This window comes from Riemerella columbina DSM 16469, assembly GCF_000374405.1.
Classification (GTDB): Bacteria; Bacteroidota; Bacteroidia; order Flavobacteriales; family Weeksellaceae; genus Riemerella; species Riemerella columbina.
In genome coordinates, this window is record NZ_KB894240.1 from 1 (window position 1) to 115,343 (window position 115,343).

Consider the following 115,343-nt stretch of genomic DNA (forward strand, 5'->3'; position numbering starts at 1 on the left):
CTCCTTGTGTTTTTTCTTGCTGTCCAAACACTTGTGTACTCAAGCCTACTGCGGCGAATACGGCTAAATTGATAATTGTTTTTTTCATAAAAATTAAATTTAAAGTTGTTAATAATTTATTTGTTTAGTAGCTACAGGACTAAAGCCTGCAACTAGGAGTTGAACCAATTGTTTTAAATTGCCAGTAGCAAGTAATGAGTTGTTGTATAAAGCTCTAAGCCTTTTGCCTACGGCGAGGGATAAGTGATGAGTTTTGAGTGATGAGTGATTGCCTGAAGTATTTAGCCTACGGCATAATGCTTTCCAATATCTAATTTCTAAGCTCTTATTTCTAAAATCTATACTTTTGCCTACCGCCTTCGGCTTACGGCTTAAAGCACATAAAAAACGCCCTGCCCCCAGATATATAACACACAACTTAAAGAAAATGAGGACAGGGCTACAGCCCATGGCAAAGAATGCCAAAGAAAGGGCTGCAATATTTTGGCTATAAGCCGTAGGCTTTAAGCCTAAGGCAAGGTTTGATTTTTGAGTCATGAGTTTTGAGTAACTTGCGGCTTTCAACTTATTGCCTATGGCGAGGTTTGAGTGGCTTATAGCCTACGGCTTACTGCCTACGGCAAGGTAAAAGTGAAAAGGATTAAGTGATAAGTGGCTTGTCGCTTTAGGCTTAAAGCCTACGGCAAAGTTTGAGTGAGAAGTGATGAGTTTTGAGTAACTTGTGGCTTTCAACTTATGGCTTATGGCTTGCTGCTCAAAGCCTACTGCGGATATTACAGTGTCACCCTGAACTTGTTTCAAGGTCTTTAAAATTGGAAAATATAACATCCATTCCGTGAGATGCTGAAATTGAAAATTCACGAATCCATAGATATATAATAAAACAGAATGAGTAAATAAATTCAGCATGATAGCATTGAGCGTATCGCCTACGGTAAGTTTTGAATGGCTTGTCGCTTGCTGCTTACTGCATAAAGCGAGGTTTGAGTGATGAGTTTTAATTAATGAGTGGCTTATCGCCTTCTGCTTACTGCCTAAAGCAAATATTGAGTGATTGCCTGAAGCCTTTAGCCTACGGCATAAAGCCATACCCCCCCCTAAGTTCTAAGCTCTCATCTCTAAGCTCTTTTTTCGAAAAAAAGTTGTATAATACGCGCGCTACGCAGGAATTAACCTGTGTGTGTTTACACAATTTTCTGAAACCACCAAATTATTTGAGTAGTTTTTTTGAAAAAGTTTTATTTCTGTGAAAATGTGTAACATAATGGGGGCAAAAATATGGGTATTTTTTTTATTGTGCAATAGGATTTAGAAATTAGAGCTTAGAAATTAGATTTTAGAAGAATTATAAATGCTAAATGATAGATTTTAAATTAAAAATGAAGAGTTAAGAGTTTTGAGTAGCTTACTGCTTAAAACCTACTGCCTATTGCTGTTCTTGTCTAAATTCTTATATCTAAGCTCTAGGCTCTAATATCTATAAAATTATTTCTCTATCTTTGTCGCAAAATTACATCCTTTACTAGTATGGGTAAGAAACATATTGCAGTCGTTATGGGCGGCTATTCAGACGAGTATGTTGTTTCACTTAAAAGTGGACAACTCATTTATGACTCTCTAGACAGGGCTTTATATCACGTGTATAAAGTCGTAATATTACAAGATGAATGGTACCTGCTTACCGAAGACGAAAAAAAGTTACCAATTGATAAAGGTGATTTTTCGGTAAAGCTTAATGATGGAAGTTCTCTCAAATTTGATGTGTGTTTTAATATTATTCATGGAGCACCAGGCGAAAATGGTATTTTACAAGCCTACTGGGACGCTATTGGTCAAAAATATACGGGCTGTCCATTTTACCAAAGTGCCTTAACTTTTAACAAAAAAGATACACTTTCTGTATTAGCAAAATATGGTATCCCTTCTGCCAAAAGTGTTTACCTAAGAAAAGGTGATGCCTATGAGGTAGAGCAAATTATTGAAGATTTAAAACTGCCGTTATTTGTAAAACCCAACCAAAGTGGCTCGTCTCTTGGAATTTCTAAAGTAAAAAAAGTAGAAGAATTTGAAACCGCTCTAGAAAAAGCCTTCGCCGAAGATGATGAAGTCTTAATTGAAAGTTTTTTAGATGGTATAGAAGTTTCTGTCGGCGTATTAGATTATAAAGGCGAAACCACCGTGCTAGGCATTACAGAAATTGTGCCTGACAAAGAATTCTTCGATTATGAAGCCAAGTATTTAGGCGCATCGCAGGAAATAACGCCCGCTAGAATAGATGAAGACACCCAAAAAATGGTAGAAAACATAGCGAAAAAAGCCTATAATTCATTAGGGATGAGTGGTTTTTCGAGAAGTGAGTTTATCATCATGAACGGAACACCTTATATGCTGGAAATGAATACCAACCCTGGCTTTTCCCCAGCAAGTATTCTTCCTCAACAAGCTAAAATTTATGGAATTTCCATTAAAGATTTATGTGGCAACGAAGTGGAAAAAGCCTTAGCCAAACCTTAAAAAAACAAAACTATCTTATGAGAGTTGCTGTATTCCCAGGGTCTTTTGATCCTATTACTTTAGGACATTACGATATTATAGAAAGAGCCTCTGGACTTTTCGATAAATTAATCATCGCTATTGGACAAAATTCGCAAAAAAACTATATGTTTCCACTAGAAAAGCGGATTGAGTTTATTAAAGCCTCTACTGCCCATTTTGGAAATATTGAAGTAGACCATTTTGAAGGCTTAACGGTAGATTATTGTCTAAAGAAAGACGCCCAATTCATCTTAAGAGGACTGAGAAACCCTGCCGACTTTGAGTTTGAAAAAGCCATTGCTCATACCAATCGCACATTGGCACATAGGAAATTAGAAACGGTATTCTTGCTTACTTCATCAGGAAAATCGTTTATTAGCAGTAGTATTGTAAGAGAAATCATTAACCACGGTGGGGAATACGAACTACTCGTTCCCGATGCCGTAAGAATCTAACCAAGTTTTGAGTTTATTATACATCAATGAAATGCTTACCCATGAGCATGTCAATTTTTTAATTGAATTTTTAGGGACTATCTCTTTTGCCATGTCGGGAAGTTTTGCCGCTATGCAAAGAAGGCTAGACCCTTTCGGGGTTTTGATTATTGCCTTCGTTACTGCGGCTGGTGGTGGTACCGTAAGAGATTTGCTTTTAGATGTGCCCGTGTTTTGGATGTACGACCTTTGGATGTGTGCTGTTATATTTGTTACTTGCATCGTCTCTATGATTTTCAAATCCATTGAAAACAGCTTTAGGGTTACGCTATTTATATTCGATAGTTTTGGATTGGGTCTATTTACTATTGTTGGGGTACAGAAGGGACTCCATGCCAATTTACATCCGATTATTTGTATTACACTAGGAACAATTACGGGTTGCTTTGGGGGAATTATTCGGGATATTTTGTTGAATAGGATTCCACTTATTTTTAGAAAAGAAATTTACGCTACGGCATGTATTGTAGGCGGTGGTAGTTTTATTTTACTCACCCAATACACCCCACTATCCTATACTTTTATTCAAATTATCACCATATTACTTATTGTCTCGATAAGAACTTTATCGGTAAAATACCATTGGCAAATTCCAAAATTCTATGTATAAAAAAGGCTAAACTGTCTATTCAGTTTAGCCTAAAGTGTCTATTTTAACTACTATATCTAATGATTCGAAAGCATCTGATGGAGCGTAATTCTTAAACTCTCTAGTTCCGCTCTTCTATCATCTATTTTCTCAAAAGTATCCTTAAGCAACGGATTCTCTCTCGTTGGATTGCTAAAGAATGCCAAGTTGTTTTCCAACTTCACTACCTCAGCTTCCATATCTGAAATTTGATTTTTAAGTTTGCGTGCTTTATCGGTCAATTGAGATTCAGACAAGCCTTCTTCCCTTAAATCATATTCGTTAAGATTATTGAGTTTGAGTTTTTGCTTAAGGGTTTTATTAAACTCTCTATTGATGCTCAGTTTATCTTTAGGTACTTTGCCAATAGCGTTCCATTGATTTTTAATTTCTTCAATTTTTGCAAGGCTATCCTCTCCTTTCGCAATCGTTTTCAGGGTATCTAAAAGGTCTTTTTTCTGCTTGTAGTTTTCATTCCAATTATCCCCTGCGGCATCGCTCTTACTGCGGTATTGGTCAAAGAAATAGTTACACGCTTCTCTAAATTCGCTCCATACCTTATTGGCTTGGCTTCTTGGCACATGCCCAATACTTTGCCATTCCTTCTGAAGTTTTTTAAACAAAGGTACCATGGTATCCCAATCTTCGGAATGTTTATTATCTTCAGCCGTTTTTATCAGCTTATATTTAGCCTCTAGATTTTTAATTTGAGCCTCTTTCAGACCTTTATAAAAATTATTTTTTGCTGAATTAAAGGCTCTAACGCTCTGTTTAAAATTAGTCCAGTTTTGATTGGATAATTTCTTCGGTACACTACCCAGTTTGATAAATTCCTCTCTAAGGGCTTCCATTTTTTTAATGGCTTTTTGCCAATAATTATGGTTCGGCTCTTTTTCTGGGTGGGTCAATGCCTTTATTTGTTCAATAATCGTATTTTTCTTTTCTAAATTCAAATTTTGCTGGGCTTCCAATTGTGCATAAAGTTCAGATTTTCTACCATGCATTTGGTCAGATAATCCTTTAAACTCTTGCCAAGTTGGTTCTCTATATTCTTCTGCTACGGGTACAGCTTCTTCTTTCCATAACTTGTGCAAATACTGCAATTCGTTTAGGGCTTTTTGTACATTTGGTTCTTCTAGAAGTTCTTTAGCACGGGCAATAATAAGTTTTCTTTTTTCCAAATTGTGTTCATACTCTTGCTCTCGGTATTCTTTATTCAAATCGAGCATTTCGTAGAACCCATTAAGGTGATGATAATAATCGTTGTTCAACAATCTAAAATCAGATTTTGCCACTTTCCCCGCTTGAGCCCACGCTTCTTTAATCTCTCTAATGGCTTTGAATAAATTAGTCCCTGGCTCTGTATTGGTATAGAGGTTTTTTAGTCTTTCAATAATCCCTTGTCTTTCCTCTAAATTTTTTTGATGCTCTTCCGTTTGCTGCTGATGAAAAACCTCTTGTTTTTCCTTAAAGATATTGATGAGTGCCGAAAATTTAGCTTGTAATGGATGCTCATATTGAAAAGGCTCTGTCTCTTCACTGGCTTCGTGCGCTTCCTTTTTGTCCTGAGCTTCTTCCTCTATTTTTTCAGCGATGCTATGTTTTAACGCATTAAACTTCTTCGCTAACCCTCCAGCATTACCTTGATTGATGAATTGTTCCAATTTATCCACCAATTCTTTTATGGAAAGTTTTTCGTTTTCTTCCTGTTCTTCATTGTCTTCTGTATCGTCCTCGCTTTCCTCGTATCCTTCTTCTAAGGGCGTAAATGTAGTTTCAGGCAAATCTGGAGATGGCGTTTGTGCCAATCTTTCTACAATAGATTCTTGAATGTTTTCAGAAGTTTCCTGAGGTTTTAACTCCTCGTTTTCAGAATGGTTTACATCGTTATTCATAGCAAATATAATTTTTTAAACTTATTGCATTAGACTTTAGTTTTAGCCTAATTTCCGTCGGCACTAAATTAAAATAATTTTATACAATATTCCAAATTTTCCACGCTTTTTCTGCCTGCTGTTCCAACATAAACAGCCCATTAGCCGTTTTAGCATTTTTTCTAGTGGCTTCTTTTAGTAGTTTAGTTAGGTCTGGATTATAGATAAGGTCTATCACCAAATGTTTGTCCGTAATGCCTCCAAATGGAAAAGGTACACAGTCTTCCACATTGGGATAAGTCCCCACAGGCGTACACTGGACTAAGATAGGATACTCTTGAACCATCGTCTCATTTAAGTCTTCAAACTTTAGCGTTCCCTTTCTTGACACCACCTGATAAGGAATACCTTTTTGTTCTAAAACATACTTTACCGCCTTTGCCGCACCGCCATCACCTAGGATTAAGGCTTTATCTTGATGAGGCATTAGGTGTAAATCCAGTGTTCTTTCAAAGCCGAAGGCATCGGTATTATAGCCTATTTTTTTACCATCCTTTATCGCTACTGTATTGACGGCACCTATCGCTCGGGCTTCTTCGCTTAACTCATCAAGGTAGTCGATCATTTGAACTTTATAGGGTATTGTTACATTAAAACCCACTAAATTTGGGGTTTGGAGTATAGCTGTAACCTCTTCTATCGAGGGAATATCAAACACGGTATAGGCAATGTCTTTTAAGAATAGTTTTTGAAATTTACCTTCAAAGTATTTTTTCGAAAATGAATACGAAATGTTTTTACCGATGAGTCCCAGTTGCTTCATAGTATAGTGAAATTTTATTCAAAGTTAATCAATTTATAGTTTATAGCCTTAGGTTTCGCTTGGCTTTTTCCCAAAGGGCGTCCATTTCCTCCAAAGACAGTTGCTCCAAAGTTTGATTTTGGTCTGCGGCTAAGGTTTCCATCATTTTAAATCGGGTGATAAACTTTTGGTTTGTTCGCTCCAATGCCGTATCTGGATTGATGCCTTTTAGCCTTGCATAATTGATGATTGAGAACAAGACATCGCCCAATTCTTCCTCTTTTTTATGAGGGTCTTCCTCGTGATGAAACTCTTGCAGCTCCTCCTCTACTTTTTGCCAAGCGGCTTCTGCATTTGGAAACTCAAACCCTGCACCTCGCACTTTGTCCTGTATTCTATACGCTTTTATCAGTGAGGGTAAGCCCTTTGGTACACCAGATAGTACGGAGATATTACCTTCTTTTAGTTTCAGCCGTTCCCAGTTTTTCTTTACTTCGTCTTCATCTGCCACTTGAGTATCGCCATAGATATGAGGGTGTCTAAAGATAAGTTTTTCATTTAACGCCTTTATGGCATCACCGATGTCGAACTGCTTTTGCTCCGAGCCTATTTTGGCATAAAACACCAAGTGTAGCAAAACATCGCCCAGTTCCTTTTTTATTTCTGGATAATCTTCGTCCAGCAAGGCATCGGATAGTTCATAGACTTCTTCTAAAGTAAGGTGCCGTAAGGATTGTAGGGTTTGCTTTCTATCCCAAGGACATTGTGCTCGCAAATCATCCATAATGTTGAGTAATGCTTCAAAAGCTTGTAGTTGTTCTTGTCGAGTAGTCATAAGCGAGAATTTATAGGTTTGAAGGGTGAGGGATAAGGTTTGAGGGAGCTAGTTTAATCATTACAGGGTCTATCTTAGAGGTTGCAGGGTCTATTTTAATACCCGTANGGTCTGGNTTAATCATTATAGGGTCTATCTTAGAGGTTGCAGGGTCTATTTTAATACCCGTAGGGTCTGGTTTAGAGGTTGAAATCATTAAAAAAATTGATACAGTGCTAATCTTTATCCGCCAAATAAGTTCTCCATCGGTCTACGGCTTGTTGCATATCCTTCGGCATGGGACTTTCAAAATATAGTTCCTCCTTAGTGGTAGGGTGTACAAATCCCAAAGTATGGGCGTGTAGTGCATGGCGAGGCAATACTTCAAACACATTTTTTACAAATTGTTTGTATTTAGGCATATTCACACCTCTTAGGATTTGGTTGCCTTCGTAGCGTTCATCATTAAATAATGTATGCCCAATGTGCTTAAAGTGGGCTCTAATCTGGTGCGTTCTTCCCGTTTCCAGTTTACATTCTACCCAAGTCATATATCTAAAGCGTTCCAAAACCTTGTAATGGGTAACGGCGTGTTTCCCAAAGCTGCCGTCCTCAAAAACCGCCATCTGCATTCTGTTTTTAAGATGCCTACCGATATGCCCGCGTATAGTCCCCGTATCCTCCTGAAGATTGCCCCAAACAAACGCCCAGTAGAGGCGCTTAGTAGTTCGGTTAAAAAATTGTTTTGCCAAAAAACTCATGGCATATTCGTTTTTAGCTATCACCAATAGCCCAGAGGTATCCTTATCTATACGGTGTACCAGCCCTACTCTATCCAAATCGGTTTTAAGTCCATTTTTTTCAAAATGGTAAGCTAGGGCATTAACTAGTGTACCGTCCCAATTACCAAAGCCTGGGTGGACTACCATGCCCGCCTCTTTGTCTACCACTAGTAAATCCTCATCTTCATAAATGATATTAATGGGAATATCCTGCGGTACAATTACATTTTCGCGGGGTGGGTGCGCCAGCAATACCGAGATTTCATCGCCTGGCTTTACTCTATAATTTTGTTTTACGGGTTTTCCATTCACCACTACATTCCCTGCTCTGCAAGTTTGAGAGATTTTATTTCGAGAGGAGTTTTGTCTAAAAATCAGCAGGTATTTATCTATCCTAAGTGGTTCTTGCTTTTTATCTACCACTAAATTAAGGTGTTCATAAAGCCCACTACTTTCCTCATTATACTCCTCCTCTTGGATATGGTCTTCTAATTCGTCTTGCTCTTTCATTGGTCTTTAGATAAAAGGCTTTGACGGATGCCAAAGCCTTTTTTATATATTGTAAGTTATTATTCTATGATGACTTTTTTAGTCTTTGGTTTCTCTTCTGACTTCGGTTTTTGAGGTTCTGAAGTTTTAGGTTTTGCCTCTGGCTTTTTAGGTTGGTTAGGCACCTCGGATTTAGGTTTAGAAGGCTTTGGCTGTACTTCTGGTGCTGACGGCTCTGGAGCGGCTTCTGGCATATAATCCTCTTCATAATAAGACGGTGCTACAGGCTCCAACCTTACTCGATAGATTTGATTTAAACTATTAACCTTTTCCTGCATCTCTGCCAAAGTCTTTTTAGTTGCCCAAATATCTACCTGCATACCTTGGTCTCTAAGGCTCCCTGGTGCTGGGTCTTGGTAATACACAATATCCGAGCCATCATTTTTGCCATCTTCGTGCTCTACTAAACCTATAGAAAAATAAGTTTGTTCAATGATGTTTTTAGCTTGTTCCACCGTCATACCTACTACATTAGGCACGGGGATATTTCTTCTAGGTCCAGAGCCTATCACCAAATCAATCACTGAAAATCTAGGCAGTGTAGTTCCTGGTTTTAAAGCCATACCATTGTATTTCATCCCAATAACGGCATCGGGCTGGATACTTGGCTCGTATACGGTATCGCCTACCTTTAGTCCTATTCTTTCCAACTGAGCAAATACAGTATTTTTATAACGGTTTAAGATGTCTGGAACAGTAACGGGTGCCCAAGTTCTAGGATTAACCTTTAAGCGTACCGAACGGCTTTCTTTAACTCTAGACCCCGCCGATGGGTAAACTTGTAATACTTGGAAAGATTTATATTTAGGATCATATTTACCACTATCCACTTCGTAATCTAGTCCAGCATCGTCCAAGACTTTAATAGCTTCATGCATCGTCATATTTACAACACTTGGAACTGGTACCTCTTTACCATGATTGGTATGTACTTCTAGCCAACAAAAGGTTAGCCATACCAAACCAAATAAAATACCTATTGCAACTACTAAATTCAGTAATACCTTCCAATGGAAAATAGATTTAAACATAATTTTAAATTATAAACTTTTGAGCAAATATAATACTTTCTGCGGAAGTAGAAGTCATGCTGAAGGGATTAAGTTAAAATCCCGTACTACGCCGAATGGTTTTAAGGGCTAAACTACCAAAAAATCCGCCTAATAAAAACCCAACACTAGCACCAAATACAATATCTAATGGAAAATGTACCCCAAGATAAATACGGCTATAAGACACGAATACTGCCCAGAAAAACACCATCGCAGAGAAATAGTTGATTTTTTTCTCAAACAACATCGACATAAAAGTAGCTATAAAAAAAGTATTAGATGCATGAGCGGAGTAAAAACCATACTGTCCCCCACACTTCACCTCTCTTACTAGCCCTTCCAAAGTAGCATCATGGCACGGTCTTAAACGGTGTACGCCTACCTTAAAAATATTAGCCAACTGGTCCGAAACTACAATCCCTAATACAATAAATAGTAGAATATAAAGTACCGAACGCTTATCGAAATGCTTTAAAATTAAATAGAGAAAGATAATATACAAAGGAATCCAAGTCAGTTTACCCGAAACCAAAATCCAAAATGCATCAAAGGATTCATTTCCCAATTGATTAAGAAACAAAAATAAGGATTTGTCGTATTGAATCAGTTCATGCATATTATTATTTACGGCTTACAGGACCTTCGTAGGTGTCATCATCTTGTGGTGGTAATTTAGGCTGTGGTTTTGGTTGAGCACCATCCAAATCTTTATTCACCATTTCCGATACCTCGGTAATTTGTTTTTTTATATCATTAACGGGGTTAATATCCGACACCGAATTTTTAACTTGTTCTATTTCCTTTTTGATATCCGATACTGAGGTATCCGTTTCCTTCATGATTTCGGTTTTGATGTCTTCCATCGCCGATTTCATTTTTCTAATGCCATGTCCCAACTCCCTAGCAATTTCAGGAATTTTCTTAGGACCAAATAAAATAACTATCAGTAGTACAATGACTACCATTTCGCTAAAACCTAAATCTCCCATGATGCGAAATTACAAAACTTTGATATAATATCCATTAAAATTAAAACGATTTATTCCTCTTGAATACATAATAAATGAGCACCGCACTAATCATCATCAATATAAAGCCTAATAAAAATGAGGCTCCAGCAAACTCAAACGGCGCTTCATCATGCGTGAAAAAATAGAATATATTAGTCATTAATGGTGGCCCAATGATACTGGTAAGGCTTACTAAACTCGTTAAAGCCCCTTGCAAATCGCCTTGTTCGTTAGCAGGAATTTTGGAAGATATAACCGATTGTAAAGTGGGTCCCGCAATACCGCCCATACAATAAATGCCTAAAATGGCAAACATCATCCAACTTTGATTTGCAAACGCAAATAATAACATACCTAAACCGTACAACATCACCCCATAAATAATGCTGCGTTTGTCCCCAATTTTAGGATTAATTTTTCTGATTATCACCCCTTGAACTAATGCTGTAAGTGCACCCATAACCCCTAATGAAATCCCGACAGTTTTCTCACTCCAATCAAATCGGTACATTCCGAAATAAGTCCAGTTGGTTTGCACCGCATGAGCCGCAATATAAACCAAAAACCATGCGCCTACTAAGCCAGAAATACTCGGATATTTCTTTAAATGCATGAGTGAACCTACGGGATTTGCACGCTTCCAATTAAATGGGCGTCTACGCTCCTTGGGTAAACTTTCTGGCAGTACAAAAAGTCCATAAATAAAATTGATCAAACATAATATTCCTGAAGCTAAAAATGGTATTCTAGAACCATATTCTCCTAAAATACCTCCCAAAACAGGCCCTATAATAAAGCCTAATCCAAAAGCCGCCCCTATCATTCCGAAATTTTTGGAACGGTCTTTTTCTGTACTAATGTCTGCAATATAAGCACTAGCCGTGGTAATGCTAGCCCCCGTAACGCCCGATAACATACGCCCTACAAACAACCATATAATCGTAGGTGCCCACGCCTGAAGAAAAAAGTTAGCCGAAAAGCCTAACAATGAAAATAAAATAATAGGACGCCGCCCAAATCGGTCACTTAAATTCCCTAATACCGATGCAAATATAAACTGCATAGCTGCATAAGAAAAACTGAGCCAGCCTCCATATTTAGACGCCTCGCTGATGTCTCCTTGTATCAGCTCTTCAATCAACTTTGGAACTACTGGAATAATAATCCCCCAGCCTGTAATATCAATTAATAGAGTGATAAATATAAAGCCGACTGCCGCAGATTTTTTGGATTGGTGCAACATAGATTTAAATCAATGAATTTTATAGCACACAAAACTACTCATAAAAAATGAAATCTAAGGGGCTAATCTTGAGATTTTCCAATCAAAATTTTCATCTAACCGATAGCGAATACGGTCGTGCAAGCGGTTGGGTCTACCTTGCCAAAATTCTATTTCGTAAGGCTTTGCAATATAACCGCCCCAATGCTCTGGTCTAGGAATTTCCTTTCCTTCAAACGCTTGTTCTAAAGTTTTTAATTTTTCCTCCAGAAACATTCGGCCTGGAATGACTTCACTCTGCGGCGATACCAATGCACCTAATTGACTCCCTCTAGGGCGAGATGAAAAGTAACCATCACTAAGGTTTTGAGGTAATTTTTCAATATGGGCTTTAATGATAATTTGTCGTTCTAATGGTGGATAAAAAAAGTGTAAACAAACCTTCGGTATTTCTGAAATGGCTCGTCCTTTCTGGCTGTTATAATTAGTGTAAAAGATAAAACCTTCCCAAGTGTAAGCTTTCAGTAAAACCATTCTGGTTCTCGGGCAACCATCGGCATCTACCGTTGAAATTGCCATAGCATTCGCCTCAGAAATAGCTGGATGATTTTCAGCATCTGTAAACCACTCACGAAATTGTTCAATAGGATTTTCCTTTATTTCACTTTCTATAAGCTGTCCTTTGTCGTAAACTTTTCTTTTATCGTGTAAATCTTCCATATCTTATTCCATTAGAGTGTGTTATCTACTATCTGGCACTCACAAAATTTTGTACTACCGATTTTATACGCGCTCTATCTTCATCCGTCATATTAGAGCCAGAGGGCAGACACAAGCCATCATTAAATAATTGCTCTGCTACTTTTTCTCCATAATAAGGTGCATCAGCAAATACGGGTTGTAAGTGCATCGGTTTCCATAGAGGGCGTGATTCTATATTTTCTTCTAATAAGCGTAAGCGTAAATCTTCTCTGGTAAAACCTGCTTTTTCAGGATTAACAACAATCGCCGAAAGCCAATGATTGGAAAAGTAATCTTCTGATGGCTCACTAAACACCTCTACTCCATCGATATCTTTAAACAGCTCCACATAAAAATCATGATTGGCTCGGCGTTGTGTAACACGCTCATCTAATACTTCCATTTGTCCACAACCTATCCCCGCACAAATATTACTCATACGGTAATTATAGCCAATCTCTGAGTGCTGGTAGTGTGGGGCATTATCTCTTGCTTGGGTAGATAAAAACACCGCCTTGTCTTTTTCTTCCTTAGTTTGACAAACCAAAGCCCCTCCACCTGAAGTCGTGATGATTTTATTGCCATTGAAACTTAAAATACCCATTTCGCCAAAAGTTCCACATTTTTGTCCTTTATAAGTGCTTCCCAATGCTTCGGCCGCATCCTCAACAATCGGAATATCGTATTTGGAAGCCACTGCCATCAATTCATCCATTTTGGCAGGCATTCCGTATAGATGCACTACGATGATTGCTTTTGGCTTCTTACCTTTAGAAATACGGTCTTCTATCGCTTGCTCCAGTGCTTTGGGACACATATTCCAAGTATCTTTTTCGCTATCTACAAAAATGGGGGTCGCTCCTTGATACACAATCGGATTTGCTGATGCAGAAAAAGTCATACTCTGACAAATCACCTCATCGCCTGCTTTTACGCCTAAGATGATGAGTGCTAAGTGTAAAGCGGCTGTTCCTGCACTTAATGCTGCTACCTCAACTTCTTGTGACAAATAGTTTTTTAAATCATTTTCAAATTGATTGACATTAGGTCCTAATGGTGCTACCCAATTTTCAGCAAATGCCTCGTTGATATACTTTTGCTCATTTCCTCCCATATGTGGTGAAGAGAGCCATATTTTTGTGTTCATATTTTATATTTTCTTTACTTTAATTATTTTCCCTGGATTACCTACAACAGTTGCACCATCTGGTACATCTTTAATAATTACTGCACCTGCACCTATTGTTGCCCATTTGCCTATTTTAATTTTGGGTATTACGCTGGCTCCTATACCAATGTGCGTCCCCTCTCCAACAGAAACATTGCCCGCCAAAGCGGCATTAGGTGAAATGTGTACAAAATCTTGGATTTGGCAATCGTGCTCCACAATAGCAGAAGTATTTATAATACAGTGTTTTCCTATTTTAGCATCGGAATTTACAACTGCATTAGCCATAACCACAGTACCTGCGCCAATTTTTGATTTATGGGAAATAACGGCATTTTTATGAATGGCTATTTGATATTGGAATTTGTATTTTTCAGCAAAAATTTTCCTTACATTATTATTCCCAATTGCAATGATTGCTTCTAATTTTTCATCTGGCAATAGGTTATTTTTTTTAACAGGAATTCCATACAAATCCTCGTGTTTAGGATTATCCTCATAAACTGCCTGAATATGAATATCATTGCCTTGCAAAATATCCAAAATAACTTTTGCGTGTCCTCCTGCTCCAAATAAAATCATTATAAATTACCTTTAAATTCTTCCGAAGTGGCTTGTCCTTGCTCGTTGATACCTTCGGACTTTACCACCTTCAAAATGGTTAGAAATATTATTTTTAAATCTAACAAAAAACTGATGTTCTCTACATACCAAACATCGTACTCAAACTTCTTCTCCCAACTGATGCTATTCCTACCATTGACTTGTGCCCAGCCTGTAATACCGGGCTTCACTTCATTTCTTCTTCGTTGGAAATCATTGTAAAGTTGCAAATATTCTGGCAAAAGTGGGCGAGGTCCAACGAGGGACATATCGCCTTTTATAACATTGAGCAATTGGGGAATTTCATCTAAGGAAGTTTTTCTTACAAATCGCCCTATTTTCGTTAATCGTTCTGCATCGGGTAATAAGTTTCCATTTGCATCTTTTTTGTCATTCATCGTTTTGAATTTGATGATTCTAAAAATACGCTCATTCTTTCCTGGTCGTAACTGAAAGAAAAAAGGTTTCCCCTCATTAGCAATTACCAACAAAACGGTTACTATCAAAAATATAGGCAATAAGATTACAAAACCTATTAGGGATAGGGAAAAATCTAGTAATCGTTTAATGTAATTTTTGTACATGATTTTAGTTAATTGACTTAAAAAATAAATAAAGTTGAACCCCAAAGATAAGCAAGGTTTGTAATATAATAAGATTTCTTTTGAAAGTTTGCTTACTAATACTTAAGGCATAAACAACTATAAAAGTATTCGACAGCATCATATATCTCGAAAAAGTATTTGGAAAAAGCACACAGACCAAACAAGGGACTACTACTAACATAAAATATTTATTATAGATTAGATACGACTTAATATCCCTATAAAATAGTATAAAAAAACTAATCATTAAACTGTATGTGTATAAAAAGAATAAAAATATTGATTCCCATTCCCTTTCATATAATAACTTGATAAAAATATCTGTCTTCCTTATGTAAAAATCGACTTTTAGAAAAAGATTGTATGGCAACACACTTTCTAAATATTTGGTTGGCATTAATTTTACCAATACAATCAAAAAACAAAGAATAATGGAAATTAAATATTGTAGTTTTAAAATTTTCGATTTACTCCATCCAATTCTTAACAAAAAAAAGAAACTAATAAAGACTAATAAATAGATATAAGTACTATAGTGAAACAATCCAGCATATAACAATAATAATATTGTAATCCAGTATTTCTTCTTATGAATAAAAACAAAAGATAGAGCTACAAAAGATAAGGCATGAATATTCCGAACTCCTGAAAGAATTGCAAATAAATTTAATGAACAAAAAATAATGAAATATAAAAGAGTAGGAGGATTTTGTTTAACACATTGGCGATAGATATAACGAAAAATATATAAAAAATTGAAGACTGTAATATAAGTTACTGGCAAAAAAAACAGAAAAATAGGCAAATTTAATTTTGCTAATAACAATAGCCAAACAAGAGGTATATAATCAGGACTTTTGATAAATACCTTTTGAATTTTAATACTTAATAAATCAAAATCACCAAAAACAGAATAATATCCATAGAAGTGATTTAAATCATAAGTAGGTGGTGGCGTATATAAGCATATACCTATAGCATAGATAAGAGGCAATAAAAAAAATACTATCTCCTTATTTAGATTTTTATTGGATTCCATTTAGCAGTTCTTGATAATTAGCTAATAACTCATTCCATACCAATCTCTGTTGATATCGACTCTCTATCATTTTCCTACTTTGGCTCTTCAATTGATTATATAACTGATTGTCATTTACTAATTGTTCCATAGCTGATTGTAAAGCCTCCGTGTTTTTTGGATGAATTATGATTCCATTTTTATAATTTATAATAATTTCATTACAACCATTAATATCAGAAACTATACTTGGTAATCCCATGGCTCCTGCTTGCATCACAACATTTGGAAATCCTTCACGATAACTTGGAAAAACCAAAGCATCCGCAATCGCGAAATATGGGCGAACATCTTTTTGGTAACCAACTGCAAGGATATTATCGTTAATTCCTATTTCTTCAATAGTTTTCTGAAGCAAAGGGTCTAATTCTCGCTCTTCAGCACCAACTAATAGTAGTTTTATATTATGATTCTGTATTTTTTTAAAGGCTTCTACTAATTCATTAATTCCTTTATCACCAACCAATCTTCCTACAAAGATATAAACAAAATCATTTTCTTGTATTCCTAATTCTGTTTTTAAATTTTGTTTGCTCTCTTCACTTATCTGTTGATGTGAAAAATAATTAGTGTTAATACCATTTACATTTCCGTTTGCTATGACTTTAAGTGGTTTACGAGTAATCTTATATTTTATCAAATCTTCCTTCACCCCTCTACCTTCTGGATATATGTGAGTAGCACACATACATAAAAGGCGATCCATATAAATCAATATTTTTTGTATTCCTCCCTTTCTAGAAGGAAAAATCAAACCTGTAAATGTATGTATTCGAATAGGGACTCCTGCAAATTTAGCCGCTAACATAGAAAGTAATCCTGCCTTTGGGGTAATAGAATGTACGATTTGTGGCTTTTCCCTTTTAAAAAATAAAAAAAGTTGAAACAAAGAAATTATATCATTTAACAAAGATATATTTCTCTTTATCTCAATAGGATGAACTCTAACCCCTTCACGAACTTCTACACTTTCCAAATCTTTTCCAGCTCCTGAAACTGCCACTACATCAAAATATTGATTGAGAAATCTCAACTGTCCTTTAAGTAAAATATTCAAGGAAACAGGAACTGTAGATAAACGTACTAATTTAGGTTTCATGTTGTGTAATTGCTATTACTTTTTTAAAATCTTGATAAATAGACTCTATAAAAAAAAACTCTGATCTCATTAAAGATTGTTGACTATAATATCTTCGTACATCACTATTGTTTTGATAATATTGTATAGCTTTTATCAATGCTTCTACATCATTAACATTAGTTAATAAACCATATTTTGCTTTATAAAAAGTGCCTTTTTCAATTTTAATCTCTTGTCCTTCATTTAATAATTCTAAAGGACCTGATAAACAATTGGTTGATATAACCGGTAATCCTACACTCATTGCTTCTAACAACGCATTAGGAAAACCTTCAGAGTCTGAACTAAGGATAAAGATGTGATAGTCTAACAAGTCATTGAGTACTTTTTTGGATATACCTGGTAAATATACACGCTCACTTAGATTCCTTCTCTCTATTTCATTTCTATAATTACCACGTAAAGTACCTTCTCCAATAATTGTTAAAGTAGCATTCCTAATCTGTTCTATTGCCTTAAACAGAAGGCTATGGTTTTTCACTTGCTCAAATCTACCAACAGAAACAATTTTTATTGCTCCATCTTCATTTGTGATTTTTTGGACATTATGGCTTTTAATTGGCTTTTCGATAGGGTTATATAGTGTCTTTATTGGAATCGTAACATCGAAATTTTGTTTTAAATCCTGATTGATATAATATGAATTAGAAAATAAAACATCTGCCTTATTATACAATTTCTTTATTAATAATTTAGATAGCCAAAGTCTAACCCATGAAGTATTGTACATCTTTGAAGGATAGTTTCGCTCACTCATCAACACCTTTATATCTGAATTTTTGTTTTTGACCATACCATTAATAATATTAGCTCTAAATAGAAAGGATATGGATATCTTTATCTGTTCTTTTTTTAAAAATTGAACATATTTTCTGTATATAACTAATGGGCTGACCATTCTTCGCCATAAGCCATTCTTATGGTTAGAATAATTAGTGATGACCTTAACTTCAGAAGGAATTATATAGTGAATTGTGGGATAGAATAAATATAAATACACATCATACTCTTTTATCAACTCTGGCAATAGCAGACTAATTACCTTTTCTGCTCCACCATGCCCCATTGAAAGAGTCAATATAGATAGTTTGGGTTTATCAATCTTCATTTATAAAATTTTACTTTTCTAAATAAAATAAGGTATATCAATAAAATATAGAAGGGTATAGATCCTTGTATTATCAATGATATATCACCATTTTGTAAAGCGTACCATAAGTGATTGAACAAAAATAAGTAAATAAAAAATAATATCCCACTATTAGTAAAACTACTTCTTGAAAAACTCTTATCTATCATCTTAAGAAGAACTCCTGCTATGAAACTCTGCATCATTACTAACAATAGACCTCCGTTAATAAATCCTAAACCTACAAAGCCTGGTGGAATAACACTCTTCCAATTTCCCATAATCATATAGGTATTATAATAAGAAATCGCATCAAAATCAGTAGATTGAGGGTAGATAAGTTTCAGAGGTTTTAACATCCAAATATAATAATCTGATAAATATCTATAATCAAAATTAGATTGTATAAAATTGGTAACGCTATATGTTTGATGATTAAATTCTTGAAAAAACAAACTTAGAAATCCTATCTTTTCTTGATTTGCCCTTACATCATCAAAAGTTATATTTATCGAATCAGAAAACATTACAAACAAAAATGTTTTTCCAAATATCACTATAAAAAGTGAAGAAAAAACTAAAAGAAACAAATAGATCCATTTAATTTTTCTAGTTTTCAAAAAGTAATATGCTAAAAATACATAAATAAAGATAGAAATAAACCCTGCACGCCCACCACCTAAAAAAGATATAACTAAAAGTATAAACAAGGTTAATAATAACATTGCTTTTTTCTTGAATTGTCTTGTGTACTTTCCTTTAAAGTATAAATATAATTGTAAAATAAAAGAATAAATAATAAAAACTGAAAATATCCTAAAAAAAGCGCCCAAATAGTTTTTATTATCATCTGCTCCATAGCGAATTTCATTCACATTATTAATAATATAATTTATTCCTCCATAAAGATAAACATATATCAAGTAAGAAAAAGAACCTATAATCAAAAGAACTCTTGCTGTATTAAAAAGCCTTTCGTCTTTAAAAGTCGACACTTTAATAAGAACGCCTCTACCTTTGTGAAAGAAATACCCTGCTATTAAAAAAAGGTATCCTAATAAAAATATAATTGATTCGTATAAATAGTCACTATCATTAGCTAAACGACGATATAAGTGATAAATATTACGACTATCATATATAAGAGCCAAAGGTACCACGGCATAGATAAATGTGTACCAAAGTAGAATATAATCAAATAATTTGATATTTCTATTATAATAACTATTTGATATAATAAGTACCGAGCAAACAATGATAATTAAAAACAAACATATAGAGGCTATCATATATTATTTTTTATTATCTTTATAAAATCCTCCACTCTCAACAATCTAGAACCAAATAGATTAAACTCTCCTTCTTGAAATTCATAATCCTTACCATTCCATAAAAAGCGTCCTGGTTTTCCATCAATATACATTTGTGAGTTTAAATAAGAGCCAAACATTGTTTGTATCTCATTTATAAAATATTCTCCGGATTTTGTTTCGAAAATATCAACTGCCATACTCCTAAAGTTTCCTTTTTCACAAAGCTCTCTGGTCATATCTAGCAATTCTCTTGGTGGTTCAACCCATCCAACAGCATCTGAACCACTCGCAAAATTTCCTTTTAAAAGTTTCTGGTGTCCGAAATAAGAATCCCCAATCTTAATAATTCGCCATTCGTGAATTATAGGTTTAAAGTCTTGAACTAATAAATAAAACTTTTGCAAATTTGCAAAATCAGGAAAAATTTTTAATCCGAAAAATTTATTGATATAAATTTTACCTATATTTAAACTTCTTATTTTCTCTGTTAAAGGGAATACTGAGAAAGTAAAATATTTAGCGTACCATTTATTTTTTACTATTTTTACCTTTGACGAACCCGCTCCTAAATTAGACTTAAATACCAAAGGATAATCAGCATTGTTAAGAAAATTTACAGCTTCTTTTTTATTCGTAAAAACTCTTGTATGCACATGTGGAAAGCCATTGGCTTCTAACCAAGCCGCCATATTTCTCTTATTCTCATGTATATACAACTCTTGAAAGCTTGGATAAATGGGACGCTTGAGAATTTGTTCAATCGTATAATGACGCTCATCTAAAATACTTTTTCTTTCTATAGAATCACAAGTAGAAGTACATAAAAAACCATCTGCGTTAGAATTCTTGATATTTTTAAGCCAATCTGCACTTAAAAAATCTATTACTTCATAGTCAACACCTATATATTTACAAGCTTCTATATATTTTTTATGTTCGCCAGAAAACGATGTTAATATTCCTAGTTTCATAATAACTTAACTAATTAGTTCTTTAATTGAAGTATACCCATAAACATCAGGCGTTCCATACAAAAATTTCTCATTATTTCTTATGTTTATTTTTTCATTACTATCAATAATTGTATCATCAATTACATTTCCTGCCCACTTTAAAATTTTATCAATAGTAGGTGTTTTAATTTCTAATTTTTCCGCCATCCATTTTGCAATTACAATACCATAGTAAATATCGTCATAAAAAAAACGGTGTGTAGCATCAAACACCCATTTACCATCATTATTTTGAACTACTGGTGTAGGTATTTGTCCCAGTGTTTGTGACTCTGTAAAAGATTCTTTTATATTGGGGCTAGATGAACCATAAGAAAAATGTTCCAAATCTAAGTAATTCATCATATATTTGAAGTCATGATTAGGAAAACTTTCAATTATTTTTTCTCGAATAAGACTATACTCATTATCTAAGTCCTCAAGAACTTTAGCGGATAGATCGTCATAGTCACGATAGAAAAACGGCACTTCATCATAAGCATCCCATTGACCTCCTGAGGATAAATACAATCCATACAATCTTGTTTGATGTATTATCTGATTGTCAACAGATAGCGTTAATGATAAGAAGTTGTCTGCAAGTAAATACTCACCCTTACCAAAATAATTATAGCATAAATCATCAAGTAAAAGACTTTTTAAATTTTCAAATTCTTCTTTTGGATATACCGCTACAACATTATTTTTTTTACATCCATAATTAATCCCAACTTTACCATACTCCTTAGTTCTCGTAATCCAAGGTATCAAACCAGATGCAAAATATACAACATTTTTCAAATTGAATTTATCGATTATTTCTTTAACCATCCAATTAAATCCCCCTTGCCCGTATATTGTACCCACATAGACCTTTTTATCCTTCGAAATATAAGGTGCTATCTGGTGTAATAAATTTCTATATTGGTATACAGGTATACTAAGAATTATACAGTCTGCTTCTGGAATAACATCTTTAGGATCCGCTGAAACTTTTTTAATAGTTCCTTTTAGAATATCGTTTACGCTACCATCAGGTAAAGTATACTCCATCTCAATAGTCTCTTGCCATTGATCTGGCTTTCTCGTGAAAAGGTTAATTTCATTATTATTTTTGGAAAGTAACGGTATCAATGAATGTGTACTATTACCACCTCCAATTATTGTGATTTTATTTTTCATTTTTACTAATTTCGTTATACAAATATACTACTCCTAATCCTAAAAACAATCTAGAAAAGGATAAACTTATTGCCCCGCCAATAATTCCTAAATAATATATCAACGGAAAAGATATAGCAAATCCCAGTATAGAAGCATAAAAAGTATTTTTCATTACTAATTTATCTTTTCTATTAACTATTAAATAGTTAGTCCCAAATATGTTATAGATTGCTATTCCTAAAATTCCTACACATAGTATCCCTAAAATAAATATAGAGTTTTTGTAATCAATAGAGAAATAACTAAAAATATATTTTGAAAACAATAAAATTATTATGGCTAACAAACTCGCTATTGATAAAAGCATTTTCTTATATTTAGGAAAAAAGTTTTTTTGTCTATTCATAAACGGAAAGAAGGCTCTAGATATAACACCTATAAACATTATAGCCATATCTATTATTTTCTTTAATGAATCAAAAATCCCTGCTGCAGAATTTGATACCATAATACCCAATAAAAAACTTGAGGTATTATTGTATAGTACTGGCATGAATTGATTGATAAAAATGGGGAAGTTATCTTTTATTGTCTGGATTATCTTTTTTCTTTTAAGAAAATGGAACTTCACTTTATAATGAAAAAGTATAACCATCAAAGCAATCAGTCCAGAAAATACATATCCTAAACTCTGTAGTAAAGGGTAAATCCAAAAATCATTCTTTCCTTTTATAAAAATAAAAACAAGAATTGTAAATAGAATTTTAACTGAAGTATTAATTATTGTAATAAACTTCATTTTTTCAATCCCTTGAAAAAACCAATCAGGAAATAAAACATTTCCTATTAATATACCCGTAGAAAGAAAAACAATTTCTTTATAATCACTAAATTTTGGTATTAGAAAAACTATCCCTGATATTACCAAAAGCGAAATAACTAAAAATAATAACTTAACTGTCATTATTTTACTAAAAATTAAATCCAGTTTTTTTTTACTTTCTCTAAAAATGGCGACATCTCTCGTACCAGTAATAGCAAAACTATAATCCGTTAACGATTGAAAATACATCACTAAAGACGCAGCAACAACGATAATCCCATAATGATTAAAACCAATGGTTTTTAAAAGATATGGTAATACCACTAAAGGCATTAACAAATTTACAAGTTGCAAAACCCCTAAAGAAAGAATATTCTCTATTAGGGGTCTGTAGTTCTTATTAGATACTATTTGCCTAAACTTATTAATCAAAACTTATTGATTTCTACAACTTACAATCACTTTCACTCAACACACCTTTCACATCATACACCACTGCACAATCTTTTTTCAATTTTGAAAGATCCAATTCTTTTAACTCTTTATGTGCAACACCTAAAACGATAGCATCAAATTTTTTAGATGGTAATTCTTTGGTGCTTTCAATATTGTATTCATGTTGCACTTCATTTGGGCAAGCCCAAGGGTCGTAAGTGGTTACTTTGACTCCAAAATCTTCCAAAGCTGTAATCACATCTACAATTTTGGTATTCCTTACATCTGGACAATTTTCTTTAAAAGTTACGCCCAACATCAATACATCCGCATTGTTCACAGGTATGTCTTTTTTAATCATTGCTTTTACGACTTGTTCTGCCACATATTTACCCATAGAATCATTCAAACGGCGACCCGCCAAAATAATCTCTGGATGATAACCATACTCTTGTGCTTTTTGTGCCAAATAGTAAGGATCTACACCAATACAATGCCCACCTACTAAACCTGGCTTGAATGGCAAAAAGTTCCACTTCGTACCTGCAGCCTCTAATACCGCATGGGTATCTATGTCCATTAGATTAAAAATCTTAGCCAACTCATTTACAAATGCGATATTAATATCTCTTTGCGAGTTTTCAATCACTTTTGAGGCTTCTGCCACTTTAATCGTTGGTGCTAAATGCGTTCCTGCGGTGATGACTGATTTATATAAATCATTCACTAATTCTCCAATTTCTGGTGTAGAACCTGAGGTAACTTTCAAAATTTTCTCCACCGTATGTTCTTTATCCCCAGGATTGATACGCTCCGGTGAATAGCCTGCATAGAAATCTTTATTAAATTTCAGTCCAGAAACTTTCTCAAGAACTGGAATACAATCCTCTTCCGTCGCACCTGGATAAACAGTAGATTCATAAACAACGATATCCCCTTTCTTTAAAACTTTACCTACGGTTTCACTTGCTTTGACTAATGGCATTAAGACTGGTCGATTATTCTTATCTACTGGCGTAGGTACCGTTATAATATACACATTTGCTTCTTGAATATCTTCCAATTCTGCAGAGCAATACAATCCTTTCTCAGACTGATTACCAAATGGGTTTTCTTTAACCAATGCAGATTGTAATAATTCATCGGAAACTTCTAGAGTATCATCATGACCTTCATTCAATTTCTTTACACGCTCTTGATTGATATCAAAACCTACTACTGGATATTTTGTTGCAAACAACCTTGCCAAAGGCAATCCTACATAACCCAAACCAATGATAGCAATCTTAAGAGGTTTGAGGTGAGAGGTTTGAGGTGTGATATTATTATTCATAATTTATTTTTTAAAGCTTTTATCAAACTGATTACTTGTTTTCTAACTGTTATAATATGATTTTGTAATAGATTAAATTCTTCTTCAGAAAAATATATTAGGCGATAAGCAATCGTTAATTGTGTATCTAACTCACCTAAAGAACCCAACGCAATATATAGAAAATGGATATACTCTTTGAGATATTGTCTCATTGCACCTTCTGCAATATTTGAGGGTATGGACACCGCACATCTTCTTATTTGATTTGTCAGCCCGAACCTTTCTTCATTTGGGAAATTGCTACTAAGTTTATAAGTAACTTCAACCAAATTCATGGCATCTTTCCACACATTCAAATCTCGGTAAGACTTAATCATAATAATTCTTTATATCTAAACAACGCAACTGCCCTCAAAACACAAACCCCAAAACTCTAACCCTAACTACAGATTCTCCCAATACCAATCTACTGCTTCTTTTAATCCTTCAGAGAAAATGTGTGTGGGCTCGTATCCTAAATTTTTCTTGGCTTTATCAATAGACGCTAATGAATGAGGGATATCTCCCATTCTATTAGGTCCGTGTAGAATCTCTACATCGGCAATTTTTTCATCATATGCTGCTAGGTATTTTTTTAAAAGATTAGCCATATCTTTAATTGTAGTTCTATCCCCAACGGCCGTATTATAAACCGTATTAATCGCCTCAGGGTTCTCCGTCAACATTGCCTTTTCATTCATCTGAATCACATTATCGATATAGGTGAAATCTCTTGAATAGGTACCATCTCCGTTAATCGTTGGCGATTGATAATTCATCAACTGAATTACAAATTTTGGAATAACAGCTGCATAAGCCCCCTTAGGGTCTTGCTTTCTACCAAAAACATTGAAATACCTTAATCCAATGCACTCCAATCCGTATGTTTTACTAAAAACATCTGCATAGAGTTCGTTTACATATTTTGTAATTGCGTACGGAGATAACGGTTTTCCGATGACATCTTCCTCTTTTGGTAATGATTTTGAATCTCCATAAGTCGATGAACTTGCCGCATAGACAAATCGTTTGATTTTAGCATCTCTTGCTGCGACCAACATATTTAAAAATCCTGAAACATTGACATCGTTACTCGTAATAGGATCTTCAATCGAACGAGGAACGGATCCTAAAGCCGCTTGATGCAATACATAATCCTGACCTTCACAGGCTTTTCGACAAGTTTCTAAATCTCTAATATCTCCTTCAATCAATTTGAAATTGTCGTTATCAAAAAAATATTCAATATTGTGTCGATGTCCCGTAGCAAAATTATCTAATACGGTTACTTTATAACCCTTGTCTAAAAAATATTCGGTCAAATTAGAACCTATAAATCCTGCTCCGCCTGTAATGAGTATGTTTTTCATATTAAAATCTATCTTTAATTTTCTCTATAAAACTTTTTTCTTTAGCACCATAGCCATAACCATACTTATTACCATAACCGAAGTTACTTTTATCAACATCATTCAAAACAAATCCCACATTCTTAATTTTTTGAGCTTTGATATTATTATTTGCAAATCCTACCAAATCTTTATCAGTATAATTTGACCTTGTAACATACAATATCGCATCAGATAAATCTGAAATTAGGAAAGTATCGGTAACTAACATTAATGGTGCTGTATCCACAATGATATAATCATAAGTGTCCTTTAAATTATTCAATAATTCTTCATAACGACCATTGGTTAATAATTCCGTAGGATTTGGTGGAATACTACCCGAATAAATGACATCTAAATATGGATTGTAAGTACTTTGGTATATAATACTTTCTAAATTAGTACTAGCATCGTAAAGATATTCCGACAAACCTGCCAAACCTTTTCGAGCTTCATTATACCTTTGCAATTGAGGGTTTCTAATATCAGAACCTATAATTATTACCTTTTTATTTGGTGTAGCTAGCGTAAGTGCTAAATTAACCGATGTAAATGTTTTTCCTTCCCCTTTTACCGTAGAGGTAACAAATACCGTTTTACCTTTCCCTTTGTTTTTAGGCAGCATAAAATTCATATTGGTAATCAAAATTCTAAAGGCCTCTGCCATAGGGGATAAATCATTAAGCCCAACAGTTTCTGGCTGACCTTTCTCCACTTTCGGTAATTCCGCTAAAACAGGAGTATTCGACAGTTTTTCAAGATCGTGTTTAGTTTTAACTTTATTATCGAATAGTTCTTTAAGATAAATCAATGCAAAAGGAACTAGTAACCCTAATACTAAAGCCGCCAGCAATACAATCATTTTTTTAGGGGATACTGGTTGATCTTCAGCGTAGGCAGAATCTAATACACGAGCTTTATTTCCTGTAATCGCTAATGATATAGCCGTTTCTTCTCTTTTTTGAAGTAATAATAGGTACAACTGCTCTTTTATCTGTTGTTGTCTCTCAATTCCTCTAAATATTTTTTCTATAGAAGGTAGTTTAGATATTTTTCCAGATATTTTATTTTGCTCTCTTTGCAATTCTCCACTTTTGATTTGCAATCCAGATCTTGTTTTTTGAAGCGACTGTAGAATAGAAGATTTAAGATTATTCAGTTGTTTGGATATATTCTGTACTGAAGGGTGTTCTGGTGTAGCAGATGCCAACAATCTATTGCGTTCTAATACCAATTCATTATAAGTGTTAATTCCCGCTGAGGCAGCTGGATTATCCAATCCTACGGCTGACGGTAAAATCTGATAAGCTCCTTGATTTCTTAAATAATTGAGGATCCCATCGGTCAATTGAAGCTGAGCATCAATTTCCAATTGTTTTGCTCTAGCCTCAGTTGTAGTTTTAAGGCTAAGTTCCGCTTCTACCTGTATATCAGTTAATTGATTATTAATTTTAAATTGTTGTTTTTGATTTTCTACATCTCCCAACTCTTCAGAGATCACTTTAATACGACTCTCGATAAACTTCATCGTTTCCTGAGACTGAGAATTTTTATCTTCTATCGCATCTGTATTATATGCAACAACCAATGTATTAATAATATCTTTGGCTTTATCAATATTAGATGACTTCATAGACAACTGAATCACCGTAGCATCTTTATTCGCTAATGATACATTAAGATTTTGTTGTAATTGAGACACTCTATTGTCTTTTGAAGCAATATTGAGTTGAATATCCGATACTGGACCTTCTTTATGAGGATCATAGTTTGGATTTTTCTTTATAATAATGTTGGCAAAAGGTAAACTAATGGTAGTGTTAAATTTAGTGGATACTTCTTTATCTAACTCTTTAGAAGATAATACAATATCATTTTTGTTTAAAGTAACATCAATAGGTTTTTCAGGAAAAGATTTATCCTTTTTCTCATTAATAATATAAACTAAGATCGGGCTAGTCGTATCATAGATTTCTTGTCTTTTACCATCGACTTTTGCTGTGATTGAAGTTTGCAAATTCTTAGATTCAACCACTTGAGTCATCAACTTTTTAGACTTTAACACCTCAATTTCATTATCAATACTGTTGGTGGACATTCCGCCTATTCCAGAAAGGTCTTTTAATAAATCTGCCTCTGATCCAGCAGAAGATGTCTTTGCATCTTTAACTAATATAGTCGACTGAACATTATAAATTTTTGTAGCGCTTTTTAAATATAAAAAAGCAATAATTAGTGCCAATACTGCGGATATTACAAACCAAAGCCATCTTTGAAGGTAGGGTTTAATAATTTCTGTAATATTGACTTCTTGTTCCTCAATATTTGAGGTAGATGGAGTAATTTGACTATCCATTATTTTCTAAAACTTAATTAATTATTTTCTAATTACGAGTGCTAAAATAGTAACTACGATAGATGCTATAGAGATATAAACTCCCGTCTGAGGACCATATATAGACGAATTAACTTTCGTTTTATTTGGCGCTACAGCAACCACATCATTCTGTTGAAGGTAGTAATACGGGGAGTTGACAAAATCGCCACTAGTCAAATCCACATAGGCATTAGTCCTAACTCCATCTTGCTCTCTTATAATTAAAACTCTATCTCTTTTACCATAAATCGTTAAATCGCCTGCCATTCCCAGTGCATCCAGTAATCTTACTTTACCATCAGGAATTATGTATTGCCCAGGTTTAGCCACCTCTCCTAGTATGGTCACTTTGTAGTTAGCATATTTAATATTAACTGTTGGATTGATGATATATTTAGAAATTTTATATACCAATTCATTTTTTAGGTCTTCAATTGTTTTACCATTAGTATTAACCTTACCGATATAAGGAAAATCAATATATCCTTCGTCATAAACTTTATAAGTAAATCCAGTAAGAGAGCTTTGATTACTTAAAGCATCGTTCCCAGATGGTGTAGAATAGGTTACTCTTGATGTAGACGGCGTAGTGCCTTGATTAAATGGTGCCGCTACTGCCATATCTTTCGCTGTAACTAAAATGGTGATCTCATCTCTAGGTTGAATTGTGGATCTAGAATTTTTAATCGCTGCATCAGCAGCCAATTGCTCTACATCCTGCATATACTCTATATCATTCTTGGATTTACAAGAATTGAGTAATACCATGATCAAACAAAAACTTAATATAATTTCACCTATTTTCATCTATTTATAAATATTTGCAAAGATATACATTATATTTTACACATCTAATCTTTCGTATATAGAGTTGTTACTTTTAAACTCCTTAACGATATTTTTTAAAGCACTTACCATATGCATTTTATTAGCGGTCTTTGCCAATTCAATAATTTCTTCCGTTGCAGCATTTATAGTTTCATAACTTACAACTTCATCTTTAGAAATCATAATTTTTTCATGGTGCGTAGGTAGCGTCTTCGTATTATCGCTTAAAAGTTCCTCATAAAGTTTCTCCCCAGGTCTTAGTCCCGTATATACAATTTTAATATCTTCATCGGGCTCAAAACCCGATAATTTAATCATCCTTCTGGCTAAATTTAAAATTTTAACAGGTTCTCCCATATCAAACACAAAAATTTCGCCTCCCGTTCCCATTGTTCCTGCCTGCAGTACTAACTCACAAGCTTCTGGAATCGTCATAAAATACCGCACAATTTCTGGGTGTGTTATAGTTACTGGTCCTCCTTTTTCTATTTGCTTTTTAAAATGAGGAATTACAGAGCCATTAGACCCCAAAACATTACCAAATCTCGTCGTGATAAATTTTGTACTATTTTCTGGAGTAGTCTGCAAAGCTTGAACAAACAATTCAGCTGCTCTTTTCGTAGCGCCCATCACATTAGTAGGATTTACTGCTTTATCCGTAGACACCATTACAAATCGATTGACCTTATACTGACTGGATAGCATCGCCAAATTTTTGGTTCCTTTTATGTTAACCCTTATTCCTTCTTGTGGATTATGCTCTACCAAAGGGACATGTTTATATGCCGCAGCATGATACACCATAGAAAACCGATACTCATCAAATAACTCATTCATTCTCTGCTTATTGGTAATATCTGCCAATACAAACTCAAAATCTACTTCTGGAAAATGAGACTTCAATTCTAATTCTATTTCGTACAATGGAGACTCTGCTTGATCCAGCACAACGACTTTAGATGGCTTGAATTGAGCTACCTGTCTTATTATTTCGCTACCAATAGAACCAGCTCCCCCCGTTACCAAAACAGATTTATTATGATGCCTTATCTTAACTTCTGAATTATCAAGTTCTATTGGTCGTCTATTTAGCAAATCTTCAATTTGTAAATTTTTAATACTAAACTGTTCGTTGTTATTTCTTAGTTTTTGCAAAGTCGGTGTTTTAAGAACTTTAAGCCCTTTTTCTAAAAACATAGTAACCCATTCGTTTAATTCCTCTCTAGTAAACCGATTACTTGCAATTACGACTCCATCTATATCTAGATAATCTTTATTATTTTTGCTAATAAAATCAAAACTATAAATCCTTTTTCCTAACAGTTTTGCTCTTTTAGAATCGGTTCTTCGGGTTATAAATCCTACCACTTCATAAGGTAAAGATGCATTTCCCATAATCGCATTGGCAATAGATACAGACTCCTCATCTATACCTAATACTAAAACATTTTTCTTAGAAGAACTGCGCTGATATTCTCTAGCAAAATGAAACACTTCCTTAACAACCAAACGGAATAAAAATAATACCGTGAAAGAAATAAAGAAAAATATAAGTAATAGTAATGTTAGAAAAAATTTATCATTAAAAAAAAACTTACTTAAAACATTGATACTCACAAGTACAAATACAGAGCAAAATGTAGAAAGTAAAATTTTGAACAAATCTAGAAATGAAGAATGCCTAATGATGCCCGAATAAGTCCTGAATACGAACATAAAGACCATATTCACACCGATAATTAAACAATACTTTGTTAACCAACTGATAGTTTGGGGAGGTTCTATATTAGAAAATTGGCTAATAATTAGATATGACAAAAATAAAGATAGTGATATTAAACCCACATCCATCAATAAAACAATCCAGCGTGGCAAATACCTAATATTGGTAACACCAATCGCATTATTTCCACTATAGATATAGTTTTTAATATCTGAAATTTTCATTTTCAATCAATTATAAAAAAAAGAGTTCTAACTCTTAAAGTCATACAAATATAATACTTTTTTTAATGATGGCTTAACCCTATCAAATGATAAAATTATATCCCCAATACCTCCAAAATTATATTATATTCAAATCCTTTATCAATCAAATATTTAATAGTCTTTTGCTTTTGAATATTCGTGTTTTTTTCATTAAGATTAGCATAGTATTTCTCATACAATCTTTTTAAAGTCTCTCGATAATCCTCATCATCAATTTCTTGTAATGCCATATCTATTAATCTAGAAGATATATTTTTTTGCTTTAATCCATTAATGATTTTCTTGCGCCCCCAATGCTTATGATTAAACTTCCCTCGAACATAACTCCTCGCAAATCGTTCTTCATTTAGAAAATCTTCTCGCATTAAATATAACATAATCTCTTCCTTAGCCTCTGGAACCAATAAAAACTCTCGCATCTTTTGCTCTACTTCCTGATGACAACGGTCTTGATAAACACAATAACGAACAATTTTTTGTTTTATTTCCTCAAAAGTATACGATTTTTTTTGATTCATCATTTCTAAAAAAAGGCTTAAAAAAAGAAGCGAAGATTGTACCAACGCTTCTTTCATTTTAAAATTTATATCGATTATAATTAACCTTTGAACAATGGACGATGAGACATAAGGTCGTGCACCTGACCTTTTACTTCGTTAAGTACATTATCATCATTAATATTTTCTACAACTTTTGATACTAAGTCTGCGATAGTTTCCATATCAGATTCTACCAAACCTCTCGTGGTGACCGCTGGTGTACCCAAACGAATACCTGAAGTTACAAATGCCGACTTATCGTCAAATGGTACCATATTTTTATTACATGTGATATCCGCTTTCACTAAGGCTTTTTCGGTTTCTTTACCATTAACGCCTTTATTTCTTAAATCTACTAATATTAAGTGATTATCTGTTCCGCCCCCCACGATATCAAACCCTCTATCAATCATGGCTTGAGAAAGAGCTTTAGAGTTAGCCACCACTTGCTTAGCATAAGTTTCAAATTGAGGACTTAGCGCTTCTTCAAACGCCACGGCTTTAGCAGCAATGACATGTTCTAATGGACCACCTTGGATTCCTGGAAAAACGGCACTATCTAAAACAGCACTCATCATTTTAATATCCCCTTTAGGCGTTTTATGCCCGAATGGATTTTCAAAGTCTTTACCTACCATAATCAATCCTCCTCTTGGTCCTCTTAAGGTTTTATGCGTGGTAGTCGTCACCACATCACAATAAGGAAAAGGCGAACTCAACAAACCTTTAGCCACTAACCCTGCTGGGTGTGCAATATCTGCCCAAAGGATAGCTCCTACCTCATCGGCAACTGCTCTAAATTTCGCATAATCTAAGTCTCTAGAATACGCGGAGTAACCTGCGATAATCATTTTAGGTTTTACCTCTAATGCTTTTTGACGCATCGCCTCATAATCTATGAGTCCCGTTTCTTTCTCTACGCCATAAAACTCTGCTTTATATTGGATACCAGAAAAGTTGACAAACGACCCATGGGTTAAGTGTCCTCCCATAGATAAATCTAAACCTAAAATTGTATCACCTGGCTTTAAACAAGCTAAATATATTGCAGCATTAGCTTGAGACCCAGAATGAGGCTGCACATTGGCATACTCTACTCCAAATAGTTTTTTAGCATGTTCTATTGCTAATCTCTCTACCTCGTCTACCACTTCGCATCCGCCATAGTAGCGTCTACCAGGGTAGCCTTCGGCATATTTATTGGTTAAAACGCTCCCCATGGCTCTCATGACATTGTCAGAAACAAAATTTTCTGATGCTATCAGTTCAATACCATTGGTTTGGCGTGCTCTCTCTTGTTCAATTAAGTTAAAAATTGTATCGCCCATAGGATTAAGTTGTTTTTTATAAACTGGATTCAAATTTATAAAAAATATTCCTAATCTGGTTTAATTTTTTAAGAATTGTTTTAGGGCTGGCATTACCTTTATCATTAAAAACTTAATCAACAATCTCTCCGTACAAGTCAAATTCTTCAGCAGAAGTGATTTTAACATTAGCAAAAGAACCAATGGATAGATAAGTGTTTTCGGCGGAAACCAGTACGGTATTATCCACATCTGGCGAATCAAATTCTGTTCTACCTACAAAATAATTCCCTTCTTTTCTATCAAAAATACAACGGAACACTTTTCCAATTTTTTCTTGATTTTTCTCCCAAGAAATTTGAGATTGAAGTGCCATTATTTCCTCCACTCTAGCCTCTTTAACTTCCTGAGGCACATCATCTTCTAAATCGTAAGCCGTAGTATTTTCTTCGTGAGAATAAGTAAAACAACCCAACCTATCGAACCTTTGGTCAGCTACCCATTGTTTCATTTCTTGGAAACGCTCTTCAGTTTCACCTGGATAGCCTACAATTAATGTGGTTCTAATCGCCATATCTGGAACTTTCTCTCTAAATTTATCTAGCAGTCGGTTGGTTTTTTCGTGTGTCGTTCCTCTCTTCATCGACTTTAGCAAGTCTGTATTAATATGCTGCAATGGGATATCAATATAGTTACAAACCTTAGGTTCATTTTTAATGACTTCTAAAACATCCTCTGGAAACCCAGTAGGAAAAGCGTAGTGCAATCTAATCCATTCTATCCCCTCTACTTTAACCAAGGTATTTAATAATTCTGCTAGTGCTCTTTTTTTATAAATATCTAACCCATAATAAGTTAAATCTTGAGCAATTAATATGAGTTCTTTAGTGCCTTTTTTAGCTAATTTTTCGGCTTCTTTTACCAACTTTTCAATAGGTGTAGATACATGTCCACCCCTCATCAATGGTATTGCACAAAAGGAACACGGGCGGTCGCAACCTTCAGAAATTTTTAAATAAGCATAATGTTTAGGCGTTGTGGTCAATCGTTCGCCCACTAATTCGTGCTTATAATCAGCACCTAAATGCTTTAGTAATATCGGTAAATCCCTAGTTCCGAAATACTGGTCTACATCGGGAATTTCTTTTATTAAATCTGGCTTATAGCGTTCAGAAAGACAACCCGTTACAAATACTTTTTCTATCTCTCCCCTATTTTTAGCCTCTACATAATCTAAAATAGTGTTGATAGACTCCTCTTTAGCATTATCAATAAATCCACAGGTATTGATGACGACTACATCGCCGCGTTGCTGCTCGTGGGTTACCTCTTTGCCATTGGCTTTTAGCTGTCCCATTAGCACTTCGGAATCGTAGAGATTTTTAGAACACCCCAATGTTACGACATTAATTTTTTTCTTACCCGTTGATTTTGTACGCATTGATTATAGAATTTGTAAGCCTGCAAAAGTACTAATAAATTTCCTTCTATAAAAATAAAGGGAAAACAGCCTTAGCCATCTTCCCTTTAAAATTATTTTAAATTGCTGATCATTTAATCGTCTTTAAATAATCGCCATAACCACTTTTACCATATTTCTCTGCCGACTTTAGCAATTGTTCTTTATTAATAAAGCCTTTTTTGTAGGCAATCTCTTCAATACAAGAAATTTTAAAGCCTTGTCTTTTTTCTAAAACTTTTACAAACTCTGATGCTTCATGCAAGGAGTCAAAAGTCCCCGTATCTAACCATGCGGTACCTCGCGACATTACGCCAACTTCCAACTCACCCTTTTCAAGGTAGATTTTATTAATATCCGTAATTTCCAGCTCTCCCCTTGATGACGGTTTTAAGTTTTTAGCAAATTCCACCACCTGATTATCATAAAAATAAAGTCCTGGCACAGCATAATTGGATTTTGGCTGTTCAGGTTTTTCTTCAATGGAAAGCACTTTATTATGATCATCAAATTCCACTACACCATAACGCTCTGGATCACTTACTTGGTAGGCAAAAACACAGCCTCCTTTCACATTGGTCTTACTTTCCAATAGTTGAGGCAATCCCGTTCCGTAGAAAATATTATCTCCTAGCACTAACGCCACAGAGTCATCTCCTATAAATTCTTCCCCCAATACAAACGCTTGAGCCAAGCCGTCTGGGCTAGGCTGTACTTTATATTGAATATCACACCCAATTTGAGAGCCATCACCTAATAGTTTTTTGAACCCTTCTTGATCGTGAGGGGTAGTAATAATCAGTATTTCTCTAATTCCTGCCAATAATAAAATGGATAGTGGGTAATACACCATGGGTTTATCATAAACAGGCATTAGTTGCTTGCTTACCGCAATGGTTAATGGGTATAGTCGTGTGCCAGAACCTCCGGCTAGTATAATTCCTTTCATGAGAGTTTATATATTATTTATACTGCTTTTCATAATATTTTTGATAAGCACCACTCGTTACATGTTCTAGCCAATCTTGATTGTTTAAAAACCAATCAATGGTTTTAGATAGACCTTCTTCAAAAGTAACACTTGGCTTCCAGCCTAAGTCTTTATTAAGTTTCGTAGCATCAATAGCATAACGCTTATCATGTCCTGGACGGTCTTTTACAAATGTAATCAACTTCTCAGAATAACCTTTTGGACGACCTAATTTTTCATCCATTTGCTTGATGAGTTCTTTTATCAAGTCAATATTTTGCCATTCATTCCATCCACCGATGTTATAAGTTTCGCCTGTTTTAGCTTCATGGAAAATTTGGAAAATAGCTTTAGCATGATCTACTACAAACAACCAATCGCGGGTATATTTTCCATCGCCGTAGATAGGTAGAGGTTTTTCATTAATAATATTAGAGATACAAAGTGGAATCAACTTTTCTGGAAAATGATTTGGTCCGTAGTTATTAGAACAATTGGAAATAATAAAAGGCATTCCATATGTATTTCCATAAGCTCTTACCAGATGGTCGGACGCAGCTTTACTGGCAGAATATGGTGATTTAGGGTCGTAAGAAGTTTCTTCAGTAAAAAATCCTGTTTCGCCCAATGCACCATATACTTCATCGGTAGACACATGATAAAAAAGATTCTTTCTTTCTTCGTCTGGAAAATTTCCATGCGTATGTTCTGGATTAAGCGTCCAAAATTCTCTACATAAATTTAATAAATTAGCCGTTCCCATCACATTAGTATTAATAAACGCATTAGGATCGGTAATACTTCTATCCACATGGCTTTCTGCGGCTAGGTGAACTATGGCATCAGGGTTATATTTTTCAAATACTGATTTTAATTCATCAACCTTAGTAATATCTGCTTTCTCAAAAATATAATTGGGTTGACTTTCAATATCTTTAAGGTTTTCTAAATTCCCAGCATAAGTTAGCGCATCCAGATTAATAATTTTTGTATCTGGTAAATTTTTAACAAATTCTCTTACCACATGAGAACCTATAAATCCAGCACCTCCCGTTATAATAATTGATTTCATTTTATAGTTTTACATTATATAGTTAATAGTTTTTTAAAGATAAAGCAGGTTGATTTTTATCTTTTTCAGAAAGTATCATCTTATCAAAAGGAATTTTCCAATCGATATTCAGTTCTTCATCATTCCAATGTACACCACCTTCTGATTCTTTATTATAAAAGTTATCACATTTATACGCAAAAACGGCTGTATCGCTTAACACAGCAAAACCATGAGCAAAGCCTCTCGGAATATAGAGTTGTAATTTATTCTCATTATTAAGTTCAATACCAAACCACTCTTTATAAGTTGGAGAATTTTCTCTTAAATCTACAGCTACATCCCATACCCTACCTTCTAAACAAGACACTAACTTTGCTTGAGCGTGTACGCCTTTTTGTAAGTGTAAGCCCCTAACCACACCATAAGATGATTTGGAAATATTATCTTGCACAAAATGCCCATTCATCCCCGTCAATTGTTCAAATTTTGCTTCATTAAATTTCTCAAAAAAGTAACCTCTTTCATCTTCAAAAATGGTAGGTTCTACGATAAAACAATCTTTTAAAGGGGTTTCTTTCGCTTTCATATATTGTATATTAGTGGACAAAAATAGGAATTTTCAATCAGTTAAAGAAACACTTTTAGTGTTTTAAAAATAATACGACAATCTTCTTTAAAAGAAATACATTTTAGATACTCTAAATTCATTTTAACTTTATCTGGAAAAATCACTTCGTCATTATATTTTAATGGGTCTGACTGTTGTTTTAGTACGGTTTCTTCATTCCTATACTTAAGGCTTGCATAGGACAATAAACCTGGTTTTAACTTTAAAATTTTTCGTGCTTCATCTTGCAGTTGGTCATAATACCCACAAATATCTGGGCGAGGTCCAACAAAACTCATATCTCCTTTTAAAATATTGATTAATTGAGGTAATTCATCTAATTTGGAACGCCTCAAAAACGATCCAAAACTTGAAACCTGTCTAGATTCATCATGAATGGTTTTAAACTTATAAATTTTAAAAACCTTTGCATATTGTCCCACTCTAGTTTGTGTGAATATACCGAAAGATTTCGTATCTAGAGAGTTCAGTACCAACAAAACCAAAAGTAATGGGATACACCCCATCAATAAGGACAATGCTACAACTTTATCCAGAAAATATTTTATCTTTAAGTAAGTTATGGTACTACGGTTCATCAACCAAATCTTTATTTATAGTCCTAAAAACAAAATACTCCCTAAGATACGAAGTTCATTAGGGAGTAATTGCGTGGTCCCACCTGGGCTCGAACCAGGGACCACCTGATTATGAGTCAGGTGCTCTAACCAACTGAGCTATAGGACCTCAAAATTTGTGGTTAAATTTTGTGCTTGCAAAAATAGCAAATTTTATATTACTACCAAATTTTATTCTATATTTCTTGGCATAATTCTACTAAAACACCATTGGTACTTTTAGGATGTAGAAACACAACCAGCTTATTATCAGCACCTTTTTTAGGTTCTTCGGAAATAAATATAAAGTCTTCTTTCTTTAGACGCTCTATTTCATAATGAATATCCTCAACCCCAAAAGCGATGTGATGAATGCCCTCCCCTCTTTTTTCAATAAATTTGGATATTGGACTATCCTTTCGGCTGGCTTCCAATAATTCTACTTTAGCATCACCCAATTGATAAAAAGAAGTCGTTACCACTTCTGATTCTACACTTTCATGTTTATAATGAGATTTTCCTAAAAGTCTTTCAAAAAGCCTATCCGAATCCTCTAATGATGCTACTGCAATACCTAAATGTTCTAATTTCATACTTTCTAGTATTTTTATCTCTAAACAAAGTTAAGCATAATCTAGAAAATATGATCCCTAAATTTAGTTTTTCTTTATTTTAATAAAATCACTAAATTTGCAAATTGATTATGACAACAAATTCTAGCCCTAAAACTGCGGCATATCATACTTTAGGATGCAAATTAAATTTTGCAGAAACTTCCACTATAGCCCGCCAACTCACCGATGCAGGCTACCAAAAAGTGAGTTTTGATGACAAAGCTAGCGTGTATATCATCAATACTTGCTCTGTTACCGAAAATGCAGATAAGGAGTGTAAATATCATGTAAAGCGCGCCATAAAAGCCAATCCTGATGGCTTAGTGGTGATTGTGGGATGCTATGCTCAACTTAAACCGGAAGAAATTTCCAAAATTAATGGGGTAGATTTGGTACTCGGGGCTAAAGAAAAATTCAATATTCTTAGCTACCTTGGTGATTTAGAAAAAACCGACCATCTCGGCGTAGTGCATTCTTGTGAAATTGAAGAGGCTGATTTCTTTATCGGGTCTTATTCTATCGGCGATAGAACGCGTGCCTTTTTAAAAGTTCAAGATGGTTGCGATTATAAATGTACTTACTGCACCATTCCTTTAGCTAGAGGAATTTCTAGGTCGGATACTATTGAAAATATCGTTAAAAATGCCAAAGAAATTGCCCATAAAGACATTAAGGAAATTGTGCTGACGGGGGTTAATATTGGGGATTATGGTAAAGGCGAATTCGGAAACAAACGCCACGAGCATACTTTTTTGGACTTGATTACCGAGCTCGACCAAATTGAAGGCATTGAAAGAATTAGAATTTCTTCCATAGAACCGAATTTATTAAAAGACGAAAGCATTCATTTAGTGGCGAATAGCCAAAGATTTGTACCTCATTTTCATATTCCATTACAATCGGGGAGCGATGATTTATTAAAGAAAATGAAACGCCGCTACCTGACTAAATTGTATCAAAACAGAATAGAAAAAATAAAATCGGTGATGCCCGATGCTGCCATCGGAGTAGATGTTATCGTGGGATTCCCAGGCGAAACAGAGGAACGCTTTTTAGAAACTTATCATTTTTTAAATGAACTTCCCGTTTCTTATTTCCATATTTTCACTTATTCCGAGAGAGAAAATACCGAAGCCGCTTCAATGGAGGGTGTAGTGCCAATTCCCGTAAGGAAAAAAAGAAATAAAATGCTAAGAATACTTTCCGAAAAAAAGAAAATGGCATTTTATCAAACCCAATTGGGGAAAACATTACCCATCCTTTGGGAGCACGACAATAAAAACGGAATGATGTACGGCTTTACCGAAAACTATGTTCGTGTAAAGAAACCTTTCGACGCTAATTCTATCAACCAAATTGAGCATTTGAAACTTCATCAAATTGATGACGATGGCGTGGTGTCGGTAGTCCCTGCCTTTGAATTATTCCTTCAAAATGCTTAACCTAAAATATTAATTATGATTTTTTATAAATATCAAGGGACTGGCAACGATTTCGTAATGATTGATAATCGGGAAGGGACTTTCAACCTTAGTCAAAAAGAAATAGAACACCTTTGTCACCGAAGATTTGGTGTAGGTGCCGATGGATTAATTCTTCTAGAACATGATACCACCACAGATTTTAAAATGGTGTATTATAATTCTGATGGCTCGGAAAGTACCATGTGTGGCAATGGTGGACGATGCTTGGTTGCATTTGCGCATTTCTTAGGGGTTTTTAATGAAAAATGTACTTTTAATGCAATTGATGGATTGCACGAAGCAGAAATCAATGAGGATATTGTAAAACTTAAAATGATTGATGTAGAAAGCATCACCCAAAGTTTCGATAGCACAGTGCTTAATACAGGGTCACCTCATTATGTAACTTTTATAAAAAACATTCAAGATTTTGATGTTTTTAATGAAGGGCGACGCATCAGAACTAGTGAACCTTATGCTAAAGAAGGAATCAATGTTAATTTTGTAGAACTTATTTCGGATAATGAATTATTTGTCCGCACTTACGAAAGAGGCGTAGAAGACGAAACCTACAGTTGTGGTACGGGCGTTACCGCTTCTGCATTAGCCTTAATGTTAAAGCAACCACAAAATGAAATTAATATTAAAACTTTAGGCGGTCAATTAAAAGTTTATGCCGAAGTGGCGGATAAAGGTTTTAACAAGATTTGGCTAGAAGGTCCTGCCGTACAAGTATTTAAAGGCGAATTATAAATCTATTATTATGAAAAAAATTATTGGACTTCTTGTCCTAATTATTATAGTTGTGGCAAGTTTTTTTAGCTACCAATACTATAAGAAAAATTATACCAGTAATGTTGTAAAAGAAGGTTTTGTCTTAATTCCATCGAATGCCAGTTTCAAGCAAATTTTAGATAGTATTTCCCCATTTCTAGCAGATAAAAAAAGTTTTGAAGAAGTGGCGATTGCAAAAAACCTGAATCAATTTCACCATGCGGGACGCTATGAAATTAAAGCCTCTATGGATAATAAAAGCATCGTGAATATGATAAAAGCGGGTAATCAAACGCCTGAGCAATTTAGAATTATCGCTTTTGACAATGTCTACCAAATGATGGGAAGAGTCGCCAAAAAAACAGAAGTTGACTCATTAGAATTTATTAATGGATTCGATAAAATTGCTAAACAAAAAGGACTTGAAAACGCAGAATCTCTAAAGCGATTTTTCTTTGTAGATACTTATCAATTCTTTTGGACCGTAACACCAGAAGAATTTTTTGAGACTTTTGAAAAGCAATACCAAGATTTTTGGAATCCAGAACGGATTGCTAAAGAAAAAAAACTGGGACTTAGCCGAGACCAAATTTATGCTTTAGCCTCTATTGTCTATAAAGAATCTGGCGGTAGAACTGACGAGCAGCGTACCATTGCAGGGCTGTATCTTAACCGTTATAAAAAAGGGATGAAGTTACAATCCGACCCTACCGTAATCTATGCCATCAATCAAGCGAATCATTTTACGAAAACCATTAAACGCGTGTATTACAAAGATTTAAAAACACCTTCCCCATACAACACTTATGCGAATGCGGGTATTCCCCCAGGTCCCATCTGTATCGTGGACAAAAGTTCCGTAGACGCAGTATTAAACCCCGAGCAGCACAATTATATTTTTATGGCGGCTGACCCAGATAAATTAGGCTTCCATAGGTTTACAAGTAGCGATATTGAACATGCTCAAAATGCACGAGACTATCAAAAATGGCTCAACGAGAAAAATATTAGATAAACAAAAAAATCCATAACGCTAAAGGTTATGGATTTTTTCTTCTCAACTTTTAATCACTTACTTTTTATTATTATGCCTCACAAGAGGAACAAGTTACAAAATTAACCATCATTTCTTTTGATACCGAAGAACTTCTTTGGTAGTATAGCGTTTTCACACCTTTCTTCCATGCTTCTATCATTAAGTAATTCACATCTTTTACAGGCATAGTCGATGGAATATTTAAATTTAAAGATTGTGCTTGGTCAATGTATTGTTGGCGCTGTGCCGCTTGAGAAATAATTTCCATTGGCGAAATTTCCTTAAAGGTCTTAAATACCGCTTTCTCTTCTTCCGTTAAACCTTCTAAATGCTGTACAGAACCATGATTAAGCATAATGGTACGCCAAGTTTCTTCGTTATCTAACTCTTTTTCTTTTAATAATTTAGCCAAGTATTTATTTTTTCGCATAAAGTTTCCTTTAGCTAAACCTGCCTTATAGTAATTAGAAGCAAACGGTTCAATTCCTGGCGAAGTTTGCCCCAAAATCGCAGAGCTAGATGTAGTAGGCGCTACTGCCATAAGTGTGGTATTTCTCATACCGTAGCCTTTTAACAATTCTGGTTCGCCATAGATATCTGCTAACTCTTTAGAAGCCGCCTCTGCTTGTTCTCGGATGTGTCTAAAGGCTCTCGCATTAAATTGAGTCGCCTCGAAACTTTCAAAAGGAATCATATTTTTTTGTAGATAAGAGTGATAACCTAAAGCCCCCAACCCTAAAGCACGATGTTTTATTGCAAAGTTTCTTGCTCCTTGTAAATAATAATTCCCTTCGGTTTTTTCTATAAACTCTGAAAGCACCGCATCCAAGAAATAAATAGCTAACTTAACCGCATTGGTATCTTTCCACTCGTCATACAATTCTAAGTTCATAGAAGACAAGCAACAAATGAAAGATTCTTCCGCCGTAGAAGGCAACATAATTTCCGAACAAAGGTTACTAGAGTTAATTATTAAACCTGCATCTTTATAAACTTGAGGTTTGTTTCTATTAACATTATCGGTAAAGAAAATATAAGGTAAGCCTTTTTGCTGGCGACTTTCCAGCACGCGTGCCCATATTTTTCTTTTTTCTACATCGCCGTCTATCATATCTTGCATCCAGTAATCTGGCACACAAACCCCTATGAATAAGTTTTGAATAGGGCTACCGATATCTTTGATGGATAAAAATTCTTCGATGTCTCCATGGTCTATATCTAGATAAGCGGCAAATGCACCTCTACGCACGCCACCTTGCGATACCACATCCATAGAAGTATCAAAGAGTTTCATAAAAGATACCGCTCCAGAGGATTTACCGTTATCGGTTACGGCTGTTCCTCTGTGTCTTAATTCCCCAAAATAGCCAGAAGTACCGCCTCCAATTTTGGTTTGCATAATTACTTCTCCCATTTTATGAGTAATCCCTTCAATGCTATCTGGAATATGGACATTAAAACAAGAAATAGGCAAACCTCTTTGCGTTCCCATATTTGCCCATACCGGCGATGAAAATGAAATCCAGCCTTTGGTAATCATTTCCTCGAAAGCAGGTTGGAGTTCTGGTTTATATAATCGTTTTGCCGCAGCGGTTGTAATTCTTTGGATTGCCCCATGAACGGTTTCGCCCTTTAAGAGATAGCCTCTATTGAGCATTTGTTCGGATTCTTCATTGAGCCACCATATTGGTTGTTGTTCTTCCATGTATATAAATCTTGATTGTTTGGTGTATAATTATAGTGCTAAATTAAATTTATTAAAATAAATCATTTGCCGTAATAGGCTTATCATGCTTGGTATAGTCTACGGGACGCTTTGCAAAGAAATCGTCTAGAGAGTTGGCAAACACCTCTTCCTCAAACCATTGCATTGGTCGATATTCTTCTGCGGTAATATTATATTTGGGTTGCATTCCAATTTTTTTAAGAGAATCGTCCACTCTATATTTCATAAAGTTGAGTAAATCTTTCTTAGATACTTTATCGATTTCTCCTAGTTCAAAAATCCAATCTAAAATTTCACTTTCCACAGATAGAGATGTGTCTACTAATTTATAAATTTCTTCAATATCTTGGTCGGTTAAAAGTTCTGGCTGCTCCTCACGGATTTTATTAATTAAATAAATCCCTGCATTGGCATGAATTTGTTCATCTACACTCGTCCACGCAATAATGTTGGATACATTTTTCATATACCCTTTAAACCTTGTAAAGGATAGTATAATTGCAAATTGGCTGAATAAGGATACATTCTCTATTAAAATTGAAAATAACAACAGCGAAGACACATATTCTTTAGGCGTTGTGGAATTGGCGTGTTTTAAAACTTCGCTAAGGAAATCAATTCTTTTTTTAACCGCTGGAATTTCCACCACATTTCTAAATTCATCATTATACCCTAGCACCTCTAGCAAACGAGAATAGGCTTCGCTATGGCGAAATTCGCACTCTGCAAAAGTAGAGCCGAGACCATTGAGTTCTGGCTTTGGCATATGGTTATATAAATTCCCCCAAAAGGTTTTTACCGAGACTTCAATCTGGGCAATTGCCAAAAGGGCATGTTTAACTGCATTTTTTTCATGCGGCTCCAGTTGTGAATGGAAATCTTGAATATCGGCGGTGAAATCTACTTCCGAATGTACCCAAAACGATTTGTTGATAGAATCTACAAATTGTAAAACTTCTGGATATTCAAATGGCTTATAACTAACGCGTTTATCGAAAATTCCCATATCTATGTGGCTTTAGGTTAATAAAAATTCAAATTGATGAATAATAAAACAGAACACTGATTTACAAATAGTTAAGAAAATCTATTTTCCATCAAGTGTGCTTACAAAGATAGAATATAAATATTTAAATTAAAAGTGAGAAAATCTATTTTATGTTTAAAATTTTGGTTTTTAAGCATATAAATTTACCAAAAAGTTTTCCACAATCCGTAAGTCACCAACAGTAAATACTTTGTGGTTTTTTGAGAATATCAATTTAAACAACTATTTAAAAATAACTACCTAAAAGTAATCCACAACTAAACACTACAATCAATCTATAGCTAAGACTAAAACGCTAATTTTATTTTCATGTTGCTTTAAAATTTGCCAAGCGGCTTTATTCATAGTGTTTCCCGTAGTATAGACATCGTCAATTAACAACATATGCTGATGGGTGATTACTTTATTTAATGAAAATAAATCTTTGGTGTAGGTACGATGGGTTTTGTCTTTTTGAGCTTGAGGTTTAGAATAAAAATTTCTTTTAAGAATATCTGAATCATGTGGTATATTCCAAATTTTAGAGAGCGTATTTGCTAAAAGATGCAATTGGTTATAACCCCTCTCCTTTAGTTTCTTAGGGTGTAGCGGAACGGTAACCAATACATCTACAAATGGCTTTGGCATACGCTCGGCAACCTCGTGGGCTAAATACTCCCCCACCCGCTGCATCCCTTTATATTTTAGTTGATGAATTAATTGTTGTGCCAGATTACCTTCGTCATAATGCATTAATGCAAAGGCTTCCTCTAAAGGAAAATTCAATTGACACTTTTTATAAAAGTCATTATCCTTATCAAAGGAAAAATGCGTAAATGGTAGGTCTTGATAACATGCCCAACATACTACTCCCTGTGGCTCTATAACATTAGAACAACCAATACATCGGTTTGGAAATAATAACTCTGTAAACATCTGACAATAATTTACTTACAAATATATTAAAAATATTAACTTGTGTAAATCAATCATTTGTGATTATTTTGTAATAAAGAATTAAATTTAATCATCGTATAAAATATCCCTTAGTCTCATGAAAATCATTTGCATTGGTAGAAACTATTCCGAACATGCTAAAGAACTCAACAACGAAGTCCCTAAAGAACCCGTACTTTTTATGAAACCCGATACGGCTTTACTTAAAAGCAATGACTTCTATCTTCCTGACTTTTCTAATGACATTCATTACGAAGCAGAAATCGTTTTAAAAATCTCTAAAGGTGGCAAATACATTCAACCCGAAAATGCACACAAACATTTTGACACAATCGCTTTGGGAATAGACTTTACCGCCCGCGATTTGCAATCTAAACTAAAAGAAAAAGGATTACCTTGGGAAGTTGCCAAAGGCTTTGATGGTTCAGCAGTCGTGAGTCCATTTTTTGATAAATCTGAGTTTAACCTTTCATCCGTTCAGTTTCAATTACATCAGAATAAAACTATAGTGCAAAATGGCAATACCCAAATGATGCTATTTTCTGCTGAAAAAATTATCGCTTATGCTTCTCAATTTTTTACCCTTCGTGTAGGCGATTTAATATTTACTGGAACACCAAAAGGAGTAGGAAAAGTGAATGAAAATGATAGATTAGAAGGCTATCTAGCAGATAAAAAAGTATTGGATATTAGAATTTTGTAGGCGCTTATTATTGTAGATTTAATTTTTTTCCGTAAATTTATAGAAGAAAAAATAATCATTATGACAACTATAATTTTACCTATCGATTTTGGCGAATCTACCGACCATTTGGTGGATGCCTCTGTGAAATTTGCTAAAGAAACTAACGGAAAAATCTGCCTTATCCATGTGGCACCATCGGATTTGGGATTTGCTATTGGCGATATGGGATTCCAGTATTTTCCAGAAATTGAAAAAAACGAAATTAAACAAGAATTATTACAGCTCAACGAACTGGAACAAAGAATCATTGCCCAAGGCGTAGACTGCGAACATCTTTTAAAACAAGGAGTAGCGAAAGATATTATTTTAAGTCATGCCGAAGAGAAAAATGCCGATTATATCGTGATGGGTTCTCATGGCAGAAGTGGTATCTACGATGTATTTGTAGGTAGCTTAACCAAAGACCTTACTAAGAGTTCGCCTATTCCAGTACTGGTGATTCCTTGTCATAAAAATAATTAAAAAATAATACATATAACATCTTTATCCTTCAATTGAGATAAAGCATTGGCAAAAGATTAGCTTTAAAGTTTATTTAATTCAGAAGTTAATCTTTTGCCAATTTTATAGTTTAGAAGATATTGATATTAATTCTACTGTTGTTTTACTTCCATCTTTTTTTAGCAATAAGCTAAGTCCTGCTAAAACGCAAACCGCGTATGGATTATTAAGAGAAGATTTATCCCAATGAAACGCATCCTCGCCACCTTGTTCTATAGACTTTAAAATGCTATCCTTAAATACACTCCATGAATAAAGTATTCCCAACGCAAGATTAATAGTTAAGCCAGCAGCCACGACTAGCCTACCCCTTTGTTTTTAATTGATTTTGCTTCCATGTGATTATTGAAATAAAAAAACAGAAACTTCTATTTTTTTACTCTCTCTTAGAATCAATTTTTAGGATATGGAATAGCCTTATCCACTTCTAGAGGAAAATAATTTTTCTTTATAGCTCTTTGTAGACTTTTTCTTTTTTGTTCAATTTCTTCGGAAGAACTTAAATCATCTTCAGAAGCAATTGACCCTCCCTTTCTTAAAAATTCTTTTAAAATCTCAACAATATTATTGTAATAGTCAAGTTTTACTTTCTGATATTGTTCGTGAGAAACTAAAATAGGTTTTTTTCCATAGTGCGTCTCTAAAAAATTATTTGTATTATAGACTATAGGAAGATTTTTATTTTTCACCAACGAATAGTGGAAAAGGTTTTGAGAGTCATATATTTCATATATTAAACCTGGCAATCCATTAAATTTATAAGGACCCTCTTGAAGAGGAATGTTTGAATCAAACCAAGCTATCCAGGTTCTACCACCAAAACTAGTACTTGCTTTTTGTAAGGTAATATTCTTTATCTTCTTTGTCTCATCTTCTAATCTCCATTTCATTTCGTCATTAGATTTGATTATATAATAATCGTAGGTATGACTGTGATATTGATTGTTAAAAGAGCTATTAGTTTCTCTTATTAATAATTGGTCGGATTCTGATTTCGTTTGCAATTCTGATTTTGTAGATCTATTTAAAGAATCAATAGTAAGGAATTCTTCATCATAGAATTTTGTCATTTTTTGATCAATATCTAAAATCATATTTATTGTTAATGTATCGGTTGGCTTCCGTATTATTAATTCATAAAAAAAACGATGAGTCTGAGCAAATGAAATGCTTGTAAATAAAATGAAAGAAAGAAAGATTGTATTTTTCATATTTAGAAATTTTTATTAAAATATAGGAAAACTAATTTTCCTTTTATTTATTTGGGTTAAACAGGTAAAATTCCCACAATTCGTAGCTACTGAATTCACTTTAGTTATTCACTAAAAAACAACCGTTGCTAAAATAATAATATTATACGTATAAAAAATGTTTATTTTTTACCAAATACTCTCTTGAAATACCCATTAAAGATGCTAATATATTATCATTTAATAATTTTATAAGGTGATGAGGGAAATGCTCTTTTAAATGTAAAAATTTTTCACTCAAATCATATGTATTGAGAGCTTCAAATCGTTGTATGTTCAATGCTGTATATATTTCTAAAATATCAGTATAAATACTTTTTAAGTTCATATTTATAGACAAAATTTTTTCAAAGTCCTTCTTTTTAACACTCAAAATATCTGCATCCATTATACATTCTATAGTTTCATTATTTGCATCAAAATTTCTAAAACTAACAATATTTGTAAGAAACCTATTTTCCCAAGCAATCATTCGTGTAACTTCTTTTCCATTTTTATTAATATAAAAAGACCTTAAAATTCCACTATTCAAGAAAAATAATTCATTGCAGGGAGTACTTCGCTCAACCAAAATTTGTTTTTTCTTTACTTTTAACGGTGTAAAATAGATTTTAATAATTTGTTCTTCAACTCTAGTTATTTCTCCGTATTGATTAAATAAATTAATTAGTTTTTCATAATCCATTTTCATTAATTTTATGCTTTTGATAAATATTGACAAGACATTTTTTACATAGGTTAAATATTTATTTTTTAAATATATATAAAGTTTATTGTTACAAATATAATAAATATAATCGTTATTAAATTTCACATTAACAGTAAAATTGATTGAAATATCTAATTTTAAACTATAAAATTTAAACTATGGACACATAAAAAACTCCGAAACATAGGTGCTTCGGAGCTTTATATATTTTGTTTTATTAATTAGTATAATTTAGTAAGCATAGCAAACAAATCTGGATACACACCAATACTTACTATTAAAAGTATGATTACTACTGCTACAATATTATAAGTGATACTCACGCGTTCACTGGTTTTAAAACTACTTTCGGTGTGAAAGAACATCGCTATAATTAATCTTAGGTAATACGCGATACTTAGTGCTGACCCTAAAATTGCAATGATAACCAACAATGTAGCACGCCCAGAAATAGCCTGACTAAACAAACTAAACTTAGCCACAAAACCCGCGGTAAGCGGTATTCCCGCCATAGACAATAAAGATACTGATGCTACGACTGCCAATAAAGGCTCTGTTTTAGCCAATCCATTAAAGGCTTCGTAAGAGGTTTCTCTTTTCAGTTTTTCTACCCAAATTAGGCACATAAATACCCCTACCGTTGCAATAGAATAGGCAAATAAATAAAAGGCTAAATTGTAATTTGAAAAAACATTAAATCCAAAAAATATTAAGCCTAAATACCCCGCATGAGATACACTAGAATAAGCCAACATTCTTTTAGCATTAGACTGTGCCAAGCCCATAAGGTTAGCCAAGATTAAAGTAATAATCACCAACGCTGCCATTACATCAATCCAAACTGAATAACTGCCCATAAAGCATATCGTCAGTACTTTGAATAAGGCATAAAATCCTGCAATTTTAACCACTGATGCCATAAATGCTGTAATCAATGATGGGGCACCTTGATAAACATCTGGACTCCACATATGAAATGGTGCTAAAGACACTTTAAATGCCATAGCACATAGCATCATCAATACTCCAATAATGAACATTGGATTGTTTCCTGCAATGCTACTATAAAATCCTATATTTTCGATGGCAAAACTATGGGCACTACCATAAACTAACGCAATACCTAATAATAAGAAACCTGTAGCAAATGCTCCCATTAAGAAATATTTCATGGAGGCTTCTATGGAACGAAGATTGGTTTTAGAACTTCCCGCCATTACATAAAGTGGAATCGATAGAATTTCTACACCAATAAATAGCATCACTAAACTTTGAAATCCAAATAGAGTAATGGCTCCACATAGCGAAAATAGCATCAAAGCGTAGAGTTCTGACTGATGACTTCTGTGGTTGCTAAATGCAAATCCTGCAACGAAGAATATCAGCATGGTAATACTTACTGCTACTTTTGTAAACAATACTGCATTAGGATTAAATTGATACATGGCTTCGTATTTCTCGAAGAATGCCAACTCTGGCATATAACTCATGTATAATGCGGCTCCTAGTCCTATAATGCCAACATAACGGGCATATTTTCCTAGGTTAAAAACGCCTGTGAATAATGCCACAACCGCTGTGATGAATATAATAATTAAAACGCTCATTTCTTTTTCTTAAATTATCTTTTTTACTAACTTATCATTGAGGTATAAATCAACTTCAACGAACTTCCCACCATTTCAATAATAATATTTGGATAAACGCCTAATACAAGAACAAATACCGAAAGAATGGCTAATACGGTAAATTCTACTGCAGACACATCTTTAGCTTGTGATAAAACGGCGTCATTACCTTCCCCAAACATGGCTTTTCCATACAATCTTAACAAATAAACCGCACATAAAATTACCGTAAGTCCAGATACAAACACCGCTAAAGTATTATAATCAAATACCGCTTTTAGCAATATAAACTCCCCGATAAAGCCATTGGTTAAAGGCACTGCCATAGACCCAATTAGAATAATCATAAATAGTACGGCAAATTTAGGCGCTACTCTCGCTAAACCGCCCATTTCTCTAATATCTCTCGTATTGAATCGTTTCATTAAAATATCAGCACAATAGAATAAACCTACCACATTAATACCGTGGGCAAAGGTTTGCACTAAAGCTCCTTCCCCTCCTTCATAAGTGAAAGCACCATTAACGGTAAGAATAGCAGAAGCAATTAATCCCGCTACCATTAATCCAACATGCGATAAAGAAGAGTAAGCGATAATTCTTTTAACATCGTTATTTACAATTGCAATCAGCGCACCGTGGATAATACCACAAATTGCCATTACCATAACGATTTTTCCAGAAATGCCAAGAAAAGCATCGGGTGTAATCGGTAATAAATATCTTAATAATCCAAATACCGCCATCTTTAGCATAATCCCTGATAGCAACATAGAGCCTTGTGTTGGTGCATAAGTATAGGTATCTGGTTGCCAAGTATGCAATGGAAACAAAGGCAACTTAACCGCGAAGGCTAAAAATATCATCCAGAATACAAAAACTTGTTGTTCCGAACTCATTGCAGCACGATATAAATCTATTAAGGCAAAAGAATCGGCATGGTTGTATAAATAAATTAAACCAACCAACATAAATAATGACCCAAAGAATGTGTATACAAAAAACTTCGTGGTTACCTTAATTCTTTTATCTTCTTGACCCCAAATTCCGCAAATAAACCAAATTGGAATTAGTGTAACTTCCCAGAATACATAGAATAACAATCCATCTAATGCTGTAAATACTCCAATTAATCCAAACTGCATCAGCAAGATTAAAGCATAGAAACTATTTCTATAAGAATACTTTTCATTAAAAGAAGATAGAATGATGAGAGGCACTAGAATATTCGTAAGCAATACCAGAAGCATGCCCATACCATCTATCCCGAAGTGCAGACTGCTACGAATCAAAACACTCCAATCATACTGAAGTTGGTACTGCATTTCGCCATCTATAGCATCTGAATAATTGAACTGACAAAGCATCGCTACCGATAGACACAACTGTGCTACCGCAACTAATAATGCTAAGTATTTGCTCTGATTACCTTTCCACGCAAAAACCAATCCCGAACCTACAAGAGGTAATAATAACAATAATAACAACATTATATTATAGAACTAAAAAGTTAATAATTAAAATAATACCTATCGCCAAAGACATAATGAAAATATAAGTTTCTACATTTCCATTTTGTAGTCTTTTGAACGCTTTACCAGAGCCAATGGCTCCAAGTCCCACACCATTCACCAATCGGTCTAGAAACCCTTTATCAAACACAGACGACGCTCTGCCTAAACCTTCTTCTATCGGTTTTACAACCATCGCATTATAAATTTCATCAATATATAATTTGTGTGCTGACCATTTTTCCCAACCTTTGTAATGCTCCTGTGGTTGTTTTTTCTTCACTACATAAAGATATCTTACACCAATCCAAACCAGTACAAACATCAGTACCGTAAACCCTAATAACACCATTTCTCTAACGAAAGGAACTTCTTCTAGGTGAGGTGGATTAATATATAAACGCTCTAACCAATGGTGTAGATTTTTAAACTCACCATGAGCTATAAAATGAGGCAAATTAATGAAACCACCTACTACTGAAAGTACTGCCAATACCATTAATGGTAAAGTCATATTCAGCGGGCTTTCGTGTAAATGGTGCTTTTGCTCTTCTGTTCCTCTAAACTCCCCATGGAAAGTTAAATAATATAGTCGGAACATGTAAGTTGCCGTCATAGCCGCAATTACAAATAGAATAAACCAAAATATAGGATGTTTAGCATAAGCAGAAACTAAAATTTCGTCTTTCGAAATCATCCCAGAGAATAATGGCATCCCCGAAATGGCTAAAGTCCCAATAAAGAAAGTAATATGGGTAATTGGAATATATTTTTTAAGACCGCCCATATAGCGCATATCTTGCTCACCACTCATCGCATGGATTACAGACCCTGAGCCTAAGAATAATAAGGCTTTAAAGAAAGCATGCGTCATCAAGTGGAACATGGCTGCAGTATAGGCTCCAACACCTAACGCTACAAACATAAATCCTAATTGAGAGACTGTAGAATATGCCAATACTTTTTTAATATCGTTTTGTCTTAATGCCATAAATGCTGCCATACCAGCCGTTAATAATGCTACGATAAGAATAACATCCATGGTCGTAGGTGCTAAAGAATACAATACATTAGAACGCACAATCAGGTAAATACCAGCGGTAACCATCGTAGCGGCGTGGATTAATGCGGATACAGGCGTTGGTCCTGCCATCGCATCTGGAAGCCATGTAAATAATGGTAACTGAGCCGACTTACCTACGGCACCAACAAATAAACTTAAAGTGATAAAGGTAATAATAGCCCCATCTGGTTCAAACATAGAGGCATTCTGAGAGATGCTCATATAGTCCACCGCATTGGTTTGATAGGCTAAAGTAAATATCCCAATTAATAAACCTAAGTCCCCAATACGGTTCATGATAAAGGCTTTTCTTGCTGCTTTACCATACTCTACATTTTTGTACCAAAAGCCAATTAATAGATAAGAACAAAGTCCTACCCCTTCCCATCCGATAAATAGGATAAGGTAGTTGCTTCCCATAACTAATAATAGCATCGAGAAGATAAATAAATTTAAGTAAGTAAAGAATTTATAAAATCCTTCGTCGTGGCTCATATAACCAATAGAGTAAAGATGGATCAAAGAGCCAATCCCTGTAATGATCATCATCATCATCAAAGATAACTGGTCTACTTGGAAACCGAAATTAACCAATACCCCATTCACTCTAAACCACTCAAACGCTTTCACCACTAATGCAGGGGAATCGGCGTTAAACTGTGTAAATAAATACGCCGATAGCACAAAAGAAGTGAATACTACCGCAGTGGCAAGACCTCCTACTATTAGTTTTGGTAACTTTTTCCCTAATAACCCATTGATTAAAAAGCTCATCAAAGGAAAAAGAACAATTGCATAAATTATATTTTCCATATTTCTTTTATCCTTTTAATTTATTAAGTAAACTGATATCTACAGACTTGGTATTTCTATACATCATTGTGATGATGGCTAATCCTACCGCCACCTCTGCTGCAGCTACCACCATAATAAAGAATACCAACATCTGTCCATGGGCATCGCCATAGTAAGTTGAAAACGCTACCAATAATAAATTGACAGAATTGAGCATCAACTCTACGCAACCCAAAATCACAATCGCATTTTTTCTCAACAAAACACCCAAAACTCCTAAACAAAATAAAAATAGCGACAAGGCTACGAAATAAGTTAATGGGATATGTTCTACAAAAGTATTGACTTCCATAATAATTTATATATCTTTTTTACCAATTAATACCGCACCTACAATCCCCGAAAGAATCAAAATAGAAGCTAACTCAAATGGTAATACATATTCGTTAAACAATAATTGACCTAAGTTTTTGGTTAATCCAACCCCTTGTGCAACTTCACTTGTTGGAAGTTGGTTACCCGTGTAGCCTTTTAGCATTCCTAAAAAGCCTACCAATAATAATCCCGCAGAGAATACGCCTGCAAATTTCATCACATTGTGCTTTTTACCTTCATCTTGTGCTTTTAAATTCAGCATCATTAAGACATAAAGGAACAGAACCATAATCGCTCCCGCATAGACAATGATCTGTACAATACCCAAAAACTGAGCATTGAGCAAAATATAAAGCCCTGCAATAGAGAAGAAAGTCACCACCAAAGACAAAATACTATACAGCGGATTTTTAGACGCTACAAAATAAATTGCACTGGCTACCGCTAAACCTGAAATAATATAAAAAACAATTAATTCCATTAGTTATAAGATTTTTTTTGTCGTTCGGTAATATCTATTCTATGATCCATTTTTTCTACCAACTTATCCTTACCATAAACGAATAATCCACGACTTGGCTCTACATCCACCAAACGATCGGTAAGGTAAATTGCCGATTTAGGACAAGCTTCTTCGCACATGCCACAGAAAATACATCTTAGCATATTAATCTCGTAGGTAGACGCATATTTTTCTTCGCGATAAAGGTGTTTTTCATCTTTGGTACGCTCCGCCGCCGTCATGGTAATCGCCTCCGCAGGACAAGCTACAGCACAAAGTCCACAAGCGGTACAACGCTCCCTTCCTTCTTCATCTCTTTTTAAGACATGTTGCCCACGCCATACGGCTGCACGAGGTTTTATTTCTTCTGGATATTGAATGGTTTTATCTTTCTTAAAAAAATGTTTTAGCGTAATTCCCATTCCCTTCGCAATTGCTGGAAGATAGGCTTTTTCCGCCAAAGTCATCTTTTTATTAGAAACCACTTTTGATCTATTGGTTAGTTTCATCCTATTTTATATTGTATTAGATTGAGGCTAAGCCCAATGCTCGTCTCTATCTGTTTTTATTTAATTTTAATTATGCACCAAAGGCTAAAATCATTGCCCCAGTCACTAATAAATTCACTAATGCTAATGGGATTAAAGTTTTCCATCCTAAATGCATCAATTGGTCGTATCTGAATCTCGGTAAAGTCCATCTGATCCACATAAATACAAAGATACCAAAAAATACTTTAGATAAGAAAGCCACAATGCTTAGAATACCCGCAATATTTTCCCCGTAGTTAGAAGTTACCCAGTCAATCCCTGGATAATTGTAACCACCAAAGAACAATACTACAATTAAAGCATTAGAAATAAACATATTCACATATTCCCCAAACATATACAAGCCTAGCTTCATTGCAGAATACTCCGTCATAAACCCTGCAACCAATTCCGTTTCACACTCTGGAAGGTCGAACGGGTGGCGGTTACACTCTGCCAATGCCGCTACAAAAAACACAAGAAAGGCAATAGGTTGGTAGAAAATATTCCAATTCATTCCAGAAATTGTAGGAATTACACCCCAGATATTACCATGGGTTTGTGCCTCTGTAATCACTTTTAAATCTAAAGACCCTGCCATCATAATAATGGATAATAGTGCTAAGCCCATCGCTAACTCGTAGGAAATCATTTGAGAAGACGCACGAATAGCACCAATCAAAGAGTATTTGTTATTAGAAGCCCAGCCACCAATCATAATACCATAAACCCCAACCGAAACCATACCAATAAGGTACAATACGCCAACATCTATATTAGCCACTTGAAGGCTAAAGGACTCCCCGCCGATGTTTAAACTTTTTCCCCAAGGGATAACAGCACCTGTAATTAGGGAAATAAACATCACCAAGCCTGGTCCTAAAATAAAGAGAAATTTTTCCGCATTTCTCGGAATAAAATCTTCTTTAAAGAAAAACTTACCTCCATCTGCTAATGGTTGAAGCAATCCTAAGGGTCCCGTTCTATTAGGTCCTACCCTATCTTGCATTAGGGCAGCTACTTTTCTCTCTGCCCATGTAGAGTAAGCCGCTACGGTAAGAGACAAAATGAAAAGCGATACAACTAATATCAATTTAAAAGTTATTAACTCCATAATTATCTTTCTTCGTCTTTAATTTTTGGTTCTAGTCTAGCCTCATCTTTTACGCTCACTTCTTTTGCGGATTCGTAGTCGATAAGTTCGTAGTTGTTGGTTTTCTTTTCGTAATGGTTGAGAGAGATGACCGAATGTCTACTGATATGTCTTGGTCCTTCTACATTCCAATACTTCAAATCTTTTCTGTGGAATCTACAATCATTACAGATAAATTCTTGTACTTCACCATACTCATCTTTTCTACCCGTTACACGGATGATTTCATCTCCTTTCATCCAAAGCACCGCCTTACCGCTACATTTGTCGCATTGGCAAGTGGCGTTCATCGGTTTAGTAAACCATACTCTGCTGGCAAAGCGTGAAGTTTTATCCGTAAGCGCACCCACAGGGCATACATCTATCACATTGCCTATAAACTCGTGGTCTAAGGCTTTATTGAGGTAAGTTGAAATTTCGGCATGGTCACCGCGGAATAAAATGCCGTGCTCCCGCTCATCGGTCAGCTGGTTGGCTGCCAATACGCATCTGGCACAGAGGATACAACGGTTCATATTCAATTTAATATAAGGACCGATGTCTTCTGGTTCAAAAGTTCTTCTTTCAAACTCTGTTCTGGTATTTTCCACGCCGTGCTCATAACCTAAATCTTGGAGATGGCACTCTCCTGCTTGGTCACAGATAGGGCAGTCTAATGGATGATTAACCAATAGAAATTCCGTAACGGCTTTTCGTGCTTCTTGAGTTCTCTCAGAGGTTAAGTTCTTCACTTCCATACCATCCATCACAGTAGTACGACAACTCGCTACCAATTTAGGCATCGGGCGCGGATCTGCTTCAGAACCTTTAGAAACTTCTACCAAACAAGTACGACAACGCCCACCGCTGGTTTCCAGTTTGCTATAATAGCACATGGCTGGCGGTACAGATTTCCCACCGATTTGTCTTGCCGCCTCCAAGATACTAGTTCCTGGTGCAACTTCGGTTGTTTGTCCGTCTATGGTGACTTTAAATTTTTTAATCTCTTCGCTCATATTTATAATGATTCGCTTTAATAAAAGCCTTGATTATTTTTATAATTTATTCTTTTTAGTACCAAACACATATCCGATACCAAAATTAATTTGTCCAAACATAAAATCTTGACTCGCCGTATCTTCACTACGGAGTGTTGTTTTAATATCAGGCATATTGATATAGCCATATTTTACTTCTACCCTCGCAATGAGATGTTTCCAAAATATCACATTAATATTTGTTCTTACATCAGCACCAAATCCAGCAATATGGAAACGGTCACTTCTTTCGTTACCGAATAGTTTAGCATTGGTTTTAGGGTAAAGCACGCCTACACCACCACCATACGCCCAATAGAGGTCAAATTTATCCTTTTGAATTAAAGGTTGGTATTTTTCAGCCCCTACATTCACATAGTTGAGTCCATCGGTATGCTCAAAAGTTAAAAATTGCTCATCGGATAGGTCTACCTTAGCATCTTTAATATACGACGCATAAGGGTTTGAAATTGTACCACTAGCATCTACCGTCTGGTCTTGATCCATAACATATTTCATATGGTCTACGGCTAAAACTAATGCCACATTGTCTTTTATGAAATAACCGATACGCGTATTGGTCTGCGGAATCGTTACTCTTAAAGGATGAAAATAATCTCTAAAACTAAAATCCGTAGGACGATCATGCGCCACAACTTGATTCAATTGGAGATTATAATCTTGCCCTTTAAAGTGAATATCCGAATTGCTATATTTAGCTCTATTCCAACCCCAAAAAAGAATCATAGATCCTTTTCTAAAAATATCTTTTTCTTGAGCATTCATACCCGAAAAATAAAATAAAAGCAATAAAAACACATATAGTTTTTTCATAATTATGTTTCACATCTTTTCCTACTTTATGGAAAATTTTATTCTTTATTATTATAATTTTTCCTTAATATTTTATCCTATCAATTTGAGTTTAGAATTACCCATTCGCATTTTTACGATCAGTTTAATGACTTTAGCTAAAGCTTATTCAATTAATTCAAAATTACTTTTTATATCGCTGTTATTATCTAAAAATAATTTAAAATCTACTTCATTTTTTATACCCAGTAATAATTTTTGATTAATGAGTATACCATAACTTCCTCCTACATTATACGCTTCTATATTTTTTTTACTATTATATCTTACTCCATAGCCTCCAAAATCTTCAAAGGAATTATACTTAATAAACTTAACAGAATTTATTTGTTTCCACTCTATATATTTTTCTCCTGCAAACGGAAAAAAAGAGTATTTAATCCCTCTTTCTGAAATTTCAATTTCCAAAGTTAAACTATAAATAAATATTAGAATAACGAAATAAACTATCAATCCCACTATATGTGGTATTGATAACCACTTTGTCCCTCCTGCGGTTCCATTATATGACATCGCTAACAATAAAATTAATAATGGAAGCCATAACCAATATTGAGTAAATTTTTGTTTTTCCTTAAACATATTTATTTGAATTTATAACTTGATGTGACAAAGGTAATAAATAGATTAATAACGCACCTACCATAACTAAAAAAAAACTAAACAATCCTAAAAACAAAAATATGAGAAAATGAAATAATATCCCTAGTACAAAAAGATAGTTTTTGTATTTCTGTGTCATAAAGATTGCACAAAATAAGAATAATTCCAATAAAACACTCCCCCAAGTAATAGCACTAGTTAAAAATGCACTTCCGAAGATAAAGGAAATTGTATCCCAATACTCATAACCATATATTTCATGTTGCAACCAATAATATATAGCAGTTCCATCTGCCCACTCTGGAACAACAAATTTACCAACACTTGCGTGTAAATAAACAATTGCAACTTGAATTTTGATCAACATATAACATATATATCCAACAAATTTACTACACAATCTTACTGTTTTTTCCAATTTCCATTGATTTAATCGAAAATCTAATATGTTAATCGGAATCAATAAAAAACATATTATTGAATTTATTTGATCTCCCCCATCCACAACAGCAGATATATTTACAAAACTAAATATTAAATACCATTGCAGAATTCCTGTTATAAAAGGAAAAAAGCCAAACATCGTAATTAACAATATGGAGATACTTAGTAAATAACACAATATTTTATTATACCTTAAAACATAGAAAAAATTTATTTTTTCAAAAAAAACATTTGGAGAATAATTTGATATAATCTCAATGGGAAATAAATCATCATAAGCATTACATAATAATGTAATCAAAAAACTAAAAGCCAAAAAGAACCTGACCAATGGTAAAATATGCCCATTAGTGATATCAAAGTTAATAACCTTAGATTCATTATTGAGTAGAGATAAAGACATATTCTATATCATATTTAAATTTTTGATTATTTTTATAGTAAACCCAAGGGACTCTTTTTTCCTTGATGACAACATAATTTCCTTTGAAATATTTAATTGAAGGATTAGATATACGAATCAGGAATTCATCCTTCAAAGAAATTTCATCAACAGAACTTGCAGTTCTCCAATAATTATGGTTTATACTTGATAATATAAAGGACAATTCTTGTCCCATACTTCTTGACTTTCTTGACAGACCAAACAAGTTAGAGTAATGTGTATTGGGTTTTATCATTTTATTTTTAACGACATTATTGTTTGAGTCTACCTCATATAAATTAACAGAAAACTCTCTTGGGTCTCTAGTGAAAAAAGCCCATCCTTGTTGAAGCAAATACTTGTTAGTTTGCTTATACTCAAAAGGTAACCTTATAGCACTTTCCTTGGCAAAAGTAGATGCAAACACAATATAACAAATAAAAAATATTATTGTATAAGCAACTAAATCCAATAATTTTTTATTTTTTAAATACATTAGCAATATCCGTAACTAAATATTCTTTTGAAATTTTTTGTTTATTGAACTTTTCTAAAGAAGTCGCCCATGCTTTATAATGAAAGGTAACTGCCGCGACCACATTAACTAATCCTGCCGCTTCCCAAACAACAGCCGCTACAACAAAAGCAACAGCTGCCGCTACAACTAAAATAGTTTGTTCTATTTCATCTGTAAAATATTGTTGTATTTTTTTTAAATCATCCTCATTATTAAAATCAAAAGTAGTAAAATCTATTTTTTCTGTCAAAATGAGAGCTTCTCTGATTGAGTTACCGTATTTTTTGGAGATTAAAAGACTTTTTAACAGCTCATCTGATCCATGATTTATAGCATTCTCTATTTTAATATAATTTCCACTTTTAATATCCTTTTTAAAATTTTCAAAAAAATAAGGATTTTTATTATTTATATTCTGAATAACATCGTTTATCAATAATTGTTTATCTTTTTCCATTTCAGGAGATAAAACTATTGCATCTCTACTAATATCAGATAAAGATTGTACCCTATCAACAAATTTGCCTTCTTGAAAAAAAATCCCTTTAAATATTTCCTCACCAGTAAAATCAAATCTATTGTTGATATCGTCACTATCCCTGTTGCAACTTACTAATATAAAAACTATTGTTAGTAAACTGATAAACACTCTGTTTTTTGTCAGTTCTCTGTAAAATTTCATAACTTAATTTTTTTGTTTATTATTAATTCATTTTACACATCTCTTTGAGAAATAAGAGCATCTCTTTTACTTTACCAAAGGAATAGGATCAGCATAGTTTCCTAAACCATATTTTTGAGTTTGTGCCAATTCTGGATTTTTCACATACCATTCAAATTCATCTCTAAAGTGACGAATTGCTGCGGCTACTGGCCATGCTGCGGCATCTCCTAACGGACAGATGGTATTACCTTCAATTTTTCTTTGGATATCCCAAAGCAAATCAATATCGGACATTTCACCTTTTCCAGAGACTATTTTCTTTAAGATTCTATACATCCAGCCTGTACCTTCACGGCAGGGGGTACACTGCCCACAGCTTTCGTGGTTGTAAAAACGCGCCAAAGTCATCGTATGCTCTACCACAGATTGGTCTTCATCTAAAACGATAAACCCTCCAGACCCCATCATGGTTCCCGTAGCGAAACCGCCTTCTGAAAGGGATTCATAATTCATATATCTTGGTTTACCATCAATGGTTCTTAGCAATAAGTTGGCAGGAACAATCGGTACGGAGCTACCTCCCGGAATACAAGCCTTTAAGCGCTTACCATTCGGGATACCGCCACAGTATTCATCAGAATAGATAAACTCTTCTACCGTTATGGTCATATCAATTTCGTAAACTCCTGGTTTATTGATGTTTCCGCAAGCAGAAATAAGTTTAGTCCCTGTGGAACGCCCTACACCAATTTTGGCATATTCGGCACCTGTAATATTAATAATCGGCACTACCGCTGCGATGGATTCCACATTATTCACCACCGTTGGTCTTTCCCATAGACCTTTAACCGCAGGGAATGGTGGTTTCAATCTCGGATTTCCTCTTTTACCTTCTAGGGATTCTAATAGGGCAGTTTCTTCTCCACAGATATAAGCCCCTCCACCTCTCTGTACATAGATTTCCAAATCAAAGCCTGAGTCTAAAATATTTTTTCCTAAAAATCCTGCTTTTTTAGCTTCAGCTATGGCGTCCTCTAAAATATCTGGAATCCATGCATACTCCCCACGGATGTAGATGTAAGAGGTATTAGAGCCTAAGCAATAGGATGAAATGAGCATTCCCTCAATTAAAAGATGAGGGATAAATTCCATTAAATAACGGTCTTTGAATGTTCCAGGTTCGGACTCATCGGCATTAACTACCAAGTGTCTTGGTACACCTTCGGGTTTCGCTAAGAAACTCCACTTGAGTCCTGTAGGGAAACCTGCACCACCTCGCCCTCTAAGTCCAGAGGTTTTTACTTCGTCTAAGATTTCTTCGGGTGTCATTTTTAAGGCTTTCTCCGCTGCTTTGTAACCGCCTTGTTTACGGTAAACATCAAAGTGGCGAATGCCTTCTATATGTGCGTCTTTAAGTAAAAGTTTTTTACTCATTATACTATTGATATTAATCTAAAGCGATGGCACCTTGTCTACATAAATCAAGGATTTCATCTACTTTTTCTTTGGTTAAATGTTCGTGATAAAATTTACCCAGCTGCATCATTGGTGCATAGCCACACGCACCTAAGCATTCCGCAGGTTTCAAGGTAAACAATCCATCAGCGGTGGTTTCGCCATCCTTTATATTAAGGGTGGTTCGGATATGATTCAAAATATCCTCACTTCCGTTGAGCATACAAGGTCCTGTTCTACATACTTCAAGAACATACTTTCCCACAGGCTTCATATTAAACATGGTATAAAATGTTGCCACCTCATACACCTCGATAGGTTTTATGTCTAATACTTCTGCCACATAATCCATAACGGGAACAGAAAGCCACCCACCAAATTCCTTTTGTGCGATATGCAAAACGGGAATCAATGCCGACTTTTGTCTGCCTTCTGGATATCTTGCGATAATTTCATGAACCTTTTCTAAGGTTTCTGGTTTAAAAGCAATGGTTTCGCTCATTTGTTTATTGTATTGTCATGGCATTAGTGCTAAGCACTGCACCATATTTAATATTCTTTAAATTATTGTATCCACTGTACCACTTACGCGTCTAGCTCTCCTGCAATCACATTCATACTACTCATGGTGATAATAGCGTCGGAAATCATAGACCCTTTAATCATTTCTGGATAGGCTTGATAGTAAATAAAACATGGTCGTCTAAAATGCAACCTGTAAGGCGTTCTACCGCCATCACTAATCAAATAAAATCCTAACTCGCCATTCCCTCCTTCTACACAGTTGTAAACTTCTCCTTTTGGCACATCTTGCTCACCCATCACAATTTTAAAGTGATAGATTAAAGCTTCCATTTTGGTATAAACATCCGCTTTTTCTGGAAGATAAAAGTCTGGCACATCCGCATGGTAATCGCCTTCTGGAAGGTTTTCATAAGCATTCTTTACCAACTTATAACTCTCCCATATTTCCTGTTGTCTTACCATAAAACGGTCGTAAGTATCTCCCGCCGTACCAATTGGAATAATAAAATCAAAATCATCATAAGATGAATATGGTTGCGCTACTCTCACATCATAGTCTACTCCCGCAGCACGCAAATTAGGTCCTGTAAAACTATAACTCAAAGCACGCTCTGCAGAAATAGGTCCAGCACCAATGGTTCTATCCATAAAGATTCTGTTACGCTCCATCAAATCGCAAAATTCTTGGAAACGCTTCGGAAAATTTTTAATAAAATCCTTAATCAACTCGTGGAACTTAGGTGAAAAATCTCTTTCAAAACCTCCAATTCTACCGATATTGGTCGTCATTCTAGCACCACAAACTTGTTCGTACATTTCATAGATACGCTCTCTATCTTGGAATACATAAGTAAATCCAGTAAGCGCTCCCGTATCTACCCCAATTACTCCATTGCACACCAAATGGTCGGCTATTCTTGCCAATTCCATAATGATGATACGCATATAATCTACACGCTTTGGCACTTTGCAACCGATGAGTTTTTCTACCGTCATATGCCACCCCAAATTATTAATAGGTGCCGAACAATAGTTTAATCTATCGGTAAGGGTTGTAATCTGAGCATAATTTCTTCTTTCGGAAATTTTTTCAAAGGCTCTATGGATATAGCCTACCGTTTGTTCAGAGTGCAAAATACGCTCCCCGTCCATCGTTAAGATATTTTGAAAAATACCGTGTGTAGCGGGATGCGTAGGTCCTAAATTGAGGGTATACAATTGTCCATCAATCTGTTCATTACTTTCGTAATGCTGAAGTATATTAGATAATTCGTTGTCTTTCATATCATCTTTTTTAAGATATTGAAATTTAAACACTTAAGTTTTAAATTCCACAGGTTATCTACCGAACATTTTATCATCTTTGTCCTCTCTGGTAGCATCTTCCAAACGGTATTGCTTTAGCATAGGGTGATAGCCGAGTTCGGTATCATTTAAGATAATTCTTAAATCTGGGTGTCCTTTAAAATTAATCCCGTAAAAGTCATAAGTTTCTCTTTCCATCCAGTTAGCACCAGCATACAAATCGGTAATGCTATCTACTTCTGGATTTTCTTCAGAAACAAAGGTTTTTAAACGAATTCTAAAATTCGTTTTCATATTGTGTAAATGGTAGACCACCCCCAACTCTTTACCTGCTACACTAGGATAGTGTACCCCGCAAATATCGGTTAGGAAGTGCATCTCTAGCGAAGATTCTTTAAGGTGATGAATCACTTTTTTAATCTCTTCTTTTTTTATTTCTAATGTTAAAAGTCCATAAGGCTCCGAAGCATACAATACCGCTTCTGGGAATTCTCTATTAATGGCTTCTAAAACAAAACTATTATCCATAATTTTCTATTTGATGATATTCAATTTTAAAATTAACATCATCTTATTTAACATCATAACTTTCTAATAATGCCTTATACTCTGGCAAATCTCTTCTTCTCAAACTTTCGCTTTCAGCTAAGGCTTGCACTTGCATAAAACCTTCAAGAATTTGCTCTGGCCTTGGCGGACATCCTGGCACATAGACATCTACAGGAATCACTCTATCAATCCCTTGCAATACAGAATAAGTATCAAAAATACCACCACTACTTGCACACGCACCTACAGCAATTACCCATTTCGGTTCTGCCATTTGAGAATAGACTTGCTTCAATACAGGCGCAAGTTTTTTAGAAATGGTACCACAGACCAACAAACAATCGGCTTGTCTTGGTGAAAAGGACATCCTTTCGGCACCAAATCTCGCAAGGTCGTAAGTCGGCATCATCATTGCCATAAACTCGATACCACAACACGAAGTCGCAAACGGCAATGGCCATAGCGAATAAGAACGCGCCATACCGATAAGACTGCTTAATTTAGTTGCGAAAAAGCCCTCACCAGAATAGCCTGGAGGTGCCGCAGCATCTGTTTTTATAGTTGGTTTTGTATTAGACATTGATTTATTTTAATTTTTAAAAAGTTATTATTTATCCCAATCTAACGCACCTCTTTTAAGGACATAGAAAAAACCTATAAAGAATACCGCTACAAAGGTAAGCACTGCCAAAAAGCCCTCTAAACCGAACTCTCTGAAATTGACTGCATAAGGATAGAAAAACACAATTTCTATATCGAAAAGAACAAATAAAATCGCTGTAAGGAAATATTTAACAGAGAATGGTGTTCTTGCATCCCCTTCATTTTCAATACCACATTCGAAGGCATCATCTTTAACACCCCCATTTAAACGTGGCCCTAAATAGTGCGATGCCACTAAAGACACCAATACAAAGCCAATCCCTACCGCAGCTTGTATTAAAATTGGAATATAATTTTCTGGAATACTCATTTCTAATCAATTCTTTGACTTGCAAAACTAATAAATTATAAACTAAATCCATAAAATTGAGGGGGCTTTTGGGCTTAAATCATCTTTATAAACCTCAATTTAGAATCGTTTTAAATAGTTTTCTACAAAGGTCTTATATTAAATATCAATTCTTATGCCTTTCTATAATTGCTACTTTTTCATTTTTTTAAGCATCACAAAAGCAATATAGGCTAAATACAAAAACAAGCCACTAGAAAATAGAATATTGATAATGGTATTGAGGTGTGTATCGGCTACCCGAAAAAACACATTGTAAATCACAAACAAAGCTATAAGGGCAATATAAATGTACAGTTGCTTTTTCATAAATCTATTTTATAGCGTTATTTCTTTAGCGTAAGTCCTTCTTCTCTTATGATTTATAGGATTGTAGTCCTGCCAAAGCAATTGGATATTTTTATTTTCTTCAAGTTCGGGATTGGTTTCTAAAAATCGAACACCTTTTTTTCTAAAGACTTTATAAATTTCCTCAAAAATAATAGCGGTGACCCCTCTACGCTGATAATCTGGACGAATGCCTATCAAATAAAAATTGGCTCTATCATTCTTTTTTCCTGCTCTTAAAAAATGCCACCACCCGAAAGGAAACAACTTACCATTAGCCTTTTGCAAAGCTTTGGAATACGACGGCATCGTAATGGCAAAGGCCACCAAATCATGCTGTTCGTCCTCTATACAAATGATATAATCTTTATCTATAAAACCAAAGTATTTTTCTTTATAAGTTTTAATTTGTTCGTCTGTAATCGGTGTATAAGTGGATAGATTTTTATAAGTCTCGTCCAATAATTTAAACATAGCATCTACCAAAGGCAGAATATCTTTTTTACTTTTAAATTTTAAAACTTTAAGTTTGTATTTTTCAGCAATTAAACGACTAAATTTCGTGACTTTTTCTGGTAAAGTTTCAGGGAAATTGATTTCAAATTCTACCCATTCCTTTTCTTTTTTAAATCCTAAATCTTCAAGGTATTTAGGATAATAGTCATGATTGTAAATTCCAATCATGGTGGCAATTTTATCAAAGCCTTGGGTAAGCATCCCTGCTTTATCTAAGTTGGTAAATCCCATTGGCCCTTCTAACTTAGGTAAATTTTTAGCCTTTGCCACCGCTATGGCTTTATTCATTAACGCTTCTGCTACTTTAGGGTCTTCAATAAAATCCAACCAACCAAAACGTAGTTTTTTGATGCCTAATTCTTCTGCTTCTTTATGATTAACCATCAGTGCGATACGCCCAACAACCTCCCCATTCCGCAATGCCAAATATTGCTCGGCTTCCGAATACGCCAATGCAGGATTTTCATGGGGATTCCAAATGTTTTTTTCATCATTAATCAACGGGGGAACATAATACGGATTATCTTTATATAGACGGTTAGGAAATTGGATAAACGCCAATAAACCCTTATCACTTTCCACTTTTTTTATTTGAATTTCTGCCATCTTGTACTATTTTCTATGCAAAGATACTATAAAAATGTTTGGCATATTTTTTTCTTAAACTAAAGTTGAAAAATATAAATATTATTGAATTATGGGAACTTATTATATCCTGATTGGCGCCATTATGCTTGCCAGTTGGTTCGTATCTTCTAGATTGAAATCTAAATTTGAACATTACTCTAAAGTCCACCTCAGCAATGGACTATCTGGAAAAGAAGTGGCGGAAAAAATGCTCAGAGACCATAACATCTACGATGTACAAGTGATTTCAACCCCTGGACAACTGACCGACCATTATAACCCTACGAATAAAACAGTCAACCTTTCGGAAGCGGTTTATATGCAACACAATGCCGCCGCCGCTGCCGTAGCTGCCCATGAATGCGGACACGCCGTGCAACACGCTGTTGGTTACTCTATGCTTCAACTGCGTTCTAAAATGGTTCCTATAGTGAGTATTGCTTCAAGATTGAATCAATTTATATTGATGGCAGGAATTATGGTAATGATTTATAGCGGTAATAAAATATTATTAGCAATTGGTGTCGCTTTATTTGCTGTGACTACTCTATTTGCATTTGTAACGCTTCCTGTAGAATACGATGCCAGCAACAGAGCATTAAAATGGCTAAAATCAACGAACACCGTTACTCCTAATGAATACAAAGGTTCAGCAGATGCCTTAAAATGGGCTGCCAGAACTTATGTAGTAGCGGCTATTGGTTCATTAGCACAATTGATTTACTTTGCCTCAATGCTGAACAGACGAGATTAAATCAAAATATCATTCATAAAAAAATTGCTCTCTAAAATTAGAGAGCAATTTTATTTTTATAAATCCAATGCTTTATTTAACATACATTGCATTTTTAATTTCTGATTTTACTTTTTCCAATTTTGGGAACCACTCAGCAAATAGTGCTGCCGAATATGGTGCTGGTGCATCTGGCGTTGTAATTCTCTTGATTGGTGCATCTAGGAAATCAAATGCTTTTTGTTGTACCATATAAGTAATTTCTGAAGCTACAGAACCAAATGGCCACGCTTCTTCTAACACGACTAAACGATTGGTTTTCTTCACTGATTCTAAAATCGTATCATAGTCTAGTGGACGCACCGTTCTTAGGTCTATCACTTCCACAGAAATTCCTTCGGATGATAACTCCTCAGCCGCTTGAAGTGCCAATTTCATAATCTTACCGAATGATACCAAAGTCACATCTTTACCTTCTCTCTTAATATCGGCTTTACCGATAGGAATATAATATTCTTCTTCTGGAATTTCCATTTTGTCGCCATACATCTGCTCAGACTCCATAAAAATCACAGGATCATTATCTTGAATTGCTGTTTTTAAAAGCCCTTTGGCATCATAAGGATTAGATGGCACTACCACTTTTAGTCCAGGACAATTGGCATACCAACTTTCAAATGCTTGTGAGTGGGTAGCCCCTAACTGACCCGCCGACCCCGTAGGCCCACGAAATACAATAGGAATATTCCACTGTCCACCGCTCATCTGAAACATTTTGGCAGCATTATTAATAATTTGATCAATCGCTACCAAAGAAAAGTTAAAGGTCATAAATTCTACAATCGGGCGGTTGCCGTTCATAGCAGCTCCCACAGAAATCCCCGCAAAACCACCTTCTGCAATTGGCGCATCAATAACTCTTTTCGCTCCAAACTCATCTAACATCCCTTTAGATGCCTTATAAGCCCCGTTGTATTCTGCAACTTCTTCTCCGATTAAGTAGATTGATTCGTCTTTACGCATTTCCTCACTCATGGCTTGAGCGATCACTTCACGAAATGTATATTCTTTCATTATAGTATAAATATTGTATGGTGCAAATTTAATTAATTTTATTCAAAGAAAAAAACGCACTTTTTAAGGGTTGTGCAATAAAAAAAGCGACACTAAATATTAGCATCGCTTTCAATTCGATTAGAATTAAAATTCTCTAGTCTACTTTTTTCCAAGTTTGTGTACGCCCCAATAAAGAAAAACCAACATAACCTCTTACATCTAAATTATTCCCGTTTCTTTTAGCAGAACACTTGTAAACTTTACCCGTTTTAGGGTCGGTAATGGTACCACCATCAAATTCTTTACCATCTTTTTTAAGTCCTCTAATGACTTCCATTCCTAAGATAGGCTGGTTTTTTCTATCGTCTTTGCAAGCAGAGCAATTAGGGTCGGCAGGTTTAATTAATAATTGAACTACCTTTCCATAGTATTTCCCATCTGATTTCTTAAAAATTTCCACGATGGATTTTGCTTTCCCCGTTTCATCGTCTATTGTTTTCCATTTGCCTTCTACTTGTGCGTAAGACATTGCGCTCATCAGCAATGTGGCGAACATTAATCCTAATTTTTTCATATTAATCATATTTTAATTTGAAGTAAAGATATAAAAATATTTTATATAGGCAAGCATTTTGGCAATTATTTATACAACATAAAAAAATAACCCTATCAAAGATAGGGTTATTTCTAGAGGTTCCGAGCGGATTCGAACCGCTGTACAAGGTTTTGCAGACCTCTGCCTAGCCGCTCGGCCACGGAACCATTTTGCGAGTGCAAATATAAGCACTTTTATTTAATGTAAAAAATTTTAGCTCAACTTTATTTGCGTTTTCTAAAAAATAAAATTAAGTTGATGACCACAATCAGTAAACTGAGGACAACCCAAACAGCATCTCGGCTATTATTCTTTTTGTAAGTTTGCACTTCTTTATTAGCCAATAGAGATAGTTTGGTACTTTGGTTTAGATAGTTAGCCGCCTCTATATAGCAGTCTTCATTTTTATTCAATATCACATGCTGGGTAAAGTACGCCACCTTTTTTTTAGAATAGCCTATCAGCCAAAACTCATTAGTTTCCTTTAAACTAAGGTATTCTACACGATAATGCTCTGGACGAATATCACCTAAATGCTGAACTTGATAAGTGTTATTATTTTTCTCACCATACACTTCTATACTATAAAAATCCATCGGCTCGGAGTGTTTATTGACCAACTGCAATGCCAAACCATCTGCCAAAGGTTTTACCACGCTACTTTTAAACAGCCAATAACTAAAAAACACCAATGCTAATCCCGTAACGATATTTCTATATATCAACAATTTACCTTTAAAATACCCCTTCCCAAGCACCGATGCTGGTAAGGATAAAAGCAATAATATAAAAAGTATCAGCACAAAAGATTCCATAGTATGAGTAAAATTTAGGGCAAAGATACAGATTCGTCTGCATCTTTAGTATACCAATCTTGATAAAACTCATCTAAAAAAGTCAACATAAACTGATGGCGTCTTTCTGCCATAGCTTTCCCAGCAGTAGTATTCATTTTATCCTTAAGCAATAAAAGTTTTTCGTAGAAATGGTTAATGGTAGTCCCTTGAGATTTTTTATAAGTGTCTTTATCGAAATGGGTTTGAGGTTTTATATCGGGATGGTACATGAGATTATTTTTAAACCCACCAAAATTAAACGCTCTCGCCACGCCAATAGCCCCAATAGCATCCAATCGATCTGCATCTTGCACCACTTGCAATTCTATCGAAGGGTTGTTAGGAAAGGCTTGATGGTTTTTAAAGGATAGATGCGTTACAACATAAAGCACCTCATCAATTATATTGTGTGTTACTTTATGAGCGTTTAGAAATTCTTTAATGATTTTCGGTGCAAGGCTCTCATCCCCATTGTGAAACTTAGGGTCGGCAATATCATGAAGCAATGCAGACAATGCTACAATCTCTCGATTGGCGTGTTCCTTTATCGCTAAAGCATCTGCCATGTGATACACCCGCTGGATATGAGACCAATCGTGTCCTGCCTCAGCATCTTGGAGCTGTTGCTTTACAAAAGTTATCGTGTCATCAATTAATGTATTGGTATAAGGCATTTAATGGTAAGTTTTTAGTTCAAATGTAGCGCCATCAAATACGCCATAAGTAAAATAAGAAATCCAATCGCCAAGATTAACATATTGAGAATGCGCGTTCAAATCCAAAATCATTGGTAAATGCCGATGTCCATATACAAAATAATCAATGGCTTCTGTTTTTAGTTTTTCTTTGGAATAGAGAATTAGGAACTCTTTATCTTCACCGAGAAAGGTTTTATCCTCTTCCCCACTTATCATCTTATTTTTTTGCGAAAGATGAAGCGCCAATTTCATACTGATATCAGGGTGCAACCATCGGAACGCCCATTGTGCTAGAGGATTGGTAAATAGTTTTTTCATGCGCTTAAACCCTTTATCCCCAGGACCTAAACCATCACCATGTGCTAATAAAAATTGTTTTCCATTAATGGTGGCATAGCGTTTTTCAAAAAACACAGGGATTTGCAATTCGGTTTCAAAATAATCACGCATCCATAAATCATGATTGCCTACAAAAAAATAAATCTCTATCCCGCTATCTTTTAGCTCAGCAATTTTCCCCAAAACCCTTACAAAACCTTTAGGTACCACATACTTCCATTCGTGCCAGAAATCGAATAAGTCGCCCATTAAGAATAAAGTATGGGCATCCATTTTTATTTCGTCTAGCCATTGGATAAATTTTTGCTCTCGTACCTTACTTTCTTTAGGCGACGGCGCACCAAAATGTTGGTCGGAAGCAAAATAAACTTTTTTATTGGAAGGCAAATTGATAGTTATCATACTTCACACATTTTAATTATCCTCTGCAAACCATTCGCCATAAGAGTTTTCGGTTTCGTGAAGTTTTAGATAGGCTAAAGTCACGGTTTTTGGTAGTCGTTTTTGAATTTTTTCTGCAATAGCATAGAGCATATTCTCACAAGTCGGCTGAAAATCACAGAAAATCACCTTATGCCCTTGCGCTTCCAAATCCTTACCCAAATCTTGGTGTGGCGACTGCGCATTAAGAAGCACCGCATGGTCCCAAACTTCTACTACTTCCTCTTTTACAATTGTTTTGATATCGCCAAAATCCACTACCATTCCATTTTTAGGGTGGTTCAAATCATCAATCGGTGTTCCTTTTACCGTGACAAACAACTTATAGGAATGCCCATGCATATTTTTACACTTCCCATCGTAGTTGTACAGGACATGTGCCGTTTCAAAAGTAAATATTTTTGTAATCCTAATCATAGAGCAAAGATAACCATTTTTTGCAGACCCTAGCGTATGCTCTTTTTATATTTTTAAGATTTGGGCATGTCCCTCGCCAACGCTAAAGCCACGGCTCGGGTCGGGCTTTCAGCTCTATCTTTTTTTCGTCGTACCTCCTCAAAAAAGGAGGCCGCCTCTATCCCTCACGCAATGGTACTCGCACAAAACATCAACATTAAAATTTTTGTACAAGATAATAGTTAGGGTAATCCAATTTAGAACTTTTTCGCACGCTATCAATAGTAATATGTACGATATTGGCTTGGTCGGTAAAGAGGTTATAGATTGCATTAAGAGCAACTTCTACTGTTTTGGGACTCTCTATTTTCTGGCTTTCCATATAAACATTTACTACTTCATTGTCTTCTTCATACCCCAAAAATTTGACTTCTAACCACTGCTGATTGACTTTTAGTTTGAAATGTTTGCCAAAATAATCCGCCATTTTATTTTGCATTGCAGGTTTCTGTTGGGCATTTAAAAATTGTAATGTTGTCTTATATTTTTTGTTGATGGCATTTTCCATATCATCAATAAAAAACTTACCAATAATTTCAAATCGTTCGGTTTTAGCATTATAGTGAATGTCTATTGAACCCACATGATACGGGTGCTTGTCCTTTGCCTCAATCTTAATAAACGCTAAACATAGGATAAAAAATAATAAGCTTTTTAATTTCATTGCCCAAGAATTTAACACAAAAGTAAAATAAATTTTGTATACTCGCAGTGAAAAACTAAAAACAATGGACGACTTTTTATTTTATTTAAACTTAGGTTGGGAACACATCATCAGTATGGATGCTTTAGACCATCAATTATTTATCTTGGCTTTGGTGGCAGTATATACTTTTCGAGATTTAAAAAAATTGTTGGTTTTAGTTACAGCATTTACCATAGGGCATTCGCTTACTTTGGCTTTAAGTTCTTTAGATATTATTAGATTTAGTACCGCTTGGATCGAGTTTCTGATTCCTTGCACTATTGTCATCACAGCGTTTGATAATATTATTATGAAAAATAAACCTCAGAAACTGGTGACCATCAATTATATTTTAGCCTTATTTTTTGGATTTATCCATGGGATGGGGTTTGCCAATAGTGTCAGAATCATGCTCGCTAAAGAACAGAGTATTTTTGTACCACTTTTAGGATTTAATATTGGGCTAGAATTAGGTCAGATTGTGGCGGTCATCATCATTATGCTGATATACCTTATCGCGACCTCTATCCTTAGAGTACCCCGCCGCGATTGGATTATGTTTACCTCATCAGCAGTTTTTGCCCTAGCCCTACAAATGGCGCTGGAACGCTTGCCGTTTTAAATATTTTAATCCTTATAAGTTTTTCACTACCTTTACGCTACAAAAATTAATGTTTATGACAGCTATTTGGACTGGGCGTTTTGATGGTGAGCATCCTTTATACCATAGATTATTTCAAAGGGTTGACACCCATCCGACTTATCAAAATTTAAAACCTAACGACTTTGTGATACATGGATTCGCCGTAGATGAAGGTGTTCGCCGCAACAAAGGTAGAGTGGGTGCTAAAGAAGCCCCAGATGTGATACGAAAAAACATGGCCAATTTTCCCGTCGTAAATCCTGAGTTAAAACTTTTAGATTTCGGAAATATCTATTGCGAAAATGGTCATCTTGAGCAAGCGCAAAATCAATTAGCAACTGGTGTATCTTCCGCTTTATCAAAAGGAGCTAAGTCCATTGTTTTAGGTGGCGGACACGAGATTACCTTTGCCCATTATTCTGGTATTAGACAAGCCTTTCCAAACAAAAAAATTGGCATTATTAATATTGATGCTCATTTTGATAATAGAACACCTAACGATGAGGGAGCAACTTCTGGCACAGGGTTTTGGCAAATTGCACAAGACGAAAATTGGCAATCTTTACATATCGGTATTCAGCGCAATAGTAATACACTAAAATTATTTGATGATGCCCACCAAAATGGTATGAAGTACATTTTGTCCGAAGAGTTATTTTTTGAAAACCTCCCAAAAGTCTATACAGAAATTAATGAGTTGATAGACTCGGTAGAGGTGCTGTACCTTACCATTTGTATGGATGTGTTTAATGCGTCGATAGCCCCTGGCGTTAGTGCTTTGGCATACAATGGCATTTTTGCAGATAGTGCATTTCTTCATTTCTATAAACATATTCTAAAGAGTGAAAAATTAATAGCTTTAGATGTGGCAGAAGTAAATCCTACCTACGATATTCAGGACAGAACGGCACGGCTGGCAGGGTCTTTGATTAATGAATGGTTCATGATTAATCCTAACGATGCATAGCATCAAAAACAAATTATTATGTCAATACAAACTTCTATAGATCACGCTTATCAAACTTTTAAACACTGGAAAACCACTTCGTTTGAGGAGCGACAATCTTTATTTAAACAACTTGCTAAAATCGTTGAAGCGCATAAAGAAACTTTTGGAAATATCATTACTTCTGAAATGAATAAACCCATCAGCCAAGCCATTTCTGAGGTTGAAAAATCTGCTGGAATGATTGATTTCTATGCCACCATAAAAAATCCTCTAGAAGTAAAAACCATAGATTCTGGTACCGATATTAGCGAAGTCCACCCCACCCCAATGGGCGTGATTTTGGGGGTTATGCCATGGAACTATCCCTTTTGGCAAGCCTTAAGATTTGCAGTGCCTACGATTTTAGCTGGAAATACGGTAGTGATGAAACACGCTTCTATTTGTACTAAAAGTGGCGATGCAATAGAGAACGCTTTTTTAGACGCTGGATTTCCTAAAGGCATTTTTCAACATTTAAAAGTAAGCCATAAAGACATCGAAACCATTTTAAAGCATCCTGCAGTTCAAGGGGTAAGCCTAACTGGAAGTGAAGCCGCAGGAAGTAGCGTAGCGAGTATCGCAGGAAGAGAAATAAAAAAATCCGTATTGGAACTGGGTGGCAGCGATGCTTTTATCGTTTTAGAAGAGGCTAATATTGAAAAGGCCGCTCAAGTGGGTGCCTTAGCAAGGCTTCAGAATTGTGGTCAAACTTGTGTTGCTGCAAAGCGTTTTATCGTTCATCAGAATATTAAAACAGCGTTTTTAGATGCCTTTATTAAAGAATATAAAACCTACCAACCTGCCAACCCTTTCGATAAGGCTACAACATTTTCTGAAATGGCGAGAGCCGACCTCGCCGATGAACTTTACAAACAATACGAAAAAGCAATAGAACACGGGGCAAAAGTAATTCTTCCCCTAGAAAGAGTGTCCGAAAGAGCCTATATTCCTGGACTTATTGAGGTAGAGAAGGGTAATCCCATTTTGGAAGAAGAATTATTTGGACCATTGGGTATGGTGCTTATTGCAAAAGACGATGCTCATGCATTAGAACTTGCTAACGATATTCCCTATGGGTTGGGCAATGCCGTATGGACAGAAAATACTGAGAAAGCCATGAAGTTCGCCAGAGATTTAGATTCTGGAACTGTCGCCATTAATTCTATGACGAAATCCGATGCACGATTGCCTTTTGGCGGTGCTAAAAAATCAGGATACGGAACAGAACTATCCATAGATGCACTAAAGGAATTTACCTACCCTAAAACCATCCGAGGTAGTAAAAGTTAAATTCTAAACTTTCGATTCTGCTTTTTGTCAGATAATATTTTCTTAGCCTTCAATCGCTTTTCTTTTTGTGCTTTTGAGGGCTTTGTTTTTTTCCTTTTCTTGGGGATAATCAAGGCTTGTGCGACCATTGTAAACAAACGCTCTGTGGCTATCGTTTTATTCTGAAGTTGCGTTCGGGCTTCTGTAGAAGTTAGTTGTAAAACCCCTTCACTATTGATTCTAGGCTTCAGCTTTTTTAAAATCCGCTGTTTTTCTTCATCATTAAAAAATTGTGAAGTTGCTACCTCCCACTGCACAGTTACCGCGGTTTCTACTTTATTGACATTCTGCCCGCCAGCGCCACCGCTTCGTGAGGTTTTATATTTCAATTCAGAAATAAAAGGTTTCATTTGCAATAGTTTCTAGGATTAATCTTTAAATAATTGAAGTCCTAAAATCGTTGCCAGAAATCCTAATCCTACACTCAGCAAAATATAAATAGCCAAAGTTGTATACTGCTGATTTTGCCACAATACCACATTTTCATAAGAAAAAGTAGAAAAAGTGGTAAAGCCTCCACAGAACCCTGTGATGAATAAAAACTTTAGGTATAAACTTTCTGATTTAAAGAAATAGGATGAAAAGCCCCCAATAAGAAAACATCCCATAAGGTTCGCCAATAGCGTTCCCAAAGGCAATGCATTCCATTTAATCCATTGGGCGGTGTAATAAGAAATCGCAAAACGCAATAGGCTTCCCAAGCCTCCCCCAATGAATATATAAAGGTAAACTATCGCATTCATATTTCTTTAAATCAGAATGTTAAAAATCATTTTAGGCTTTAAGTTCTCCTAAATAGCGTTCTGCATCCATCGCTGCCATACAGCCACTGCCTGCTGCCGTAATCGCTTGTCTATAAATATGGTCTTGAACATCTCCCGCAGCAAATACCCCTGGAAGGTTGGTTTTAGAAGATTTACCTTTTGTAATGATATAGCCATTTTCGTCTAAATCCAACTGCCCCTTAAACAAATCTGTGTTAGGCTTATGACCAATCGCGATAAAGATGCCATGCACATCAATTTCAGAAGTTTCCTGCGTTTTATTGTTAATGACCACCGCCTTTTCAACCAAATTATTATCACCTTTTATACCAATTAACTCATGGTTGAATAGCACTTCGATATTAGGCGTGTTTTCTACGCGTTGCTCCATTACTTTAGACGCTCTAAAGAAATCTTTACGCACCAGCATAGTCACTTTATTACAAATATTAGAAAGATAAGTTGCCTCTTCTGCCGCGGTATCTCCCGCACCTACTACAATCACATCTTTACCTTTATAGAAAAAACCGTCGCAAGTGGCACAAGCGGACACTCCACCCCCAGAATATTTTTTCTCATCATCTAATCCTAGGTATTTAGCCGTAGCCCCCGTTGAGATAATAACTGTTTTGGCGAAAATCTCTCTGCTTCCCGTAGAAATCTTATGTACCCCTCCCACTTCCTTAGAAAACTCTACCGAGGAAATCATTTCGTAGTGTATTTTTGTTTCAAATCGTTCGGCTTGTTTTTGTAAGTCCATCATCATTTCTGGTCCCGTAATACCATTAGGATAGCCTGGGAAATTCTCCACTTCTGTGGTGGTCGTTAATTGTCCACCAGGTTCTAGTCCGGTAAACAATTCAGGTTTAAGGTCTGCTCTAGCCGCATAAATCGCCGCGGTATAGCCTGCAGGTCCAGAGCCGATAATCACACAATCTAAAATATTTTGTTCTTCCATAATCTTGTATATTTAAAGGGGCTAATTTCGGAATTTTTTTTGACTTTTTAATCCTTTCATCGATGCGAAATCCTATCATTTGGATTGATAGGCTCTATATTCATAAAATATGGCTCTCAGAAAAATTCTGAAAGCCATAATATAAACTTATAAATCTTTAAGATTAAGCTTGTTCTTCAGCGTTAGTATCTTCTACTTTAGCCTCTTCTTTCTTAGCTTCTGGTTTTTTAGGTGCCGCCTCTACAGGTGCATCAGAAACTACATCGAAATCGAAATCATGCTCCACTTCTCTGTGTAGACGGATTTTCGCTGAGAATTTACCTGTTCTCTTAATAGTGTTCCCAGGGATTTTGATGTATTTTTTATCTACCTCTACGCCTTCTTTAGCCAAAGCTTCAGAAAGGTTGGCATTATTGATAGAACCAAATAATTTATCTCCAGCACCTACTTTAGTAGCGATAGTTACCGAAGTCTTTTTCAATTGGTCTACAATTTTTTGAGCGGCAGCAACTAATTTTGCTTCTTCCTCTTTTCTAGCTTCTAAAGTCTCTGCTAGAGCCGCTTTGTTTTTAGGTGTTGCCAATACAGCATAGCCTTGTGGTAATAAAAAATTACGCGCGTAACCTGGCTTTACATCTACAGTATCAAACTCAAGTCCTAAGTTTTCTACATCTTTTTTTAAGATAATTTCCATTTGTTGTTGTCCTTTTTTAGGTTTTAGAATTGGGAACTATTCCCACCAACTAAAACAGTTAGAATTGTTATTAAATTCAGCAACTTTTGTCTATTCTATAATAGTATACACAATAGCCTACTGCTATTTTTTTTATTTAAGTAAGTCTGCTACATACGGCATCAACGCAAGATGTCTTGCTCTTTTGATTGCTGCAGATACTTTTCTTTGGTATTTTAAAGAAGTTCCTGTATATCTTCTTGGTAAAATTTTACCTTGTTCGTTTACGAACTGAAGTAAGAAATCAGCATCTTTATAATCTACATATTTAATACCGTATTTTTTAAATCTACAGAATTTTTTATCCGATTTAGTATTGATATCAATTGGTGTAAGATATTTTACTTCTGACTCTCCACCTTGTGCGGCTTGTTGTGCCATTTCATCTATTGCCATAATTGTAATGTTTTTAAAGGTTAAAATTAAGATTTTTGAGATTTAAGTTTGGCTCTTCTTTTCTCAGCATATTCTACGGCGTGCTTGTCCAATTTAGTCGTTAAGTAACGCAATACTCTTTCGTCACGCTTGAATGCTAATTCTAAATCAGCCACTACGGTACCTTCTCCTTTGAATTCAATTAGAGTATAGAACCCATTTTTCTTCAATTGAATTGGATACGCCAATTTCTTAAGTCCCCAATTTTCCTTGGCAACGATTTCACACTTCTGATCTTTCAATAGATCTTCAAATTTTTTCACTGCTTCCTCCACCTGAGCATCAGACAGAACGGGAGTTAAAATGAAAACAGTTTCGTAATTGTTCATAATGTTAAATATTAATTATTATTTTAAGTCTGCAAAAGTAAATATTTTTTGCGAAATATGCAATCTTTTAATCTGGTTTTCTTGATGGATCGGGAAATACAGAGTTTTCATCAGCTTTCTTACCCAAATCAGATAAATTGACTTTTGTCTTATGGGCTCTAAGGCTTTTAGTTTTTTGTTCTATATCTTTCAAATACGCCTCACTTAACTCATCGTATAGCGAATGTCTGCTAATGAATAACGCAGCCAATGAGGAAATCATACCAGAAAGCATAAGGTAAAATATTAATGAATGTCTATCCGTCATTTCCAACACCAATATCGCTGAAGTAAATGGCGCTCTAGTAATCCCTGTAAGGAATGCCACCATGCCCGCAAGGATAATCACATTGGTTTCATTTTTTGTTAAGTTCATAATATCAGACAAAAATGCCCCACAACTTGCCCCAGCACTCAAGGCAGGCGCAAAAATACCTCCTGCCCCACCACTTGTAAAGGATAATGCAGGTCCAACCATTCTGAAAATAGGCATATACCAAGATTGGGATTTATTGTTTGAAAACAGCAAGTTTTCCATTAAGCCTTTACCAGAACCTAAAATTTCCTGATTGACAAAGTAGGCTAAACTGGCGATAACGAATGCGCTTCCAACTAAAAATAAAATTTGGTTTTTTCGCCCAAGTTTGGCTTTGAATTGATTAATTGCCAGCATTAGTTTAGACAGTTTGCTACTCATTAAACCACATAGAAACGCCACCAAAATCACAGGAAAAATAATACCGATACTGATATCATTAGTTTTAGGATAGCCTAAATATAAGTAAGACCCAGCAAAGGTTTGTGCTGTAAGACCCGCCACGATTACCGCTGTAAACAGCGCAGTTTTAAAATAATTCATATGGGTTTTTGCCAATTCTTCTACGGCGAAAACAATTCCCCCCAACGGGGTATTAAACGCTGCCGAAAGCCCTGCCGCAGCACCCGTCATAATCATATTTTTAATAGAAATCTTAGGCCACCATTTAGGTAATATTTGGTTTACAAAACGGAATATAGACCCCGCAATTTGGATGGTAGGCCCTTCTCTACCAATCGCTCCACCACCAATCACCAACACAATACTAGAGGCTATTTTTACCAACACTATTTTAATACTCAGCAAATGTTTTATTTTTCTTCGCTCTTTAGGATTGGCTAAATTAACCGATGCCATAACCTGCGGAATCCCACTACCCTTAGCATAAGGGGCATAGCGCTGTACCAACCACCAAGACAAAACAAATCCTATGGGCGCTATAATGAAAATTAACCAAGATTGACATCCTAACAATTTGAATAATAAATGCTCCCCCCATTCAAATAATCTGGCATAAAGTACGGCTACAATCCCCGTAAGTAACGAAGCAAACCAAAAAGGAATCGCCTGAAGAAGATTGTATTTTAAGCGTTCATTTTGAATACCATCAAATAGATGTTTAAGACGAAATCTTAGGTAAGACAGAGCTTTTTTCATGGGGTATCTTTAGGACACGGTTAGTTTTTATTTAATGATATGCAAAGTTATCAATTTTAGATCAATTGAGTCCGATAAAAACTTGATTTTATTGGTTAATTCGTAAAATTATCCTCATCAAAAAAATTAGCTTCAGTTTTCTATAAAAAACTTACATTTGTTGATTGAATGAAGAATCCCATGGAAAACCACAAACTACAAGGACAGCACCCTGCGGATATCGCAGAACATTTGATAGAATTGGACGACAAAAGTCGTTATATTTCATTTTTGATGTTGTCCAAAGACCTTAAAACAGAGGTCTTTCCGTATTTCGAAACGAATATCCAACAACAGATTATCAAATCTTTGGGCGATAAAGAATTATCCGAAATGCTCAACAATTTAGAACCCGATGACCGTACGGCAATTTTAGAAAATTTCCCTGATGAACTCATCAAATATTCCGTGAATTTACTCAATGATAGTGAGAAAGAAATTGCACTAAACCTCATTGGCTACGACAAAGATTCCATTGCCCGACTGATGACACCACTCTATGTACAAGCCAAACCACAATGGACGGTGCAACAGGTGCTTAGCCATATCAAAAAAACACGGAAAAAACGCCGAAACCCTCACTTATATTTATGTAGTTGATGAGCAAAATCGTTTGATAGATGATTTAAAAATAGGACAATTGCTTTTAGCCGACAATGACACACCCTTGACTGATTTGATGGATAATAATTTCATTAGTTTGCTTACAACCACCTCATTAGAAGATAGTTTCGCAACTTTTGAAAAATACGACCGTTCGGCGCTACCCATCACTACCGAAAAAGGGACATTAGTAGGAATTGTTACTTTTGATGATATTTTGGAGAAAATTCAAGATGAAAACACCGAGGACATTCAGAAGTTCGGGGGTATGGAAGAGTTGGATTTGTCTTATACCCAAACGCCTTGGTTGGAGTTGGTTCGCAAGCGTGCTGGTTGGCTGATTATTCTCTTTTTAGGAGAGATGCTCACGGCATCAGCGATGGGGTATTTCGATGACGAAATTGAAAAAGCTGTCGTTTTAGCCCTATTCGTTCCGTTGATTATTTCCAGTGGAGGGAATTCAGGTTCGCAAGCCGCTTCGCTAATTATCCGCGCAATGGCGTTGCAAGAATTACGCCTAAAAGATTGGTGGTATGTGATGAAAAAAGAAATCATCTCAGGTTTGGCTTTGGGAGGAATTTTGGGAGCGATCGGTTTCCTTTGTATTTTGGTTTGGCAATCCACAGGTATTTATGATTATGGCGAGTATTGGATTTCGATAGCCTTATCCGTTTCTATTTCACTGATATTTATTGTGTTGTGGGGAACACTTTCAGGCTCACTTATTCCGTTTGTACTGCGAAGAGTAGGCTTAGACCCTGCGACTGCCTCAGCACCTTTTGTAGCCACCTTGGTCGATGTAACGGGATTGATTATTTATTTCTCAGTAGCAGCATTGTTTCTCAGTGGGAAGTTGCTCTAATACAAATTATCGGTTTAAAACCGATAAAAACCGAAAGATTCTACGAGAATCTCTCGGTTTTTTGTTTACCAAAACTCTAAAGCCTTATTAAATTCTAAAAAATCCCTATATTTGATAAAACTTTAAATACCAATTGACTATGAAAAAGCAACTTTTGATATGGATCATCACGCTACTTTCGGTAGTGAGTTACGCGCAAACGGCAAAATTAGAGGTTTTCGATAAAGGAAAATCACAATCAAAGGAAACGGTGGTCCTCAAAGATATTCGTTATGATGTAAAAGTGTCGGGAGATTTATCTACCACGATTTGCACAATGCTTTTTCAAAACAAAACCCAACGAATTTTGGAAGGAAAACTAACCTTTTCTCTACCTAATCAAGTGGCGGTTAGTGGTTATGCAATTGATATCAACGGAAAATTGCGCGATGCCGTACCCGTAGAAAAAGAAAAGGCGAAGGAAGTGTATGAAAGCGTCAGAAAACGCCGCATCGACCCAGGAATGATTGAGAAGGTGGAAGGAAATAATTTCCGTACACGAATTTATCCTATACCAGCCAATGGTTCGCGTACAGTGCAAATCACTTATAATATGGAGTTGGCAAAACAAGGGCAAGGCATTCAGTATTATTTGCCTTTGGACAAAGCCCAGATGTTTGAGCATTTTGAGTTGAATGTAGAAGTTTTTGAAAATATACAAACGCCTCAATTGGTAGAAAATCCCGATGGTAGTTTTGCTTTTCAAAAGAATGGAAGTGTTTGGACTGCCTCAATCAAAAAAGACAACTACCAACCTGCAAACGATTTAAGAATCGCAATACCCACACCCGCCAATTATTCGCAGTCGGTAATGCAACCCGCTGAGGGCGGACATTATTATTTTCTGTCGAATGTCGTAGTGCCAACGGAAACGAAAGCCAAAGCCAATCCGAAAAAAATCGCGATTGTTTGGGACAATTCATTGAGCGGTTTACAAAGAAATCATTCAAAGGAATGGGAATTATTAGACACTTATTTTCAGAAACTTCAGAATGTGGAGGTCGATTTATATTCATTGAATATCTATTGGAAATCACAAGGAACTTTTAAGGTTAAAAACGGAAATTGGGACGCTCTAAAACAGCAATTGCAACAAATGGTATATGATGGAGGAACGGATTACGGACAATTGCAACCCATCAAGGCGGATGAAATTTTATTTTTCTCTGATGGAATAGCCACTTTTGGAGCGCTAAAATTCCCTTGGCAGACCAAAACCTATACGATAGCGAGTCAGCCGAAGGCTAATTTTGGGCAACTGCAATGGATGGCAAGGACTACGGGTGGCGAATGGATTAACTTAAACCAAATCAACACGCAAAAAGCCCTTGATAAATTGACCATACAGCCGTTGAAATTTTTAGGAATTAAAGAAACTACAAAAGTTTCGGAGCAATATCCATCCTTGCCAACATCGGTAGATGAGTCCTTTTCTATTGCAGGAATTGTCAATCAACCCAAAACGACGCTAACTCTGTTGTTTGGCTACGGCAATACGCCTACTATTGAGAGAACCCTAACACTTGATGCGAACCAACAATCGACCACCGATTGGAATATTGCACAATTTTGGGCACAAAGAAAAATTGCAGAATTGGAACTTTTCTCTGACAAAAATCAAGAGGAAATCAAAGAAATTGGAAAAACTTTTGGTATCGTTACCCATAATACCAGCCTGATGGTTTTGGAGAATGTCAATGATTATGTCAAATATAAAATCACGCCACCCAGCGAACTTTTGGTAGAGTACAATCGTTTGATAAAAAATCAACAAAATGAAATTTCAGAAGAAAGAGTCGCCATTATGTCCGATGCCGAAGATATGATTGAAGACCTTAAAAAATGGTGGAATACGGATTTTAAACCTCAAAAGAAATATCCAAAGCCTAAGACTGAGGCAGAAGTTCCGCCGCCAGCAACTGTAGAATTGGATGCTGCTGTAGATATGGTAGTGGAAGAAACTTCATCTATTACAGCAAATGCTGCCGCTAGTAAAGAAGCATCTGAATTGGAAGAGGTGGTAGTTACTTCCACAGTAACTTCACAAGCACTTGAAGGACAGTTAGCAGGCGTTAGTATTTCAAATGATAAAATAGTAAACAGTAATAAAAAAGCAAAGATTACCACCATAGAAATCCAGTCAGATCAAGATTATTTGCAAGGATTGAATGAGCAATCTTCAGAAAATTTATACACTCGTTATTTGTCTATTCGTGAGAAATACCAAACCACTCCATCGTTTTATTTTGATATTGCTCAATTGCTGTTTAAGAAAAACAATCGTGAGAAAGGTTTGTTAGTATTGAGTAGCGTTGTGGATTTGGATATTGAAAATGAAGAGTTGTACAAATTACTGATGTACCGACTCAAAGAGCATAAGTTTTATGATAAAGAATGGTATATCGCAGGCAAGGTTTTAGAATGGCGACCTTTCGACCCACAAAGTTACCGCGATTATGCGTTGGCTTGTGAAGATGCAGGAAAACTACAAGAAGCCTTAGACAATTTTTATAAAATGCTTACCAATACCTATACCCAAGAATTGTCCGATCGTGATCGTGGAATTGAAGAAACGATTTTGATGGAAATTAATAGCTTGATTGCAAGACACAAAGGTAAATTAGATACAAGTGATATCAATCCAAAATTGATTGCCGATTTGCCTGTAGAAATTCGAGTAGTGCTCAATTGGAATAAAGATGATACCGATATCGACCTTTGGGTAATTGATCCAAAAGGCGAAAAATGTTTTTATTCTAATAATCGAACAGCCATAGGTGGAAGGTTGAGCAGAGATTTCACTTCTGGATTTGGTCCTGAACAATTCATTTTGAAAAAGGCCATCAAAGGAAAATACCAGATAAAAACCAACTTCTTTGGTGAGCGACAAACCAGTATTTCGGGACCTACAACACTGATGGCAGAGATTTATATCTATTATGCGTCTGGACAACAAGAACGAAAAATTGTTGTGTTCCAAAGTGAAAAAGAAAAGGATAAAGAAGATGGTGTTCTTATCGGAGAGTTTGAGTTTTAAAAGTTCAAGTTATTTATCAAAATAAAATTTATGAGATACTACCCTCCGAAGATTATAAACTCATAATAGAAATATCACACGATTATATCGTCCATAGCAACTTTAGAATTTTGTAAATTTTATCAATAAAAATATTTTTGATGAGGCGAATTTAATATACATACCAATCTTCAACAGTCCAATTTTATGCGCTCTACTATCAAGCGTTTTTATTAAAGTTAATATTTACTATCGACAAAACACTTAAAACCAAATATCCTAATATCAGCATATACATTATATAAGGTTTGTTAAATAAAAACTAAGAATATTCCTTTCCTCTTTTTGAATATTCAGCTATGTTACCGCAAATTGGAGCGATATGAGGATTATTTTCTGTCTTGTAAATATAATAAAATGCATTGGTACTTCCCGTATCTAAACCATATCTATCCTGATTGGTCTTTTCCATTATGTCAATGAGTTTTACCAAGTCTGTATAAGAATTATCATCTGAAAGTTGAAATTTAATTCCCGTTTTATCAATATTTTGTGTTTTATTTTTCTCTATTAATGCTAAGTAGGATTGCTCAGCTGTCTTATCAAAACTTTTAGGTACTATGACTGTTTTATATTGATAGTCTTTTATGGGAATCATTGAGTCTAATGACATCTGCTCGCCTTTTTTGATTTTATAGGGAAGACCAAAGTTGATAGCCCTTAAATTCAACCTATCATAAGTAGGCTTAGCATAAATCCAAAATAGTATCGGAATGAAAATCAAGCTTATCATTCCTCCTATGTAATATATTTTTTATGAGGTTTCAATAGATATTTTTAACAAAAATCTTAAATAATTTAAGCAAAGATATAAAATTTATCAATGGAATTGATTTAAAATAATTTAGAACCAATAATTTATATCCACTCCATCCGCGTGAGGGTGGAGGGCATTGTGGGAGTTCCTTTTTTGGCTTTTTAGGAAAGCCAAAAAAGAACGACTGCCCGTAGACCGACGCTCTGCCTTTCCTCTAAGAAAGGCAGAGGGGCACGCCCAAAACATTAAAACGACTACTACTATACGGTTTTACATTTTTCCCAATTACAAACTTGGATATAAGCAATCACTCCCACCACAGCAATCCCCAACGATACCATCATAGGCAATCCGAAATACACCAAAGTCATCGGTAAGGCACTGACCACTAAACCAAGCCATAAAGCTAGTTTATTGTTTTTAGAATTTTGAATCAGTACAATGCGTAAAATACTAATACTTAGCAGATAAATTCCCAAAGTTATAGATAAAACCATCATCGCATATAAGCGAGAAACGGGATGCTCAATAGGTGTATCAATAGGCAAATAATACTGTTGCGCAGCATCGGCAACCAACTCCAAGCTACCGCCCAAAGCCGCCAAAGAGGCAAAAACCAAATAATGGGTGTAGCCAAAAACAAAACCGACTTTTCGGGTACGGCGCTTCTCTAAAATATGTCCCCAAGGCATCTCAAAATAAATCCACCAAAGGGCAAAAATTAACGCTGCAGCACTTAATCCCAACGGAAGAATAATATGCGTCCAACTAATCGTATCGCTAATGAGTTTGTTGACAGTATTTGCCGTTGCCAATAAGCCTTCACCTAGTACAATAATGGTCAATAATCCGTAGCGTTCGGCAATGTGGTGTGGATGCCAAGTGGTTGACAATTTTTTACCCTCAGCAAAAGCAGGAACGGACATTTCGCCTAAAATAATGAGGAGTGTTACCCAACTTTTCTGGTCGTAATCAGCGGGATACAGATACCAAATCGTCCATCCTGCTTGTATCAAGGCAACGCCTAAAGCATATCGAAGACTGATATTTCTATTTTTTGGATCTTCTTTTGCTGCTCGTAACCAATGAAGCACCATGGCCACCCGCATAATGATATACCCGATAATGCCTGCGGTATAGTTTGGCTGCTCGTTAAACATTTGCGTGATACCCACGGCAAAAACCAAAGTCCCAAACATTTGTATAAATGTAACCAAACGGAATGGCGTATCATCGGTATCATAAGCCGATGCAAACCATGTATAATTCATCCATGCCCACCAGATATAGAAAAAATTTTGCGCATATTGAATACTGCCATATCCCACCTCGTGAGCTGCCAATTGATGATGTAAACCTCTCGCCGCTGCCGCAATGGCAATCACAAAAATTAAATCAAAAAATAATTCTAAAGGTGTAGCCGCTCGGTGTTTTTCGTCAATTGAACGCCCAAGCATTGGGATTCGGATGTAGTTTCATGGGATAATTTTAAGTAATTACACAAATTCCGATTCAAAGACTTGGGTAAAGTGTTTTTTGATGCAGGTTTTTACTTCTTGCACCTCCTCTGGGCTAAAGGTTTTTTCCAATTCGCGCTGCATAGAAGTTACCGATTTATCTTTTATACCACATGGGATAATATATTCAAAATAGCGAAGGTCGGTATTCACATTTAATGCAAAGCCATGCATGGTTACCCACTTAGAAGTTTTTACGCCCATAGCACAAATTTTTCTGGCATAAGGTTTCCCTACATCTAGCCAAACGCCTGTTTCCCCTGCCGAGCGTTCCCCTTTAATGCCATATTCTCCCAATACACGAATGATAACTTCCTCTAGACTACGCATATAAGCATGGATATCGGTTTTAAAATTATCTAAATCCAAAATAGGATAACCTACAATCTGCCCAAACCCATGATAAGTAATATCACCACCACGGTTGGTTTTTACAAAAGTAGCATTGATTTCCTTTAGCTTATCTTCATTAATCAGCATATTGTGTTCGTCACCACTTTTACCTAAAGTATAAACATGCGGATGCTCCACAAAAAGAAAGTGGTTAGGCGTCTTTTCCTGGATACCATCTTTGCGGTCTCTATTATTGAGTTTGATATCAATAATGCTTTTCATCAATTGCTCTTGAAGCTCGAATGCAGACTGGTAATCTTTAAGACCTAAATCTTGAAACTGAAGGGTTTTATTTAGAATCGCGTTCATGAGAATGGTTTTGTTATGAGCAAAGATAAGGCTTTTTTAACTAAACTCAGCCCATAAAAAATCCCCACTCTTATTAAAAGCGGGGATTCACTACTAACCTATAAAAACATTATTATTTAATGATATCTTTTTCTGTTTTCTTACCTTTTAAGAAATCGTAAGCCAATGCCGAAGCAATGAATATTGAGGAATAAGTACCAAAACCAATACCCAATAGCAAGGCAAACATAAAGCCTCTTAAACTTTCTCCACCGAAGATAAAGATAGCTAAAATTACCATCAATACTGTAAATGAAGTATTGAATGTTCTACCTAAGGTACTACTAATAGAGTCATCAAACAACTTCGCCAAGCTGGTAGACTTTTTATCTCTTAGGAACTCACGGATACGGTCAAATACAATTACGGTATCGTTAATAGAGTACCCTAGCACCGTCAATATCGCTGCGATAAAGTCTTGGTTGATTTCCATATTAAATGGCGATACTTTATAGAATAATGAGTAAGCCCCAAGGATAATCACCGCATCGTGGAATAGTGCCGCCACCGCACCAAGAGAGAATTGCCATTTTCTAAATCTAAATAGGATATAGATAAAGATACCTATCAACGAAGCGATTACTGCAAAAGTACCTCCTGTTTTAATATCATCGGCTACGGTAGGTCCTACTTTGGTAGATGATACAATTCCTAAATCGTCGCCTTCGGAAGTTTTAAATTGTTCTAAAGTATAGCCTGCTGGGAAATTTGCTTTTAAACCTTCGTATAGTTTAGCTTCTATTTCTTGGTCAGCCGCTAGAGATTCATCATCAATTTTATAATCGGTAGTGATTTTTAATTGGCTATTATTACCAAAAGTTTTTACATCTACCGAGTTATTCTTCCCTGATTTGGTTTGGAACAATTGTGATAAACTTTGCTCGGCTTGGGTGGCTTCCACAGGCTTATCGAACTTCACTACATAGTTTCTACCACCTTCAAAATCTACTCCTAGTTTAAAGCCATTCATTGCAATAGAAGCAATACTGATAATCATTAATATGATAGAAATAGCATAGGCAATTTTTCTTTTACCGATAAAATCAATCCATACATTTTTAAATATATTTTTAGTCGCTGCTGTCCATACAGATAAACCTTTGCCTTTATTAAGGCGGCTAAAAATCATCACTCTTGACAACAATACCGAAGTAAAGAATGTCATCAATAGACCGATAATTAAAGTGACTGCAAATCCTTGTATTGGTCCTGTACCAAATATATAAAGTACCACTGCGGTAAGTAAAGTCGTTAAATGTCCATCGACAATGGCAGAAAGTGCGTGTTTAAATCCATCGGTATAAGCTTCTTTAATGCCTTTGCCTGCAAATAATTCTTCTTTGGTTCTTTCATAGATAATCACATTGGTATCCACTGCCATTGCCATCGTCAGCACAATCCCTGCAATCCCTGGCAAGGTGAGTGTAGCATCTAAGGAATCCATAATTCCAAAGATATAGAACAAGTTGATAATCATCGCGATTACCGCATAAACTCCTGCCCCACCATAGTAGAAAATAATATAGACTACAATAAAGATAAAGGCAATGATAAACGACCACATTCCCGCTTCAATAGAGGCTTGACCTAATGAAGGCCCTACCACTTCTGATTGTACCAACTTGGCACTCGCAGGTAGTTTACCTGTATTTAATACATTTACTAAATCTTGAGCCTCGTCTTGAGTAAAATTACCCGAAATTTGTGTACGCCCGTTTGGAATAGCATTTACTACATTTGGTGCGGTGTATACTCTATCATCTAAAGTCACGGCAACTGGCTTACCTACATTTTTCTCTGTAAGGATTTTCCAATCTTTAGTCCCTTCACTATCCATCTGCATATCCACGACTACTCTACCAATCTGGTCATAGTTGATATTGGCTTTTTCTACCGCTCCGTCTACTGGTGCTTTCCCCGTAATATTAGAACGGATGGCATACAATACCAAATGGTTTGGGTCGTTAGATTCTGGCTTATAGCCCCACATAAATTTGGTATACTTAATGTTCGCAGGACGCGCATCTATCGCTACGGCACTCTTTAATATTTTATTTACCGCCGCAGTATCGCTTAATTTGATATTACCAACGCCGTTGCTTCTAAGTGAATTAATATTAAGCATATTAATAAAGTTGGTATTTTTAGCTACGCCCATAGAGTCACCTTTAGCCATTACCAACTTAGACAATTGTTCAAAATAAGGTGCAACTTCTGGTACTTGCTGTACTTCCCAAAACTGAAGCTTTGCAGAAGTTTGAAGCATTTTCTTCACACGGTCGATATCCTTAGTTCCTGGCATTTCTACCAAAATTCTACCCGTCCCTGGTACACGCTGTACATTCGGTTGAGTTACCCCCATTTTATCGATACGCGTTCTGATGACTTCATAGGCAGAACCTACGGCATCGTCTATTTTTTTAGTAATGATTCTTTTTACCTCATCATTAGTAGTGTTGAATTTAATTTCGCCACTTAGTTTTTGAGTTCCAAAGACTTCTGGACTGGCTAATTTTACATTAGTTCCTTTCGCTTTATTGACCGCATCAAATTGGATAAAGAAATCATCGATATAAGATTTTGTAGAGTTTTTCTGTGCTTGGTCGGTTCTATCTAACGCCTCCAGTAACACAGGATTTGAAGAATAATTCGCCAAATCCATTACTAAATCTCTTTGGTTAATTTCTAATAATACATTGATTCCCCCTTTTAAATCTAGTCCCAACTTCATTTCGCGCTCTTTGGCATCGGTATAGTTGAGTTTGGTAAAGCCAAGATTGACGGTATCTTTAGAAAGCCTAGCGATTTCCTTTTGGTATTTTGCTTGGTTATCCCCTGCGATGGCTTTGGCTTCACTTTCAATCCTATTGACATAGAAAGTGGGCAAAAGTTCATTAAGACAGATTAGTCCTAAGATAATGGCTACAATGGTTATAAGTCCTTTTCCTTGCATTTTCAGTAATTTACAACATTAAAAATTATAGTGGGCAAATATAGTGTTTTTCAACCTAATAATAAATTTTATGGTTAATATTTTAAACCGTCATAGAAAACAAACGGGTTTCTGGCGCTTTTCTTAGCATTCTTAAATCAAAAGACATGGCAATATTTCGGGTAAATGCACGCCCTTCTTCTGTGATTTTAATCCCATTATCGTAGATATTGACTAAACCATCTCGTTCCATTTCCTTTAGCTTTTCTAAGGTAACGGGCAGTTCTTCAAACCTCGTTTCTGCATCCCAAGAAGTTTCCAATTGACACATGAGATTAAGGATATGTTTTCTGATGATTAAATCCTCATCGGTAAGGATGTGTCCTCTAAACACAGGGATTTTGCCTTCGTCTACTCTTTTTTGGTAAGTTTCCACCGTTTTTTCGTTTTGTGCAAAGGCATACCACGAATCCGAAATGGCACTCATCCCTAGTCCCACCATCAGTTGGGTTTTTCCAGAGGTATAGCCCATAAAGTTTCTATGGATTTTTTTATTCACCATAGATTGGTAGAGCTCATCATGCTCCAAAGAGAAATGGTCCATTCCGATTTCCTTATAGCCTAATTCCTCTAGCAACTGCTTGCCATTCTCATAGAGTTTACGCTTTTCCTCCCCGCTTGGCAAGTCGTTTTCATCAAAACCTCTTTGTCCCACACCTTTTATCCAAGGGACATGGGCATACGAATAAAATGCAATTCTATCGGGTTTTAGCGTCATGGTTTTTCTGATGGTATGCTCCATCTTTTCCCAATCGTGGAACGGTAGCCCAAAGACTAAATCGTGGGAAATACTTTCGTAACCAATTGCTCTAGACCATTGCGTTACTTGAGCCACTTTTTCAAACGGCTGTACTCTATTGATGGCTTTTTGAACTTTTTCATCATAATCTTGCACCCCAAAACTTACGCGGCGAAATCCTAAATCGTAAAGGGTTTGCAAATGTTCCTTAGTGGTATTGTTAGGATGCCCTTCAAATGAAAACTCTGGTTTTTCTGCAACTTTGGCTTCGGATAAAATTTCTTCAATTAAGTATTTTAAATTTTCTGGTGAGAAAAAAGTAGGAGTCCCCCCTCCCAAGTGCAATTCTTTAATCGTAGGCGTTTCGGAAAATAATTTTAAGTAGAGTTTCCACTCTTTAATCACCGATTCTATGTAAGGTGTTTCTACCGAATGCTGCTTGGTAATCCTTTTGTGGCAAGCACAGAAAGTACAGAGTTGCTCACAAAATGGTAAATGGATGTAAATAGAAATCCCCTCGTGTGTGGATTCCTTAAAGGCTCTTACTACTGTTTCTTCCCATGCCTCGGCGGTAAATTTATCATCCTCCCAATAAGGCACTGTAGGATAAGAAGTGTAGCGTGGACCAGGTATATTGTATTTGTCTACTAGCGAATTCATTTTGCAAAAATAAGCAAAGATTTGAGAACGAATAGAAAAAATTATTCTTGGGGGATTTAAAATTAAAAAATAGGACATAGAAAGTATCTAAAATTCTGTTTATTGGGATTGAATATAAATTCTAAACATCATTTTATATATAATGGTGCTTTTTTTATTTTATGCGAATGGCTATTCCAATAAAAATCTTATTTTTGTAAAAAAATACATTATGAAAAAACTATTTTTATCCCTATTCGTGGCAACAGCCTTAGTATCGTGCAACCGCGATAATGACGACCCTACAACAGAACAAGATGCACCGCTTCCTGTAAAGTTTATTTCTTACGATCACGAAAGTAAAAATGATAATACTCCAGAATCAACTTCCAATTTAGAATATGATGGTAGTAAATTAATAAAAATGAGTAAAGTATATACTGTCAACGGCAAAACAAAAACAGATCACTCTATTATAAAATATGACGGTAATTTAATTTCTTCTATTGATGATAGTGATGAATATGAGCAATACAAAACTGATTTTAAATACGATGCTAATGGCAATCTTATTGAGGAAACAACATACTCAGCTAGTAATAACAAAAAGTCTATTACAAAGACTATAATAAAATATGCTATTAGTGGTAAAACTATCAATGTGACTTCGAAAAGTGAGAACTATTATGAAAATCAACTTAATAGTATAGAAAAAGGGAATTTAGTCTTTACATTAAATTCTAATAAACAAGTCATAAAAAAAGAAGGAACCCGCAATCGGACTTATTTCGATTACAATGGCAACCCAATTGTTGATTCTCGATTTTCCACATATACTTATACATACGATGGGAAAAATGCTATTCTAAAGAATATAGCAGGAATGAAAAATTTATCCTACTCTGAATTTCTGTTAGATAATGAATTTGTAGGCTCTCTTGAAAATGTATTAAGCGAAAGTTTCGTGGAAAATAATGATAAAGATGAAACTAAATATGAAACTAAATATGAATATACTTATAACCAAAAGAATTACCCTATAAGTATTGATGTGTTTTATAATGGCAACTCTAAGAAAGCTAGAACAGTCAAAGTAGAATACAACAAATAGGATAAACCTCAACCCAAACAAAAGCATCGTTTTTATAATGGTGCTTTTTTATTTCCATTCTACCCAAACCGAACCGGACTGATGGTAGAAAAAACCATCATCATCAAAGTCTAAATCGGCTTTGCTGCGCAAGATATCGTAAACCATTTGCTGAAGTATACCATCGCCAATGCCATGGATGATTTCTAATTTTTTAATGCGGTGGGTACGGCAAAATTCTAAAGTGTCTTCTAATTTCTCCCTCTGGATAAGTAAACGCTCAAAACTTTCGTAAGCGTGAGGATCGTTCACTAATTGATCAAAATGCAAATCTAACACCAAATGCTTGGTTGTTTTTTTCTTAGCTTTTTTAGGTTGGGGTTCTGGCTTTTTTTCAATCGGTACGGCTTGGTAAATTTCTGGTTTCACTATTACTACTTCATTTTTAGAGTAGAAATGCTTAAAACCATATTCATCTTGGAAGACTATTTCTTCCTCATGAATCGAGGTAATCACACCTCTTATCGCCTCGTCTATTACAGAAACCGTATCGCCTACTTTCATTTTTTACCCAGTTCTATGACTTCTAAATCCTTAATGTCTTTGCCCTCAATTTTAAACCGCATCATCGTACGCATCTGATGCCATCCTTGCTTACCCGCTGCACCTGGATTAAGATGTAGTAAGGATAATGGGGCGTCATACATGGCTTTTAAAATATGTGAATGCCCACTAATAAATAACTGAGGGGTTTCCTTTGCCAATTCCCGCTTGGCTAAAAGTGTGTATTTATTAGGGTAGCCACCAATATGAATCATTAAAACTTCTACTTTTTCGCATTGGAAACGCAAGACTTCAGGGAAAATTTGCCTTACTTCGTTACCATCAATATTTCCATAGACGCCACGCAATGGTTTTATCTTTTCTAGTTGTTCAATTACGGATATATTACCAAAATCACCTGCATGCCATATTTCATCTGCTTCTTTGGCATAGGACAAAATCCTATCATCTATATAAGAGTGGGTATCTGAAAGTAAAAGTATCTGTTTCACAAAAAGGGTTTTAAATATTAATAATCCAATTGGCTACACGGTTCGTTGCGTGAGGGATAGAGGCGGCATCCTTTTTTGTCTGTCTGAGCTTAGCGAAAGGCTGACAAAAAAGATAGAGCCGAAAGCCCGACCCGAGTGGCTGCCTTAGCCTCGGCGAGGGGCACGCCCAAATCGTTCTATTCCTGATAAGCTCCCAAATTCGGCTGATTGAGTCTGGACACTTTGGTAATATCCAACGGCACTTGTTGGGCTACTACATTATTGCCCTTGCCACGCGCTGGCGACTGAGGTTGCAACCTCAAATTCATTTTTTCGATAAAACGATGGATGAATAGAGGGTCTTCATTTTTAATAGATTGCGTGATGTTCGGATTGCTGTCCCAAGCATAGCCCGCGTCCTTAGCACTATATTTGGTTAAAATATTTTGAAACTGATAATCAAACACCTGACCGCTAGTAGGTTTCAAGACGATGGCATTATCCGTTTTGTTGTAAACGATGCTATTTTTAAGGGTTAAATTAAGAGGTGCATAAGTGGCTGGTTGGTCGCCATCTTTCCATTCGTTAGCCGCTTCTATGCCTAAACTTCCCTGCACAGACCCCATAGAAAAATAGTTGACTAATGTAGCGTGAAGCAATTCATAATTGCCCCCTTTTACGATACCAATATTCGACTGCCCGCAATTGTTGACCACCAAGTTTTCGGCTTTTAAATCAGCATTGTTACCAAAAATGCCATAATCTTGGAAGGTGTGAATGATGGTGTTTTTAAGATTTGCCTTAGCGTGATTAAGTTTTAATCCCGTATTGCCACCAAAAATTTTAGCGTAATTAATCTCAGCCAAAGCACCTTCTTCTAAACGGATACCGTTCCAATTGGCAGGAATAGTGTCGTATTTAGGGCTATTTTTCTCACCTCGGAAGAGGACTTCTTTTTTATAATCGCCATTGACTTTTAGTACCGCATTTTTGGAAATTTTAAGTCCTGAATCTTTATAAAAATAAACCTTTGTCCCCTGCTCTATCGTTAAGGTTTTACCTTCTGCTACACTAAGTTCGCCCATAATAATTTTGGCTTTGTTATGAGTCCAAATCGTGTTTTGATCAATGGTTTTAGGTTGGTCTTTGGTAGATACAAAAAACTCAGCATCTTGGACCACGGACATTAGCGTAACGCCTTTGGACGCATTACCAAACAACACCCTATCTATTTCCAACGCTTCTGGTGCATTGGCAACAGGCGCTACCTCTACAAATACATACAAACTATCCTTTTTTCTAAGCGGTATATTTTGAAACGATACCCCAGATTGTCCATCTACATTAATTTTGTACATAGAATTTTGTCCTTTTTCTAAGGTAATCTGTGGAATTTTAATATCCTTATCGCTATCATTATAGACTTTAAAGGCGTAAGTTTCCGAGCGTACCTGACTGTACACCGTATCTAAAACCAAAGTATCTTGTGAAAACCTCAGTGCCGATGCATCAGTAGTTTCAAAGTTTATATCTTCTCGACAAGAAGCCAGTAGCAGCCCTAGCGTCATGATTATTCCAAATATGAATCTCATTTTGAATCTTTTTTAAAGTTCAAAGATAATTAATTTATTTATAAAAAAGTTTTTGTAGAATCAAAAAAATATTCTATTTTTGCAATCTAAATTTTTAGCACAAAGCGACGCCATTACACGCTTGTTAATCATTAAATTAAAGTTAAAAAAATTTCATAAGATGAAAAAAGGAATACACCCTGAAAATTATAGACTCGTTGTTTTTAAAGACATGAGTAACGACGAAATGTTTCTTTGCAAGTCTACTGCAGAAACTAAAGATACTATCGAATACGAAGGTCAAGAGTATCCACTAATCAAAATGGAAATCTCTTCTACCTCTCACCCATTCTACACTGGTAAAGTGAAGTTGGTAGATACTGCAGGTAGAGTAGACAAGTTCATGAACAAATACAAAAAATTCGCTAAAAAGTAATTTTTTGAACATAAAAACTTATAGAACCTTTCTTTTTTAGAAAGGTTTTTTTATATCTTAGCAAAAAATAATTTTATCCCATGACACCATTGGTTTTTTCAGACGCCCAATACTGGGGTGCGTTTCTTCCATTAACTTTTACTAGACCTATTGCCGAAATGCGATGCGGTATTTTGACTTTTTCGGAAAGATGGCAAAAGTTATTAAACTCACAAGAAGTTTACTATCTAACAGAAGATTATTTACAAGAAAAATATCCTAAACCCGAGCCTAAAGAAAGTCTTTTTATCGTTCCTAATTTTCTACCAACCGAACCATTAGTACAACAAATAAAAGATTTAAAAGTGGGTGATGCCTTGGTTTATAAAGATGAGTTGATAGCGGCTAAAGTACAAATGCAAAATTTCTCTCTTAGCCAAATAGAACACATGATCGAAATAACCGAACCTCTAATCTTCTTTAAAAGACCTTCGGATTTGTTTGCTTATAATAACCAAGCCATCGATTTTGATTTTGATTTACTGACTAAAGGAAGAACTTCTCAACCTTTATCCGATACTAATGGATTTATTGGCGATAAAAAAGATTTATTCATAGAGGAAGGTGCTAGTATAGAATACGCTACTCTTAATTGTTCTAAAGGGAAAATCTACATCGGCAAAGACGCCGAAGTGATGGAAGGTTGCCACCTAAGAGGTCCTATTGCCTTGTGCGACCATGCGGTATTTAACCTTGGGGCTAAAGTCTATGGTGCGACTACCATTGGACCTTATTGTAAAATTGGGGGCGAAGTTAATAATATTGTGTTCTTTGGTTTTTCCAATAAAGGGCATGATGGCTTCCTTGGTAATTCCGTAGTAGGCGAATGGTGTAACTTTGGTGCCGATACCAATTCCTCGAATCTTAAAAACAACTATGCCGAGGTAAAACTTTGGAATTATAGCACTCAAAAATTCGAAAAAACAGGCTTGCAGTTCTGCGGATTGATTATGGGCGACCATTCTAAAACCGCCATTAACACCCAACTGAATACAGGGACTATCGTTGGTGTAGCGGCGAATATCTTTAAAAGTGGCTTCCCTCCGAACTTAGTAGAAAACTTTAGCTGGGGCGGGATGCGTGACGATGAAAAGTTTACCCTTAACAAAGCCTATGAAGTCGCAGAAAAAATGATGCACCGCCGTAAACAGCCCTTCACAGAAAAAGACCAAGCGATACTAAAGTATATTTTTGAAAATTACTAATCGACTGATGATTAAAATCCTATTATGACTTTTATAAAGAATAACCTAGCCAATGCGTTTACTCTTGGGAATTTATTTTCAGGGTGCGTAGGTGCTATACACCTTATTCAAGGTGACTATCAAACCACTGCTATATGCATTATCATTTCTCTAGTTTTAGATTTTTTTGATGGCTTTGTGGCGCGTGCCTTAAAATCCAATTCCGATTTAGGCGTTCAATTAGATTCCCTAGCCGATATGGTAAGTTTTGGACTTGTGCCAGGGCTAACGATGTTTAAGATGTTAGAGCCTTTTGGCAATGAAATCATGGGGGTTCACTTACCTTTTGACACCGCCTATTTAGGATTATTGATTACATTGGGTTCTTGTTTAAGATTGGCAATTTTTAATATCGATGATGACCAAAAATTCTACTTTAAAGGACTAAACACCCCAAGTAACGCGATTATGATTTTTGGATTATACTACGCTTATAAAACCGTTGGGGCCTATGCGTTCATTACAGAGCATTTAGGTTTACTGCTTTTATTAACACTCGTATCTTCATGGTTGCTGATCAGTCCTATTAAAATGATCGCCATGAAATTTAAATCCAAACAACTTAAAGATAATTACCCTAAGTTGATCTTACTCATCGGCAGTATCATTTTAATTTTAGCATTAAAAATAACGGCTATTCCATTGGTCATTATCTATTATATTTTAGTTTCACTATTTACATTTCGCAAAAAAGAATTACATTAAACCAACCCTAAAACAATGAATTTAAAACTCCATAAACCGCTTTGCATCTTCGATTTAGAAACCACCGGCACTAATGTTTCCAAAGATAGAATTGTAGAAATCTGTATTCTAAAAGTAAATCCCAATGCGTCCAGAGAAAGTAAAACTTGGTTGGTAAATCCTGAGATGCCAATTCCAAAGGAAGCCTCCGCAGTACACGGAATTTCTGATAATGATGTAAAAAATGCACCTACATTCCGTGAGATTGCTCCAAAAATCATGGACATGATACAAGGTGCTGACCTTGGTGGTTTTAATTCCAACCGCTTTGATGTGCCGCTTTTGGCTGAAGAACTTTTAAGGGCTGGGGTTGATTTTGACCTTAATAAAATAAAATTGGTAGATGCCCAAGTGATTTTCCATAAAATGGAACCGCGTAATCTAAGCGCTGCCTATCGTTTTTATTGCGATAAAGATTTAGAAGGTGCCCACTCCGCAGAAGCTGATACTTTAGCCACTTTTGAGGTGCTAGATGCCCAAGTTGGAAAATATGACGAATTACCGAAGGATATGAATGGACTTAGCGAGTTTTCTTACCATCAAAAGTTTGCAGACTTAGCAGGGTTTATTGCCTTTAACTCAGATAAAAAGGAGGTATTTACCTTTGGAAAATATAAAGGACAATTGGTAACAGATATTTTGGAAAAAGATCCAGGTTATTTCGGCTGGGTGCAAAACGCCGATTTTCCTCTTTATACCAAAAAAGTTTTAACGGCTATTCAGCTGAAAAGAAAGTTTTAAAATCAAAACACTCCAAAAATATGATGGTTTTTGGAGTGTTTTTAATCAAAAATTGAATTAAATTTTAGAAATATTTTCCTCTTTGTCTCATATGAGGGTTGTGTATATGCTTTTGCATAGATGGCATTTTAAGTTGCTCTTTCATCATTTTAATTTGGTCGCTCATCATACCTGCACTATCCAATCTTTTAGCCTCTTCCAATAATTTCTGTGCTTCTTGCTTTCTCCCTCTCTGCATGGCTCCTGCCGCTAAATTTAGCATTGCCATCGCACGATCGTGCTTCATATTTAAGCCATAGTCTAAGGCTTTTTTCATTAATGGTTCTACTTTTTTAGGTTCATCTTGTGCTAAAGTGAGTCCTTGAAGATAATGATAATAGCCATACTGAGACTTATGAAGTTGATTTTTATAGTTTTTAATATGACTTAACCATTGTTTGGCTTTTTCCATATCTTGTTTTCTTAACTTCCAAAATGCTAACAAAATATATTCATTTTTAAAGAATAATAAGATTGGAATTAGTGCTAAAAAAATCACCACAATGCCCCAGCCTACATTTCTATTCATCATCAAAAAGATAGCAAAGGTAATCATCAACCCTGCAATTAAAAATTTAAAATATTTATTCATATCGGTTTGTTAAAAGTGCAAAGATAAGAGTAATATTGATAGTGGTCAAGATTAGCGCTCAGTATTCCCAAACGCTTTATGATATTCTTCGGCAGCCTCGGATAGCGTGGTATAAAAAGTTTCGCCATACTTCCGAATTAAAGGCGTTTTTAAAAATTGATAAACTGGTACTTTTAATTCTTTACCCAGCTGACAAGCGTCACTACAAATCGTCCATTCATGGTAATTAAAGGCGGTAAAACTAGGATATTCCGTAATGCGGATAGGATACAGATGGCACGAAATCGGTTTTTGCCAATCTATAGTTCCAGCTTCATATGCCTTTTCAATACCGCATTTGGTAATACCATTTTCATCAAAAATAACATAAGCACAATCTCTATTATCAATAAGCGGTGTTACTAAATCTCCATCAAAATCCTCAACTGAAGTGCCTTGAGATTCTATTGCTTTCACACCTTCTGGACGAAGGAAAGGCTTAATTTTAGGATAAATTTCTTCTAAAATATCGGTTTCTTCTTTGTCTAAAGGTGCTCCTGCATCGCCTTCTATACAACACGCACCTTTACAACGGCTCAAGTTGCAAACAAATTCTTCATTAAATATATCTTCTGAAATGAGTTTATCTTCTATTTGAATCATAATGTAATATTTTGAATTTCAATAACTTTTCCTATCTTAAATAATATCAATGTGATAATTAATACCATAAGCCCTATTTCTTGCACTGCATATTTGGGAATAAATCGCAGTGTTCTACTGATAATAATGCTGGCAGGTAAGGCTAAAAAGAGTAAATATTCGTAATTGTCTCCCATATACAGCACAATAGTAAACATCTGAGTAATGGTGTAAAGCAAAATAAAAGTATATCTAAATCTGCTCCTTGGGCTTTTTTTATTATAAAATTGAAAATGATTGAGAATACCATAAAGGATTAATCCTAACACTGGAATTAATAAATATAATGGATAAAAATCTGTTCTTAGATGTTCTGGAAAAAATGGAATATATTGAGGGTTGAAACTATGATGCCCCAAAATATACATACATTCTAAGTATGATATTAGGATAAGTAAAAATCCAAACCCTAAACGGAAAAAATTAAGTCCTATCCGATCTGAGGTTGCCAATAAATGAAGCACTACAAATACAATAGTTGCCCATGTGGTAGGTAGAAATAAATAGCCAATAGCTAATAATGCTCCCACTAATAAATAATAATTTTTTTTAAAAACCTCCTCTCGCGTGGTTAAGATAAATAATATTAGGGCATTGGTGAATAGATTAACAGCAATACCTATATCAATATTGTTTCTATAAAAGGCAAATACCAAAAAAGTATAGATGAAAAAAGGTAAATGTGTACGATAATTAAGCCCAATTTTATTAAATAGAAAATATCCCAAGGCAATTCCCGAAAAGCTAAACAGCCCAGAAAACAAATGCATTTTATTGAAATACAATACATTGAACCCTGCAATCATTAAAAAAAGAACCCCTACATAGATAGGAATAGAAAAAATTTTTATCTCTTTTGAGAGTAATTTGAACATTTTTTTTTAATTTTGTGCAAAGTTAATTTAAAAAACAAAAATAATGACTTCTTTTTGGTTATTTTTAAGCAGTGTATTCAAATGGTCTTTTGGATTTTTTGATACCACAGGTTATGTACTTAATTGGATTTTATTTTTAGTCGGTTGTGCCTTCTTTGTCTATTGGTGCTATGTGCTAGTTAGTACACTTGGAAACAATAAGGATAAAGAATACTATTCCCCTACGGAAGGTAAACATCCTTACTATAAACCAGAGTTATATAAGAAAGAGGATTACTAAGCCTTTAGTAATCTAAACACCCAAATATAAAAATACCCAATACACTTATGTATTGGGTTATTTCTGTTTTAATTAAAACCTAAATTCTGGAAGTTAATCAAAAATATAGTTAAGGGTTACACTCACCACTTGCTCTGATTTCTTTTTGAGTGTATTAGGGTCTTGCGTATAATCTTCTACCATTTTAGGGTAGGTATTAGATAAACCTAGGTCATATTTTAAAGCAATTTCCCATTGTCTTTGATAGCTAAACCCTACGCCTACACCGATACCAAAATTAAATGAAGCTGCTTTACCATTAATCCCTGGGTATTTTGAATCTCCTTCTATGGCATATACTTTTCTAGACGGATTTTCTACGGATTGGCTCATTAAAAAATTAAATCTAGGACCTACCATTCCGAAAAATTCAGTTTCTGCTTCAGAAAAATAACCTTTAATATAAAGTGGTACAGAAAGATAATTATTATAATATTTAGTAGTTTTATTACCACCTTCGTTCTTATTGTATCCCGTTTCACCAGCTTGGTAATATTGCACCTCTGGTTGGATATAGAATTGGTCATTATTATCAATTGGCACCATAGCCAACGCTCCAACTTGGAACCCTAATCTTTTTCCCGAAGGATTGTGTGCATTTCTCACTCCTGAATAGTTGGCACCCGCACCAATACCAAATCTGGTATTTTCAAATTGGATACTTAACTGAGCGAAGGATAATGTCGTCAATAACATCGTTCCCATTAACGCTAATTTTTTCATAGTATATATTTTTATTTTGGAAGAAAAAACCTCAATGAGTAATATCATCAAGGTCTTTTCTTATTATTAATTCTTTTCTTATTATTAATTCTTTTCTTATTATTAATTCTTTTCAAATTGTAGATAACATTAAGCTAAAACCTTAGCCACAGTTTTACCAATATCTGCCGGTGAATCTACTACATTGATACCATGCTCTCTCATAATTGCCATTTTAGCTTGTGCCGTATCTTCAGCACCACCTACAATCGCACCCGCGTGTCCCATAGTCCTACCTTTAGGCGCGGTTTGTCCGGCGATAAATCCTACAACTGGCTTTTTAGAACCACTCGCTTTGTACCATTTAGCCGCTTCAGCTTCTAGGTTACCTCCAATCTCACCAATCATAACCACCGCATCGGTTTCTGGGTCGTTGATGAACATTTCTAAAGCTTCTTTAGTAGTTGTTCCAATAATTGGGTCACCACCAATACCGATAGCCGTAGAGATACCATAACCTGCTCTCACCACTTGGTCAGCAGCTTCGTAAGTTAAAGTCCCTGATTTAGAAACGATACCCACTTTACCTTTTTTAAAAACAAAACCTGGCATAATACCGATTTTCGCTTCATCTGAAGTAATGATTCCTGGGCAGTTAGGTCCGATTAAACGACAATCTTTACCTGCGATATATTCTTTTACTTTAGTCATATCTGCTACTGGAATACCTTCTGTAATACATACAATGACTTTAATTCCAGCGTCTGCAGCTTCCATAATAGCGTCTGCAGCAAATGCAGGCGGTACAAAGATGATACTTACATTAGCTCCTGCTTTTTCTACCGCTTCTGCTACTGTGTTGAACACAGGCTTTCCAAGGTGCTCAGAGCCTCCTTTTCCTGGTGTAACTCCACCGACTACATTGGTTCCATATTCTATCATTTGGCTGGCGTGGAAGGTTCCTTCATTACCTGTAAATCCTTGTACAATTACTTTAGAATCTTTGTTAACTAATACTGACATATTGATATATTTTTTATTTTTTTGTTATCATACTCATTTTTAGAGTATCTCATTAAGACTTAATTATTTCATTTGAAAGTGTTTAATGTTTTAATCCTTCCTAAAAATAATTTCGGTAAATTTAGTCATTTTTAGAGAGATGAAAAAATTATTTTATTTCAAATTTTTTAATTTGGCTTCTTTTTTCAAATACGACCTAAAATCATCTGCAAGTAAACCAAAATAAGTTCCTTTTTTTAAGTTTTTATTGACGCCCGATTTTGCTAATAACACCGCACCTTTTTCCACACGAACACCAGATGCCATTCCTACCTGCCCCCAAATGGTCACCTCATCTTCTATAATGCAACATCCTGCAATCCCCGCTTGTGAAGCAATCAAACAGCGTTTACCGATAATGGTATCATGCCCAACCTGAATCTGGTTATCAAGAACGCTACCTTCCCCAATAATCGTTTCCGCTGTTACTCCTCTATCAATAGTGCAATTATTTCCTATTTCTACATCATTTTCAATAACGACATGCCCCACCGAAATCAATCTATCAAATTTCCCATCTACCTTTCTATAATAAAAGGCATCACCGCCAATCACCGTGTTGGATTGGATGATGACATGATCGCCGATTATCGTTCTATCACCAATGACTACATTAGGATAAATATGACAATTTTTTCCAATTTTCACCCCATTACCAATCACTGCTGAAGGATGGATAAATGTGCCTTCACCAATTACCGTATCTTTAGACTCTGCTTTAAAATGGTCCACTGGGACAAAATGCGTATTGATTTTATTAAAATCTCTAAATGGGTCGTCCGAAATTAATAAGGCTTTACCTTCAGGACACGGCACTTCTTTATCAATCAAAATAATAGTAGCGGCAGATTGTAGTGCTTTATCATAATATTTAGGATGATTTACGAATACAATGTCCCCCGCTTCCACTCGATGGATTTCATTAGTCCCAAGTATGGGAAAATCATCAGCACCAATAGATTTTGCTTGAATCAGTTGCGCTATGGATTTTAAAGTTTGAGGTTGTGAAAATTTCATAATGCCTAATCTTTGCATATAAAAAGGTTTAGCCAGTACTGACCAAACCTTTTAATTAATTTATTTTACACGCTCTAAATAACTTCCGTCCTCGGTGTTTACCTTGATTTTGTCGCCTGGTTCTATAAAAAGAGGCACCATTACTCTTGCGCCAGTTTCTACAATGGCATTTTTAAGTGCGTTGGTCGCTGTGTTTCCTTTAACACCTGGGTCTGCTTCTACCACTTCTAAATATACCGTTGGTGGAATTTCTGCGGATAGAGGCGTTTCATCTTCTTCTTTCATGATGATGGTCACTTCCTCCCCTGCCTTCATAAATTGGGCATTTTCAATCATTTCTTTATCAATATAGATTTGAGAAAAATCATCATTATTCATAAAGTGGAATCCATTATCATCATCGTATAGATATTGAAATTTTCTGGTGATAACTTTTACCTCATCAATTTTATGACCTGCTGAAAAAGTATTATCTACCACTTTACCATTGGTTACCGATTTTAATTTTGTTCTAACGAACGCTGGTCCTTTACCTGGTTTCACATGAAGAAACTCTATGACTTTGTAAATATCATTACTGTAATTAATACAAAGTCCTTTTCTAATATCCGATGTTGTTGCCATAATATTATCTCGTATTTTTATCTTATTTTATCTATTATATTTTTAATCTTTACTCGTGCCATAGCCCTTTACAATTCCTCTAGGTGAATTTTGGATGAATTGTAAAATTTCATCTCGCTCTGCCGTTGGAAGCATTTCTTTTTCAATATAGGATACCGCTTGGGACACATTCATTTTCATTTGAAAAATAGCGCGATAAATTTTTTGAATTTCAAAAATCTTATCATTAGAAAAACCTCTTCTTCTTAATCCAACAGAATTAATTCCAGCATAGCTCATTGGCTCTCTTGCTACTTTAATATACGGTGGAATGTCTTTTCTTACGAGAGTTCCACCAGAAATCATCACATGTTGTCCAATTTTAGCAAACTGATGAACCGCTGAAAGCCCGCCCATAATAGTATAATCTCCAATTTCCACATGTCCTGCAATACCACAACCATTCACAATGATGACATGGTCACCCAAAACACAATCATGGGCAATATGAGCCGTCGCCATAATCAAGCAATGATTTCCTACTTTTGTATAGCCCAGTGCTTTAGTCCCTCTATTAACGGTTACGCATTCGCGAATGGTGGTATTATCCCCAATAATCGCCTGCGAATCTTCCCCATCAAATTTTAAATCTTGAGGAATAGCGCCAATAACAGTCCCAGGAAAAATTTTACAATTTTTACCGATTCTACTCCCATTCATAATCGTAACATTAGGACCAATCCAAGTGCCTTCTCCAATTTCTACATCCGCAGCAATAGTGGTAAAAGGTTCTACTGTAACATTGCTTCCTATTTTGGCGCGTCTATCTACAGCCGCTAGTTGATGAATCATAGGTTTAGTTTTTAGTTTTTGCCACTTGTGCCATCAGTTCTGCTTCTACTACTACGCTGTTGCCCACATAACCATAGCCTTGCATATGCACAATCCCTCGGCGGATAGGTTCCATAAGTTCAATTTTGAAAATCAGCGTATCTCCTGGCACCACTTTTTTCTTGAACTTAACCTTGTCTATCTTCACAAAGTAGGTAGAATAATTTTCTGGGTCTGGAACACTAGATAACACTAAAACCCCTCCTGCCTGTGCCATAGCTTCAATCTGTAACACGCCTGGCATTACTGGTTCTTTAGGAAAATGCCCTACAAAAAAAGGCTCGTTCATAGACACATTTTTAACCCCTACCACATGGTTTTCCGATAGTTCCAAAATTTTATCAATTAGTAAAAATGGTGGTCGGTGAGGCAGTAGATTCATAACCCCGTTGATATCATATACGGGCTCTTTATCTAAATTAAAGTCTGGAACATTCTTCTTTTTTTGAAGTTTCCATTGTCTATTTAGTTTTTTCGCAAACTGGGTATTCACATAGTGTCCCGGTTTATTAGCGATTACTTTACCTTTTATTTTTACCCCAACTAAAGCCAAGTCACCAATCACATCTAAAAGTTTGTGTCTTGCCGCTTCATTAGGGTAGTTTAGCGTAAGGTTATCTAAAATACCATTCGGGCGAATGGAAATATCTTCTTTTTTAAATACTTTTTTTAGTTTTTCGGTAGTTTCTGGGGTTAGCTCTTTATCCACATAAACAATCGCGTTGCTAATATCGCCTCCTTTTATCAAGCCGTGTTCTAGCAACATTTCTATTTCGTGTAAAAAACTGAAAGTACGCGCATCTGAAAAGTGATCCTTAAATTCGGAAATATCTTTCATCGTAGCATTTTGCGTCCCCAAAACTTTGGTTCCAAAATCCACCATCGTGGTCACTTCATATTTATCCGAAGGGATAATCGTAATTTCAGAGCCAGAATTAGGGTCTACATAATTCATCACTTCTTTGATGACTAAATATTCCCTTAATTGATTTTGCTCTTCAATCCCTACTTTTTCAATGGCTTCGATAAAAGATTTTGAAGACCCATCTAAAATCGGAGGTTCTGCATTATCCATTTCTAAAATGGCATTATCTATATCTAACCCCACTAAGGCTGCCAAAAGATGTTCCGTAGTGTGAATTTTAACCCCTAATTTTTCAATAGTTGTACCGCGTTCTGTCGTAGTGACATAATTAACATCGGCTTCTACTTGAGGGTGACCTTCTAAGTCGGTTCTTACAAATACAAATCCTGTATTTTCCTTAGCTGGTTTTATCGTAAGGTTCACTTCCTTACCTGTATGCAGTCCAATCCCCGAAAGGGTAACTGCTTCTTTTAAAGTTTTTTGCTTATCACTCATAAGTCTAGTCTTTTGAGTTTTTTTCTAATTGATTGATACGGTCTACAATTTTTCCAAAGTTTCTAAAATGCACATAGTTTCTTCTAAAATCCCCTGCTGAAATAGCGGGTGAACCATATAGAATTTCGCCGTCTGAAACTTTGTTATTCACGCCACTTTGGGCTTGGATTTTCACTTGATTACCAATGGTAATATGTCCTACAATACCCACTTGACCGCCAATTTGATTCCAATCGCCAATGGTTGTAGAGCCAGCAATTCCTGCTTGCGCCGCTATTACATTATTCTTTCCGATTTTCACATTGTGGGCAATTTGTATCAAGTTATCTATTTTAGTTCCTTGACCAATAATTGTGGAGCCAATAGTCGCACGGTCGATACTGCAATTAGAGCCAATTTCCACATCGTTTTCTAAAATCACATTGCCTAATTGTGGAATTTTTTTAAATCCTTCTGGGCTAGGCTGAAAACCAAATCCATCACCACCGATTACGGTATTAGAATGGATGATGCAATTATCACCAATAATACAACCATCATAGATTTTTACCCCACTATTAATCTTACAATTTTTCCCAATCTTTACATGTTTTCCAATAAAAACTTGAGAGGCGATTTGAGTATCATCCCCTATCTTTACCTTTTCTGATATAAAAGAAAAAGCCCCAACAAAGACTTCTTTTCCGATACTTGCCGTATCATGTACCGAAGTTTGTGGGTCTATTCCTACTTTTTTATCTTGTTTCATTTCGCTGTAAAGATTCATCAATACCTGAAAAGATAAATAAGCATCTTCTACAGCAATAATGGTAGGTTTATACTCAGATTGGGTGAGTAATTTTTCTGAAACAATTAATACTGAGCATGGTGTATCCTCAATATAATGAGCAAATTTCTCTTGTCCTACAAAAGATAGATGCCCTGCCTCACCGCTTTCTATGGGTGAAACTCCTGTGATTAGCGCATTTTCATCACCGATAATTTTACCTTCGATGACCTCTGCGATTTGTGACGCTTTGAACTCCATATCGTGCAAAGATAATAATTTATCAGATTTTATTTTGATTTTAATGCAAAAAAATATTGAAGCAAGATAGAAATTAGAGCCTAGAACTTAGATTTTAGATGATTGCGGTAAGCACCAGATTACTCAATACTCACCACTTTTAACTTAATACTTAGCCTTTCATCTATATGCCGTAGGCAGTAAGCTTTAAGCCGTAAGCTGTTAAAAACTTAGCATCTTTACAATTACCTTATGATTCTTATAGGCAGACTCTGAAACAAGTTTAGAGTGACAGGATTACTTCCATTAATAATCTATAGTTTAGCATTTTAAATTGCAATAGGCAGCTACCAACCCTCATCACTCAAAACTCAACACTTAATTTATAATCTATAATTCAACATTTTAAATGGAGGCAATAGGCTACAAGCCATAAGCCACTCAACTCTCATCACTTTTCACTTAAAACTTAACCTTTAACCCTTCTTTCACAATCTCGGAAATGCCAAGATGTATTTTTTAGTTGGCTGTTTTAGACTATCGATAAGGATAGATTGTTCGGAAGCCTCTAAACGGGTTTTGGTTTTATCTTTTTCTATTAAATAAATAGGTTGCCGCTCATGGTCGTAAGGCAACAAGGTTCTATTAATTTGATTTACAAAAAACGCTCCCTCTTGGGTTCCAAATTTATGGTTAACTTTTTTTATTTTAGACGCCACAAACTCTGGATTAAAAGGTTTAGAGGAAATAATAGTCTTAGGTAATTGTCGATTGATAATCGCGCGGCAATAATATGATAAAACTAAATCCTTATCGAACTGCCAAATTTTAATTGCTTGTAAAATATCTGTATCATCCAACGAAGTGAACTGGTGCAAATCTTCTTCGGAAACCGATTCAAAATTGGTTTTATATAAAAAGTATTTTAGATTTTCAGATGCTTCCAAGTGATGTCCTTCTGCGATAAGCGTTTTAGCTCTACTTAAAATTTTGATTAACAAAAACTCAGCTAAAGATGCCGTTTTATGGAAATACACTTGCCAATACATCAGCATACGCGCCGTCAAAAAGTTTTCTATAGAATAAATACCTTTAGCATCAACGACCAACTCATCATCCGCAACATTCATCATAGAAATAATGCGTTGCGTATTGATATTTCCTTCGGAAACACCCGTGAAAAAACTATCGCGCTTTAGGTAATCCAATCGGTCTACATCCAATTGAGAGGAAATCAGTTGATTGAAAAACTGTCTGGGATACCGTCCTTGAAACATCAATATCGCAGTAGATAATGCCCCAGAAAATTTCTCATTTAAACGGTTCATTAATAATAAGGACAACTTTTCGTGATGCCAGTCCTCCATCAATACCGATTCTAAAGCGTGTGAAAATGGACCATGCCCAATATCGTGTAAAAGAATGGCCAACATCGCCGACTTTTCCTCTTCTTTACTGATTTTAACGCCTTTTAATTTCAAAGTTTCTAAAGCGGTAAACATCAGATGCATCGCACCAATGGCATGATGGAAACGCGTATGTGTTGCCCCAGGAAAAATTAAATTGAGTAAGCCCGTTTGAGAAATTCGCCTCAATCTTTGAAAATACGGATGTTCTATAACATCAAATAATATTTCGTGGGGGATTTTGATAAATCCATGAACAGGGTCGTTGATAATTTTGAGTTTGTTGGTATGGCTCATAAACTGACAATCAAATTTTGGCAAAGGTAAGGATATTTTTAGTCGTCTACCTTATGTATCCTTTTGGTCAACTGGATTAAAATTCAAATTGTTCAGTTAAAAGTTTATCCTCATCTAATTTTTCAATTAGTGCTTCTAACCCATCAAATTTAATTTCTTCATGCAGAAAATCTCTAAATTCAACTTGGATTTCTTTACCATAAATATCCTCATCAAAATTTAAAATATAAACTTCTGTACTCAAAGATTTACCTTCTACCGTTGGATTAGTCCCGATACTCATCATGCCTTTATAGAATTGCCCGTCAATATAGACCTCTACGATATAAGCGCCATTTTTAGGTAATAATTTCTGTGGGTCAATTTCCAGATTTGCGGTAGGATAACCAATAGTTCTGCCTATTTTTTTACCATGAATCACTTTTCCGCGCAACATATAAGGATAGCCCAACATGGCATTGGCATCATTAATTTTCCCTTGTTTTAGCGCCTCTCTAATTTTTGTAGAACTTATATTTTGATTTTCTAAAGCAATTGCTTCCAGTTGCTGCACTGTAAAACCTAATTGAGGTGCCATCTTTTGCAATAATGAAAAATCCCCCGCTTGATTCTTCCCAAACCGATGATCGTAACCGATAATCAAATGTTTAACATTCAACTGCTCTACCAACACCTTTTTTACAAAGTCTTCTGCGGATAGAGTTCTAAAACTTTCATTAAAGTCCTGAAGGCATAACACCTCTAACCCAAAACCATCCAAAAGTTCGGTTTTTTCTTCTATGGTGTTCAATAACTTTAATGAATATTCTGGATTAAACACCAATCTTGGATGTGGCCAAAAAGACAAAATTCCCGATTTAAAATGATGAGACTGGGCAATGGTATTTAATGTTTTAATTATGCTTTGATGCCCTAAGTGCACGCCATCAAACATACCAATAGACAATACTAGAGGTGTATCTGGATGATAATCGGATAAAGAAGTGATCATGTTCATAAAAAAGAAATTAGCGCAGAATATAATGCTTACTGAACGCTATTAAACAACAATGTTGCAAATATGATAAAAATCTTTTTTTTTACCAATTGTAAATTAATTTATAATGATTATATTTGCACACAAGAAAAAAAATAGAAATGGCAAACCAAATTAAAGGAAAAATTTCTCAGATTATCGGTCCAGTAATAGATGTTGTATTTAGCGAAGTGGAAGACCTTCCAAAAATCTATGATGCACTGGAAATTACAAAACATAACGGCGAAAAACTCGTACTAGAGGTAGAGCAACACATTGGTGACGATACAGTAAGATGTATCGCTATGGATGCTACAGACGGACTTCAGAGAGGTCAGGAGGTAGTAGGACAAGGGCGCCAAATTACCATGCCAATTGGCGAAGGTGTAAATGGTAGACTCTTCAATGTGGTAGGAGATGCCATTGACGGATTACAGGACTTATCTAAAGAAGGCGGTTTGCCAATCCACAGAGAAGCTCCAAAATTCGATCAACTTTCTACTTCAGCCGAAGTCCTTTATACAGGAATTAAAGTAATCGACCTTATTGAACCTTATGCAAAAGGAGGGAAAATTGGTCTATTCGGAGGTGCTGGTGTAGGTAAAACCGTATTGATTCAGGAATTGATTAACAATATTGCTAAAGGTCACGGTGGGCTTTCTGTATTCGCAGGAGTAGGAGAAAGAACGCGTGAAGGGAACGACCTTCTAAGAGAGATGCTAGAGTCTGGTATTATTAAATACGGAGATGAGTTTATGCATTCTATGGAAGAAGGTGGTTGGGATCTTTCTAAAGTAGATACAGAATTGATGAAAGAATCTAAAGCAGCTTTCGTTTTCGGACAGATGAACGAACCTCCAGGTGCAAGAGCGAGAGTCGCACTTTCTGGATTAACTTTAGCAGAATACTATCGTGATGGTGGTGAAGCAGGACAAGGTAGAGATGTATTATTCTTCGTGGATAACATTTTCCGTTTTACTCAGGCAGGTTCTGAGGTATCGGCACTTCTTGGTCGTATGCCATCAGCCGTAGGTTATCAGCCAACATTAGCCTCAGAAATGGGTGCCATGCAGGAAAGAATTACCTCCACTAAAAATGGGTCTATTACATCTGTACAGGCAGTTTATGTACCTGCGGATGACTTAACTGACCCGGCTCCAGCAACAACCTTTGCCCACTTAGACGCAACTACGGTATTGTCTAGAAAAATTGCCTCTTTAGGTATTTATCCAGCGGTAGACCCATTGGGTTCTACTTCTAGAATCTTAGCGCCAGAAATTATTGGAGAAGAACATTACAACTGTGCACAGAGAGTAAAAGAAATTTTACAAAGATATAAAGCCCTTCAAGATATTATTGCCATCCTTGGTATGGAAGAATTATCAGAAGAGGATAAATTGGTGGTTTACCGTGCTAGAAAGGTACAGAGATTCTTATCTCAGCCATTCCATGTAGCAGAGCAGTTTACGGGGATTCCTGGTTCATTAGTAGATATTAAAGATACTATTAAAGGCTTTAATATGATTATTGATGGAGAATTAGACCATCTTCCAGAAGCAGCATTCAACCTAAAAGGAACCATTGAAGAAGCGATTGAAGCAGGAGAGAAAATGCTTTCTGAAAATAAATAATTTTTAACGCTTAGTGCATAAGCCTAAAGTTAAACCTAATGAAAATAAAAATATTAACCCCAGAATATGTCGCTTTTGACGGAGAAGTAGAATCGGTACTTTTACCGGGCAAGAATGGTGAGTTTCATATTATGAAAAACCACGCCGCTATTGTATCTTCTCTTACCGGTGGAAAAGTGAAATTGTATACTGACCAAGTGGCTCAGCCGTATTCTAAAAACTTTTCCAAAGAACAAGAAAAAGATTCTGTCTATTCTTTACCTATCAAAAGTGGCGTTATTGAGTTTAATCATGATAAAGGCATTATTCTCTGCGAAGAATAATGATTCCATTTTCAATAAAAAAAACCTTGAATTTCATAAGAAGTTCAAGGTTTTTTCTTTTTTGTATATTCTTAAAAATTAATATTCATTAAATCTACCCCCACTTGTATTCCGTGTTTGAATGGTAGATGGGCATCATCATTAAAAATAGGAGTAAAATCTTTTTTAACGAACACAGAAAGTCCACCATAGCTCATCGATAACTTGGCACCAAAAATATAAGGATTCACGCCACTATCAATTCGGTCTTGGTATTTTTTGAATTGGTCATCAGCATTATAATATTTCACTTTAGTAATCGTTCTAAGTTTTAGTCCACCATATAAACCTAAGCCTATACGCCATTGCTTTTTACGATAGTCAATATATTCCGTTCCGTCATAAGTTTTGTATTTAGGATTTAGAATGTATTGAAATTCAAGAGGCACTACGGCATAGATATTTCTTAGTTTAGAGCGCTTCAATCGCCCTTTATCAAAGGCTTGTACATTGAGTTGTTCATTATCTTCTGTAAAGATATTGGGTCGCTTCGGCATATAGGTATCCGAACGGTAGCCAATACCATACTTTAGTGATAATGGACTATTTTTTTCGCCTAACTGCACCTCTTTTCTAAGTTGAAGTTCCACAGAATGGGTATTTCCAAATCGCATCGCTGAATTAGCATTAAACGGATGGAAGTCATTCGCCGAAGCTAAGTTTAAAAAACCATAACTAATGGTAAAATCTCTAGTTGGCTTATGTTTTCGAGGGGTATTTACTTTTTTAGGGGTGCTGGTTGTATAATGATCTACCACACCCGTAGCACGAATACCAAAAACTGAAAGCCTTACGCGTTCTTTAGTCAACTCCTCTAGCGCTTGTTTTTCAGCAGCAATTTGGGTATTTATTCTCGCTTCATACTTCTGAGCCACTTGGCTTTTAGCTTGTACTAACTCTTCCGCAGAGCGGTTCTCTTTTTTATACAATTCTTCTAGCGCTGTAAGCTCCCTATTCATCTGTTGTTTCTCGCTATGAACAATACTATCTACTTTTTGGCTGTACCGTTTCATTTTTACTTCATACTGTGTATGTTGCCCATAGACACCAATCGAGCATAATGCTAAAACTAATGTTAATACCGTTTGTTTCATCGTAATAGTTTTTTTAATATTCTTCTTTTTGATATACTGTAACACCTAAGATTTTAACTTCTGTTTTTTCTACTTTAGAAGGTTTGGAAGGTTGAGTTTGTCCTAATTTTTCTTTAGAGCCTTGTTTCTTTTCCTTTTCCAATTCACGCCCGAATAACAAATCCCCCGCAGATACATACTGCTCTGGCACTTGCGTTTCCCCATTTTGGTTAGATAAAGATTGTTTCAAATCCACTTCTGGAGTCCCTTGTGGCTGTTTAGGCATAATCTTCGGTAATGATTCTTTAACTTTCGAGGATTCAACCGAGGGTTTAGAATTAAGTTCTGCTATTTTTTGGGTCGTTATCTCTTTTGCTTTTAAATCCTTCTCATGAATATTATTAGGTTTAATGGTGTTTTCAAAAACCTTCGTTGTATCCAAATTAATCGTTGATGATGATACTTCTACTGGCTCTTGTTTTACAATCTGTGTTTGAAGAGAGGCGTCTTCTGTATTATTCAACCAAAATAGTACAGAAGCAAATCCTATTAACAAAACTGCTGCCGCAGCATAGCGCCATACCCCATTATATTTTGGTGTAGCTGGTTGTATCTCTTGTGCTTGGTTTAGGCGTGCCTCAAGTTTTTCCCAAAGTTGCTCTGGTACTTCGTTAGATGAAGCCTCATAGGAAGTTTTGTAGGCTTCTTTCCAAGATGGTGTGTTAGATTTTAAATTATTTTTCATGATATTTCTCTTTGATTAGGTAGGCTTTTAACCATTTTTTAGCTTTGTTGTATTGACTTTTACTCGTCCCTTCTTTAATATTTAGAATGTCTGCAATTTCGGCGTGTTTTTTATCTTCAAAAACATAGAGGTTGAACACCATTCTATATCCTATCGGCATTGCTTCCAAGATGGTCTGTAAATCCATTGGTAGTTCTGGCGGTAGCGACTCCACCTCTACTTCATCTGGAATTTCATGGTCTATATACAGCACTGGTTGGTGTTTCCTAATAAAACTAATGGCTTCATTAATTACAATACGCCTGAGCCAAGAAGAAAACGCCTCTGCACACTGGCATTGATTAATTTTTGTAAACGCTTTATAAAACGCTTCCATCAATACATCTTCTGCATCCGCAGATTGTGAGACATAAGATTGTACTATCATCAGCATTTTTCCAGAAAATTGCTGGAACAACTGCTTTTGTGCTGTTCTATCTTGCTGCTGTGCTCGTTTAAATACATTTTGAAATTCGTCCACCATAGCCTTCATTCTATACTAAAGACGCAAAAATATAAAAAAGGTTGCCTG

At 35.4% G+C, this 115,343-nt stretch carries 120 protein-coding genes, 2 tRNA genes and 1 pseudogene; 22 read left to right on the top strand and 101 right to left on the bottom strand.

Annotated features, from left to right (window positions below; translation table 11 throughout):
• Positions 1-108 precede the first annotated feature (108 nt).
• Positions 109-537 carry a hypothetical protein gene (locus C237_RS0106950; protein WP_018675778.1) on the bottom strand — a complete coding sequence of 143 codons (429 nt, stop codon included), beginning with the start codon at positions 535-537 and terminating at the stop codon, positions 109-111.
• A 63-nt stretch (positions 538-600) separates the two neighbouring features.
• The gene (locus C237_RS0106955) at positions 601-1,089 is read right to left on the bottom strand and encodes a hypothetical protein (RefSeq protein WP_018675779.1); all 489 of its coding nucleotides are present in this window, start codon (positions 1,087-1,089) and stop codon (positions 601-603) included.
• Between the two features lie 438 nt (positions 1,090-1,527).
• Between C237_RS0106955 and C237_RS0106960 the strand changes: the two genes are divergently transcribed.
• Genes C237_RS0106960 through C237_RS0106970 form a run of 3 tightly spaced genes read left to right on the top strand, consistent with a single transcriptional unit; the run spans position 1,528 to position 3,639 of the window.
• Positions 1,528-2,514 carry a D-alanine--D-alanine ligase gene (locus C237_RS0106960; RefSeq protein ID WP_018675780.1) on the top strand — a complete coding sequence of 329 codons (987 nt, stop codon included), beginning with the start codon at positions 1,528-1,530 and terminating at the stop codon, positions 2,512-2,514.
• Between the two features lie 17 nt (positions 2,515-2,531).
• Complete coding sequence (gene coaD / locus C237_RS0106965; protein WP_018675781.1) at positions 2,532-2,990, top strand: pantetheine-phosphate adenylyltransferase; 459 nt, start codon at positions 2,532-2,534, stop codon at positions 2,988-2,990.
• Positions 2,991-3,021: 31 nt separating this feature from the next.
• Positions 3,022-3,639: a trimeric intracellular cation channel family protein gene (locus tag C237_RS0106970; RefSeq protein WP_018675782.1), complete on the top strand. Its 618-nt coding sequence runs from the start codon at positions 3,022-3,024 to the stop codon at positions 3,637-3,639.
• Positions 3,640-3,695: 56 nt separating this feature from the next.
• On the opposite strand, the gene C237_RS0106975 is transcribed toward C237_RS0106970, so the two are convergent.
• The 34 genes from C237_RS0106975 to mce form a co-directional block, all read right to left on the bottom strand.
• A complete protein-coding gene (locus C237_RS0106975; protein WP_018675783.1) occupies positions 3,696-5,552 on the bottom strand; it encodes a DUF349 domain-containing protein in 1,857 nt (618 codons plus the stop codon).
• 79 nt (positions 5,553-5,631) lie between these two features.
• Entirely contained in the window at positions 5,632-6,354 is a 723-nt protein-coding gene (locus C237_RS0106980; protein WP_018675784.1) for a shikimate dehydrogenase family protein, read from the bottom strand.
• A gap of 40 nt (positions 6,355-6,394) precedes the next feature.
• Positions 6,395-7,168: a nucleoside triphosphate pyrophosphohydrolase gene (gene mazG / locus C237_RS0106985; RefSeq protein ID WP_018675785.1), complete on the bottom strand. Its 774-nt coding sequence runs from the start codon at positions 7,166-7,168 to the stop codon at positions 6,395-6,397.
• 215 nt (positions 7,169-7,383) lie between these two features.
• A complete protein-coding gene (locus tag C237_RS0106995) occupies positions 7,384-8,439 on the bottom strand; it encodes an RluA family pseudouridine synthase (protein WP_018675787.1) in 1,056 nt (351 codons plus the stop codon).
• Positions 8,440-8,498: 59 nt separating this feature from the next.
• Positions 8,499-9,509: a PASTA domain-containing protein gene (locus tag C237_RS0107000; RefSeq protein WP_018675788.1), complete on the bottom strand. Its 1,011-nt coding sequence runs from the start codon at positions 9,507-9,509 to the stop codon at positions 8,499-8,501.
• Positions 9,510-9,582: 73 nt separating this feature from the next.
• The gene (locus tag C237_RS0107005; protein ID WP_026315548.1) at positions 9,583-10,146 is read right to left on the bottom strand and encodes a phosphatase PAP2 family protein; all 564 of its coding nucleotides are present in this window, start codon (positions 10,144-10,146) and stop codon (positions 9,583-9,585) included.
• Between the two features lie 4 nt (positions 10,147-10,150).
• Positions 10,151-10,519, bottom strand: coding sequence for a Sec-independent protein translocase subunit TatA/TatB (locus C237_RS0107010; RefSeq protein ID WP_018675790.1), 369 nt, complete (start codon positions 10,517-10,519; stop codon positions 10,151-10,153).
• A 40-nt stretch (positions 10,520-10,559) separates the two neighbouring features.
• A complete protein-coding gene (locus tag C237_RS0107015; RefSeq protein WP_018675791.1) occupies positions 10,560-11,783 on the bottom strand; it encodes a TCR/Tet family MFS transporter in 1,224 nt (407 codons plus the stop codon).
• Positions 11,784-11,837: 54 nt separating this feature from the next.
• A complete protein-coding gene (gene pdxH, locus C237_RS0107020; RefSeq protein ID WP_018675792.1) occupies positions 11,838-12,482 on the bottom strand; it encodes a pyridoxamine 5'-phosphate oxidase in 645 nt (214 codons plus the stop codon).
• A 28-nt stretch (positions 12,483-12,510) separates the two neighbouring features.
• The gene (locus C237_RS0107025; RefSeq protein ID WP_026315550.1) at positions 12,511-13,650 is read right to left on the bottom strand and encodes an aminotransferase class I/II-fold pyridoxal phosphate-dependent enzyme; all 1,140 of its coding nucleotides are present in this window, start codon (positions 13,648-13,650) and stop codon (positions 12,511-12,513) included.
• A 3-nt stretch (positions 13,651-13,653) separates the two neighbouring features.
• Positions 13,654-14,253, bottom strand: coding sequence for an acetyltransferase (locus tag C237_RS0107030; protein ID WP_018675794.1), 600 nt, complete (start codon positions 14,251-14,253; stop codon positions 13,654-13,656).
• Entirely contained in the window at positions 14,253-14,858 is a 606-nt protein-coding gene (locus C237_RS0107035; RefSeq protein WP_018675795.1) for a sugar transferase, read from the bottom strand. The genes C237_RS0107030 and C237_RS0107035 overlap by 1 nt, the downstream gene beginning before the upstream one ends.
• A 4-nt stretch (positions 14,859-14,862) precedes the next feature.
• A complete protein-coding gene (locus C237_RS15200; protein WP_018675796.1) occupies positions 14,863-15,918 on the bottom strand; it encodes an EpsG family protein in 1,056 nt (351 codons plus the stop codon).
• Positions 15,905-17,056 carry a glycosyltransferase family 4 protein gene (locus tag C237_RS0107045; RefSeq protein ID WP_018675797.1) on the bottom strand — a complete coding sequence of 384 codons (1,152 nt, stop codon included), beginning with the start codon at positions 17,054-17,056 and terminating at the stop codon, positions 15,905-15,907. The genes C237_RS15200 and C237_RS0107045 overlap by 14 nt, the downstream gene beginning before the upstream one ends.
• Positions 17,046-18,206, bottom strand: a complete 1,161-nt coding sequence (locus C237_RS0107050; protein ID WP_018675798.1) for a glycosyltransferase — start codon at positions 18,204-18,206, stop codon at positions 17,046-17,048. The genes C237_RS0107045 and C237_RS0107050 overlap by 11 nt, the downstream gene beginning before the upstream one ends.
• On the bottom strand, positions 18,203-19,516 hold the full coding sequence (locus C237_RS0107055) for an O-antigen polymerase (RefSeq protein WP_018675799.1): 1,314 nt from the start codon (positions 19,514-19,516) through the stop codon (positions 18,203-18,205). The genes C237_RS0107050 and C237_RS0107055 overlap by 4 nt, the downstream gene beginning before the upstream one ends.
• Positions 19,513-20,511: an ATP-grasp domain-containing protein gene (locus C237_RS0107060; RefSeq protein ID WP_018675800.1), complete on the bottom strand. Its 999-nt coding sequence runs from the start codon at positions 20,509-20,511 to the stop codon at positions 19,513-19,515. The genes C237_RS0107055 and C237_RS0107060 overlap by 4 nt, the downstream gene beginning before the upstream one ends.
• A 6-nt stretch (positions 20,512-20,517) precedes the next feature.
• Positions 20,518-21,714, bottom strand: a complete 1,197-nt coding sequence (locus C237_RS0107065; RefSeq protein ID WP_018675801.1) for an NAD/NADP-dependent octopine/nopaline dehydrogenase family protein — start codon at positions 21,712-21,714, stop codon at positions 20,518-20,520.
• A complete protein-coding gene (locus tag C237_RS0107070) occupies positions 21,704-22,951 on the bottom strand; it encodes an oligosaccharide flippase family protein (RefSeq protein WP_245539710.1) in 1,248 nt (415 codons plus the stop codon). Before C237_RS0107070 ends, C237_RS0107065 begins: the two co-directional genes overlap by 11 nt.
• Before the next feature lie 13 nt (positions 22,952-22,964).
• The gene (locus C237_RS0107075) at positions 22,965-24,287 is read right to left on the bottom strand and encodes a nucleotide sugar dehydrogenase (RefSeq protein WP_018675803.1); all 1,323 of its coding nucleotides are present in this window, start codon (positions 24,285-24,287) and stop codon (positions 22,965-22,967) included.
• Positions 24,284-24,646 (bottom strand): four helix bundle protein, encoded by a 363-nt coding sequence (locus C237_RS0107080; RefSeq protein ID WP_018675804.1) that lies wholly within the window; start codon positions 24,644-24,646, stop codon positions 24,284-24,286. Before C237_RS0107080 ends, C237_RS0107075 begins: the two co-directional genes overlap by 4 nt.
• Positions 24,647-24,712: 66 nt before the next feature.
• Positions 24,713-25,678 (bottom strand): SDR family oxidoreductase, encoded by a 966-nt coding sequence (locus C237_RS0107085; protein ID WP_018675805.1) that lies wholly within the window; start codon positions 25,676-25,678, stop codon positions 24,713-24,715.
• Between the two features lies 1 nt (position 25,679).
• Entirely contained in the window at positions 25,680-28,055 is a 2,376-nt protein-coding gene (locus C237_RS0107090; RefSeq protein ID WP_018675806.1) for a GumC family protein, read from the bottom strand.
• A 21-nt stretch (positions 28,056-28,076) separates the two neighbouring features.
• Complete coding sequence (locus C237_RS0107095) at positions 28,077-28,883, bottom strand: polysaccharide biosynthesis/export family protein (protein WP_018675807.1); 807 nt, start codon at positions 28,881-28,883, stop codon at positions 28,077-28,079.
• 36 nt (positions 28,884-28,919) lie between these two features.
• Positions 28,920-30,851: a polysaccharide biosynthesis protein gene (locus tag C237_RS0107100; RefSeq protein WP_018675808.1), complete on the bottom strand. Its 1,932-nt coding sequence runs from the start codon at positions 30,849-30,851 to the stop codon at positions 28,920-28,922.
• Between the two features lie 95 nt (positions 30,852-30,946).
• The gene (locus C237_RS0107105) at positions 30,947-31,414 is read right to left on the bottom strand and encodes a regulatory protein RecX (protein ID WP_026315554.1); all 468 of its coding nucleotides are present in this window, start codon (positions 31,412-31,414) and stop codon (positions 30,947-30,949) included.
• Positions 31,415-31,491: 77 nt separating this feature from the next.
• Positions 31,492-32,760, bottom strand: coding sequence for a serine hydroxymethyltransferase (gene glyA / locus C237_RS0107110; RefSeq protein ID WP_018675810.1), 1,269 nt, complete (start codon positions 32,758-32,760; stop codon positions 31,492-31,494).
• A gap of 112 nt (positions 32,761-32,872) precedes the next feature.
• Positions 32,873-34,180, bottom strand: coding sequence for a 30S ribosomal protein S12 methylthiotransferase RimO (rimO, locus tag C237_RS0107115; RefSeq protein ID WP_018675811.1), 1,308 nt, complete (start codon positions 34,178-34,180; stop codon positions 32,873-32,875).
• A gap of 109 nt (positions 34,181-34,289) precedes the next feature.
• Positions 34,290-35,147, bottom strand: a complete 858-nt coding sequence (rfbA, locus tag C237_RS0107120; protein ID WP_018675812.1) for a glucose-1-phosphate thymidylyltransferase RfbA — start codon at positions 35,145-35,147, stop codon at positions 34,290-34,292.
• A 13-nt stretch (positions 35,148-35,160) separates the two neighbouring features.
• Positions 35,161-36,240 carry a dTDP-glucose 4,6-dehydratase gene (gene rfbB, locus C237_RS0107125; protein WP_018675813.1) on the bottom strand — a complete coding sequence of 360 codons (1,080 nt, stop codon included), beginning with the start codon at positions 36,238-36,240 and terminating at the stop codon, positions 35,161-35,163.
• A gap of 22 nt (positions 36,241-36,262) precedes the next feature.
• A complete protein-coding gene (gene rfbC, locus C237_RS0107130; protein WP_018675814.1) occupies positions 36,263-36,808 on the bottom strand; it encodes a dTDP-4-dehydrorhamnose 3,5-epimerase in 546 nt (181 codons plus the stop codon).
• A 41-nt stretch (positions 36,809-36,849) separates the two neighbouring features.
• Positions 36,850-37,428, bottom strand: coding sequence for a sugar transferase (locus tag C237_RS0107135; RefSeq protein WP_018675815.1), 579 nt, complete (start codon positions 37,426-37,428; stop codon positions 36,850-36,852).
• Positions 37,429-37,502: 74 nt separating this feature from the next.
• Positions 37,503-37,576, bottom strand: a tRNA-Ile gene (locus C237_RS0107140).
• Positions 37,577-37,643: 67 nt separating this feature from the next.
• Complete coding sequence (gene mce, locus C237_RS0107145) at positions 37,644-38,039, bottom strand: methylmalonyl-CoA epimerase (RefSeq protein WP_018675816.1); 396 nt, start codon at positions 38,037-38,039, stop codon at positions 37,644-37,646.
• 110 nt (positions 38,040-38,149) lie between these two features.
• Between mce and mtaB the strand changes: the two genes are divergently transcribed.
• Genes mtaB through mltG form a run of 3 tightly spaced genes read left to right on the top strand, consistent with a single transcriptional unit; the run spans position 38,150 to position 41,312 of the window.
• Positions 38,150-39,502, top strand: coding sequence for a tRNA (N(6)-L-threonylcarbamoyladenosine(37)-C(2))-methylthiotransferase MtaB (gene mtaB, locus C237_RS0107150; RefSeq protein ID WP_018675817.1), 1,353 nt, complete (start codon positions 38,150-38,152; stop codon positions 39,500-39,502).
• Positions 39,503-39,517: 15 nt separating this feature from the next.
• The gene (gene dapF / locus C237_RS0107155) at positions 39,518-40,276 is read left to right on the top strand and encodes a diaminopimelate epimerase (RefSeq protein ID WP_018675818.1); all 759 of its coding nucleotides are present in this window, start codon (positions 39,518-39,520) and stop codon (positions 40,274-40,276) included.
• A 10-nt stretch (positions 40,277-40,286) separates the two neighbouring features.
• Positions 40,287-41,312 carry an endolytic transglycosylase MltG gene (mltG, locus tag C237_RS0107160; protein WP_018675819.1) on the top strand — a complete coding sequence of 342 codons (1,026 nt, stop codon included), beginning with the start codon at positions 40,287-40,289 and terminating at the stop codon, positions 41,310-41,312.
• 70 nt (positions 41,313-41,382) lie between these two features.
• Here mltG and C237_RS0107165 read toward each other — a convergent pair whose 3' ends face one another.
• From C237_RS0107165 to C237_RS0107175, 3 genes are all read right to left on the bottom strand, one after another.
• Entirely contained in the window at positions 41,383-43,044 is a 1,662-nt protein-coding gene (locus tag C237_RS0107165; protein ID WP_281166428.1) for a ribonucleoside-diphosphate reductase subunit alpha, read from the bottom strand.
• Positions 43,045-43,090: 46 nt separating this feature from the next.
• Positions 43,091-44,065, bottom strand: coding sequence for a ribonucleotide-diphosphate reductase subunit beta (locus tag C237_RS0107170; protein ID WP_018675821.1), 975 nt, complete (start codon positions 44,063-44,065; stop codon positions 43,091-43,093).
• A 312-nt stretch (positions 44,066-44,377) separates the two neighbouring features.
• Positions 44,378-45,022 (bottom strand): ComF family protein, encoded by a 645-nt coding sequence (locus tag C237_RS0107175; RefSeq protein WP_018675822.1) that lies wholly within the window; start codon positions 45,020-45,022, stop codon positions 44,378-44,380.
• Between the two features lie 118 nt (positions 45,023-45,140).
• On the opposite strand from C237_RS0107175, the gene C237_RS0107180 reads away from it, so the two are divergent.
• A complete protein-coding gene (locus C237_RS0107180; protein WP_018675823.1) occupies positions 45,141-45,746 on the top strand; it encodes a fumarylacetoacetate hydrolase family protein in 606 nt (201 codons plus the stop codon).
• Between the two features lie 60 nt (positions 45,747-45,806).
• A complete protein-coding gene (locus tag C237_RS0107185; protein WP_018675824.1) occupies positions 45,807-46,250 on the top strand; it encodes a universal stress protein in 444 nt (147 codons plus the stop codon).
• A gap of 102 nt (positions 46,251-46,352) precedes the next feature.
• Here the strand turns inward: C237_RS0107185 and C237_RS0107190 are convergent, their stop codons facing one another.
• The 24 genes from C237_RS0107190 to C237_RS0107305 all read right to left on the bottom strand — a co-directional run bounded on the left by C237_RS0107190 (position 46,353) and on the right by C237_RS0107305 (position 66,641).
• Complete coding sequence (locus C237_RS0107190) at positions 46,353-46,586, bottom strand: hypothetical protein (RefSeq protein WP_018675825.1); 234 nt, start codon at positions 46,584-46,586, stop codon at positions 46,353-46,355.
• Between the two features lie 95 nt (positions 46,587-46,681).
• On the bottom strand, positions 46,682-47,500 hold the full coding sequence (locus C237_RS0107195) for a GLPGLI family protein (protein ID WP_026315556.1): 819 nt from the start codon (positions 47,498-47,500) through the stop codon (positions 46,682-46,684).
• 142 nt (positions 47,501-47,642) lie between these two features.
• Positions 47,643-48,224, bottom strand: a complete 582-nt coding sequence (locus C237_RS0107200) for a Crp/Fnr family transcriptional regulator (RefSeq protein ID WP_033398775.1) — start codon at positions 48,222-48,224, stop codon at positions 47,643-47,645.
• A 245-nt stretch (positions 48,225-48,469) separates the two neighbouring features.
• Positions 48,470-49,855: an NADH-quinone oxidoreductase subunit N gene (locus tag C237_RS0107205; protein WP_018675828.1), complete on the bottom strand. Its 1,386-nt coding sequence runs from the start codon at positions 49,853-49,855 to the stop codon at positions 48,470-48,472.
• A gap of 26 nt (positions 49,856-49,881) precedes the next feature.
• Entirely contained in the window at positions 49,882-51,366 is a 1,485-nt protein-coding gene (locus tag C237_RS0107210; protein ID WP_018675829.1) for a complex I subunit 4 family protein, read from the bottom strand.
• Between the two features lie 4 nt (positions 51,367-51,370).
• Positions 51,371-53,263, bottom strand: coding sequence for an NADH-quinone oxidoreductase subunit L (gene nuoL / locus C237_RS0107215; protein ID WP_018675830.1), 1,893 nt, complete (start codon positions 53,261-53,263; stop codon positions 51,371-51,373).
• Positions 53,264-53,270: 7 nt separating this feature from the next.
• The gene (gene nuoK / locus C237_RS14815; RefSeq protein ID WP_018675831.1) at positions 53,271-53,597 is read right to left on the bottom strand and encodes an NADH-quinone oxidoreductase subunit NuoK; all 327 of its coding nucleotides are present in this window, start codon (positions 53,595-53,597) and stop codon (positions 53,271-53,273) included.
• A 6-nt stretch (positions 53,598-53,603) separates the two neighbouring features.
• A complete protein-coding gene (locus tag C237_RS14820) occupies positions 53,604-54,101 on the bottom strand; it encodes an NADH-quinone oxidoreductase subunit J family protein (RefSeq protein ID WP_018675832.1) in 498 nt (165 codons plus the stop codon).
• Complete coding sequence (locus C237_RS0107230; protein ID WP_018675833.1) at positions 54,101-54,631, bottom strand: NuoI/complex I 23 kDa subunit family protein; 531 nt, start codon at positions 54,629-54,631, stop codon at positions 54,101-54,103. Before C237_RS0107230 ends, C237_RS14820 begins: the two co-directional genes overlap by 1 nt.
• A 70-nt stretch (positions 54,632-54,701) precedes the next feature.
• Positions 54,702-55,766 (bottom strand): NADH-quinone oxidoreductase subunit NuoH, encoded by a 1,065-nt coding sequence (gene nuoH, locus C237_RS0107235; protein ID WP_026315558.1) that lies wholly within the window; start codon positions 55,764-55,766, stop codon positions 54,702-54,704.
• A 2-nt stretch (positions 55,767-55,768) separates the two neighbouring features.
• Positions 55,769-56,800: an NADH-quinone oxidoreductase subunit G gene (locus tag C237_RS0107240; RefSeq protein ID WP_018675835.1), complete on the bottom strand. Its 1,032-nt coding sequence runs from the start codon at positions 56,798-56,800 to the stop codon at positions 55,769-55,771.
• A 39-nt stretch (positions 56,801-56,839) separates the two neighbouring features.
• Positions 56,840-57,655: a hypothetical protein gene (locus C237_RS0107245; protein WP_018675836.1), complete on the bottom strand. Its 816-nt coding sequence runs from the start codon at positions 57,653-57,655 to the stop codon at positions 56,840-56,842.
• A 144-nt stretch (positions 57,656-57,799) separates the two neighbouring features.
• Positions 57,800-58,276: a hypothetical protein gene (locus C237_RS0107250; protein WP_018675837.1), complete on the bottom strand. Its 477-nt coding sequence runs from the start codon at positions 58,274-58,276 to the stop codon at positions 57,800-57,802.
• Positions 58,269-59,144, bottom strand: coding sequence for a hypothetical protein (locus C237_RS0107255; RefSeq protein ID WP_018675838.1), 876 nt, complete (start codon positions 59,142-59,144; stop codon positions 58,269-58,271). Before C237_RS0107255 ends, C237_RS0107250 begins: the two co-directional genes overlap by 8 nt.
• On the bottom strand, positions 59,122-59,637 hold the full coding sequence (locus C237_RS0107260; protein ID WP_169584746.1) for an SdpA family antimicrobial peptide system protein: 516 nt from the start codon (positions 59,635-59,637) through the stop codon (positions 59,122-59,124). The genes C237_RS0107255 and C237_RS0107260 overlap by 23 nt, the downstream gene beginning before the upstream one ends.
• Before the next feature lie 7 nt (positions 59,638-59,644).
• On the bottom strand, positions 59,645-60,364 hold the full coding sequence (locus C237_RS0107265) for a sporulation delaying protein family toxin (RefSeq protein WP_018675840.1): 720 nt from the start codon (positions 60,362-60,364) through the stop codon (positions 59,645-59,647).
• A gap of 66 nt (positions 60,365-60,430) precedes the next feature.
• Positions 60,431-61,780, bottom strand: a complete 1,350-nt coding sequence (nuoF, locus tag C237_RS0107270) for an NADH-quinone oxidoreductase subunit NuoF (RefSeq protein WP_018675841.1) — start codon at positions 61,778-61,780, stop codon at positions 60,431-60,433.
• Between the two features lie 13 nt (positions 61,781-61,793).
• Positions 61,794-62,303 carry an NADH-quinone oxidoreductase subunit NuoE family protein gene (locus C237_RS0107275; protein WP_018675842.1) on the bottom strand — a complete coding sequence of 170 codons (510 nt, stop codon included), beginning with the start codon at positions 62,301-62,303 and terminating at the stop codon, positions 61,794-61,796.
• Between the two features lie 83 nt (positions 62,304-62,386).
• On the bottom strand, positions 62,387-63,610 hold the full coding sequence (locus C237_RS0107280) for an NADH-quinone oxidoreductase subunit D (RefSeq protein WP_026315559.1): 1,224 nt from the start codon (positions 63,608-63,610) through the stop codon (positions 62,387-62,389).
• Between the two features lie 54 nt (positions 63,611-63,664).
• Positions 63,665-64,159, bottom strand: coding sequence for an NADH-quinone oxidoreductase subunit C (locus C237_RS0107285; RefSeq protein WP_018675844.1), 495 nt, complete (start codon positions 64,157-64,159; stop codon positions 63,665-63,667).
• Between the two features lie 43 nt (positions 64,160-64,202).
• A complete protein-coding gene (locus C237_RS0107290; protein WP_018675845.1) occupies positions 64,203-64,760 on the bottom strand; it encodes an NADH-quinone oxidoreductase subunit B in 558 nt (185 codons plus the stop codon).
• 27 nt (positions 64,761-64,787) lie between these two features.
• Positions 64,788-65,153 carry an NADH-quinone oxidoreductase subunit A gene (locus C237_RS0107295; protein WP_018675846.1) on the bottom strand — a complete coding sequence of 122 codons (366 nt, stop codon included), beginning with the start codon at positions 65,151-65,153 and terminating at the stop codon, positions 64,788-64,790.
• 171 nt (positions 65,154-65,324) lie between these two features.
• Positions 65,325-65,501 carry a hypothetical protein gene (locus C237_RS14725; RefSeq protein WP_018675847.1) on the bottom strand — a complete coding sequence of 59 codons (177 nt, stop codon included), beginning with the start codon at positions 65,499-65,501 and terminating at the stop codon, positions 65,325-65,327.
• A gap of 9 nt (positions 65,502-65,510) precedes the next feature.
• Complete coding sequence (locus C237_RS0107305) at positions 65,511-66,641, bottom strand: GNAT family N-acetyltransferase (RefSeq protein ID WP_018675848.1); 1,131 nt, start codon at positions 66,639-66,641, stop codon at positions 65,511-65,513.
• 91 nt (positions 66,642-66,732) lie between these two features.
• On the opposite strand from C237_RS0107305, the gene C237_RS0107310 reads away from it, so the two are divergent.
• On the top strand, positions 66,733-67,416 hold the full coding sequence (locus C237_RS0107310) for a zinc metallopeptidase (protein ID WP_018675849.1): 684 nt from the start codon (positions 66,733-66,735) through the stop codon (positions 67,414-67,416).
• Positions 67,417-67,488: 72 nt separating this feature from the next.
• Here C237_RS0107310 and C237_RS0107315 read toward each other — a convergent pair whose 3' ends face one another.
• The 8 genes from C237_RS0107315 to C237_RS0107355 all read right to left on the bottom strand — a co-directional run bounded on the left by C237_RS0107315 (position 67,489) and on the right by C237_RS0107355 (position 72,480).
• On the bottom strand, positions 67,489-68,469 hold the full coding sequence (locus tag C237_RS0107315) for a pyruvate dehydrogenase complex E1 component subunit beta (protein WP_018675850.1): 981 nt from the start codon (positions 68,467-68,469) through the stop codon (positions 67,489-67,491).
• 136 nt (positions 68,470-68,605) lie between these two features.
• Entirely contained in the window at positions 68,606-69,025 is a 420-nt protein-coding gene (locus C237_RS0107320; protein WP_026315560.1) for a DUF2147 domain-containing protein, read from the bottom strand.
• Between the two features lie 117 nt (positions 69,026-69,142).
• Positions 69,143-69,213, bottom strand: a tRNA-Cys gene (locus tag C237_RS0107325).
• A 57-nt stretch (positions 69,214-69,270) separates the two neighbouring features.
• Positions 69,271-69,861, bottom strand: coding sequence for a hypothetical protein (locus C237_RS0107330; RefSeq protein ID WP_018675852.1), 591 nt, complete (start codon positions 69,859-69,861; stop codon positions 69,271-69,273).
• Positions 69,862-69,875: 14 nt separating this feature from the next.
• A complete protein-coding gene (locus tag C237_RS0107335) occupies positions 69,876-70,556 on the bottom strand; it encodes an HD domain-containing protein (RefSeq protein ID WP_018675853.1) in 681 nt (226 codons plus the stop codon).
• Positions 70,557-71,321: a UDP-2,3-diacylglucosamine diphosphatase gene (locus C237_RS0107340; RefSeq protein ID WP_018675854.1), complete on the bottom strand. Its 765-nt coding sequence runs from the start codon at positions 71,319-71,321 to the stop codon at positions 70,557-70,559.
• Between the two features lie 12 nt (positions 71,322-71,333).
• On the bottom strand, positions 71,334-71,777 hold the full coding sequence (queD, locus tag C237_RS0107345) for a 6-carboxytetrahydropterin synthase QueD (RefSeq protein ID WP_018675855.1): 444 nt from the start codon (positions 71,775-71,777) through the stop codon (positions 71,334-71,336).
• Between the two features lie 196 nt (positions 71,778-71,973).
• A complete protein-coding gene (locus C237_RS0107355) occupies positions 71,974-72,480 on the bottom strand; it encodes a DUF6702 family protein (RefSeq protein WP_018675856.1) in 507 nt (168 codons plus the stop codon).
• 64 nt (positions 72,481-72,544) lie between these two features.
• Here C237_RS0107355 and C237_RS0107360 point away from each other — a divergent pair, with 64 nt between their 5' ends.
• Genes C237_RS0107360 through C237_RS0107370 form a run of 3 tightly spaced genes read left to right on the top strand, consistent with a single transcriptional unit; the run spans position 72,545 to position 75,422 of the window.
• Positions 72,545-73,123: a HupE/UreJ family protein gene (locus tag C237_RS0107360; protein WP_018675857.1), complete on the top strand. Its 579-nt coding sequence runs from the start codon at positions 72,545-72,547 to the stop codon at positions 73,121-73,123.
• A 55-nt stretch (positions 73,124-73,178) separates the two neighbouring features.
• The gene (gene hutG, locus C237_RS0107365; protein WP_018675858.1) at positions 73,179-74,111 is read left to right on the top strand and encodes a formimidoylglutamase; all 933 of its coding nucleotides are present in this window, start codon (positions 73,179-73,181) and stop codon (positions 74,109-74,111) included.
• A gap of 18 nt (positions 74,112-74,129) precedes the next feature.
• Positions 74,130-75,422, top strand: coding sequence for an aldehyde dehydrogenase family protein (locus C237_RS0107370; protein ID WP_018675859.1), 1,293 nt, complete (start codon positions 74,130-74,132; stop codon positions 75,420-75,422).
• Here the strand turns inward: C237_RS0107370 and arfB are convergent.
• The 7 genes from arfB to C237_RS0107405 form a co-directional block, all read right to left on the bottom strand.
• A complete protein-coding gene (gene arfB, locus C237_RS0107375; protein ID WP_018675860.1) occupies positions 75,419-75,811 on the bottom strand; it encodes an alternative ribosome rescue aminoacyl-tRNA hydrolase ArfB in 393 nt (130 codons plus the stop codon). The genes C237_RS0107370 and arfB overlap by 4 nt on opposite strands.
• Positions 75,812-75,829: 18 nt before the next feature.
• Positions 75,830-76,204: a fluoride efflux transporter CrcB gene (gene crcB / locus C237_RS0107380; protein WP_018675861.1), complete on the bottom strand. Its 375-nt coding sequence runs from the start codon at positions 76,202-76,204 to the stop codon at positions 75,830-75,832.
• Between the two features lie 31 nt (positions 76,205-76,235).
• On the bottom strand, positions 76,236-77,183 hold the full coding sequence (gene trxB, locus C237_RS0107385; RefSeq protein WP_018675862.1) for a thioredoxin-disulfide reductase: 948 nt from the start codon (positions 77,181-77,183) through the stop codon (positions 76,236-76,238).
• A gap of 163 nt (positions 77,184-77,346) precedes the next feature.
• Positions 77,347-77,877: a 50S ribosomal protein L9 gene (rplI, locus tag C237_RS0107390; protein ID WP_018675863.1), complete on the bottom strand. Its 531-nt coding sequence runs from the start codon at positions 77,875-77,877 to the stop codon at positions 77,347-77,349.
• Positions 77,878-78,009: 132 nt separating this feature from the next.
• Positions 78,010-78,312, bottom strand: coding sequence for a 30S ribosomal protein S18 (gene rpsR / locus C237_RS0107395; RefSeq protein WP_018675864.1), 303 nt, complete (start codon positions 78,310-78,312; stop codon positions 78,010-78,012).
• A 26-nt stretch (positions 78,313-78,338) separates the two neighbouring features.
• On the bottom strand, positions 78,339-78,680 hold the full coding sequence (rpsF, locus tag C237_RS0107400) for a 30S ribosomal protein S6 (RefSeq protein WP_018675865.1): 342 nt from the start codon (positions 78,678-78,680) through the stop codon (positions 78,339-78,341).
• A gap of 67 nt (positions 78,681-78,747) precedes the next feature.
• On the bottom strand, positions 78,748-80,193 hold the full coding sequence (locus tag C237_RS0107405) for a chloride channel protein (protein WP_018675866.1): 1,446 nt from the start codon (positions 80,191-80,193) through the stop codon (positions 78,748-78,750).
• Positions 80,194-80,373: 180 nt separating this feature from the next.
• Between C237_RS0107405 and mgtE the strand changes: the two are divergent.
• Positions 80,374-81,697: pseudogene (gene mgtE / locus C237_RS13660) on the top strand (magnesium transporter).
• A gap of 139 nt (positions 81,698-81,836) precedes the next feature.
• Positions 81,837-84,773, top strand: coding sequence for a VIT domain-containing protein (locus tag C237_RS0107415; RefSeq protein WP_018675867.1), 2,937 nt, complete (start codon positions 81,837-81,839; stop codon positions 84,771-84,773).
• A gap of 301 nt (positions 84,774-85,074) precedes the next feature.
• Here the strand turns inward: C237_RS0107415 and C237_RS14565 are convergent, their stop codons facing one another.
• The 5 genes from C237_RS14565 to hemN all read right to left on the bottom strand — a co-directional run bounded on the left by C237_RS14565 (position 85,075) and on the right by hemN (position 92,218).
• On the bottom strand, positions 85,075-85,425 hold the full coding sequence (locus C237_RS14565; RefSeq protein ID WP_156809726.1) for a hypothetical protein: 351 nt from the start codon (positions 85,423-85,425) through the stop codon (positions 85,075-85,077).
• A gap of 404 nt (positions 85,426-85,829) precedes the next feature.
• A complete protein-coding gene (locus C237_RS0107425; protein ID WP_018675869.1) occupies positions 85,830-87,026 on the bottom strand; it encodes a low temperature requirement protein A in 1,197 nt (398 codons plus the stop codon).
• A 39-nt stretch (positions 87,027-87,065) separates the two neighbouring features.
• On the bottom strand, positions 87,066-87,788 hold the full coding sequence (lipB, locus tag C237_RS0107430; RefSeq protein ID WP_018675870.1) for a lipoyl(octanoyl) transferase LipB: 723 nt from the start codon (positions 87,786-87,788) through the stop codon (positions 87,066-87,068).
• Between the two features lie 112 nt (positions 87,789-87,900).
• Positions 87,901-90,780 carry a protein translocase subunit SecD gene (gene secD, locus C237_RS0107435; protein WP_018675871.1) on the bottom strand — a complete coding sequence of 960 codons (2,880 nt, stop codon included), beginning with the start codon at positions 90,778-90,780 and terminating at the stop codon, positions 87,901-87,903.
• 82 nt (positions 90,781-90,862) lie between these two features.
• Positions 90,863-92,218, bottom strand: coding sequence for an oxygen-independent coproporphyrinogen III oxidase (gene hemN / locus C237_RS0107440; protein WP_018675872.1), 1,356 nt, complete (start codon positions 92,216-92,218; stop codon positions 90,863-90,865).
• Between the two features lie 211 nt (positions 92,219-92,429).
• Between hemN and C237_RS0107445 the strand changes: the two genes are divergently transcribed.
• Complete coding sequence (locus tag C237_RS0107445) at positions 92,430-93,308, top strand: hypothetical protein (protein ID WP_156809727.1); 879 nt, start codon at positions 92,430-92,432, stop codon at positions 93,306-93,308.
• 48 nt (positions 93,309-93,356) lie between these two features.
• Here C237_RS0107445 and C237_RS0107450 read toward each other — a convergent pair whose 3' ends face one another.
• The 3 genes from C237_RS0107450 to C237_RS0107460 all read right to left on the bottom strand — a co-directional run bounded on the left by C237_RS0107450 (position 93,357) and on the right by C237_RS0107460 (position 95,913).
• On the bottom strand, positions 93,357-93,851 hold the full coding sequence (locus tag C237_RS0107450; RefSeq protein ID WP_018675874.1) for a Smr/MutS family protein: 495 nt from the start codon (positions 93,849-93,851) through the stop codon (positions 93,357-93,359).
• Positions 93,848-94,342: a metallophosphoesterase family protein gene (locus C237_RS0107455; protein ID WP_018675875.1), complete on the bottom strand. Its 495-nt coding sequence runs from the start codon at positions 94,340-94,342 to the stop codon at positions 93,848-93,850. The genes C237_RS0107450 and C237_RS0107455 overlap by 4 nt, the downstream gene beginning before the upstream one ends.
• Before the next feature lie 176 nt (positions 94,343-94,518).
• Complete coding sequence (locus C237_RS0107460) at positions 94,519-95,913, bottom strand: hypothetical protein (protein ID WP_018675876.1); 1,395 nt, start codon at positions 95,911-95,913, stop codon at positions 94,519-94,521.
• A gap of 160 nt (positions 95,914-96,073) precedes the next feature.
• On the opposite strand from C237_RS0107460, the gene C237_RS0107465 reads away from it, so the two are divergent.
• The 4 genes from C237_RS0107465 to C237_RS0107480 all read left to right on the top strand — a co-directional run bounded on the left by C237_RS0107465 (position 96,074) and on the right by C237_RS0107480 (position 99,096).
• Positions 96,074-96,328 carry a type B 50S ribosomal protein L31 gene (locus tag C237_RS0107465; protein ID WP_026315563.1) on the top strand — a complete coding sequence of 85 codons (255 nt, stop codon included), beginning with the start codon at positions 96,074-96,076 and terminating at the stop codon, positions 96,326-96,328.
• An 80-nt stretch (positions 96,329-96,408) separates the two neighbouring features.
• Entirely contained in the window at positions 96,409-97,572 is a 1,164-nt protein-coding gene (locus tag C237_RS0107470) for a GlmU family protein (RefSeq protein WP_018675878.1), read from the top strand.
• A 24-nt stretch (positions 97,573-97,596) separates the two neighbouring features.
• Complete coding sequence (locus tag C237_RS0107475) at positions 97,597-98,316, top strand: CDP-alcohol phosphatidyltransferase family protein (protein WP_018675879.1); 720 nt, start codon at positions 97,597-97,599, stop codon at positions 98,314-98,316.
• A 15-nt stretch (positions 98,317-98,331) separates the two neighbouring features.
• Positions 98,332-99,096: a 3'-5' exonuclease gene (locus C237_RS0107480; protein ID WP_018675880.1), complete on the top strand. Its 765-nt coding sequence runs from the start codon at positions 98,332-98,334 to the stop codon at positions 99,094-99,096.
• 64 nt (positions 99,097-99,160) lie between these two features.
• Here the strand turns inward: C237_RS0107480 and C237_RS0107485 are convergent, their stop codons facing one another.
• Genes C237_RS0107485 through C237_RS0107495 form a run of 3 tightly spaced genes read right to left on the bottom strand, consistent with a single transcriptional unit; the run spans position 99,161 to position 101,283 of the window.
• Entirely contained in the window at positions 99,161-99,727 is a 567-nt protein-coding gene (locus C237_RS0107485) for a hypothetical protein (RefSeq protein WP_018675881.1), read from the bottom strand.
• 51 nt (positions 99,728-99,778) lie between these two features.
• Positions 99,779-100,369 carry a DUF3109 family protein gene (locus C237_RS0107490; protein WP_018675882.1) on the bottom strand — a complete coding sequence of 197 codons (591 nt, stop codon included), beginning with the start codon at positions 100,367-100,369 and terminating at the stop codon, positions 99,779-99,781.
• On the bottom strand, positions 100,366-101,283 hold the full coding sequence (locus C237_RS0107495) for a DUF6427 family protein (protein WP_018675883.1): 918 nt from the start codon (positions 101,281-101,283) through the stop codon (positions 100,366-100,368). Before C237_RS0107495 ends, C237_RS0107490 begins: the two co-directional genes overlap by 4 nt.
• A gap of 43 nt (positions 101,284-101,326) precedes the next feature.
• Here C237_RS0107495 and C237_RS0107500 point away from each other — a divergent pair, with 43 nt between their 5' ends.
• Complete coding sequence (locus tag C237_RS0107500; RefSeq protein ID WP_018675884.1) at positions 101,327-101,563, top strand: DUF6341 family protein; 237 nt, start codon at positions 101,327-101,329, stop codon at positions 101,561-101,563.
• Between the two features lie 93 nt (positions 101,564-101,656).
• Here C237_RS0107500 and C237_RS0107505 read toward each other — a convergent pair whose 3' ends face one another.
• From C237_RS0107505 to C237_RS0107545, 9 genes are all read right to left on the bottom strand, one after another.
• The gene (locus tag C237_RS0107505; protein ID WP_018675885.1) at positions 101,657-102,325 is read right to left on the bottom strand and encodes a porin family protein; all 669 of its coding nucleotides are present in this window, start codon (positions 102,323-102,325) and stop codon (positions 101,657-101,659) included.
• 129 nt (positions 102,326-102,454) lie between these two features.
• Entirely contained in the window at positions 102,455-103,327 is an 873-nt protein-coding gene (gene sucD, locus C237_RS0107510) for a succinate--CoA ligase subunit alpha (RefSeq protein WP_018675886.1), read from the bottom strand.
• Positions 103,328-103,480: 153 nt separating this feature from the next.
• Positions 103,481-104,383, bottom strand: coding sequence for a UDP-3-O-(3-hydroxymyristoyl)glucosamine N-acyltransferase (locus C237_RS0107515; RefSeq protein ID WP_026315564.1), 903 nt, complete (start codon positions 104,381-104,383; stop codon positions 103,481-103,483).
• A gap of 60 nt (positions 104,384-104,443) precedes the next feature.
• Positions 104,444-105,007, bottom strand: a complete 564-nt coding sequence (gene efp / locus C237_RS0107520) for an elongation factor P (RefSeq protein WP_026315565.1) — start codon at positions 105,005-105,007, stop codon at positions 104,444-104,446.
• Positions 105,008-105,049: 42 nt separating this feature from the next.
• Positions 105,050-105,838, bottom strand: coding sequence for an acyl-ACP--UDP-N-acetylglucosamine O-acyltransferase (lpxA, locus tag C237_RS0107525; RefSeq protein ID WP_018675889.1), 789 nt, complete (start codon positions 105,836-105,838; stop codon positions 105,050-105,052).
• Between the two features lie 4 nt (positions 105,839-105,842).
• Complete coding sequence (locus C237_RS0107530) at positions 105,843-107,237, bottom strand: bifunctional UDP-3-O-[3-hydroxymyristoyl] N-acetylglucosamine deacetylase/3-hydroxyacyl-ACP dehydratase (RefSeq protein ID WP_018675890.1); 1,395 nt, start codon at positions 107,235-107,237, stop codon at positions 105,843-105,845.
• Positions 107,238-107,241: 4 nt separating this feature from the next.
• Positions 107,242-108,264 (bottom strand): UDP-3-O-(3-hydroxymyristoyl)glucosamine N-acyltransferase, encoded by a 1,023-nt coding sequence (gene lpxD / locus C237_RS0107535; RefSeq protein WP_018675891.1) that lies wholly within the window; start codon positions 108,262-108,264, stop codon positions 107,242-107,244.
• 467 nt (positions 108,265-108,731) lie between these two features.
• The gene (locus C237_RS0107540) at positions 108,732-109,946 is read right to left on the bottom strand and encodes an HD domain-containing protein (RefSeq protein WP_018675892.1); all 1,215 of its coding nucleotides are present in this window, start codon (positions 109,944-109,946) and stop codon (positions 108,732-108,734) included.
• Between the two features lie 76 nt (positions 109,947-110,022).
• On the bottom strand, positions 110,023-110,943 hold the full coding sequence (locus C237_RS0107545; RefSeq protein ID WP_026315566.1) for a bifunctional riboflavin kinase/FAD synthetase: 921 nt from the start codon (positions 110,941-110,943) through the stop codon (positions 110,023-110,025).
• Positions 110,944-111,083: 140 nt separating this feature from the next.
• Here C237_RS0107545 and atpD point away from each other — a divergent pair, with 140 nt between their 5' ends.
• Positions 111,084-112,592, top strand: coding sequence for a F0F1 ATP synthase subunit beta (atpD, locus tag C237_RS0107550; RefSeq protein WP_018675894.1), 1,509 nt, complete (start codon positions 111,084-111,086; stop codon positions 112,590-112,592).
• A 38-nt stretch (positions 112,593-112,630) separates the two neighbouring features.
• A complete protein-coding gene (locus tag C237_RS0107555; protein WP_018675895.1) occupies positions 112,631-112,915 on the top strand; it encodes a FoF1 ATP synthase subunit delta/epsilon in 285 nt (94 codons plus the stop codon).
• 71 nt (positions 112,916-112,986) lie between these two features.
• Here C237_RS0107555 and C237_RS0107560 read toward each other — a convergent pair whose 3' ends face one another.
• Genes C237_RS0107560 through C237_RS0107570 form a run of 3 tightly spaced genes read right to left on the bottom strand, consistent with a single transcriptional unit; the run spans position 112,987 to position 115,295 of the window.
• Positions 112,987-114,048, bottom strand: a complete 1,062-nt coding sequence (locus tag C237_RS0107560) for a hypothetical protein (protein WP_026315567.1) — start codon at positions 114,046-114,048, stop codon at positions 112,987-112,989.
• Between the two features lie 13 nt (positions 114,049-114,061).
• Complete coding sequence (locus C237_RS0107565; RefSeq protein WP_018675897.1) at positions 114,062-114,772, bottom strand: hypothetical protein; 711 nt, start codon at positions 114,770-114,772, stop codon at positions 114,062-114,064.
• Positions 114,762-115,295, bottom strand: coding sequence for an RNA polymerase sigma factor (locus C237_RS0107570; protein ID WP_026315568.1), 534 nt, complete (start codon positions 115,293-115,295; stop codon positions 114,762-114,764). Before C237_RS0107570 ends, C237_RS0107565 begins: the two co-directional genes overlap by 11 nt.
• Between the last annotated feature and the right edge of the window lie 48 nt (positions 115,296-115,343).

What these genes read in the sequence shown, in the direction of transcription:
- C237_RS0106950 (WP_018675778.1), bottom strand. Translation starts at nt 537, where the DNA reads ATGACTCAAAAATCAAACCTTGCCTTAGGCTTAAAGCCTACGGCTTAT.
- C237_RS0106955 (WP_018675779.1), bottom strand. Translation starts at nt 1,089, where the DNA reads ATGGCTTTATGCCGTAGGCTAAAGGCTTCAGGCAATCACTCAATATTT.
- C237_RS0106960 (WP_018675780.1), top strand. Translation starts at nt 1,528, where the DNA reads ATGGGTAAGAAACATATTGCAGTCGTTATGGGCGGCTATTCAGACGAG.
- coaD (WP_018675781.1), top strand. Translation starts at nt 2,532, where the DNA reads ATGAGAGTTGCTGTATTCCCAGGGTCTTTTGATCCTATTACTTTAGGA.
- C237_RS0106970 (WP_018675782.1), top strand. Translation starts at nt 3,022, where the DNA reads ATGCTTACCCATGAGCATGTCAATTTTTTAATTGAATTTTTAGGGACT.
- C237_RS0106975 (WP_018675783.1), bottom strand. Translation starts at nt 5,552, where the DNA reads ATGAATAACGATGTAAACCATTCTGAAAACGAGGAGTTAAAACCTCAG.
- C237_RS0106980 (WP_018675784.1), bottom strand. Translation starts at nt 6,354, where the DNA reads ATGAAGCAACTGGGACTCATCGGTAAAAACATTTCGTATTCATTTTCG.
- mazG (WP_018675785.1), bottom strand. Translation starts at nt 7,168, where the DNA reads ATGACTACTCGACAAGAACAACTACAAGCTTTTGAAGCATTACTCAAC.
- C237_RS0106995 (WP_018675787.1), bottom strand. Translation starts at nt 8,439, where the DNA reads ATGAAAGAGCAAGACGAATTAGAAGACCATATCCAAGAGGAGGAGTAT.
- C237_RS0107000 (WP_018675788.1), bottom strand. Translation starts at nt 9,509, where the DNA reads ATGTTTAAATCTATTTTCCATTGGAAGGTATTACTGAATTTAGTAGTT.
- C237_RS0107005 (WP_026315548.1), bottom strand. Translation starts at nt 10,146, where the DNA reads ATGCATGAACTGATTCAATACGACAAATCCTTATTTTTGTTTCTTAAT.
- C237_RS0107010 (WP_018675790.1), bottom strand. Translation starts at nt 10,519, where the DNA reads ATGGGAGATTTAGGTTTTAGCGAAATGGTAGTCATTGTACTACTGATA.
- C237_RS0107015 (WP_018675791.1), bottom strand. Translation starts at nt 11,783, where the DNA reads ATGTTGCACCAATCCAAAAAATCTGCGGCAGTCGGCTTTATATTTATC.
- pdxH (WP_018675792.1), bottom strand. Translation starts at nt 12,482, where the DNA reads ATGGAAGATTTACACGATAAAAGAAAAGTTTACGACAAAGGACAGCTT.
- C237_RS0107025 (WP_026315550.1), bottom strand. Translation starts at nt 13,650, where the DNA reads ATGAACACAAAAATATGGCTCTCTTCACCACATATGGGAGGAAATGAG.
- C237_RS0107030 (WP_018675794.1), bottom strand. Translation starts at nt 14,253, where the DNA reads ATGATTTTATTTGGAGCAGGAGGACACGCAAAAGTTATTTTGGATATT.
- C237_RS0107035 (WP_018675795.1), bottom strand. Translation starts at nt 14,858, where the DNA reads ATGTACAAAAATTACATTAAACGATTACTAGATTTTTCCCTATCCCTA.
- C237_RS15200 (WP_018675796.1), bottom strand. Translation starts at nt 15,918, where the DNA reads ATGGAATCCAATAAAAATCTAAATAAGGAGATAGTATTTTTTTTATTG.
- C237_RS0107045 (WP_018675797.1), bottom strand. Translation starts at nt 17,056, where the DNA reads ATGAAACCTAAATTAGTACGTTTATCTACAGTTCCTGTTTCCTTGAAT.
- C237_RS0107050 (WP_018675798.1), bottom strand. Translation starts at nt 18,206, where the DNA reads ATGAAGATTGATAAACCCAAACTATCTATATTGACTCTTTCAATGGGG.
- C237_RS0107055 (WP_018675799.1), bottom strand. Translation starts at nt 19,516, where the DNA reads ATGATAGCCTCTATATGTTTGTTTTTAATTATCATTGTTTGCTCGGTA.
- C237_RS0107060 (WP_018675800.1), bottom strand. Translation starts at nt 20,511, where the DNA reads ATGAAACTAGGAATATTAACATCGTTTTCTGGCGAACATAAAAAATAT.
- C237_RS0107065 (WP_018675801.1), bottom strand. Translation starts at nt 21,714, where the DNA reads ATGAAAAATAAAATCACAATAATTGGAGGTGGTAATAGTACACATTCA.
- C237_RS0107075 (WP_018675803.1), bottom strand. Translation starts at nt 24,287, where the DNA reads ATGAATAATAATATCACACCTCAAACCTCTCACCTCAAACCTCTTAAG.
- C237_RS0107080 (WP_018675804.1), bottom strand. Translation starts at nt 24,646, where the DNA reads ATGATTAAGTCTTACCGAGATTTGAATGTGTGGAAAGATGCCATGAAT.
- C237_RS0107085 (WP_018675805.1), bottom strand. Translation starts at nt 25,678, where the DNA reads ATGAAAAACATACTCATTACAGGCGGAGCAGGATTTATAGGTTCTAAT.
- C237_RS0107090 (WP_018675806.1), bottom strand. Translation starts at nt 28,055, where the DNA reads ATGGATAGTCAAATTACTCCATCTACCTCAAATATTGAGGAACAAGAA.
- C237_RS0107095 (WP_018675807.1), bottom strand. Translation starts at nt 28,883, where the DNA reads ATGAAAATAGGTGAAATTATATTAAGTTTTTGTTTGATCATGGTATTA.
- C237_RS0107100 (WP_018675808.1), bottom strand. Translation starts at nt 30,851, where the DNA reads ATGAAAATTTCAGATATTAAAAACTATATCTATAGTGGAAATAATGCG.
- C237_RS0107105 (WP_026315554.1), bottom strand. Translation starts at nt 31,414, where the DNA reads ATGATGAATCAAAAAAAATCGTATACTTTTGAGGAAATAAAACAAAAA.
- glyA (WP_018675810.1), bottom strand. Translation starts at nt 32,760, where the DNA reads ATGGGCGATACAATTTTTAACTTAATTGAACAAGAGAGAGCACGCCAA.
- rimO (WP_018675811.1), bottom strand. Translation starts at nt 34,180, where the DNA reads ATGCGTACAAAATCAACGGGTAAGAAAAAAATTAATGTCGTAACATTG.
- rfbA (WP_018675812.1), bottom strand. Translation starts at nt 35,147, where the DNA reads ATGAAAGGAATTATACTAGCCGGAGGTTCTGGCACACGACTATACCCA.
- rfbB (WP_018675813.1), bottom strand. Translation starts at nt 36,240, where the DNA reads ATGAAATCAATTATTATAACGGGAGGTGCTGGATTTATAGGTTCTCAT.
- rfbC (WP_018675814.1), bottom strand. Translation starts at nt 36,808, where the DNA reads ATGAAAGCGAAAGAAACCCCTTTAAAAGATTGTTTTATCGTAGAACCT.
- C237_RS0107135 (WP_018675815.1), bottom strand. Translation starts at nt 37,428, where the DNA reads ATGAACCGTAGTACCATAACTTACTTAAAGATAAAATATTTTCTGGAT.
- mce (WP_018675816.1), bottom strand. Translation starts at nt 38,039, where the DNA reads ATGAAATTAGAACATTTAGGTATTGCAGTAGCATCATTAGAGGATTCG.
- mtaB (WP_018675817.1), top strand. Translation starts at nt 38,150, where the DNA reads ATGACAACAAATTCTAGCCCTAAAACTGCGGCATATCATACTTTAGGA.
- dapF (WP_018675818.1), top strand. Translation starts at nt 39,518, where the DNA reads ATGATTTTTTATAAATATCAAGGGACTGGCAACGATTTCGTAATGATT.
- mltG (WP_018675819.1), top strand. Translation starts at nt 40,287, where the DNA reads ATGAAAAAAATTATTGGACTTCTTGTCCTAATTATTATAGTTGTGGCA.
- C237_RS0107170 (WP_018675821.1), bottom strand. Translation starts at nt 44,065, where the DNA reads ATGGGAATTTTCGATAAACGCGTTAGTTATAAGCCATTTGAATATCCA.
- C237_RS0107175 (WP_018675822.1), bottom strand. Translation starts at nt 45,022, where the DNA reads ATGTTTACAGAGTTATTATTTCCAAACCGATGTATTGGTTGTTCTAAT.
- C237_RS0107180 (WP_018675823.1), top strand. Translation starts at nt 45,141, where the DNA reads ATGAAAATCATTTGCATTGGTAGAAACTATTCCGAACATGCTAAAGAA.
- C237_RS0107185 (WP_018675824.1), top strand. Translation starts at nt 45,807, where the DNA reads ATGACAACTATAATTTTACCTATCGATTTTGGCGAATCTACCGACCAT.
- C237_RS0107195 (WP_026315556.1), bottom strand. Translation starts at nt 47,500, where the DNA reads ATGAAAAATACAATCTTTCTTTCTTTCATTTTATTTACAAGCATTTCA.
- C237_RS0107200 (WP_033398775.1), bottom strand. Translation starts at nt 48,224, where the DNA reads ATGGATTATGAAAAACTAATTAATTTATTTAATCAATACGGAGAAATA.
- C237_RS0107205 (WP_018675828.1), bottom strand. Translation starts at nt 49,855, where the DNA reads ATGAGCGTTTTAATTATTATATTCATCACAGCGGTTGTGGCATTATTC.
- C237_RS0107210 (WP_018675829.1), bottom strand. Translation starts at nt 51,366, where the DNA reads ATGTTGTTATTATTGTTATTATTACCTCTTGTAGGTTCGGGATTGGTT.
- nuoL (WP_018675830.1), bottom strand. Translation starts at nt 53,263, where the DNA reads ATGGAAAATATAATTTATGCAATTGTTCTTTTTCCTTTGATGAGCTTT.
- nuoK (WP_018675831.1), bottom strand. Translation starts at nt 53,597, where the DNA reads ATGGAAGTCAATACTTTTGTAGAACATATCCCATTAACTTATTTCGTA.
- C237_RS14820 (WP_018675832.1), bottom strand. Translation starts at nt 54,101, where the DNA reads ATGGAATTAATTGTTTTTTATATTATTTCAGGTTTAGCGGTAGCCAGT.
- C237_RS0107230 (WP_018675833.1), bottom strand. Translation starts at nt 54,631, where the DNA reads ATGAAACTAACCAATAGATCAAAAGTGGTTTCTAATAAAAAGATGACT.
- nuoH (WP_026315558.1), bottom strand. Translation starts at nt 55,766, where the DNA reads ATGGAGTTAATAACTTTTAAATTGATATTAGTTGTATCGCTTTTCATT.
- C237_RS0107240 (WP_018675835.1), bottom strand. Translation starts at nt 56,800, where the DNA reads ATGAGCGAAGAGATTAAAAAATTTAAAGTCACCATAGACGGACAAACA.
- C237_RS0107245 (WP_018675836.1), bottom strand. Translation starts at nt 57,655, where the DNA reads ATGAAAAAACTATATGTGTTTTTATTGCTTTTATTTTATTTTTCGGGT.
- C237_RS0107250 (WP_018675837.1), bottom strand. Translation starts at nt 58,276, where the DNA reads ATGTTTAAGGAAAAACAAAAATTTACTCAATATTGGTTATGGCTTCCA.
- C237_RS0107255 (WP_018675838.1), bottom strand. Translation starts at nt 59,144, where the DNA reads ATGTCTTTATCTCTACTCAATAATGAATCTAAGGTTATTAACTTTGAT.
- C237_RS0107265 (WP_018675840.1), bottom strand. Translation starts at nt 60,364, where the DNA reads ATGAAATTTTACAGAGAACTGACAAAAAACAGAGTGTTTATCAGTTTA.
- nuoF (WP_018675841.1), bottom strand. Translation starts at nt 61,780, where the DNA reads ATGAGTAAAAAACTTTTACTTAAAGACGCACATATAGAAGGCATTCGC.
- C237_RS0107275 (WP_018675842.1), bottom strand. Translation starts at nt 62,303, where the DNA reads ATGAGCGAAACCATTGCTTTTAAACCAGAAACCTTAGAAAAGGTTCAT.
- C237_RS0107280 (WP_026315559.1), bottom strand. Translation starts at nt 63,610, where the DNA reads ATGAAAGACAACGAATTATCTAATATACTTCAGCATTACGAAAGTAAT.
- C237_RS0107285 (WP_018675844.1), bottom strand. Translation starts at nt 64,159, where the DNA reads ATGGATAATAGTTTTGTTTTAGAAGCCATTAATAGAGAATTCCCAGAA.
- C237_RS0107290 (WP_018675845.1), bottom strand. Translation starts at nt 64,760, where the DNA reads ATGTCTAATACAAAACCAACTATAAAAACAGATGCTGCGGCACCTCCA.
- C237_RS0107295 (WP_018675846.1), bottom strand. Translation starts at nt 65,153, where the DNA reads ATGAGTATTCCAGAAAATTATATTCCAATTTTAATACAAGCTGCGGTA.
- C237_RS14725 (WP_018675847.1), bottom strand. Translation starts at nt 65,501, where the DNA reads ATGAAAAAGCAACTGTACATTTATATTGCCCTTATAGCTTTGTTTGTG.
- C237_RS0107305 (WP_018675848.1), bottom strand. Translation starts at nt 66,641, where the DNA reads ATGGCAGAAATTCAAATAAAAAAAGTGGAAAGTGATAAGGGTTTATTG.
- C237_RS0107310 (WP_018675849.1), top strand. Translation starts at nt 66,733, where the DNA reads ATGGGAACTTATTATATCCTGATTGGCGCCATTATGCTTGCCAGTTGG.
- C237_RS0107315 (WP_018675850.1), bottom strand. Translation starts at nt 68,469, where the DNA reads ATGAAAGAATATACATTTCGTGAAGTGATCGCTCAAGCCATGAGTGAG.
- C237_RS0107320 (WP_026315560.1), bottom strand. Translation starts at nt 69,025, where the DNA reads ATGAAAAAATTAGGATTAATGTTCGCCACATTGCTGATGAGCGCAATG.
- C237_RS0107330 (WP_018675852.1), bottom strand. Translation starts at nt 69,861, where the DNA reads ATGGAATCTTTTGTGCTGATACTTTTTATATTATTGCTTTTATCCTTA.
- C237_RS0107335 (WP_018675853.1), bottom strand. Translation starts at nt 70,556, where the DNA reads ATGCCTTATACCAATACATTAATTGATGACACGATAACTTTTGTAAAG.
- C237_RS0107340 (WP_018675854.1), bottom strand. Translation starts at nt 71,321, where the DNA reads ATGATAACTATCAATTTGCCTTCCAATAAAAAAGTTTATTTTGCTTCC.
- queD (WP_018675855.1), bottom strand. Translation starts at nt 71,777, where the DNA reads ATGATTAGGATTACAAAAATATTTACTTTTGAAACGGCACATGTCCTG.
- C237_RS0107355 (WP_018675856.1), bottom strand. Translation starts at nt 72,480, where the DNA reads ATGAAATTAAAAAGCTTATTATTTTTTATCCTATGTTTAGCGTTTATT.
- C237_RS0107360 (WP_018675857.1), top strand. Translation starts at nt 72,545, where the DNA reads ATGGACGACTTTTTATTTTATTTAAACTTAGGTTGGGAACACATCATC.
- hutG (WP_018675858.1), top strand. Translation starts at nt 73,179, where the DNA reads ATGACAGCTATTTGGACTGGGCGTTTTGATGGTGAGCATCCTTTATAC.
- C237_RS0107370 (WP_018675859.1), top strand. Translation starts at nt 74,130, where the DNA reads ATGTCAATACAAACTTCTATAGATCACGCTTATCAAACTTTTAAACAC.
- arfB (WP_018675860.1), bottom strand. Translation starts at nt 75,811, where the DNA reads ATGAAACCTTTTATTTCTGAATTGAAATATAAAACCTCACGAAGCGGT.
- crcB (WP_018675861.1), bottom strand. Translation starts at nt 76,204, where the DNA reads ATGAATGCGATAGTTTACCTTTATATATTCATTGGGGGAGGCTTGGGA.
- trxB (WP_018675862.1), bottom strand. Translation starts at nt 77,183, where the DNA reads ATGGAAGAACAAAATATTTTAGATTGTGTGATTATCGGCTCTGGACCT.
- rplI (WP_018675863.1), bottom strand. Translation starts at nt 77,877, where the DNA reads ATGGAAATTATCTTAAAAAAAGATGTAGAAAACTTAGGACTTGAGTTT.
- rpsR (WP_018675864.1), bottom strand. Translation starts at nt 78,312, where the DNA reads ATGGCAATAGATGAAATGGCACAACAAGCCGCACAAGGTGGAGAGTCA.
- rpsF (WP_018675865.1), bottom strand. Translation starts at nt 78,680, where the DNA reads ATGAACAATTACGAAACTGTTTTCATTTTAACTCCCGTTCTGTCTGAT.
- C237_RS0107405 (WP_018675866.1), bottom strand. Translation starts at nt 80,193, where the DNA reads ATGAAAAAAGCTCTGTCTTACCTAAGATTTCGTCTTAAACATCTATTT.
- C237_RS0107415 (WP_018675867.1), top strand. Translation starts at nt 81,837, where the DNA reads ATGAAAAAGCAACTTTTGATATGGATCATCACGCTACTTTCGGTAGTG.
- C237_RS14565 (WP_156809726.1), bottom strand. Translation starts at nt 85,425, where the DNA reads ATGTCATTAGACTCAATGATTCCCATAAAAGACTATCAATATAAAACA.
- C237_RS0107425 (WP_018675869.1), bottom strand. Translation starts at nt 87,026, where the DNA reads ATGCTTGGGCGTTCAATTGACGAAAAACACCGAGCGGCTACACCTTTA.
- lipB (WP_018675870.1), bottom strand. Translation starts at nt 87,788, where the DNA reads ATGAACGCGATTCTAAATAAAACCCTTCAGTTTCAAGATTTAGGTCTT.
- secD (WP_018675871.1), bottom strand. Translation starts at nt 90,780, where the DNA reads ATGCAAGGAAAAGGACTTATAACCATTGTAGCCATTATCTTAGGACTA.
- hemN (WP_018675872.1), bottom strand. Translation starts at nt 92,218, where the DNA reads ATGAATTCGCTAGTAGACAAATACAATATACCTGGTCCACGCTACACT.
- C237_RS0107445 (WP_156809727.1), top strand. Translation starts at nt 92,430, where the DNA reads ATGAAAAAACTATTTTTATCCCTATTCGTGGCAACAGCCTTAGTATCG.
- C237_RS0107450 (WP_018675874.1), bottom strand. Translation starts at nt 93,851, where the DNA reads ATGAAAGTAGGCGATACGGTTTCTGTAATAGACGAGGCGATAAGAGGT.
- C237_RS0107460 (WP_018675876.1), bottom strand. Translation starts at nt 95,913, where the DNA reads ATGAGATTCATATTTGGAATAATCATGACGCTAGGGCTGCTACTGGCT.
- C237_RS0107465 (WP_026315563.1), top strand. Translation starts at nt 96,074, where the DNA reads ATGAAAAAAGGAATACACCCTGAAAATTATAGACTCGTTGTTTTTAAA.
- C237_RS0107470 (WP_018675878.1), top strand. Translation starts at nt 96,409, where the DNA reads ATGACACCATTGGTTTTTTCAGACGCCCAATACTGGGGTGCGTTTCTT.
- C237_RS0107475 (WP_018675879.1), top strand. Translation starts at nt 97,597, where the DNA reads ATGACTTTTATAAAGAATAACCTAGCCAATGCGTTTACTCTTGGGAAT.
- C237_RS0107480 (WP_018675880.1), top strand. Translation starts at nt 98,332, where the DNA reads ATGAATTTAAAACTCCATAAACCGCTTTGCATCTTCGATTTAGAAACC.
- C237_RS0107485 (WP_018675881.1), bottom strand. Translation starts at nt 99,727, where the DNA reads ATGAATAAATATTTTAAATTTTTAATTGCAGGGTTGATGATTACCTTT.
- C237_RS0107490 (WP_018675882.1), bottom strand. Translation starts at nt 100,369, where the DNA reads ATGATTCAAATAGAAGATAAACTCATTTCAGAAGATATATTTAATGAA.
- C237_RS0107495 (WP_018675883.1), bottom strand. Translation starts at nt 101,283, where the DNA reads ATGTTCAAATTACTCTCAAAAGAGATAAAAATTTTTTCTATTCCTATC.
- C237_RS0107500 (WP_018675884.1), top strand. Translation starts at nt 101,327, where the DNA reads ATGACTTCTTTTTGGTTATTTTTAAGCAGTGTATTCAAATGGTCTTTT.
- C237_RS0107505 (WP_018675885.1), bottom strand. Translation starts at nt 102,325, where the DNA reads ATGAAAAAATTAGCGTTAATGGGAACGATGTTATTGACGACATTATCC.
- sucD (WP_018675886.1), bottom strand. Translation starts at nt 103,327, where the DNA reads ATGTCAGTATTAGTTAACAAAGATTCTAAAGTAATTGTACAAGGATTT.
- C237_RS0107515 (WP_026315564.1), bottom strand. Translation starts at nt 104,383, where the DNA reads ATGAAATTTTCACAACCTCAAACTTTAAAATCCATAGCGCAACTGATT.
- efp (WP_026315565.1), bottom strand. Translation starts at nt 105,007, where the DNA reads ATGGCAACAACATCGGATATTAGAAAAGGACTTTGTATTAATTACAGT.
- lpxA (WP_018675889.1), bottom strand. Translation starts at nt 105,838, where the DNA reads ATGATTCATCAACTAGCGGCTGTAGATAGACGCGCCAAAATAGGAAGC.
- C237_RS0107530 (WP_018675890.1), bottom strand. Translation starts at nt 107,237, where the DNA reads ATGAGTGATAAGCAAAAAACTTTAAAAGAAGCAGTTACCCTTTCGGGG.
- lpxD (WP_018675891.1), bottom strand. Translation starts at nt 108,264, where the DNA reads ATGGAGTTCAAAGCGTCACAAATCGCAGAGGTCATCGAAGGTAAAATT.
- C237_RS0107540 (WP_018675892.1), bottom strand. Translation starts at nt 109,946, where the DNA reads ATGAGCCATACCAACAAACTCAAAATTATCAACGACCCTGTTCATGGA.
- C237_RS0107545 (WP_026315566.1), bottom strand. Translation starts at nt 110,943, where the DNA reads ATGAACATGATCACTTCTTTATCCGATTATCATCCAGATACACCTCTA.
- atpD (WP_018675894.1), top strand. Translation starts at nt 111,084, where the DNA reads ATGGCAAACCAAATTAAAGGAAAAATTTCTCAGATTATCGGTCCAGTA.
- C237_RS0107555 (WP_018675895.1), top strand. Translation starts at nt 112,631, where the DNA reads ATGAAAATAAAAATATTAACCCCAGAATATGTCGCTTTTGACGGAGAA.
- C237_RS0107560 (WP_026315567.1), bottom strand. Translation starts at nt 114,048, where the DNA reads ATGAAACAAACGGTATTAACATTAGTTTTAGCATTATGCTCGATTGGT.
- C237_RS0107565 (WP_018675897.1), bottom strand. Translation starts at nt 114,772, where the DNA reads ATGAAAAATAATTTAAAATCTAACACACCATCTTGGAAAGAAGCCTAC.
- C237_RS0107570 (WP_026315568.1), bottom strand. Translation starts at nt 115,295, where the DNA reads ATGGTGGACGAATTTCAAAATGTATTTAAACGAGCACAGCAGCAAGAT.